Genomic DNA, 115343 nt, shown 5'->3' on the forward strand with positions numbered 1-115343 from the left:
ACAGAAGTTATGCGACTGTTAAATTAGATTTAACTGTTCATGAATAAAATAAAAAATAAATAGCTCAGGATTATTAAAAATATTTTCTTTGAGTTTTGTGAAACTGGAAATATTAATTTAATTTTATATAAAATTTGATTATTGCTCTTGGCTTAATATATTTAAGTTTAGTTTAACTCTATTAAACAAATCATTTTAATTTAAAAAATTCAATTAATTTATCCTAATAAATGAATTTTAAAAAACAATATTATATTTTTAATTTAGACTAATGTTGAATTTTTATACCACTATAAAATATGTGAATATTGCATAAATTACTTTAGTGAATGACTTCTGGTTAAACTGAATTTACAGATTATAAAACCGAAGAGCGCTAGTTAAAGTGCAATGAAACAATCGATTCACAGGGGGGGTAATGTCAGCTAAAGCAGTAAATGTGAATGATATTATTGATCACGCAAAATTTAAGCCATTTCATTTTAATGTTGTCGCTTGGTGCTTACTGATCATTCTATTTGATGGTTATGATTTGGCGATTAATGGCGTAGTTTTACCATTATTGATGGATGAATGGGGCTTAAGCGCTGTACAAGCAGGGATGTTGGCAAGTACTGCATTGGCAGGGATGATGTTTGGTGCGATGACCTTTGGCTCGTTGGCTGATAAAATTGGTCGTAAAAAAGTCATCATGATTTGTATTGTGCTGTTTAGCGGTTTAACTTTTGCAGGCGGTTTTGCTTCAAACCCGACTGAATTTGCGATTTTACGTTTTCTTGCAGGTTTAGGGATTGGTGGGGTGATGCCAAACCTAGTTGCGCTTACATCTGAATATGCACCAAAAACCATGCGTAGCACACTGGTGACCACGATGTTCAGTGGTTATGCTGTGGGTGGTGTTATGGCGGCATTATTAGGCGCTGCCTTTACGCCGACTTTTGGCTGGCAGATTATGTTCTTCATTGCAGGGATCCCTTTATTTTTATTACCTGTAATTTGGAAATTCTTACCTGAATCTTTAATGTTTATTGTCAAAGAAAATAAGCAAGAACAGGCACGTCCGATTGTTGTACGTTTGGCGCCTGAATTAAGCATTACTCCAGAGACCACCTTTGCTTTACATCAGACCAATGAACCTGAAGCGGCGAATGTGGTGAGTTTGTTTAAACGTGGTCGTGCCATGAATACTTTGCTGTTCTGGCTGGCTTTCTTTACCTGCTTACTCACCATGTATGCTTTAAGCAGTTGGTTGCCAAAGCTGATGATGGCGGCAGGTTATTCCATGAATAACAGCTTAATGTTCATGATGACCATGAATGTCGGCGCTGTGGTTGGTATTATTGGCGGTGGTGTGCTGGCAGATCGTTTCCATCTAAAACCAGTCTTAATGTGTTTAGGCATTATGGGGGCGATTGTGATGAGCTTGATGGGCTTCCAATCGAATCAGTTCTTGCTTTATATCTTAGTCTTTATGGCGGGTGCAGCATCAATTGGTTCGCAAATGCTGTTGTATAGCTATGTGGCGCAATATTATCCGTTAGCTGTCCGTTCTACTGGAATTGGTTGGTCATCTGCGATTGGTCGTATGGGGGCAATTGTTGGTCCTATTCTCATTGGTGCATTGCTTGGTATGAATTTGCCTGCACATTTCAACTTTATTGCGGTGGGCTTACCCGTACTCATTACTGCAATTGCTGTCGCGTTAATTATGGATGAAAGTGACCTCGAAAAGATCAAAAACAATGCTTCTGTTACGGCTAAAGCTTAAGTTGTTCTCAATCTAATTGAGTCAAAGCAAGAATCCAAATACCCAAATCAATCGATTTGGGTATTTTTTTGGCAAATTTGCGAATGAAAGTTATGCAGAATATGATTGTTATTGCTGAAAATATGATCTAATTTAAAATCAACGAAGAATAACAATATGTATACCTATCTAGAAAAAGAATAGGAGGATTTACACTTGGAAATTCAATCCGCTGAATCTGCTTTTCGTGCCGTTTGGGTTGCTCCTTCGATTATTTTAAGTTTGGGCATCACACGGCTTTGTTCAGATATGATTTTATGGGTGCGATCCTACCGTCACTTTTCTTTAGACTGGATTCCGCTTACATGGTCAGCCTGTATTTTTATTTGGCAAATTCAATATCTCTGGGCAATTATTGAACTACCAAGTTTGATCCGAACATGGACCTTACCTGAGTTTTTGGCATTGCTTTTATTGTCCTTAACCATTTTTTTTGCGAGTGCACTGGTTGTGCCTCAGCAGGAAAAGGATATTCAAGGGATTCATGAAGAGCGCACCATTTGGCGAGGGCGTGGTGCCTTAATTGCCGTGTCAACTTGGGGGCTGGTTGCGGTATTAGTCGATGTTTGGATGTTTAAAGAACCATTATTCGCGTTGGGCACAATTTTAATGTTTGGCGTGGGTGTGATGCCGTTACTGTTTTTGCTGACGAAGAACCGCTGGAAACGTGGTGTAATTACTTTAGTAAATTTTGTACTGACGCTTTGTGCTGCTTGGATTCAATCACCGAAATCTTATTAAAAATCTAGTGAGCTTATATTTGTAAGGTCGAGGAACTTTGTCTCATTCAAAGTGCTACTTTTCAACTTTAAATATTAGACTTTTCAAATCTAGCCTAAATTGCAGATTTGCTCTGGCGAAGTCCTAGCAATGGCATTAGTACTTTGCTTGAAGTGTAAACAAAAATATCAAAAAGCACCGCAGAAGAGAGTCGCGCATCATGCTCGCGAATAAAAGGGGAAAATATAGCACGCTTTGCTTGAAAAGCTAGAGACGGTCTACTCTTGATGCTTGCCTACAAGCGTTCTATATTGAGTGAAAATTAAACAAATAAAGGTGGTGTCAGTATCCAGTAACTTTTCCTCTCGTACTTTTTTAATTAGCACACGAACTTTGATTTTCATTCAATTTCAGGAGATTTTATCTATTCAAAATTAAAGCGACACGCAACTCAGGCGTGGAAAGGAGATAAAGAGGATACCCTCATGGGAACAACCTTAACCCTCAATTCACGATTGCTTTCCATCATCGGACAGCGTATTCCAGCAATCTATGATGTCGTCATCCCAAAAAATTGTCCTCCTGCTCATCCATGGAAAATTAATCGATATTATTCAACAAAGGCAAACCATCAATCACTTTCAGGACAAGCATTAGGCATCGTTAAGGTGGCAGAATTTATACGACTAACATCAGTTGATTCAATGAAAGAGACCAAAAGGATGAGATTTGAACCAAAGCCATCAATTGCTCAATAAAGGAGATCAAGTCTTAAAGAAAATATACTGAATTATCCATATCTGGATTTAAAGAGAAACAGGAAAAAATTAATTCACGTAGAGTTAACAGTTTTGCAAACGAGTACCAGAACAAGATAAGAAACGCTGTTGGACAGGGTTTCTTATCTTCAAAATAATCAAAAGAATTATATTTAGCGGGTTGTAGCATATTTCAGCAGTTTGTGCAGCATCGCTTGCAAGCCACGTACTTCAAATTCATTCGCCTCAAAAATTTCATCTTTATTGCGTTTAAAAATATCACGAATTTCAAGCACGGCATTTGGATCAATCATGCCCAAGCTTGAGGTCACTTGGCGGATTTGGCTGATGGAGCGAGAACCATTGGTTGCACCATAGCCGATAAAAGCCGCGGGTTTGTCTTGCCATTCTTTGCCCACATAATCCAAGGCATTTTTCAATGCGGGACTATAGCCATGATTGTATTCAGGGCTAATAAAAATAAAACCCTCAGCTAAGGCAATTTTATCAGCCCATTGCTGTTGTTTTGGCTGATCATAAATGCCTGTTGCAGGCGGATGTGATCCCGCAAAGAGCGATAAATCCCATTGTTTGAGATCGACTAACTCAATTTTCAGGTCATTCAATTCAAGGCTGGGAATACACGCATTGACCCAGTTCGCGACTTTAATGGCGGTTCGACCTTCACGAACACTGCCCACAATAATGTAAATCAGCATGATCTTTCCGATATTTTATTCTTGTTGTTAAATTAACCAGCGCGTGCAGGTTTTCCCAGTGTAACTTTGTGAATAATACGGAAAAATTGCTCGATCTATATCTTGAACAATATAAAAACGTGAATAATTAAGTAATTGCATACCTTTATGGCATATCTATATATGCAATCGGTTTTGGACAATAAAGCAGCTTTGCCGCATTGTGGTGGTCTAATTTGGGACGACTTCACAGGTTGGAGGTGAAGCATGAGTACACAGAACTTAAATATCAACACGGTGGTTGATGAAGCCAAATTTACACCCTTTCACTGGAGTGTTTTGATTTGGTGCTTGCTGATTATTATTTTTGATGGCTACGATTTGGTGATTTATGGCGTTGCCTTACCCTTGCTGATGCAGGAGTGGGGGCTCAGTGCCGTACAGGCAGGTTTACTTGCCAGTACGGCATTATTTGGGATGATGTTTGGTGCCATGAGTTTTGGTACTTTGTCCGATAAATTGGGGCGGAAGAAAACCATTATGATCTGTGTGGCGATCTTCAGTGGTTTTACCTTTTTAGGTGCTTTTGCTTCATCGCCTGTCGAGTTTGGCATTTTGAGATTTCTGGCGGGATTGGGCATTGGTGGAGTGATGCCGAACGTGGTTGCCTTGATGACCGAGTATGCCCCGAAACGCATTCGCAGTACTTTGGTGGCGGTGATGTTTAGTGGCTATGCCATTGGTGGTATGACTTCGGCTTTACTGGGGGCATGGCTAGTCGCAGATTATGGCTGGAAAATCATGTTCATTCTTGCGGGTATTCCGTTTGTCGCTTTGCCGATTTTGTGGAAATTCTTACCTGAATCTTTAATGTTCTTAACCAAAAAAGGTGACACTGCACAAGTGGCGAAGATTGTTCAGAAAATTAGCCCTGAACAAAACATCAATGCGGCAACACAGTTTGTGCTGAATGATGTGATTGCAGGGGATGAAGCGCCCTTACGTGCCTTGTTCCAGCAAGGGCGTACCTTCAGTACCCTGATGTTTTGGGTGGCTTTCTTCATGTGCCTGTTGATGGTGTATGCACTGGGCAGCTGGTTACCAAAACTGATGATTCAGGCAGGCTATTCATTGGGTGCCAGCATGTTATTCCTGTTCGCCTTGAACATTGGGGGCATGGTCGGTGCGATTGGTGGCGGAGCTTTGGCAGACCGTTTCCATCTTAAACCTGTACTCAGCATCATGTTTACTGTGGGTGCTTTAGCCTTGATTTTACTCGGCTTTAAAAGTCCACAGGCAATCCTGTATAGCCTGATTGCGATTGCAGGTGCAGCCACCATTGGTTCACAAATTCTACTCTACACCTTTGTTGCACAATTTTATCCTGCTGCCGTGCGTTCAACGGGCATGGGTTGGGCATCAGGGATTGGACGGATTGGTGCGATTGTGGGTCCAATCTTGACAGGTGCATTGCTGACCTTACAGTTGCCGCATCAAATGAATTTTCTGGTGATTGCGATTCCAGGTGCGATTGCAGCATTGGCAGTATTTATGGTGAATTTAAAAGCATCCGTCGATGGCGCTGCTCAAGAACAGGCGCCATTACAGACATCTAAACGTTCAGCGGTAAGTTAAGCCCTCTGTTCTGAAATTATGAATTCAATGACCACCTGCTTGATGCTACGGCAATCGAAAAGGTGGTTTTTCTATGTGAGCAAGTTTATGAGTTAGGTCAGTATGTTAAAGATGCAGGGTTTTGATTTTAGAATAAACATTAATTTTTAGATGCTTGTTTTTGTATATATTTTAATCAAGCAAGATGAATTAAATTCATGGTAAAATGATCGGCTTTCATCTTTGATCTATTTTTTGGATCTTCCATCTGCCAGCCGAGAATTGCTAGCCATGTCTACTGCTTATACCATGCAGACTGCGCCAAAAGCGTTGTTTGATTACGACAAATATTGGGCGTCATGTTTTGAACCCGCACCATTTTTGCCGATGTCACGCGAGGAAATGGATCAACTCGGTTGGGATAGTTGCGACTTTATTTTGGTGTGTGGTGATGCTTATATCGACCATCCATCATTCTGTTCAGGCATTATTGGTCGTACTTTAGAAGCGCAAGGTTTCCGTGTCGGCATTATTGCACAACCCGATTGGACCAATGCAGAAGCATTCCGTGTTTTGGGCAAACCGAACATCGCTTGGGGCGTGACCGCAGGCAATATGGACTCGATGATTAACCGTTACACGGCTGATCGTAAAATTCGTTCTGATGATGCCTATTCGCCCGACAATGTTCCGAACAAGCGTCCAGACCGCGCCGCAACAGTGTATTGCCAACGTGTACGTGAAGCTTTCCCAGATGTGCCTGTATTATTGGGCGGGATTGAAGGTTCCTTACGTCGTATTGCGCATTATGACTACTGGTCGGATAAAGTTCGTCGTTCGATTTTGATGGATTCGAAAGCGGATTTATTGATGTATGGCAATGGTGAACGCTCGATTATTGAGGTGATGCACCGTTTAGCCAAAGGTGAAAAAATCCACGAAATTACTGATGTTCGTGGTACTGCATTTATTATTAATAAACACAATCGTGCTTCTAAAGCACAGTTTGTGGAAATCGCCTCGAATGATGTCGATACTGTGGGTCGTGTAGACCCGATCATCAATCCATATGTAATGACAGATGATATTGATGGTTGTGAAGTTGAAAAAGACAAAGGTAATTCATTAGCGCAATATCAAGATTTTCAAAAAGAAATTGTTGCCAATCCAATTGTACGCGAAGGCGATCAACTGGATGACGATACGCAAATCGTTCAGCTCAGAGCTGCGCCATCGAAAGCGATTAAGCATAAACTTCCACCACGTGAGTTAGCGGTGATTCGTCTGCCATCTTTTGAACAAGTTGCAGATGATCAGGTGCTTTATGCCCATGCCAACCGTATTTTGCATTTGGAAACCAATCCCGGTAATGCCCGTGCTTTGGTTCAGCGTCATGGGGAACGTGATGTTTGGATCAATCCACCGCCAATTCCGTTAACCACGGAAGAAATGGACTATGTGTTTGATTTACCTTATGCACGTTTACCGCATCCCGCTTATGGCAGTGCGCGTTTCCCTGCATTTGATATGATCAAATTCTCAGTCAACATTATGCGTGGCTGTTTTGGTGGTTGTACTTTCTGTTCCATTACCGAACACGAAGGGCGAATTATTCAGAACCGTTCTGAAGAATCAATTCTGCGTGAAATTGAAAAGATTCGTGATACTGCGCCACAATTTACCGGCATTATTTCGGACTTGGGTGGTCCAACCGCCAACATGTACCGTTTGCACTGTAAAGATCCTGAAATTGAAAAGAACTGTCGTAAGCCTTCCTGTGTTTATCCGGGCGTATGTCAGAACTTGCATACTGATCATGCGCCTTTGGTGCAGTTGTACCGTAAAGCACGTGAAATTAAAGGTGTAAAGAAGATTCTGATTGGTTCAGGTCTGCGTTACGACTTGGCTGTATTGAATCCAGAATACGTGAAAGAGCTGGTGCAGCATCACGTCGGTGGTTATCTCAAAATTGCCCCTGAGCATACCGAAAAAGGTCCATTGTCCAAGATGATGAAACCAGGGATCGGGACCTATGACCGTTTCAAACAAATGTTTGATCGTTTCAGTAAAGAAGCGGGTAAAGAACAGTATTTGATTCCTTACTTTATCGCAGCGCATCCGGGTACCACCGATTACGACATGATGAACCTTGCGGTGTGGTTGAAGAAGAATGGTTTCCGTGCCGATCAGGTTCAGACCTTCTATCCATCTCCAATGGCAACGGCAACCACTATGTACCATACGGGTAAAAACCCATTGGCGAAAGTGGCACGCTATACCGAAGAAGTCGATATTGTGAAAGGTGAAAAACGTCGTCGTTTACATAAAGCCTTCTTGCGTTACCATGATCCAAACAACTGGCCTTTACTCCGTGAGGCTTTGAAGGATATGGGGCGTGCGGATCTTATTGGTAATTCGAAGCAGCATTTGATTCCGACCTACCAGCCACAAGGCACGGAAGGGGAATATAAATCTGCACGTAAGAAGAATTCGACTGTTGCAGGTGATTCGCAAAAACGTACCGCGGGTACGCGTAACTCGAATAGCCAAGGTCAAAATAACCGTCCGAAAAAGGGACAGGTCTTGACCCAACATACGGGTTTACCGCCACGCGAAACAGGTGAGAAACGTCCATTTAATACCAATGCGGCGAAGAAAAGAAAAAATCCGAAAGCGCGAGCTTAATAGAATGGAAAAAGACGCTTCGGCGTCTTTTTTTATGCTTCTATTCGTCGGAATTGTTTGACACCAGACCTAAGATGAATTGCATCTTGCTTCAAGATTAGGCTAAAGTGATTTTATTCAGTTTGCGTGTGTAAAAAACATACGGATTCGTTGACTCGCGTCAAGTCACGTGTGGTCAGTTTTTATAATAATTTTCGTCAAGATGAATGTAGTTTTTTTAACTTGAACGCTTGAATAAAAATAGAGGCGCTATAATCGATTTTCGGCAAAAAAAATCGGGATAAAGCCGCAGGATTATAAGAATAGATTTAAGGAATAAATTTATGAGTATGTATTTGTTGATTGGACTCCTATTAATTTTTAGTTTGATGGTGTTTAAAAGTTTTAATAGCCAATCAAAACAACAAGATAGCGTGCTAAAACGTCGTGCTGTATTCAATTTGAATGAACAGCTGGCTTTTACCCGCTTAAAAGAAACCTTGCCGACGCATACCATATTGGCGCATGTTTCCTATGATGCCTTGATGACGACCAAATATAGTCGTACCCGCAATAAGTATCGTAATTTATTGGCTGATTTTGTGGTGATGGATGCATCACATCAAATTGTGGCGATTATTGGCTTAGATGATCCGAACGTACTCAAACGCTTTCAGCAAGCCCATTATAAGGATGCGTTGCTCTCGATGGCAGGCTATCGTGTGATTCGTTATGATGAAGTGCCGAGTTATCAGCAAATTCGTCGCGACTTTTTCGGTGAGTTGCGTAAGGAATGGCAGGAACCTGATGCCCAAGAATTGGATACATCATTGAAAAAATATAATTTTTATCACAACCACGAAAAGCGCAAACTGAAAGTATGGGGATAAGATCAGCTTGAACGATGGTTCAAGCTGAGGGTAAGCAGATTATTCTGGGCGAACCGCTACGACGGTCATTTCAACCAACACTTCTGGTTTATACATCTTCGCTTCGACACAGGTACGTGGTAAAGCTTGCATATCTGCACACCATGCATCCCAAACTTCATTCATGCCTGCATAATCATTTTCAATATCTTTTAAAAAAATCATGACGGATAGAATATGGCGTTTGTCTGTGCCAGCATCGGCAAGGAAACGATCAATAATGTCTAAAGTTTGTTGGGTTTGTCCTTTAATATCGAGACTGGTGTCTGCAGCCAATTGTCCTGCAAGATGAACCAAGTTACCTGAAATGGCAATTTCAGAAAAACGCTTTTCGACATGTAAACGTTGAACCGTCATGTGATTTCCATGATGTTAAGAGAACACTCAGTTTACGTGATCCGCGATGAACTGCAAATGCTGTTTTGTAGATAGCATACAGTCTAAGACAGAAGCATTGAGCGCGATGCATGTCTGAGAAAAAGTCTTAAGTATTTGAATGGGAACAGAAAGAAGAAATGAGCTGGTCTTGTAGTTTTATGATAAGAAGACAATTGATTGAAACCATGCGACTTGTTCAGAATTGCCCTGTAATACTCGGATTGGATCGTCGCGTTCATCACAGGACAACATGCTAAAAGTAAAGGTGATTTTTAGCATTTCAGCGTTTACATGGATAATGTCTCGCGTGAACTAGGGTAACCTAAAAATAAAAAAAGTGTAGGGCTAATTGTTGTATTTTTATTCTTTTGTCTAAAAAAGAAACAAAATATCGTCATGCCTACCACAGGCTGAGTTGTGGTTGCTCATCGTCAGTACTTAATTGATAGACCCCCACACCAATCAGTCGGAATTGATAGGTATCTGGAATATGCATTTCATTGAGCAGTAATTCCAGCACTTGGGTAAGTTCCGCAAGGCTACGGAGCGGATTTTTAAAACTTTTACTATGTTGCAGCACTTGAAAGTTCTTTAATTTCAGTTTGACCGTGACACCGCGTGCCCGCAGTTGCTTCCGATTTAAACTCTCCCAGACTTGCACTGTTAACTTGGACCAGTAAGGCTGACATTGCTGCAAGGTAAAATCATCATCAAAGGTGGTTTCTTTGGAAATTTGTTGACGCTCACGTTCCACCTGTACAGGGCGATCATCAATGCCTTGCGCATACAAAAACAGTTGGTGCCCATATTTACCGAAGTGATGAATCAGGGTGCTTTCTTCGATTTTTTGTAAATCACCTAGTGTTTCCAGTTGAAGCTGTTTTAATTTTTCTTGAGTGACTTTGCCAACCCCCGGAATTTTCTTCAGCGGCAAATGCTGAATAAAGCTTTGTACTTGGCTGGGTTTAATGACACACAGCCCATCAGGTTTATTCCAGTCTGAGGCAACTTTTGCCAGAAATTTATTTGGTGCCACACCTGCGGAGGCGGTCAGTCCTGTGGTTTGAACAATCTCGGCACGAATACGCTGTGCAACTTCGGTCGCGCTGGGTAAAGCAAACAAATTTTCCGTGACATCCAGATAGGCTTCATCTAAAGACAGTGGTTCAATCAGTGGGGTATAGCGCTGAAAAATTTGATGAATTTGTTCGGAGACTTCACGATATTTATTAAAATTGGGCTCAATCACCACCACCTGCGGGCACAGCTTTTTGGCCTGACTCATGGACATGGCGGAGCGAAGACCAAACTGACGGGCAGGATAAGAGGCGGCTGCAATTACTGCACGTGGATGATGCGAGGAAATTACCACAGGCAGATGCTTGAGTTCGGGGCGATCACGCAATTCGACCGATGCAAAAAAAGCATCCATATCAATATGTATGATTTTTCTCATAACACTCAAATTAATCTCCCTGAATTGGAGAGTATGGCATGCTCAGGCAGTGCTGTGTAGACACACATTTCTATTGCGCGACAACCTCTGACGGTTCTGTTTTAAGGTGAGGTTGGTGTCAGAGGCTGAATGCCGTTTTTTTGCAAAAAGATGCTCCAGTCATAGACCGAGCCATGAAACACATTCATATCGACAGGTTTTGTGATCCCTTGAATTGTGCCTTGATTGGTATGTTGCCAAAAGGTCCATTTTGGATTGCCTTTCAGCTCAGGTTGTCCTTGATATTCACGTACCCAAAGCGGGGTTTGTTTAAATTCGCCTGCCAGCACAATGTTGTAAAACGTTTTGGAAATATAGAATATCGGTTGTTTTCCATAGTGCTGTTGCAACTGGTCATGCATGACCTGAATCTCGGATAACAGCTGCTCTTTGGTATAGGTATTAATACAGTGGCTGTCATATTCCAGATCGATCACAGGCGGGAGGGCATCAGGTTTATTGGGTACGGTTTCAATAAAATTCTGTGCCTGAATTTGACCATCGCGGCAGAGACGATAAAAATGATATGCCCCAACCAGAAAACCTTGTTCACGGGCTTGCAGCCAATTGTCCTGAAACTTTCGATCTTTAAAATCGCCACCTTCTGTGGCTTTTAGATAGATAAACTGGAATTTTTTACGGGGAATCTGCTTCCAGTTAATTTCGCCTTGATGATGTGAGACATCGAAACCCTGCACAGGAAATTCCTGCGCAGAAGCAGGATTCTGATGAAAAATAGAGAGATAAAGGACCACGGCAAGTGCAAATGTACCCAACCCAATGCAGGAAGCCAGCAAAGACTTGGATTTTTTTGTGCGCGTTGCTTTACTCATGTGTTATTTCATCTAATGTCGTGCCGCTATGATAACGCGATCACAAAACCGACTCCACGTGCATTTTGCAAAAGTCTTAGAGGGTACTGTTTTTCGGAATCTGCCAGAACACTGCCGCTGTAATGATATTAATCGCACCCAAATAAATCAGGGTCAGATGAAACGCTGTCGTGACCTGTTCTACACCATAATGTGCGGTAAACAGATTGACCAGTGTTCCTGCCAGTGCTACGCCAATACTCATAGACAGCATCATGATCATGGACAGGAAACTGTTACCACTGCTGGCATTTTGCTGAGACAAATCTTTCAAGGTAAAGGTGTTCATGGCGACAAACTGAGTCGAATTAAGAATGCCGAAAATAAAGAAATGCAGTGTGCGCAGCCATAAAGGTGTATCGGCGGTGGTTAAGGCAAAACTGGCAATACAACTGCCAACCAGCAAGGTATTGATGATCAGGACACGACGATAGCCCAGTTTCTGAATGACAGGGCGAACTAGAGGTTTAGATGCCAAGGAACCCAGTACCGCAGGAATCATCAATAAACCTGTGACAAAAGGTTCAAAATGAAATGCAACCTGTAACATTAACGGCAGGAGAAAAGGTAAGGCATTGCCGCCGAGTCGTGCAAAGAAGTTACCGAGAATGCCAATAGCATAGATTTTATTTTGAAATAGGCGACTGCGAAATAGTGCATTTTCATGGGTGTGGGCATGGTAGGCATAGATGGCGGTACTGAGTAATCCCAGTCCGACCAAAGCCAGTCCTTGCCAATGACCATGCTTGGGGCTGGCAAAACTTTCGATGCCCAAGGACAGTCCGACCATTGCCACCACGAGCCAGAGGAAACCACTCAAGTCAAAAGTTTTGACACTCGGTTCTGTCGCATTGGGGAGTGCTTTTAAGGTGACTAAAATTCCCAAAATCCCCATGGGTAGATTAATCAGAAAAATCCAGTGCCATGTCGCGACTTCGACCAACCAGCCGCCCAGCGTGGGTCCAATTAAAGGACCAATCAAACCCGCCAAGCTCATTAAGCTCATGGCAGACAGGAATTGATCGCGTGGAATCAATTTCAGCATGGCCAGACGACCAACAGGCAAGAGCAAGGCTCCACCAATGCCCTGAATAATCCGGAAAAATAATAGTTGATTCAGACTTTGTGAAAGCCCACAGCCGAGTGAGGCGAGGGTAAAAATTACAATCGCAGCAAAGTAGGTATTCCGAACGCCAAAACGATCTGCCAGCCAACCACTAAGCGGGATACATGCCGCCACAGCCAAGACATAAGCCACCACCACACTGTGCATATTCAAAGGGTCTTCCTGTAAATGTGCTGCCATGGCAGGGATCGCCGTATTGACAATGGTGGTATCCAGCGCTTGCATAAAAAAGCCGATTGAAACCAGTAACACCAAGAGTCGGTATTCAGGTTGTAAGGCTCGATGCGGCGTGGTTTGGCTCATAGACAGGAAGTGTGAATAATCAATGAAATGGAGAAGCTCATCATAGCAAAACTGCGGTCTGAATAGGTCAAAAAAATGCCATCAAATTACTGTTGTAAAATAGAAACAGGTGCTTTTCTGATGACCACATAGAAATCAATCAGAGTGAAATGAATTAATAGAAAGTATCTTAATTTATTGAAATTTAATGATAAATAAATAATACATCTTAGCTCTTATCATACTGGTCACGACAGTGTCATGAAAATGAAATAAAAATGTCATAATTTATGAGCCTTCCCCATAAGGGGTCCTTTTGACTGACAAAGGTTTAGGTTTTATGACAATCGAGATTTTGATGATTGTAGGCTTCTGTTTAGCAGCTTACTCAATTGTCGGAAATGATGTGCCACAAACTTTGGGGACCTTTATCTCCTCCAATGCACACCGCCCTTGGTGGGTTCTTTGGCTATATACCAGCAGTATTCTGATTGTTGTCTTACTTTATGGTTGGTATGCCTCAGGAATTGGTGATGCATCTTATGGACGTTTGGAAACCATTCCTTTCCCAGAAACAGGCATTACTTGGCTGTATATTGTTCCACCGATTTTATTAATTATATTGACCAAATATGGGATTCCAGTCAGTACCACCTTTTTAGTGCTTACCATCTTCTCACCAAGTAGCTTAAGCTCCATGCTGACCAAATCCATGATGGGCTATGCAGTTGCCTTTGTGGTGGCAATCTTGGTGTACCGCTATGTGATGAAAGGGATTACGATTTACCTAAGTAAAACCCGTCACAAAGAACCTTCCCATATTTGGGTCGGTTTACAGTGGGTCTCGACTGCCTTCTTATGGAGTCAGTGGCTGATTCAAGATTTGGCCAATATTTTTGTCTATGTCCCGCGTCAAGTGCCGTTTGAATTCCTGATTTTTGGCATTCTGGTGTTTGTGGTGTTGCTTGGCTGGATTTTCTACCGCCGTGGTGGTGCCATTCAAAACATTATTGATACCAAAACGGGCGTTGCGGATATTCGCTCAGCCACCATCATCGACTTTATGTATGCATTGATTTTGTTGGTGTTCAAAGAGTGGAGCAACATTCCAATGAGTACCACTTGGGTCTTCCTTGGTTTGCTGGCAGGTCGTGAGTTCGCCATGTCAATGCATTTGGCAGAAGTGAATAAATACCGTACTTCGCGCAATGTGAGTAAGGATGCCATGAAGCTGATGTTCGGCTTAGCCGTCAGTGTCTTGTTGGCAACAGGCTTGCCTTGGTTGTATCAACAGATTTCAGGTTAATTTGACCTGAAACATAAAAAAGCGAGTCATTCAGGCTCGCTTTTTTATGTTTAAAAGAAAAGTTAAATCACAAAGCGTTCTGGTGCTTGTAGATTTTTTAGCGCAATTAGAATTTGATCGGCATGGTTACAGACAATCAGTTTGGCACGATGCTGAGCAGGTAAAAAGCCTTCTTGTACCGCATGATCCAGTTGTGCAATCAGGGCATCATAAAAGCCATTCACGTTATACAGCATCATGGGTTTTTGGTGTTGATTGAGCTGGCCCCATGTCGCCACCTCTAAAATTTCTTCAAAAGTCCCTAAGCCGCCTGGTAGGGCAACAAAAGCACTGGCACGCTCTGCCATCATGGCCTTACGTTCATGCATGGTTTTGACGATGTGTAATTCGGTCAGTTGATGGTGGGCAATTTCATAGTCCAGCATAAATTCGGGAATTACCCCTACAGCTTGACCACCATGTGCAATCACGCTGTCTGCGACTTGCCCCATTAAGCCAATACTGGCACCACCATAGACCAGACCGAAACCTTGTTCTGCAATTGCGGTTGCCAGCGCAATGGCTTTTTCTTGATAAATTGGACGATTTCCAGAACGTGAACCACAGTAGAGCGCAATGAGGGGTTGAGTTGTTTTAATGGTTACTTTTTCATGTACAGTCATTTTTAATACGCTATTCATCATTCTCTGTTTAACCTTATCACTTTCTTGTTGGCTGCTCTAGCTTATGCAAGAAATATGACAAGGCGATGTTGCTTGTAGTGCGTTGGGTCGCTTTAATGTGGTGACTCAGTGAAGCAGACCCATCAGGCACTGAAAAAAAGATGAATTTAGCGTTGATCTTGCCTATACTGAGATTCTGTTTTACAACAAATGAATCATCATGAGTCGTGGTTGTTGTCACTTAGGACGAACACACATTTTTGCCATAATAAAAGAGAAGATGATGCAGAGCCCATCTGCGCTTAAACCTCAGCTTATTTATCCTGAAGACATCTTGAAGGAGAACATTCAATGATTTTTGAGTGGATGTCTGATCCTTCTGCATGGGTGGGGTTGGCCACTTTGGTCGTGCTTGAAATTGTATTGGGGATTGATAACCTCGTTTTTATTGCAATTTTGGCAGAAAAACTCCCTCCTGAACAACGCAATACCGCACGTATTCTCGGTCTGCTGTTGGCACTCGGCATGCGTTTGATCTTATTGGCATCAATTGCATGGGTAGTGACCCTGACCAGTCCGTTATTCCATATTCTTGAACATCCATTCTCTGGTCGCGACTTAATCTTGTTGCTGGGCGGGGTATTTTTACTGTTTAAAGGCACCATGGAATTGCGTGAACGGATTGAAGGCAAACCTGCACTGAAAGAAGAAAATCCTGTGCATGCCACCTTCTGGATGGTGATTGTTCAGATTGTCATTTTAGATGCCGTGTTCTCTTTAGACAGCGTGATCACTGCAGTCGGCATGGTGAAGCATCTCTCCGTGATGATGATTGCGGTTATTATTGCCGTTGGAATTATGTTGTGGGCTTCCAAACCGCTCATGGATTTCGTCAATAAACATCCGACCGTGGTAATTCTGTGTCTGTGTTTCTTGATGATGATCGGTTTCTCTTTGGTGGTGGAAGGCTTTGGCTACCATATTCCGAAGGGTTACTTATATGCTGCGATTGGTTTCTCGGTCTTGATCGAATTCCTGAACCAAACCGTGAAGAAAAATCAGGAAAAAATGGTCACCACCACCGATTTACGCTACCGCACAGCCTCCGCTGTATTACGTATGTTGGGTGGTAAATCCAGTGATGCGCCTGAACAAAACGAAGATGTATTGGCGACGCGTGCCTTTGCCGATGAAGTCTTTAATCAGGAAAACGGGGTCTATCACAGTGTCATGGTGCAGGGCGTTTTAGGATTGGCAGAGCGTCCGGTCAAATCGGTGATGACACCGCGTCCTGAATTGGAATGGTTGGATTTAGACGAAGACGAAGCTTCAATTAAAGAACAGCTGTTGAGCATGACTCATTCACGCTTGATTGTGGCGCATGGTGAGCTAGACAATATTGCAGGGGTGGTACTCACGCATAAAGTCATGAATGAATACATCGAAACAGGCGTGCTGAATTTCGAGAAACATTTACGTGACCCTGTGATTGTGCATGAAAATGCACAGGTGCTGATGGTGATGGAACAGTTACGTCAGGCGCCGTTACAGTTGGCGATTGTGCTGAATGAATATGGTTCGATTGAAGGTATTGCCACACCAATTGATGTACTCGAAGCCATCGCAGGCGAATTCCCAGATGAAGATGAACTGGAAACTGCGGCGGAAAGTCTGGAAGATGGAACGCTCATGTTGGAAGGTTCGACTGATATTCGTCATGTGTCTTTATTATTGGGTAAAGACTTGGTGGATGAGTCGGAACAGTACTCGACTTTATCGGGCTATCTCCTGTTCCATTTAGGGCGCTTACCAGAAAATGGCTCCAGTATCGAAGCCGATGGCTTTATTTTTGAAGTGGTGACCATGGATGGACATAAAATTGAGAAAGTCCATGTCATTCCGCAACATGACGCTGGACAAGGCGACTAATTCTGAGCAGTGTCTCACGCGAACTTCAGTTAAACTAGCCCGATCATGCGGGCTATTTTATTGGGAAAATATATGTCAGAAGAACAATGCCCTTGTGGTTTAGGCATTTATGCTGAATGTTGCCAGCCTTTGCACTTAGGACAACGGGTGGCTGCAACTGCGGAACAGTTAATGCGTTCGCGCTATAGTGCTTTTGCCAAACATCAGATTGATTATATTGTGCAGACCACGGCACTGGGACAGCAGCCAGCCTTGGATGTTCCAGCGATTCGAGCGTGGAGTGAATCCAACCAATGGCTTGGACTCGAAGTGGTGCAGGCACAGGAAAAGCTGGACAAAACCCATGCACAGGTAGAATTCAAAGCCCGCTATCATGATGGTCAGCAGGCGCACACCCATCATGAGGTTTCACATTTTGTGAAGCATGCCCAGCACTGGTATTTTCTCGATCCGACCACGGATCAAGTGCTGACCATGAAACAACCCTGCGTTTGTGGTTCGGGGAAAAAATTTAAGCAATGTTGCGCACAATTTTTATAACGTTCAGTTCAGATATGGCTTAGAATAGCCCGCATCTTAACCCTTCAATGGAAGCGCAGGGCGATGTTACTGACCATAATTTATATTATTGCGATTACGGCTGAGGCCATGACTGGGGCACTGTCTGCGGGTCGACGTAGTATGGATTGGTTTGGGGTGATTCTGATTGCCTGTGTGACGGCTTTGGGTGGTGGCTCGGTGCGTGATGTATTGCTGGGACATTATCCTTTGACTTGGGTCAAGCATCCTGAATATTTGGTCTTGACCTGTTGTGCTGCCTTATTCACTATTCTGATTGCCAAATGGATGCGCCATTTACACAATATCTTCTTGGTGCTGGATGCCTTGGGCTTAATTGGTTTTACCATTATTGGCTGTCAAATTGCCTTGTCGATGGGACATGGATTCGTGGTTTCTGCGGTGGCAGGGATTATGACTGGGGTTTCGGGCGGTATCCTGCGCGATATTTTGTGTAACGATGTACCTCTAGTGTTCCGCCGTGAGCTCTATGCTAGTATTTCTTTTGTCGCGGTGATTTGTTATTGGGTCTGTCAGGAAATTGGACTGTCCTTAGAATTAACTGTGATTTCAACCCTAATTTTTGGGTTCACTTTACGTCTGATTGCGATTTATTTCGGTCTGGAAATGCCGAAGTTTATCTATAAAGATGATGATGCGGATTCGGCCTCTTCAACCGATTCGCACTGAACGATTTAATCTATATAAAGTAATAAAACTGACCAGCCCAAACCTGTTTTGGGCTTTTTGCTGTGTATAAAACGAAATTTCATTCCCCATACTTACGCAGAATTTATTAAAATAAGCGGATCTGCTATTTTTCTTTTCAATCTGAACAGCATGCCACCGTGCTGTCATGATTTCACTTCTTGACCAGAGTCATCACTATGGATTTAGTTTCACGTGTACAACGTTTACCTGTTGGAAAGTTCCACTATACCTTGCTGTGGGTGATTGGCTTGGGCTGGATGTTTGATGCCATGGATACAGGGCTAATTTCCTTTATTCTGACCAAGATGGCAACCGAGTGGAATATGAGCCCTGCCGAAAAAGGCTGGGTGGTGTCGATTGGTTTTGTCGGCATGGCGATTGGTGCGGTCTGTTCTGGGGCTTTGGCAGACCGTTGGGGACGCCGTAATGTCTTTGCGGCAACTTTGGTGACTTATAGTATAGCGACTGCTTTATGTGCTTTCGCTCCAAATCTGACCTGGTTATTGGTGTTTCGTTTTATTGTCGGCTTAGGGTTGGGTGGACAGTTACCGGTTGCAGTGACTTTGGTCAGTGAATATATCCCTGCACAGGTGCGCGGACGTTTTATCGTCTTACTGGAAAGTTTCTGGGGCTTGGGCTGGTTGGTTGCTGCATTGGTCTCTTATTTTGTGATTCCAAGCTATGGCTGGCATGTGGCCTTCTTGATTGGTGGTTTGCCAGCGTTGTACGTGTTTATGATTTTAAAGAAAGTGCCGGAATCGGTACCGTATTTAATTAATCGTGGGCGGATTGAAGAAGCACATGCCTTAGTACAAAAACTGGAGCGTGAATGCGGCGTGGAAGTGATTCAGCAAATAGAAGTGCAACCCGTTGCTGCCAAGCAAACTGTGTCCTTTTCACAACTGTGGTCGAATCCTTTTGCGAAACGCACTTTAATGTTGTGGCTGATCTGGTTTGGGATTGTTTATTCTTATTACGGCATCTTTACGTGGTTACCAAGCCTGTTGGTGAAACAGGGCTATAGCATTGTGCAGTCCTTTGAATATGTACTGGTGATGATTTTGGCACAACTACCTGGTTATATCGCGGCTGCATGGCTGGTGGAAAAACTCGGGCGTAAATTGACCTTGGCAGGTTTTATCGGCTTCTGCGCCTTGTCGGCTTATTTCTTTGGTCAGGCAAATACCGTTACTCTGATTATGTTCTGGGGCTGCTTAATGTCGTTCTTTAATTTGGGTGCATGGGGCGTACTGTATACCTATACGCCAGAACAGTACCCAACCAATATTCGTGCTTTTGGTTCAGGTTGGGCATCGGCGATTGGGCGTATGGGCGGGATTGTCGCACCATTGATTGTCACCCAGATGATGGTGCAGCAAAACGGATTTAATCATGTGTTTATGATGTTCACTGCGGTATTGCTAGCGGTGGCATTGGTGATTTTGGTTTTGGGTGAAGAAACCAAAGGCAAAACCTTAGAGTCAATTGGGATGTAAAATGTTCAAGTTGTCATGGTGATGTTCCATCACCATTCGGCTTTTTCAGCACATACAGATACGCGAGGAAAATGGATTCTTTAGAAAATAAAAATTATAAGTTGATCATTTATTTAAAAGTGGATAATTTTACGACATCAGCACCTCGTTAAGACACAAATTGTCGTGGTAGTGAAGGGCACACCCTTGTGCAGTCACAGTCTGAGACTTAGCATAAGAACTTAGATAAAAAAATGATTTGATTAGGATGAAAGGTTGTTATGACAAACCTTGCGCATCACGCAACTGAAAACCGCTCCGTCGCAGAATTTACTGAACGTGCTTACCTCAACTATGCCATGTACGTGATTATGGACCGTGCTTTGCCTCACATCAGTGATGGTTTAAAGCCAGTACAACGCCGTATTGTGTATGCCATGAGTGAGCTTGGACTAAAACCAAGTGGTAAACCGAAAAAATCTGCACGTACCGTGGGTGATGTATTGGGTAAATACCATCCGCATGGCGATTCAGCCTGTTATGAAGCCATGGTGTTGATGGCGCAACCTTTCAGTTATCGCTATCCATTTATTGAAGGTCAGGGCAACTGGGGTTCACCCGATGATCCGAAATCTTTTGCTGCCATGCGTTATACCGAAGCCAAACTGTCGCAGTACAGTGAAGTGTTATTGGCAGAGTTGGGACAAGGTACTTGTGATTGGCAAGACAACTTTGATGGCTCGCTCAAAGAACCTGTGAATTTACCTGCACGGGTACCGAATATTTTATTGAATGGTACGACAGGCATTGCCGTGGGGATGGCGACCGACATTCCACCACATAATTTGCGTGAAGTCATTAAAGGTACGATTGCCTTAATTCGTAATCCAAATTTAACGGATGAAAAAGTCGCAGAATATATTCCGGCGCCTGATTTACCGACCAAAGCCGAGATTATTACCCCACCTGATGAATTGCTGAAAATTCAAACTACAGGTCGTGGTAGTTACCGTATGCGTGCGGTGTATACGATAGAAAAAAATGAAATCGTGATTACCGACTTGCCGTACCAAGTCTCGGGTTCCAAAGTCATCACGCAAATTGCCGATCAAATGCAGGCGAAAAAACTGCCCTTGGTCAGTGATGTACGCGATGAATCGGATCATCAAAATCCGACCCGTCTGGTGGTGGTGTTACGCTCGAACCGTATTGATGCAGAAGCGGTGATGAGTCATTTATTTGCCACCACGGACCTAGAGTCCAGCTATCGTGTCAACATGAATATGATTGGGGCAGATGGTCGTCCGCAAGTGAAATCAATTCGTCGCATTTTGCTGGAATGGATTGAAATCCGCAAAGACACCGTGACTCGTCGTCTGCAATATCATCTCAATAAAATTGAAAAGCGCCTGCACATTTTGGCAGGCTTGCTGATTGCGTATCTGGATATTGATACCGTGATTCGCATCATCCGTGAAGAAGAGCATCTGAAAGCGGAATTGATGTCGCATTTTGGCATTGATGAGATTCAAGCCGAAGCCATTTTGGAATTGAAATTACGCCATTTGGCGAAATTGGAAGAAATGGAAATTCGTCGTGAACAGGAGGAATTGGAAGCCAAGGCAGCCATTATTCGTGAACAGTTGGCGAATCCAGAATCTTTAAAAGCATTGATTATCAATGAACTGAAAGACGATGCGAAACGTTTTGGCGATGATCGCCGTTCACCGATCGTACAGCGCGCTGAAGCCACGGCGATTAGTGAACAAGATTTAATGCCTGCCGACCCTGTGACTGTTGTCCTTTCGGAAGCGGGCTGGATTCGAAGTGCCAAAGGGCATGATGTGGATGCAGAGAACCTGAATTTCCGTGCGGGCGATCAATATCTCAGTCATGCACAAGGCAAGTCCAATCAAAAAGTCTATATCTTAGACCAAACTGGGCGTAGTTACGCACTGCCCATCAATAGCTTGCCATCGGCACGTGGTCTAGGTGAACCATTAAGTTCTAAGCTTGCACCTGTCAGTGGCGTCGGTTTCCTGCAAGTGCTGATTGAAGAAGATGAATCCGAGATTTTGGCGATGAGCAGTAAAGGCTACGGCTTTAAAACCCAAGCTAAACAACTCGATACCAGTGCCAAGGCAGGTAAAGCTTTCCTAACGATTCCAGAGGATGCGAAACCGTTACCATTATACCCTTTACAGCAAGCCACCCATTTGGCACTGTTAAGTTCGGCAGGGCGTTTACTGATTATCGATTTGTCAGAATTGCCAATCCTGAATAAAGGTAAAGGTAATAAATTGATACAACTCGAAGACAAAGATCAGATTATTGCTATGACAACTCTGAATTTAGATGAAATAATTCAAGTGGTTGCGGGACAACAACAATTGAAATTAAAAGGTGACGATTTACAAAAATATATGGGTAAACGTGCGACAAAAGGGCAACTGCTACCACGTGGATATCAAAAAGCAAATAGACTGTTGGTTCAGAGATAAAACTAGCATGTGGTTGTTGAAATAAGTTATATATGTGGCTGTGTTCGTGAAAATGGATACGGGAATGTGCATTAACAAGCTAAATAAACACGCACAAACCCGAAAAAAAAGCTGCATATTTTAAGGACTATAGATTGGAGAGATTGGGATTATGGAAAAGATTTGGTTCGCTGAATACCGCAAGACAGGCATTCCTGAAACTGTAGAATTGCCACCAGAGAACACCTCTTTGGTTGATGTATTTGAGCGTAATTTCCAAAAATTTGGTTCACGTGATGCCTTTATCTTTATGGATAAAGCACTTTCTTTTAGTGAACTCGATGAAGCTAGCCGCAAGTTTGCTGCTTATTTGCAAAGTTTAGGCTTAGCCAAGGGATCGCGTGTTGCGGTCATGATGCCAAACGTTCTCCAATATCCAGTGGTTGCTCTTGGTGTATTGCGTGCAGGTCTGGTGCTGGTGAATGTCAACCCACTTTATACGGCACGTGAACTTGAACATCAATTGAATGATTCTGGTTCTGAAGTTTTAGTCATTATTGAAAACTTCGCCTCGGTTTATCAAAGCATTATTGGTAAAACGCCAGTCAAGCATGTGGTTGTGGCTTCTGTGGGCGACATGCTCGGCACCCTAAAAGGCACTTTAGTGAACTTTGTCTTGCGTTCAGTACGTAAACAAATTCCAGCATGGAATATTCCAGGTCATATCCGTTTCAATGCGGCCATGTCTAAAGTTAGCCCAAGCAATTACAAACGTCCTAATCTAACCTTAAGCGATACTGCTGTACTTCAATACACAGGTGGTACTACAGGTGTATCTAAAGGTGCAGAGTTAACCCATCGTAACCTTGTGGCGAACTTATTGCAGTGTGATGGCATTTTCCAAAGTAAATTTGGGGTGCAAGATGGTTCGAGTACAGATCGTATTTTCTGTGCTTTACCGCTGTATCATATTTTTGCATTCATGGTGTGTGCCATGTACGGCATGTACAAAGGTCAAGCCAACGTCTTGATTCCAAACCCGCGTGATTTACCTGCGGTGATGAAAGAATTACGCAAATATCAACCAACCTTCTTCCCAGCCGTTAATACACTGTTTAATGCGCTTGTGAACAATGAAGAGTTTAAACAGCTCGATCACAGCAAGTTAAAAATGGCGATGGGCGGTGGTATGGCCGTTCTGCCGTCTACAGCTGAAGCATGGAAACGTGTTACAGGTACCAACATCATTGAAGGTTACGGTTTATCTGAAACTTCACCTGTAGCAACAGCAAACCCACCAGCGTCTGATGAGTTTAGCGGTACTATTGGTATTCCATTACCACTTACTGAAATTGCGATTTTAGATGATGATGGCAATGAAGTTGCTTTGGGTGAACAGGGTGAAATCTGTATCCGTGGTCCTCAGGTGATGAAAGGTTACTGGAATCGCCCAGACGAAACAGACAAAGTGATGGTAAATGGTTTCTTCCGTACCGGTGATATCGGTGTGATGGATGAGCGTGGCTACACCAAAATTGTAGACCGTAAGAAAGACATGATTTTGGTGTCTGGCTTTAACGTTTATCCTTCTGAAATTGAAGAAGTCATTGCGAAGCATCCAAAAGTATTGGAAGTTGCAGCGATTGGCGTACCTGATGAAAAATCAGGTGAAGTACCGAAGTTATTCGTCGTGAAAAAAGATGCTTCTTTAACGACTGAAGAAGTCCTTGAATTCGCGAAAGAAAACTTAACGGGATATAAACGCCCACGTTATGTCGAGTTTATGGAAGAATTGCCAAAATCAAATGTCGGTAAGATTTTACGTAAAGATTTACGTAAGAGTGCCTAAGCACTACATTAAAAAAAGCGCCTTTGGGCGCTTTTTTTTATTGGATTACATTATTTTTTCTTCATCAGCCAGCGATCGAAATAAGGGCGTCCAACCCCTGCAATCCCGATAAAAATGAAGATGGTGCCGAACTGACGGCTAAAGCCAGAACGATTAAAAGTACCATAGCTCAAGAAATTATCCGCCAAGCAGTAAATCAGGGTAATCAGTACCCAATGCCAGAGGGGAAGGCGACGAATCCCGACTGCCCAAAAAGCTAGCCAAAGCAGAATAAAAGTACAGACCGTCGACCAGATGTTCATGTTGGCACAAATGACCGTCAGTAAGAAAGCGATAATAGGGAACACGATGGCGAGTACACGATCCATCTGCCGTTGATGTTGATGCTGTTTCTCCAGCTCATCAAACAGTTTGTGCTGATCTGTATTGAATGACATAACGATTCCCGAAAGGCTTGGTTATAAAAACACATATTTAACAAAAAATATTCTAGAATTGCCATGCTATGATAAGCCTTATTGATCCCTCACGAGAATAAAATTGATGCAGAGTATTAGCGGCATTGTCTATCTCATTTTAATTGCATGCTTATTACCCTACGTTTTTACCGTTATTGCTAAAATGGCAGGTGGCTTTCAGGGACGAGATAATCAACATCCACGTGATTTTTTAGCGCAAACTACAGGTTTAGCTGCACGTGCCAATGCAGCGCAAAAGAATAGCTTTGAAGGGCTGCCGCTATTTATTGCCGCGATTTTGATGGCAGAATATATGGTCGTATCGCAATCCATCATTATGACCTTCGGTATTGCCTATTTGGTCCTCCGCGTGATTTATGGCGTGTGTTACTTGGCGAATTGGGCGACTTTACGTTCAATCGTCTGGTTATTGTCTTTATTGTGTCCAATTTTTCTGTTGATTTTGGTGATCAAACTCAGCTAATGAACGCACATATTCCCTATTTTTACGGGGCAGATGTATAATCGCTCCGTGATTAAACCGAATACGATTATTTGGCTTTCAATATAAATTAATTCATTCAAGAGTGATGCTATGAGCTACAGCAATATCCCTGCGGGTAAAGATGCGCCAAATGACATTTATGTCATCATTGAAATTCCTGCAAACGCAGCGCCAATCAAATACGAAATTGATAAAGATTCGGATGCGTTATTTGTAGACCGCTTCATGGGTACAGCAATGTTCTACCCAGCGAACTATGGCTATGTACCAAATACGTTGTCTGAAGATGGTGACCCACTTGACGTATTGGTTGTGACTCCACACCCAGTTGAGCCAGGTTCAGTGATTCGTTGCCGCCCAGTAGGCAAATTGAACATGGAAGATGATGGCGGTATTGATGCGAAACTGATTGCTGTTCCACATGAAAAATTAACACCAATCTATAAAGACGTTCAGGAATATACGGATCTTCCTCCTTTGTTAATTCAACAAGTTGAGCACTTCTTTAAGCACTACAAAGACTTAGAACCAGGTAAGTGGGTTAAGTTGACAGGTTGGGAAGGTGCTGACGTAGCGAAAGCTGAAGTCCTTAAAGCTATCGAAGCTGCAAAATAATCCTTTCAAGGATTGAGGTTGAACTTTATTTTGTAAAGTTCAACCCATAAAAAAAAACCTGCACAATGTGCAGGTTTTTTTTAGATCTCTGAAAAAGTCTTCAAATTAGAAGAATTTTACAGGGATATCTAACCAAATACGCCATTCGTTGGTATCACCAATATAGATATCATTTTGATATGAATCACTAGCGCGATAGTAAGAGTGACGTAAACGTAAGCTTGCATCTTTAGCAAAACCAGATTGGACGGTATATTTCACTTGGTTAAAGAATTCACGTTCTTGAGCGCTGTCAGTTACGTCTTTAACTTTGATATCCCAACCATAAACAAATGCAGTTGTCCATGTTAAACCAGGAAGATTCATACCTGCAAAGTTGTAAGTGTATTGAAGTTGCGCTGATTTTTCATCGTTACCGATGAAGTCAGAAAGGTAAGAGTTTGGTAGGTAAATACTTTGACCACCATCAGCATTATAACCGTAGTCATAACCAGTATTGCCACTGTTTTGCTGGTAAGCCAACATTACGTTGTGGTTGCCAGTGTTGTATGTGCCTGAAACTGCGAAAATATCATTTTTACGATCAGAAAGATCATCAGTTGTATGTGAGTAAGTAGTTGCTTCTTCATCATATTCAGTGTGATAACCACTAAAATCAAATGTTAAGGTGCTGTTGTTCGCAAGAGGGTGTGCGTAGTTGGCATTAACATAATGACGCTCAAGAGCATTTTTGCTGTCTAAGCCATAGTAAGATGCGTTGATTTGATCATTAAACTTATATTTAGCACCCCAAACGATGGCACGATCTAATTCATTACCATCAGTATTGATTTGGTCTGAGTATTGGTCTTTGGTAAATTTACCAGCAGTTAATTCTAAACCGTTAATTTCACGGCTAGTCGCTAAAACACCTTCAAAGTATTCAGGCACTAAACGTGCTGTGTTACTTGCAAGTACAGGTAGATCAAGTACTTGAGTACCGTAGCGGACTTCAGTGTTAGAAATACGCGCTTTTACGATACCGCCACCACGACCCCAGTGGTCATAAGCAGAACCATCGTTATACTTAGGAATCATTTGGTTGCCAGCATTTTTGTTTTCACCAATTTTGAATGAGCCATCACCAATAACGCCCACACCAAAACCAACGATACCTTGGGTATAACCTGATTCGATTTTAACCATAGCTGTTTGAGCAACAGAGCTCGTATCTGCTACGCCATTTTTCTTGTCGCGAGTAAGGTAACCAGTGCGGAACAATACTGATCCTTCAGCATCTTCTACAAATCCTTTTGCTTCACTTTGTTCGCTTGCATAAGCGGTAGTAATAAGGGCAGCCTGAATTAATACTGCTAATGTAAGTTTTTGCGCATTTGGCATAAGAAACAACCTCAAAAAAAGATAGATTCAGAATTTCGTTTTTTGGCATAACTCGAAATTTTCATAAATTGTATAATTAATCTATAAAAAAGATAGATTTTTATTAATTTTATTTCATTCTTGTTACACGCTACTTGACGAAATTGCATTCTTGTTGTTGGAAAAGTAATAACCATATTTTATACATAAGCTATTCATTCATAATAAAATTATATTTTACTGAATGGAAAATATAGCCCTGTTTTGTTTTAAATCAAGATGAAAAAAATGCCAATTCTTTTGTTTATTTTTTCTTCATTATCGGCTTGATTGTTTGTTTTTTAATCTGCTTTGGGCTTGTTTTTATTATTAAACCCTATTTCTAATTGAAAATGAGAAATGTTTCATTTTGGTTCATTCAAAATATTCCTTTTGAAAGGTGCTGGCCACGTAAAGTGGAGTTGTGATTTTGTTCATGGACAGAGTGGGGAATGAACTGTTGTGGTGCGCATATTTTGTACAGAAAAGGCTGTCGAGTATATTTGTTGATCTAAAATGAAGCATTTTAAAGAAAAACTATGCTGTATTTATCAATCTTCCTAAAAAAGCAGCCATTTTTATCATTAGACTAATTTTGCTCTCTCAATCTTATCGGTATTCGTACTGCATTTATCCTCAGTATTATTGGAACACGATCATGTCTATTTAACTCCTAAAATCATGCACCATAGTGAGCGTGAATGGCTTTAAAAGTCAGGAATGCTTGGAGAGATTCAATGAGTGAATATAAAAAAATTGAGATTCTCCGACCTCATTTTCACTGAAATCGATGCAGCACCCATGTAGATTTTGAAGATGGAAATACTTTATTAACCAATTGTTATTTATATAAAAATATTGGAAATTACAGGTGTTCTTCACTATAGCTCCCATTTAACTGCTTTAGTTTAGGATGATTGATTTGTATCAGGATTTAACTGATAAAGCTCAATCTTATGCTTGGATAAAGAATTGCTTAGATTTAATTTTTGGTCGATTTTATCGTTTTTATAAAGAAAAAGTGAGGGGTGTTAATTGTTTTTTCTAAAGTTGGCATAACGTTTGCTAATACATCAAGGAGTTTATTAATTACAGCAAAAACGTCGTAATTCGATGTGGGGGAACCTTAGAATGAAATTTACATTAAAAGTATTATCTATGGCGGTTGTTGCAGCGGCTTCAACATTTACCTTTGCGGATGAAGTAGCATCACCATTTGGTTTATCTTTTAGCGGTAATGCTGCGGTGACCACTGACTATCGTTTCCGTGGTTTGACTCAAACTCAAAGCGACCCAGCGGTGCAAGCCGGTTTCACCCTTACACATGATTCAGGTGTATATGCTGGTCTTTGGGGTTCAAATGTGAATTTTGGTTCAGGAACACCAAGTTTAGAATTAGATCCATATTTAGGTTATGCAACAACATTGGACAGTTTTTCGAGCAAACCGTTATTAGATGTGGGTGTGGTGTACTACAACTATCCAAGTGCAACAGATCTTAGCTGGGTAGAGTTTTATGGCAAATTAACTTTCGCGAGTGTTTTGGCTGAAGGTGATAGCATCTTGACCAATGTGAACTATACCAATGACTATGCTGGCTCTGATACCGATAGCTGGAATGTGAATGCGGGTTATTCAATTCCATTCGGTTCAACTGGTTTTGGCGGTGTTGCAAGCGTAGGTTATACCGTGGTGGATGATGAAGAGAAATATAACTTCGGTGGCGATGACAACTATGTTGATTGGAAAGTGGGTGTGAACTACGCGTTTAAATCAATTTCAGGTGCAACAGCTGAATTAGCGGCTGTTGGCACCAATATTGATACCGATACGTTTGATGATGCTACTGCACGTGGTGTAGAAACAGGCGCTGTATTCACCTTAACCAAAACATTCTAAATAAAAGTATGTTAAAAAAACCTCTAGCCTTAAAAGCTAGAGGTTTTTGTATTTTGAATCGTTAAACCAAAGACCTTAAAGGTTTTGTTGTCTATAAGATAAAGCTTCACTTAAATGCGTCGTTTGAATTTCTGTCACATTAGCCAAATCGGCAATGGTTCTTGCTACTCTTAAGACTCGATGATAAGCACGGGCCGATAAATTCAGACGTTGCTGCGCAAGTTCTAGCATTTGTTTGCTTTGAGTATTTAAATAGGCATATTGTTCAAGCTGCTGTGGACTCAACGCATGATTGAGGCAATTTTGCCGTTGAATCTGTTGCTCATAAGCTTGAATGACTCGTTCACGTACTTGTTCAGAACGCTCTGCAGCACTTTGTGCTTGTAATTCTTGCACCGTCAGTGGTGGAACATCGATATGTAAATCGATGCGATCCAGTAATGGTCCTGAAATTCGGTTTTGGTAGCGTTTAATCGACTCCGCTGAACATTGGCAGCGTTGATCCTGATTAAAAGCATAACCACATGGACAAGGATTCATGGCTGCAATCAGCTGAAAGTTTGCAGGATAGGTAATTTGGCGAGATGCCCGTGAAATGACGATTTCTTTGGACTCCAGGGGTTGCCTTAATACTTCTAAAACTTTGCGGTCAAATTCGGGTAATTCATCTAAAAACAGCACCCCTAAATGCGCCAAGGTAATTTCTCCAGGTTTGGGCTGTGAACCGCCGCCCACCAGTGCAATCGCGGAAGCCGTATGATGCGGTGCACGGAAGGGACGTTGCCCAAATTGATGCTGAGTATTGGCAACCGAATAAATGCTGGCGACTTCTAAATTCTCTTGCGTATCCAAAGGCGGCAGAATACTGGGCAAACGAGACGCTAATAAGGTTTTTCCTGTACCTGGTGGGCCTCGAAAAAGTAAGGAATGTCCTCCTGCCGCAGCAATTTCCAATCCACGTCTTGGACGAAGTTGTCCTTTGACATCGGCCAAATCAAATTTATAAGCTTGTAAATATGAGTCAGCCTGAACATGTACAGGTGACAAAGGCTGGTTTTGACTTAAATGTTCACAGACTTCTTTGAGATGTTTTGCAGCATACACCTCAAAATGGGGCAGTTGTGCTGCCTCAAATGCATTCTGTTCGGGCAAAATGAGTTTGTGTTGCGCTTGCTGACAGGCAATGGCAATACTCAAGGTGCCTGTGGTCGGACGTAATTGTCCGTCTAAAGCCAATTCTCCAATAAATTCAAGCTGATCGACCGAATGTTCTGGCAATTGTCCAGAAGCAATTAAAATGCCCAAGGCAATCGGTAAATCTAGGCGTGAACCATCTTTGGGCAAATCTGCGGGTGCAAGATTTATCGTCAGCCGCTTACTGGGGAACTGAAAACCACTATTAATAATGGCAGATCTGACCCGATCTTTACTTTCCCGAACAGCAGCTTCAGCTAGCCCAACGATAGTAAGTGACGGTAATCCTTGACTTAAATGGACTTCAACCTCAATGAGCGGGGCGTGCAGACCCAATAGCCCTCGCGTATTAATTTTAGCAAAAGACATCTTGTTGTTCCGTTTTGGTGCGTTATTTTTGGTCGTTTTTTGTCTTTTTTTGCACTAAAGGTGTGCTTATTTTTTGTTCTGTAACTTTTGCTCAAGTGCTTCGACGTGATTCAGTAATTCATTCAATCGTAGATTGGCATTGGCTAGCGCAGTTTTTTGGCGTTCAATTTCATCACGAGAAACCAAATCCATTTTACTCACGGCCTCATTTAGCAAGGCTCTTAAGTTATGTTCCAAATCGCTTTTGGGTTGTTCTACTTGTTCTAGAATGGCTTGTAATAAAGTTTCAATCATTGAGTTATCCATCTGATGGAGACGTGCGCGTGCAGTGTATCACTGCTTCAAGCGAGACTATAGTGCTTTCTCGAACATCCTCGCCCCGATCAGACCAAAATTGGCGACTTTCGGCTAAAAATCTCGAATATTAAAGACCTAAGCTTCGATTAAAAGACAAAAATAAGGTATAAATAGAGGCGTGTATCAGGTTTTTTATTTCCCTCAACCTTAAAAATCTTGGCACGAAAATTGAACATAAAACCTTACTGGTGAGAAAAGCCGAAGGAAAAACAAACATGAAGCTAGTAACTGCAATTGTAAAACCCTTTAAATTGGATGATGTGCGTGAAGCATTGTCAGAAATTGGTGTTCAAGGGATCACTGTAACTGAAGTCAAAGGTTTTGGTCGTCAAAAAGGTCATACTGAGCTGTATCGTGGTGCTGAGTATGTCGTTGATTTTCTACCAAAAGTTAAAATTGAAATCGCAATCAGCGACGAAATGGTTGACGCAGTGATTGAATCTGTCACTCGTGTTGCTAGCACTGGAAAAATTGGTGACGGAAAAATCTTTGTGACTAACTTAGAGCAAGTTATCCGTATTCGTACAGGTGAAACAGGGCCAGATGCTGTTTAATTTGGCATAAAGTTTGCAGAGTATCGAATAACTCGCAAAATTAGGTTGGGGGACACGAATGAAAAAAATGCTACTTGCGCTGAGTCTATCAGGCGCACTCTTAGGAGGTTCTGTTGCTTGGGCTGAAGAAGTAACAGCATCTGCTCCATCAGAAGAAATGACAACAACAGTTGAAACTACTGCAGCGGCATTACCCGATGCACAGGCAGTAGCAACACCAGCTCCAGCTGAGGAAGCTGTAGCGCCTGCCGCTGAGCCAACCCTTGATACAGGTGATACGGCTTGGATTTTAGTTTCTACCGCGTTGGTCTTACTTATGACCATTCCAGGCTTAGCACTTTTCTACGGTGGTATGGTTCGTAAGAAAAACGTGTTAAGTACCATGGCACATAGCTTTGTTGCGGCAGCAGTAGTCAGCCTTGCATGGGTGATTGTTGGTTATACGCTTGCTTTTACCGAAGGAAATGCCTTTATTGGCGGTTTTGATAAAGTCATGCTGTCTGGCATTACTACAACGGCTTTAACAGGCACTATTCCTGAAATTCTATTCGTCATTTTCCAAATGACCTTTGCCATTATCACGGTAGCCATTATTAGTGGCTCTATCGCAGAACGTATGAAGTTTGGTGCTTTTGTGGCTTTCATCGCCATTTGGGTTGTGGTCGTCTATGCACCAATTACTCACTGGGTATGGGGTGGCGGTTGGTTATTCAATGATGGCGCACTCGATTTCGCAGGCGGTACAGTGGTCCATATCAACTCAGGTGTTGCAGGTCTTGTAGCTGCCTATATGCTGGGTAAACGTATGGGGCTGGGTCGTGAATCAATGGCACCGCATAACCTGACTTTAACTGTGCTCGGTGCAAGCCTTGTATGGGTAGGCTGGTTTGGTTTTAACGGTGGTTCAGCACTGGGTGCAAATGGCTCTGCAGGTTATGCACTTGTGACTACACAAGTGGCTGCAGCGGCAGCAGCAGTGGCGTGGTTAATTACTGAAAAAGTGGTACGTGGTAAAGCATCTGTACTTGGTGGCGCATCTGGTGCTGTTGCAGGTCTGGTGGTGATTACGCCTGCGGCTGGTTTTGTAACCGTCGGTGGTGCTTTGGCGATGGGTCTGATTGGTGGCGTAGTCTGCTTCTGGGGGATTACGGGTCTGAAACGTGCCCTTAAAGCAGATGATTCTTTAGACGCTTTTGGTCTACACGGTGTTGGTGGTATTGTCGGTGCGATTTTAACTGCATTCTTCGCAAGTGAATTCATCATGGGTGATAAAGTACCTGCGAACATGGTGAGCCAATTGTGGGTTCAAGTTGAAGGTGTACTTGCCACTGTCGCTTACTCAGCAGTGTTAACGTTCGTAATCTTAAAAGTGATTGATGTGGTGATTGGTATTCGTGTTGAAGCTGATGATGAACGCATGGGTCTCGACTTGAGTCAACATGGCGAACGTATTGAATAATTTGATAACGATATAATCAATATATTGTGTAAAACAGCCCGAAAGGGCTGTTTTTTTTCCATATCTAGCGTAATGCTCTACAAAAACCATAATTTTTGCTACACTCAGAATTCAAAATTGTTTTGTTTAATTCAACCGCCATGCATTGTCCTTTTTGCAACGCCGCAGACAGTAAAGTCATCGACTCGCGCTTAGCCGCGGAAGGCTGCCAAATCAGACGTCGCCGTGAATGTATCAGTTGCGGGGAACGCTTTACGACATTTGAAAGTTTTGAAGTGGTCATGCCACGCGTGATTAAATCAGACGGTAAAAATGAACCTTTTGATGAAGCCAAGTTGCGTCGTTCATTGATGCACGCTTTACAAAAGCGTCCTGTTACCCAAGAACAAATCGAAGCCGTACTCAGTGATATCCAGTTGCATATCCGTCGTTTAGGTGAACGTGATGTGAAATCGCGCACCATCGGAGAAATTGTGATGCAGGCTTTATTTGCACTGGATCACGTGGCTTATGTGCGTTTTGCTTCGGTCTATCAGGACTTTCAGGATGTAGAAGCCTTTCGTCGTCAAATTGAACAAATGCAACAACGTGAACATGAGTGAGTTTACCCATGTCTGAGTTAAGCCAAGACCAAATCTGGATGCAACGTGCCATTCATCTCGCACAACAAGGTCAGTATTCGACACGACCAAATCCGAATGTGGGCTGCGTGATTGTCAAAGATGGCAAAGTGGTTGGAGAGGGGTTTCACCCACGTGCAGGACAACCCCATGCTGAAGTTTTTGCCATTCGCCAAGCGGGTGCGTTGACCCAAGGGGCAACGGCTTATGTAACTTTGGAACCTTGTGCGCATTATGGGCGGACACCACCGTGTGCCAAAGGTCTGGTCGAAGCTGGTATTTCGCAAGTCATGGTGGCGTGTTCCGATCCGAATCCACTGGTGGCAGGTAAAGGCATTCAGATTCTTCAGGAAGCTGGGATTCAGGTCAGTACGGGTGTCTGTGAAGCAGAAGCTGCTGTATTAAACCGTGGTTTTCTCAAAGCCATGGCCACAGGCTTGCCTTATGTACGCTTAAAAGTTGCCTCTAGCCTAGATGGTCGAACAGCCATGGCATCGGGGGAGTCGAAATGGATTACGGGACCTGAAGCACGACAGGATGTGCAGCACTGGCGTGCCATTTCAGGCGCGGTGATTACGGGAATTGAAACCGTGCTGGCGGATGATTGTCTACTGAATGTGCGTCAATTGCCTGATGTAGACGATATCAGTACGGTGGTGCAACCCAAACGGGTGGTTCTGGATCGTCAAGGTCGCTTACCTTTAGATGCGCAAATTTTACAACAGCCCGATACCGTGATGGTGATGGGACCTTTTCGTGCCGAATTGGCACAACTGGGTGTGATCCAGTTAGAAATTCAGTCTTTGCATAGTTTGCTACGCACGCTGAAAGATTTTCAAATTTACGATGTGTTGGTAGAAGCCGGTGCAACCTTATCGAGTGCATTTTTGCAACAGGGTTTGGTGGATGAGCTGATCAGTTATGTCGCACCGACCTTATTGGGTCAATCCGCACGCGCGATGTTTAATGCAGAGTTTGAGCATTTGGCAGAGCAACTTCGCTTTAAGCTCATCGAGGTTTCCCAAGTGGGAAATGATGTGCGCTTAAGACTAACTCCCCTTCAAGAGTCTATATGAATCAAGAGTCTACGGTTTATCATAAACGACGTCACGCGGCACGGACCACAGACGAATACTTATTTCATCAATTGGTTCCTTATTTAGGAAACAAGCGTCGTTTATTGCATCTGATTTTAGAGGCACTTGAACAAACAGGCACCTTGAATGCCAAAGGTCGTGCACCAATTTTTGCCGACTTTTTTGCGGGCAGCGGTGTGGTATCCCGTCTCGCCCGTCAAAATGGCTATCGTGTGATTGCCAATGACTGGGAACCTTATAGCCATGCCTTGAACCATGCCATTTTGGCATGTGTCGATGCACCCGCATTTAAAGAGTTGGGTGGCTATCAAAAGGCGATTGATTATTTAAACCGTTTGCCTGAAGTGAAAGGCTGGGTCACACATAACCTGTGCCCGCGCAATGACGAAATTTATGATCCTGCCCGCGACCGACTGTTTTTTAAACGTCGTAATGGTATGCGGATTGATGCTATTCGTCAGCAAATTGCCACTTGGCAGGCACAAGGTGCAATTGATGATGTGGAAATGAGTGCCTTGTTGGCACCGCTACTTTATTCGGCGAGTTTCGTGAGTAATACCAGTGGTGTTTTTAAGAGCTTCCATCATGGTTGGGGAGGTAAAACCCAAACTGCGTTGGAACGGATCGAATCTTTGCTGTGGCTAACACCAAGCCGTTTCTGTGAAGTCGGAGCTAATAAGCAAAAGACTCCGATGGCTGAAATGTGGTGTGTCGATGCGCAGCATCTGGCAAATCAGATGAGTGGCTTTGAAGTCGATGTGGCTTATCTGGATCCACCGTATAATCAGCACGCCTATAGCAGTAATTATCATGTGTTGAATGCATTGACGCTGTGGGATCAGGTGGATTTACCAAGCCCTGACACCAAAGGCTTTAAGAGTGGGATTGACCGTGCATGGCGTAAAGAACGTCCGAGTCCGTACAATTCTTCCAAGTACGCCAAAGAAGCCTATGAGAAATTGCTGTCGACCATTAATGCACGTTATATTCTGACCAGCTATTCGACCGATGGTAATATTGAAGCGGCCGATTTGCTCAAAGCCAATCTTGAGCGTGGACGCGTGACACTATTAACCCAAGATGTGCCACGTTATCGCGTCAGCAAACAACGTCAGTCTGAGCGCGCACGCGTGTTGGAGTTTATTGTGATTACCGATACCCATGCCAAATCGGGTCCACCACTGCGTCAGTTATTGGGTCAACTCTATCATTTTGCAGAGTTGGGCGGGGTAGATACCTCAGGCGTGAGTACCCAATTGGCATTGTGGTAAGTCCAAATTCAGGAAAGAGAAAGATTATGTTTACAGGAATTATAGAAAGCCTTGGTCGCGTCGAAAGCTTACAAAGCGTGGGCGGTGATGTACGTTTACGTATTCAAACTGATTTGGACATGTCGGATGTACACTTAGGTGACTCGATTGCTACCAATGGGATTTGCCTCACCGTGATTGAATGGGGCGATAACTGGTATGCAGCCGATGTTTCACGTGAGAGTCTGAACCGAAGTACCTTAGGGCATTGGAAAGTCGGGCAACCCGTAAATGTCGAAAAAGCCATGCTGCCGACCACACGTTTTGGTGGACATATTGTCAGTGGGCATGTCGATGCTGTGGGCGAAATTACTTTAGTCCGTGAAGATGCTCGTTCTCTTTATTTTGAAGTGACTGCGCCAGCAGAAATTGCCAAATATTTGGCAGAGAAAGGCTCGGTAACAGTCGATGGCATCAGTCTGACCATTAACCATTTACGTGGCAATATTTTGAGTCTGAATTTGATTCCTCATACCGCTGAGAGAACCAATATTGGAACGTGGAAAGTGGGTTCTAAAGTGAATTTGGAAGTCGATGTGTTGGCACGTTATATCGAACGTTTACTCTTGGGTGACAAAGCGGCAGAGACTCAAGCACAGTCAAAAATCAGCATGGATTTCTTGGCTGAAAACGGCTTTTTGAAATAAAAACTACATATTTGCTCTGAAAACAGCCTAGAATACTAGGCTGTTTTCGTTTCTACTTGAGTGAAATAAAGCACGTGATACCTAAATTGAATATCGTAGATTTATGTAATGCTTGATTTTTTTCTAAATCTTGAACAAATGTTGCCGATACTGCTGGCGCAGTATGGGACATGGATTTATGCCATCTTGTTTCTGATTATTTTTGCAGAAACTGGCTTTGTCTTTATGTTTTTTCTGCCCGGCGATAGTTTGTTGATTGCCGTAGGCGCATTGTGTTCCTCTTCAGCCATCATACAGCTGCATAGTATGGGAATGGTGCTGATTGTTGCCGCGATTTTGGGTTATGCGGTGAATTATTACACGGGCAAGAAACTGGGCTTTAAGTATTTACATCGCCATTCACGTTGGATGAAGCCTGAATATTTGAGTAAAACCAACCATTACTTTGTCAAACATGGTGGCAAGACCATTATGTTGGCGCGTTTTATTCCCTTTGTACGTTCCTTTGCGCCCTTTGCCGCAGGTGCAGGGCATATGAAATTTTCCAGTTTTATGTGGTACAACACCATTGGCAGTTTGATCTGGATTGGCGTCTTGCTCAGTATTGGCTATGGGGCGGGCAATATCTTTTTTGCGACACTGGAATTGGTGGAGTGATCTGCTGACAGATCACTCGATAACTTCAGCGGGGATGATTGAAGTTTAGTGTTTGATAATGGTTACAGCTGGTTCATCATGCCACGTGAGGCTTTCACTTTCAGGGGAGAGGCTGAAATGTCCTTTTTCCGATTCGCGGGTTAAAAATACTGAAAGCGATTGAAAATCAGTTCGACTAATCAGTAATTTTTGCGCAGATACAATCCATTTTTCGCCTGAATCGAGTGCAGCAATGCGGTGAGAAACGTGGTTCAGTAGGTCCATTTTTTCTTCCTGATTTATTGATAAGTCAATTTTTGGCGCGGTCACTTTAAACCGTTTGTTTTAAAGTGATGACCATCTTGTGACATTTATATGTCAGTTTCATGACAATGTTAAAATCAGAAAGAAAAAATTAAATGATTGGTTTTACATCAGAAAAATTAGAATTTTGTAATATGTATTCAATTTCTTCTTGTGCTGCAGCACGTAGCTTGTGTCGGAATTGATTGACCGCTTGTTCAATTTGGGCTTCCGCTTCAAGTTCAAGACGTAGACGTACGCTTTCCAGTTCAGAGTGAATGTGTTGGTCAAAATGTCCGAGACCCGGTGCAAAATCTAGGGTTTGGCTACTATCATTTTGATGATAACGCTCGGCATAGTCGAGGGTTTCTTGTTCAATCTGCTGGCGTAAATGAGCTAAGGTTTGGGTTTGCTCGGCAAATTGACGACCTTCATCTTCCCATAGATGTTGCGCATATAACGCTGTTGCTGCGCGTTTTTCTGCCAGAGATTTTTCTAGTGCCAGTTGGCGACGAATCCGAGCTTCTTCAATCAAGCGTGCCTTTAAGTCAGCATAAGCCTGTTCAATAATCTGCTGCGCTTGATCTTGTGCTTTTTGATCTGCTGCCAACCACAGTTGCGTCTGAGTATTTGGCTGCAATAAATCACAGATATGATTCAGGTCATCCATAAATGTCTGACGCACAGCTTCGGGCGCATCTAACCAGCGCTGTTTAAAATCTGGACCGACATTTAATGCCACCATATATCTCCCTGAGGTTGAACAATTACAGCTTGAAAGTTTGAGGTTCAATGCCTAAGCGTCGATATTGTTTAAATTTTTCACGACCGAGCTGTTTGGCAGAATCATTATTCTCAATAATTTCTATAATTTGGCTAAATTCATGAAATTGATCAAGTGCCTGATTGTTAAAATTAAAGACAATCCAATCATTTTCTTTGGGCAAGTGCGCAGAGATACAGACGCGTGCCTGTTCTTGATCAATGCCATGTCCGATAAAGCTGGTGTCGTCAAAACTCCATAAGCGTTCATCCAGTTGTTGCTGTAAAGCAGGATCGGGGCAATACAGCCAAATCCGTTTCGGTTGACGCAGAATTTTACGACACAAACGGCAAGTGCTTTCGACTTGCCGTTCTGGACTTTTTTCAAACAGATAAAAGCTAACTTTAGCCATTCGTGTTAACGCGGTTGGCTAAGAATTGCATTAACAATGGGACTGGACGACCAGTTGCACCTTTACTGCTACCCGATAACCATGCTGTGCCGGCAATATCTAAATGCGCCCAGCGGTATTCACGGGTAAAGCGCTGTAGGAAGCATGCAGCGGTCACTGAACCTGCTTTTGGACCACCAATGTTGGCGATATCGGCAAAAGGAGAATCCAACTGTTCTTGATAATCATCAATCACGGGCATGCGCCATACACGGTCAAAAGCGGTTTGACCTGCGGTATTAAGTTCTGCTGCCAGTTCATCATCAGGGGTAAACATGCCTGTGAGTACTGAACCTAATGCCACGACACACGCACCTGTTAAAGTTGCAATATCAATCACGAGTTCTGGGTTAAAGCGTTTGATATAGGTCAAAGTATCGCACAGTACCAAACGACCTTCAGCATCGGTATTTAAGATTTCAACGGTTTGACCACTCATACTTGTGACAATATCACCTGGGCGAGTTGCATGACCTGAAGGCATATTTTCTGCGGCAGCAATGGCACCCACCACATGAATTGGAAATTTTGCTTCACAGAGGGCACGTAGTGTTCCAAGTACAGAGGCTGCACCACACATGTCGAATTTCATTTCGTCCATGCCCAGACCCGGTTTCAATGAAATACCACCTGTATCAAAGGTCACGCCTTTGCCGACCAACACAATCGGTGCTTGTTCAGGCTGACCTTTATATTCAAGGGTAATAATACGACCTGGGCGATCTGAACCACGGCTGACAGCAAGGAAGGCAAACATGCCCAGATCCGCCATTTCCTGTTCATTGATGATGGTAACTTTGAGTTGTTCAGGGTACTGCTGTGCCAATGCCAAGGCTTGCTCGGCAAGATATTCTGGGAAGCAGATATTGCCAGGGCGGTTGCCTAAGTCACGTGCATAATTCTGACCCGATTGAATCGCTTGAATCAGACTTAGCTGTTGGTTACTTAACGGACTTTGTTCCGCAATCAGTCCAATTTCGCTGAGTAAAAACTCATTTTTCTTCGATTTGAATTCATCGTAGCCATAAGCTGCTTGGGTCAGGCTCAAGGCAAAGACATAGTGTAAAGCTTCAGGCAAGGCATTCAGATCAACTTGAATCTGCTGATATTTTTTTTGTGAAGATTTGATAATGGTTTGTGCAATTTTTGCTAACTTTGCTGGCTGCAACTCTTCAGCTTTATCTAGTCCAATTAAGACAGCATGAGCATAGCCGGGAATCTTTGCCAACAAAGGCAATGTCTCATTTAAGCCTGCTTTAAATTGAGTTGCTTGAGCAATCTGTTCTAAGTCATTGATTTGATATGTGGCTGCAATCTGAGCAAGTTGAGCATTGGTGGCTAAAATGAATAAAGCCTGATCGGTAGCGGGAGTGGGTAGAGCGGTATTCAAGCTGAGTTTCATAGGGGGTCTTCACGCCTTTGAGAGTATTAAGTCATTCAACCATTGAAACATTTTTATGGATAGAGTTTCAATGCAGAAGCAGGGGAATAGGTTTTATATTTTTAACATTCGGGTAAACTATCGATAGTTTTTACTCTTTTTAAAATTGGAAGAATCAATTTGATTATTCGGCGTTATTTAGTCAAGCAAGTGGTCTCTACCTCATTGGTTGTAATTGCCTTATTGACCTTAATCATGATGGGTGGCCGATTAATCAAATACTTCGGCGTGGCTGCTCAAGGTCGTTTAGATGCCAGCATTTTATTTAGCATCATTGGCTATCGCTTGCCTGAGTTCTTAACCCTGATTCTGCCTTTAGGTTTCTTCATTGGCCTGATGCTGGTCTTTGGTCGTTTATATGTCGATCATGAGATGGCCGTCATGAATGGTAGTGGGGTGAGCCGTCATCAGTTGGCGCGCTTGCTTATCCCTATGACCTTGGTGTTTATGCTGGTTCAAGCTGGTTTAATGCTGTGGATGTCCCCGTGGGGGCTACGTCAGTTTGAACAGCTCACTACCAGCCAAGCGGTACGTACTGGCTTCGATCTAGTTCGTCCCAAAGAGTTTATCTCTTCGGGTCCCTATACCATTTATGCGGGGGATTTATCTGAAGATCGCCGTAATCTGAAAGATATTTTCTTCTACCAGCGTGCGGAAAAAGAAGGCAAGCCAGATGTGATGATTTTGGCGAAGGAAGCCACACGGGTGGAAGTCGCGAATGACAGCGCCAATGTGGTGGATTTGGTGCAAGGGCGTCGTTATGAAATCTATCCAGGCAAGCCTAAATACACCCAAGCCGAATTCCAAAGTTATCGTTTACGTTTAGAAAGTGATAAAGAAGCCAAATTTGAAAGTGCGGAAGTTGAAGCGCTCCCGACTGGAAAACTCTGGCAAAACCGCAATGATCCTGTCGTTGCCAGCGAATTGGGTTGGCGAATGTTTGTGCCTTTGGTGATGATTGTGGCATTAGGTTTGGCAGTTGCATTATCTGAAGTCAGTCCGCGTCAGGGACGTTATTTAAAACTGTTCCCTGCCTTATTGATTTTTGCCAGCTTGATTGTGGCAATGATGGCGATTAAAACCCGCGTGAGCAAACAGGAAATTGGGGTTTGGGCTTATCCATTGGTGCTCTTTGTCTATGCCATTGCCGCTGCGCTTTTCTCGCGTAAGCAAAAATTAGCCCCAAAAATTAAGAAACAGATTCAGCGAGTGAGGTCTTAAAAATGTTTGCACGTCGTATTGTCGCGAAACATGTCACTAAGACCACGGCTTATGCCATGTTGGGCGCCACCGCTGTCTTGTCGGTGTTACAGATTTTATTTACGTACTTGGGTGAACTGAGTGACCTGAGCGAGACCTATACCGCTTGGCAGGCGCTGATTTATGTGTTGTGGGGTGCGCCACGTTACCTGTATGAGATTTTACCGATTGCTGCGTTGATTGGTGCGGTACTGGGTTTAGGGACCATGGCATCCAACAGTGAACTGATTGTGATGCGCTCGATCGGGATTAGTCTCTGGCGTATTGTGGGTTGGGTGATCCGTTCTGCCTTGATTTTGGTGGTGCTGTCTTTTGTGCTGAGTGAGTGGGTGATTCCCTATACCAATGAACAAGCCAAGAGTGTGAAAAGCCAACGTAGCGTGGCAGCTCTGGGCGAAGTCAAAGGCTATTGGACACGTGAAGGGCAGCGCTTTATCTATATTGATTATGCCAATTCACAAGGTCAACTGCGTGATATTCAGATGGTCGACTTTAATCAAGATTATCATTTAAAAAGTGTTCTGAACGCAGAGCAAGGACAGTTTGTACAAGATGGGCAGTGGAACTTAAAAGATACTGAGCAAGTTGAAATTCAAGATGCCGGCAATGCCATTCAACAGCGTGCTGCACAGCAGCCTTTGTCGTTGGCACTGCAACCGAAATATGTGCATATGGTCACGATTGATCCTGAGGACTTATCACCAAGCCAATTGGTCAGTTTCATGCGCTATATGCATGAATATAGCCAAGTCCCAAAAACCTATCAGTTGGCTTTCTGGCAAAAAGTGGGTTCACCGTTTGCCCTGATTGCGCTGGTTTTGATTGCCTGTTCCTTCATTTTTGGACCACTTCGTCAGCAATCCATGGGTTTTCGTTTAGTGATTGCCTTATTTATCGGACTCAGTTTCTTCTATTTACAGGACTTTCTGGGTTACGCCAGTTTGGTTTATTCCCCATCGCCAGCTTGGTTCGTCTTTGTGCCAATTGGCTTAATGTTTATTGTGGGTGGTTATTTATTGCGCCGAGCACGCTAATAAATGTGCAGATTGAATAAAACAATCTACACAAGCGGGTTTAACCATGTTGCGCACATGGAGTCTTGAGCGAAAATTCGGTAAGATAGTGCGACCAATTTATAGACAAAGAGTGTAAATCATGACGGATGCAACTGCTGGCAAAGTTCCGCACGTATTGGTAATTATGGATGGTATTGGACACCGTGAAGCGGTTGAAGACAATGCCTTCCTTGCTGCACAACGACCAAACTTGACGGCTATGCAACAAAAGCATCCGCATGGATTGATTTCTGGTTCTGGCGAAGATGTTGGCTTGCCAGATGGTCAAATGGGCAACTCTGAAGTGGGTCATATGAATTTGGGTGCAGGTCGTGTGCTCTATCAAGACTTTACCCGCATTACCAAAGACATTCGTACAGGTGCATTTTTCCAACATCAAGTTTTGATTGATGCGGTTGAAAAAGCCAAAGCTGCACAAGGTGCCGTACATATTATGGGGCTATTGTCAGAAGGCGGTGTGCACTCGCATGAAGACCATATTGTGGCCATGGCAGAATTGGCCTTGAAACGTGGCGCGAAAGTGTATTTACATGCCTTCTTGGATGGACGTGATACTCCACCAAAAAGCGCGCAACCTTCTTTAGAAAAATTAGAAGCCTTATTTGCGCAATATCCAAATCAGGGTCGTATTGCCACGATGATTGGTCGTTATTTCGCAATGGACCGTGACAATCGTTGGGATCGCGTAGAACAAGCGTATCGTCTTTTGACCGAAGGTGAAGCTGTTCGTACAGCAGCAACTGCGGTTGAAGGCTTGGAAATGGCTTATGCAGCAGATGAATCTGATGAGTTTGTGAAAGCGACCCGTATTGGTGAGCTGGCAAAAGTTGAAGACGGTGACAGTATTGTCTTCATGAATTTCCGTGCCGATCGTGCACGTGAAATTACTAAAGCCTTTGTTGAACAAGACTTCGCTGGCTTTGAACGTAAAGTCGTGCCAAACCTGTCGATGTTTGTGATGCTCACCCGTTATCAAGCAACCATTGATGCGCCTGTGGCGTATATGCCTGAAGCGTTACATAATTCGTTGGGTGAATACTTATCCAACTTGGGGAAAACCCAGTTGCGTATTGCAGAAACTGAAAAATATGCACACGTGACCTTCTTCTTCAGTGGTGGGCGTGAAGATGAATATCCAGGCGAAAAACGGATTCTGATTCCATCTCCAAATGTTGCGACCTATGATTTAAAACCAGAAATGAGCGCTTATGAAGTGACCGATGAACTGGTTGCCGCGATCAATTCGGGTGAATATGACTTGTTGGTAGTGAACTATGCCAATGGCGATATGGTTGGACATACAGGAGTCTTCCAAGCCGCAGTCAAAGCGGTAGAAGCGGTGGATACCTGTTTAGGTCAAGTGTATGACGCCGTGATGGCGAAAAAAGGGCATATGCTGATTACTGCCGATCATGGTAATGTGGAACAAATGCAGGATTATCATAGTGGTCAGGTGCATACTCAGCATACCACTGAATTGGTACCATTTATTTATGTCGGTCCAACCCAAGCAACGATTGCGGAAGGTGGCGTATTGGCTGACGTAGCCCCAACACTATTAAACCTGATGCACTTACCGATTCCAGCAGAAATGCAAGGTCGTAACTTAATTACCCTACAAGCCTAAGCTGGCTGATTACAGGTGAATCAATGACACAACACTTGAAATTTGTTATTCCCTTAACAGCGTTATTCATGTGTTGTGCTCATGCCACTGGAGCAGTCAATGAAATTGATACTGCTCCAGATTTTGATGAAGTCGAGCAAAGCTATCCTGAAGTTCCCGTGGAATCGATTCAGCAGTTTGTGCAGATTTATGGCATTGTCAAAGACAACTATGTCGATAATAAAAATGATGAACAACTCTTCCAACAAGCCATTCAAGGTTTGGTCAGTGGACTAGACCGTTATTCACGTTATTTATCTCCCGAAGATTATAAACAACTGGTGCAATATACCGATGGTGATTTGGCTTCGGTGGATTTTAATTTAAGTTATGACAATCAGCGCCAGTGGACTATTCAGGGTTTAAAACCCGAAGCAGATGCCTATAAACAAGGCTTACGCAATGGGTCTTCTGTTTTTAAAATTGATGACCAAGAATTACGAAAACTCAATCGAGAGCAGGTCAATGCCTTGTTGTATGGGGCGATAGGCTCGACACTGAGTGTACAACTGGGGCAAACCAGCAAACCGCTCAGTTTGGTTCGTACCAAGAAGATTGAAACCGATATCGAGTCGCAATTGTTGCACAATCAGGTGCTGGTCCTGAAAGTTCGTGTCTTCCAGCAGGACACAGCGAATGAAATCAAGCGTTTAATCGAAGAAAATAGTTCACCGCGCCTCAAGGCGGTGCTGATTGATTTACGTAACAATCCGGGAGGATTGCTTTCGGCTGCGGTTGAAACGGCCGACCTGTTTTTAAATCAGGGTATTATTGTCACCACCAAAAGTCGTTCGGAAGGCAATCAGCAATTTCAGGCTTTACCCAGCTCCGAATTTCAGAATCTTAAAGTGGGGGTGTTGATCAATGGTCGTTCAGCCTCTGCTGCGGAAGTATTCACCGCTGCAATGAAAGAACACCGTCGTGCTTGGGTGATTGGCGAAAAAAGTTATGGCAAAGGGGTGGTGCAGAAACTGTTCCCTTTATCCAATGGTGCAGCCTTGCAAATGACGGTGTCGCATTATTACACCCCGACAGGCAAGATGATTGAAGGGATTGGCATTCAACCTGATCAGCAATATCCCTTGCAACATGACATGAAAGAAGAAACTTATCTGGAGCATGTTGCAGAGATGATTGCCAATCGCCGTTAATTATTCATCAGTATCCAGTCCAAATTTCTTCAGACGATAACGTAAAGAGCGGAAAGACATCCCCAGTTTTTTCGCCGCCAAGGTGCGATTCCAATGGGTGATGTTGAGTGCATTCAACAGAATCTCTTTCTCGATATTCTCTAAATACAGTTCCAGGCCTTCATCCGGTAATTTCTTCGAGCTTAAAGTAAGTTCAGAGGAAGTGGTTAACAGTTGATCGACCGAAGAAGGGGATTGCATCTGTACGCTGCGGCGAAGCGGTGCGCTTTGTAAATGCTGCACATCAATATAATCTTCATCACTTAAGGTGATGGCACGTTCAATGATGTTGCGCAGTTCACGCACATTGCCGGGATAATATTGCGCTAGTAAAAACTCTTTCGCACGTGGCGTTAGGGCTTTGGCTGGAATTTCCCATTCACGACTGACTTTTTGAATAAAATGCTGTGCCAGAATCAAGATATCCTGACCACGTTCTCGTAACGGTGGTAGGACCAAGTCCATGACATGAATACGGAAGAACAGGTCTTGTCGGAATTTACCCTGCTGTACCAGACTTTCTAAGTCTTGATGGCTGGCACTGATCACGCGGAAATCCACATCAATTTCTGTTTCAGAACCAATCGGGCGAATGGCTTTTTCCTGCACTGCGCGTAACAGTTTGACTTGCATATTCAGCGGAAGTTCTGCAATTTCATCCAGAAATAAACTGCCACCGTGGGCGGATTGAATCAGGCCTTGTTTGTCTTGTGTGGCACCGGTAAAGCTGCCTTTTTTGTGCCCGAATAATTCACTTTCGAGTAAATCCGCAGGAATGGCACCACAGTTGATGGCAATAAAAGGCCCTTCATTGCGATTGCTTAAGCGATGTACCAGATTGGCCACCACTTCTTTGCCTGTACCTGACTCACCAGTTATAAACACAGGTGCTTGCGAGCGCGCGATTTTCTTTAAGGTCACACGTAGCTGCTGAATCGGTAAGGACTGCCCAATCAGCATGCGTTGTTCCAACGCATCTTCATTGAGGGTTTGCTGTGATATTGGTTTATTTAGGGCTTTTTGGAGCAGCTGTTCCAGATGGGTTTGTTTGATGGGTTTGCTGACAAAGTCAAAAGCACCGGCTTTAAGCGCAGCAATCGCAATATCCATATTGCCGTAGGCGGTCAGCACAGCAACAGGAAGTAGAGGATACTGTTTCGAAATTTCTTCAACCAGTTCTAGTCCATTGCCGTCCGGCAAGTTGAGATCGGTGAAACATACATCATATTGATGTTCCGACAACATTTTGCGTGCTTGTGACAAACGATAGGCCACATGCGTTTCAATCCCCATACGACTCAGCATCATTTGCATGAGCGTACATAAATCTTCTTCGTCATCTACAAATAAAACGAGTGGTTGTTGCGCCACCTTATCACCCCAGTAAAAATTGAAATCATTAAGTCAGCTGTCGGCATTCAATCCGAAAGCATGCTCCCTGTTGTTGTTCTACATAGCTTAAAAGTGCCTGATTGGCCTCACAGAAGCTATGCGATAAATATAATCCTAAACCAGTTCCGGAAATTTCTGTACTAAAGAACGGTTGAAATAGGCGAGCTTGGTCATGAATGGCCACGCCTTCCCCAAAATCACGCACATCAATGTGAATATTGTTGTCCTGCGCATAGCCGTGCAGCTCTATTGTACTGTGTTCAGGTGCATTATGTCGGATCGCATTGCGAATTAAATTAATTAAGACTTGTCGAAACTGTGCTTCATCGAAGCTCAAGCTCAGCTTTGGCGCAATATGACAGACTATTTTATTTTTGAGATCTGGTAAATCTTCTTGAATAAATAACGGGATGAACCGATCCAGTTGAATATCAATCGGTTGGGTACCTTTATTTCGTACCATGCTTAAGGTGTCTTGTACAATTTTATCAATCCGCTGCGTTTGTTTGTTAATCATCTGGCTGAGCGTGTGTTGTTGTTCTGCGGTGCTGTTGGACAGTAATTCGTTGGCTTGTACAATCGCGGCTAAAGGATTGCGGATTTCATGGGCAATACTGGCAGAGAGTTGCCCCAGTGCAGCCAGTTTGAGTTGTTGTACCTGTTGATTGATTTTTTGCCCATCTTGAATCACCAGCAGCGTAAGAATCTGCTGCGGGACAATCAGTTTTTGCACTTCAATATGTAGATGATAGTGGCTGAGCTGGGATTCAAATTGGAATTTTTCCCCATTTTGGACTTGGTCAAAATTGAGTAACTCAAATAAATCGGGCTGGAGCTTATACAGGGGATACTTATCAAAGGCATAGAATGGAGAAATGCCTAATAGCGCGCAGGCCGCGGGGTTGCTTAACACGATATGGCAATTTTCATCCAGCACCAAATAACCCGTTTCAATTTGCTCCAGAATATAACGGTTAATGTTTTGAAGCCGTTTTAGTTCTTGCGATTGTGAGAAATTGACATGATCCAATAATTGAAAACGCCGAACTGCAATTTGCCCGCAAATATAAAAAACGATAAACAACACCGCCAAAATGACGCTATTGCTGAGATTCTGGAGAGAATGCAGGGTCAGAAAGCTGATAACAAACTGTTGATAAATGACAGCAATGATTGCAATCAGCGTGATGGCTAAAGCTTTTTGTTTACTCAGAAGCAATGAAGCTGCAAAAATGGTTGTTAAAAATAAGACGCTGATACTTAAACTTGGACCATTGGTGGCAAAGGTCAGTAAGCTTAAAGCGATGACATCGACAATGAAAATAAAAGCAAATTGCTGTGGAATATGCTGTTTAAAATGTTTGAGATTAAAGAACTGGACACAGTTAATGAAAAAATAACCCAACAGTCCATAGAAATACAGTTGGGGGTATTCATAATTGTTGGCCAGCTCATCTTGGGTCAAAATAAAAATTAAGACCAGGCAGCTGGTAATCAGTAAGCGGTAAGCGGCATACCAGATCCCAAAAAAGTATTGATTTAATTCGAAATATTGGGAATGTTGCATGCTGCAAACCGATGATGAGATTTAAATAATGGTAATTAAGGTTTGATGAGACCGTAACGAATCGCTAAATGCGTGAGTTTGACATCGCTATCGATATTGAGTTTTTCAAAGATGCGGTAACGATAGGTGTTGACCGTTTTTACGCTGACAAAGAGCTTGTCGGCAATTTCCTGTGCGCTGATACAGTTCACCACCATCATTGCCACTTGCATTTCACGTTCTGAAAGAGAGTCAAATGGCGATTGCTGCGTATCGGATAAATAAGAGCTGGCGAGCTGTTCAGCAATGTCTGCACTGAAGTATTTGCCGCCTTGCATCACTTTGTTGATGGCACGTACCATCTCACTGACTGGTGCACCTTTGGTGATATAGCCTTTGGCACCTGCTTTAAGGAGTAAAGACGGATAAGGTTCTTCTGCTAAACCGCTCACCGCCAAAACCTTGGTTTCGGGTGCAGTTTGTAATAACCGGCGTGTAGTCTCTACGCCGCCAATGCCAGGCATATTCACATCGAGTAATACAACATTGGGATGATGTTGGCGAACCAGATTGATGGCTTCTTCACCAGATTCCGCCTGACCAATCACCTGAACATCAGCATGGTCTTCTAGCATTCGACAAATACCAGTACGGACTAATTCATGGTCATCCACCACTAAAACTGTAATCACCGATTTCTCCCTCTGGCTAAAAAATTACATAATTTTTGTTACATAAAGCAAAATAAGCTTGCAATGAAACGACAAAATTAGCAATCCTATTCTTATTCCGAAATTAAAAGTTTTGCACAATAGCGTGAATCAAAAATTCCCGTTACTGTGTAAATGTAAGGCATATTTGAGGTAATACGCAAATGTATCTTACCTCCCTGAGTTGAGTAAACGATTGTGAAAAATTCTAAGAAGTCATTCATGCATGTGTTGAGTATGTCTATTCTGCTCAGCCTGAGTTCAACAAGTTTTGCTGAACTCGTCATTAATCCTTCCTCGGGGAGTACAGGTCAGGCTTCAATGAGCTGGTCTTCAGAGGAAGCAAGTCAATTATTAAATAGTGATGTTTCTGCGCTCGGCGAGGAAATATCTCCGCAGGGTTCAACCAAAGTGACCACCACGGTTCGCAGTTCAAATGGGGTACCGACCTATTCTGCACCGAAAACGGTTCACATTATTGATACCTCTGCAGGCTATAGCAGCCAACCGTCTGTGAGTGCTCGTGCCGCGCTGGTCATGGATGCTCAAACAGGTGAGGTGCTCTATAGCAAAAACACCAATACCGCTTTACCCATTGCTTCGATTACCAAATTAATGACAGCGGTTGTGATTGCTGATGCACGTTTAGACATGTCTGAAGAAATTACATTACAGTCGATTGATTTTGCAGGAGCGGGCGGCAAAAACTCGAGTTCGACCTTACGTTCAGGCGATACCATGAACCGTGCCGAAGCGTTACTTTTTGCTTTAATGAAATCAGAAAATCCAGCAGCAGCAGCGTTAGCGCGAACGTATCCAGGAGGACGTAGTGCTTTCATTGCTGCAATGAATGCCAAAGCGCGTGCATTGGGCATGAATTCAACCCATTATGTTGAGTCTACGGGTCTTGATCCACACAATGTCGCTTCGGCACGTGATTTGGGGATTTTGGTGAGTACAGCGTCGCAATACGGTTTAATTCGTCAGTTCTCAACCACGGCAAGTTATGATTTTAACTTGGGGTATCGCGTCTTAAAATCAAACAATACCAATGCTTTAGTTCGTAACGGTGGCTGGAATATCAACCTGTCCAAAACAGGTTATATCAATGAGGCAGGGCGTTGTGTCGTGATGCATACAACCTTGAATTCTCGTCCAGCAGTCGTGGTCATTTTAGGCGCGAGTACATCTCAAAGTCGAACTGAAGATGCGACCCGTTTGATGACATGGGCAAGCCAACTGCCTAAACGTATCTAAAATCGTCATTCTTCATCGATTCACTCCAATCACAAAAGTTGAGTCGTAAAAAAGCCCTGTCATCACAGGGCTTTTTCTTTCCATCAATCTTTGTAATGACTTACATGTTTGAAAGAATAGAGTCTTTTACTTGAGTCATCGTTGCATCAATAGACAACATCACAGCATCAGCACATTGCTTGATGGCTGTATCTGGATCTTTTAGACCATTACCAGTCACGGTACATACAATCACAGAACCTTCAGCAATTTTACCTGCTTTAATGTCACGGATTGCACCGCCAATTGAAGCCGCAGAAGCTGGTTCTACAAACACACCTTCATACATAGAAAGCAAACGTTGTGCTTCCAGGATTTCAGCATCTTGCAGTTCATCGAACCAACCTTGAGAGTCACGTACCACTGCTTTGGCATGGTTCCAGCTTTGTGGGTTGCCAATACGAATTGCAGTTGCAACGGTTTCAGGATGTTCTACTGGTGCACCACGTAAGAATGGCGCAGCACCCGCAGCTTGATAACCGACCATAGTAGGTAAGCCTTCAGGTTTAGGACCCGTGAATTGATCTGTTGCAGCATCATAAGTCACGTATTCAAACTGATCAGCAGGTTGGTTTGCTACCGCTTCGGTATAACCCATCCAGTGTGCCGTGATATTGCCTGCGTTACCTACAGGTAAACAGTGATAATCTGGCGCACGACCTAAAGCTTCTACGATTTCGTAAGCAATGGTTTTTTGACCTTGTAAACGGTAAGGGTTGATTGAGTTTACGATCGTTACAGGCGCTTGGTCGGCAACTTCTTTCACGAGGCGCATACCATCGTCAAAGTTTCCGCGAATTTGCATGGTGATCGCACCGTACATCATCGCTTGCGCCATTTTACCCATGGCAATTTTGCCTTCAGGAATGAGTACAAATGCTTTGATGCCAGCACGTGCGGCATAGGCTGCTGCAGCGGCAGACGTGTTACCTGTAGAGGCACAGATAATTGCTTTTGAACCCTCTTCAACCGCTTTGGTCACAGCCATGGTCATGCCGCGGTCTTTGAATGAACCAGTCGGGTTCAAGCCTTCGTACTTCACATAAATTTCAACATCTTTACCAATAATACGTGGAATGTTCTCCAGCTTAATCAGCGGGGTATTCCCTTCGCCTAAAGAGATTCCACGAGTAGTAGCAGACACTGGTAAACGGTCACGATAACGGTCAACTAAACCAGTATAACGATTGGCATTCGACATGATGATGTTCCAATTATGGGTAGAGCTTGGTAAGGGGGGAATTGCCCCCTCGACCCGATTAATTATCAAGCGATTCTAAACGAATTCGCACAATTTCGCCATGAATGACGGGTAAGGCTTGAATTTGAGCAAGTGCCTCATCCATTTTCGATTCTTTGACTGGATCAGTCAAAATTACGATTGGAATTAGGTCTTTTAAGCGTGATTGCTGCATGATGGCATCAATACTGATCCCAGCGCGGCTTAAAATGGTGGTGACATCTGCCAATACACCAGTTTGATCTTCGGCATTAATACGGATGTAGTACCCCGTGGTCATTTCTTCACGTGGCAGAATTGGTAAATCCGCTAGAGCTTCAAACGCCAATTGAGGAATAGTCCCTGCGCCATCTTCGGTGTAAGAAATATCACGCACGATATCCACCACATCGGCAACCACCGCAGACGCTGTTGGACCCGCACCTGCACCTGCGCCGTAATACAGCGTTGGACCTACGGCATTGGCTTGCACCAATACGGCATTTTTCACACCGTTGACATTGGCAATCAGTTCTTCAGCTGGAATCAGGGTTGGGTGAACGCGAAGTTCAATGCCTTTTTCAGCACGACGGGCAATCCCCAAGTGCTTGATGCGGAAACCGAGTTCTTCAGCATATTTCACATCTTGAGCAGTCACTTTACTGATGCCTTCGGTATAGACCTTGTCAAACTGTAAAGGAATACCAAAAGCACATGAGGCTAAAATCGTCAGTTTGTGCGCAGCATCAATGCCTTCAACGTCAAAGGTTGGATCTGCTTCGGCATAGCCCAATTCTTGTGCTTCTTGCAGAACATCTTCAAAGGCACGACCTTTGTCACGCATTTCAGTCAGAATAAAGTTGCCTGTACCGTTAATAATACCCGCCAACCAGTCAATTTTGTTGGCAGCCAGACCTTCACGGATCACTTTAATAATTGGAATACCGCCTGCAACCGCAGCTTCATAGGCAATTTGTACGGCATTGTCTTCTGCCGCTTTGAATAATTCATTACCATGTTCAGCCAGTAATGCTTTGTTGGCAGTGACTACTTGTTTGCCATGTTTGATGGCTTCCATGATGACTTCGTAAGCAGGGTGAATACCCCCCATGACTTCGACCACAACATCTACATCGGGTTGACGTACGATGTCCATCAGGTCAGCACTTTGTTTTACAGATGCTGGAAGATCAAGGTCTGGACGCGGACGACGAGTACCCACGTGGGTAATTTCAATTCCTCGACCGGTGCGACGTTTGATCTCAGCAGCGTTTTCTTTTAGTAGTTTAAGGGCACCACCACCCACAGTACCAAGACCGAGGATTGCCAGACGAACTGGTTTCACGTCACACTCCATTTATTTCTTCAATTTTACGCGAGTCTAGATCATAGCTAAAAAAACGCTCAGACTCTAGGGTGGAGAGAAGATAATCTCCACCTATAACTAATAGTAAAATAACAAATAAAAATTAGTTATTTAAGCGCTTGTCTAATTCTTCAGGGCTGAGGTATCCACCTAAATAAACCCCTTCGGTGTTATAGATTGCTGGTGTGCCATTTACCCCCATATTCAGACCCAATTGATACTGCTCACGAACTGGGTTCTTGCAGGTTGCTGGCGGTAATTGGGCACCTGCAATCGCTTGGTCAAATGCTGCACGACGATCTGCACTACACCAGACGCTTTCCATGGCAGGCATGAATTGTTCACCACGTGGCCATGCAATGTAACGGACTTCAATACCTTTGGCAGTAATTTCAGGAATATGCTCATGCAGTTTGTGGCAATACGGACAGCTGGCATCGGTAAACACATAAATCACATGCTTGGTTTTGCCTTGGGCTGGATAGACCAAGAGGTCTTCGGTTTTTAAGCTGGCTAAATGTTTCTTATTGGCAGCCGCTTGCAGATTTTCACTGACATTATGTAGCTGTTTGTCACCTAGACGAATCACATCACCTTGAATCAGGAACTTACCATCACTGGTGGCATAAACCGAGCTCATGCCTTCCAGATTAATCCAATATAGATTAGGGACTTCAGTTGCTTTGACATCCACAATCTTGGCATTAATACCCGCAGTTTTAAAATGTTGTTCCAGCGTTTTGATTAAACGTTGTTGTGCATTGCGCTCGGAAAGGTTAGAAGCTTCGCCAGTTGCAGGGGCGCTTGCCGTTAAGGTGTTTTGCTTTTTGTCATCATTATTTGAATTGGAACATGCCGTGAGGGCGAAACTGCCTGCCAAGGTACATGCAATCAATAATTTTGTGCGGGTAAATGACATATAAAACCCTTTCTTTTAGGTATAAAAACAGGAGGCTAGCATAGCAAAAAAAAATGTAGCGCGTTGTATTTCTTGGTGGGCACTGTGTGAAGCCTATCTAGCCTTTAAGCACGAGGATGAAACTCGGCATGCAACTGCTGCATACGCACTTGTGCCACATGGGTATAAATTTGCGTGGTGGATAAATCGCTATGTCCGAGTAACACTTGCACCACGCGTAAATCGGCACCGTGATTGAGTAAATGCGTGGCAAAAGCATGCCGTAGGGTATGTGGGGAAAGTTCGGCTTGAATGCCTGCTTGTAGGGCATAACGTTTAATCGCATACCAGAAGTTTTGCCGACTCATGATCCCGCCTTGCTGGGTTAGAAACACATAGTCGGTTGCCGATTTATACAGACTCGGTCGGGCTTGAGCCAAATAACTTTCAATCCATTGGCAAGCGACTTGTCCCAAGGGAACCAAACGCTCTTTATTGCCTTTGCCGACAATCCGTAAGTAGCCTTGTTTGAGGTTAATCAGTTCTAAGCGCAAATTTAACAATTCTGATACACGTAAACCACAGGCATACAAGACTTCAAACATGGCGCGATCACGTAAGCCCAAAGCGGTATTGGTGTCTGGTGCAAGAATCAATGCTTCAACATCTTGTTCTGAAAGGTCTTTGGGTAAGGCACGTCCAATTTTCGGGGTACGATGACTGGCCACAGGGTTGTCACTGCGTAGCTTTTGTTCTCTTAAAAATTTAAAAAATGAACGCAGAGCGGACAGGCTACGCGCGATAGAGCGCGGGCTTTTGCCTTGTTGGGTCAGGCTTAGTAAGACATCGGCAATGTCTTCACTTTGCCAGTCAATCAAGGCTTTTGAATGGGATTCGCTGCATTGGATCAGGTCGGATAAATAGGCATTGCGGGTGTGTGGACTGACGGTCTGGGCAATTAAATAATCACGGAAACCCTGAAGAAAGCTGAGTTTTTCTGGAATTTGGACAGGTGTAGGTATTCTAGGTTTTTTATTTAACATCTTCGCTTCAGATTCAGGAAACCGATTTAGAACGAGCATCTTAACTAATTTTACAACATTTTTCTGGATTGACCTTGTGGTATAAAGTGAATGCGAATTGGAATCAAACCTTATTTGGTAATTATTCTCATTTGCTTGTATACTACAGAAAATATTATAGGGTTTAGTGCGGTGCTTTTATCTGATTTGAAAGTCAAGCAAACAGCCATCATCCGTAACGTCAAACGTCAGGTGGATGGTGATGCGGCTCAGACCGACCTTGTGGCCAGCCGTTTGGAGACTTTGGGTTTTGTCCCTGGGACTTCGGTTCAGGTGGTGACTAAAGGTATTTTTGGTGGCGATCCGATTTTAATTCAGGTCGGATTTACCCGTTTCGCACTCAGAAAAATTGAAGCAGCCAAAATTGAAGTTGATATGGAAGGAGCACCTGCATGAGTGATGCGTTGCGTATTGCCCTTGTCGGGAATCCTAACTGCGGTAAAACCTCTTTATTTAACCATTTAACGGGAACCCGTCAGAAAGTGGCCAACTATGCTGGGGTCACGGTTGAACGTAAAATGGGGCAATTCTCTTTGCCTTCAGGCAAGCCTGTCCGTGTTTTGGACTTGCCAGGTACCTATAGTCTGGATGCGACCAGTCCTGATGAAGCCATCACCCGTGATGTGGTGCAAGGCAAAATTGCCGAAGAAGGTCATCAGGATGCATTTTTATGTGTGGTAGATGCCACTAACTTGAAACTGCATTTAGGTTTGGTACTGGAAATGATCGAATTGGGACGTCCAATTCTATTGGTACTGAACATGATGGATGAAGCACGCCGTCGTGGCATGCAGATCAATACCCAAAAATTGTCTGAGCGCTTGGGTATTCCCGTGGCAGAAACAGTTGCAGTGCGTAATGCAGGCATTGAAAACTTGTTAAATGCCTTGGATCAGGCGAAATATGCCGTACCGCACACTGAACTCAGTGGTTTAAAAGGTTCGCATCATCAGAAAATCGCTACGATTTTGCATGATGTGGTGCAATATGCCGATCAAGAAGATAAGCGTTCAGATTTTTTAGACCGTATTTTCCTGCACCCTGTATTCGGCTTGGTCACCCTTGCGGTGATGATGTTCGTGATTTTCCAAGCAGTATTCGCTTGGGCAGCGCCTTTTATGGATGGTATTGAAAGTCTGTTTGGCTGGTTGGGTGAGGTGGTGGGTGCCAATATTGCCCATCCGCTGCTGAATAGCTTGGTAGTCGATGGCATTATTGCGGGTGCGGGTGGTGTCGTGGTGTTCTTGCCACAGATTATTATCCTATTCTTCTTTATTTTGGTGTTGGAAGAGTCGGGTTACTTACCACGTGCAGCGTTCTTGCTCGATAAACTGATGTTTAAAGCAGGCTTGAGTGGTCGTGCTTTTATTCCTTTGCTGTCCAGTTTTGCCTGTGCCGTACCCGGGATTATGGCAACCCGCAGTATCAGTGACCCGCGTGATCGTTTAACCACGATTTTTGTGGCGCCACTGATGACTTGTTCGGCACGTCTGCCGGTATATGCTTTGTTGATTGCCGCTTTTATCCCTGCGCAAACCGTATGGGGAATTTTCAATCTACAAGGTCTGGTGCTGTTCGCGTTGTATATGGCAGGCATAGTCAGTGCTTTAGCAGTCTCATTTGTCTTGAAATTTTTCCAGAAAGATAAGTCGCAACATGCCTTGTTGATGGAGTTACCGAGCTACCGTTTCCCTGATTTAAAAAGCGTGTGGATTGGTTTGTTGGACCGTACCAAAATCTTTATGAAGCGCGTCGGTGGGATTATCTTTGCCTTATCCGTGTTGCTCTGGTTCCTGTGTACGTTCCCGCAACCGCCAGTGGGCGCCACCATGCCTGAAATCGACTATTCCTTCGCGGGGATGTTGGGGCATGTGATGCAGCCAATCTTTGCTCCACTTGGCTTTAACTGGCAGATTTGTATTGCCTTGATTCCTGCCATGGCGGCACGTGAAGTGGTGGTAGCCGCGTTAGGCACCGTGTATGCCTTATCTGCGGTAGATGATGATGCCATGTCGCAAGGTTTGGCCGCACTGATCAGCGGAAATAGTGATCTGGGCTGGTCATTGGCTACAGGCTTGTCATTACTAGTCTGGTTTATTTATGCACCGCACTGTTTAGCAACGTTGGCAACGGTACGTCGTGAAACAGGTTCATGGAAAACCGTGAGCTTTATGACTGCGTACTTATTTGGCTTGGCGTATTTGATGTCATTCCTGACCTATCAAATTGCCTCGCACTATTTCGGTTAATCTGAGAGGAGACTCTGAACATGGTTGAAATTCTGATTGTTGCAGTCTTGGTGCTGTGGAGCACAGTGGTGGTGTTTAAGAAAGTATTTCCGAAAACCGCCAATAAAACCTTTGGAGTGCTCGCAGAACAGACGCAAAAGCAGGGCTGGAATACTGTTTCGAAATGGCTTAAACCTGCGCCTGTCGCAGGCTGTGGTGGCGGTTGTGGCTGTAGCCAAGACGATGCCCCTAATGCCAATAAGAATGCTGAAATTCAAGCCGTGAAGTGGAAATAAGCAATTTCCCCCATATCACAAAAAAGCCGTCAAATTTGACGGCTTTTTTACGCGCTGACACAAAAAAACAGAGAGAAAGTCAAAACAGAAAAAGCATTCAAAACAGCAAAGTGCTAACATTTTGTCAGTTTTACCAATCAACCAAAACATGGGGCAAAAATGTTAATACAACGTGGTGGATTAAAAGTCGTTGCAGGACTGGGAATTTCAGGTGTTGCAGCAGTAAATTTCTTACATGAAAATGGCTACCGCGTTGCAGTAACAGATTCACGAGCGACTCCTCCAGGACATGATCAGATTCCTGCCGAGGTACAAACCAGTTTTGGTCAATTGGATCAAGAATTGTTACTACAAGCCGAAGAAATTATTGTCAGCCCAGGTTTGGATCTCCAACTTCCTGAACTTCAAGCGGCTGTTGCACAGCAAATTCCCGTGGTCAGTGAAATTCAAATTTTACGCCGTGCCACGGACAAGCCGATTGTCGCGATTACGGGTTCGAATGCGAAAAGTACCGTGACGACCTTATTTGGTTTAATGGCGCAAGAGGTAGGCAAAAAAGTGGCTGTCGGTGGTAATTTGGGACGTCCAGCACTGGATTTAACCAAAGATGATCCAGAGCTGTATATTCTAGAATTATCCAGTTTCCAGTTGGAAACCACGTCGAACTTGAATGCAGCGGTTGCGGTGGTGCTGAATATGAGTGAAGACCATTTAGACCGTCATGGCGATATGTGGGGCTATCATCAAGCCAAGCACCGCATTTTCCAAGGCGTGAAAAAAGTAGTGTATAACCGTGATGATTCTTTAACTCGTCCATTGGTACCCGATGTTACGCCATTACAAAGCTTTGGTCTGAATGCACCTGACTTGAATCAATACGGCATTCTTAAAGATGATGATGGCACCATCTGGTTGGCACGTGGTCGTGAGCGTTTATTGAAAAGCTCGGACATGTATATTCAAGGGACACATAATGTCGCGAATGCCTTGGCATGTTTGGCTTTGGGTGAGGCGATTGGCTTACCACTGGAGTCGATGCTAAATACCTTGAAGCATTTTAAAGGCTTGGAACATCGCTGTGAATTTGTCAAAGAAGTGAATCAGGTTCGTTATTATAATGATTCTAAAGGCACCAACATTGGCGCGACTTTGGCGGCGATTGATGGTTTGGGGGCAGCGATTGAAGCTCAGCACGGCAAAGTGACGATTATCTTGGGTGGACAAGGCAAGGGGCAGGATTTTACTGCACTAAAAGATTCATTGGCGAAATACAGCAAACTGGCTGTATTGATTGGTGAAGATGCCAAACAGATTGAACAGGCGATTGCAGGAACCACCACCATCTTGCATGCTGCGACGCTGAAAGAAGCGGTCGCATTGTGCCAAGCCCATACACAGCCGCATGATGTGGTGTTATTGTCTCCAGCCTGTGCAAGTTTTGATATGTTTAAAAGTTATGGTGATCGTGGTCATCAGTTTGTCGATTGTGTGAATGCTCTAACTTAAAAGAATGATAAGGAGAGAGTTGTATGGCGGGTTTAGCTCAGACAACGATCAATAAAGTTCAGCAAGTCTATGACCGTGTCAGTCCAAGAATTCCAGCGGAATTTACCGCTCGTAATGTGCTGATTTTCTGTGTGATTGCCTTACTGTGTTTAGGTTCCATCATGGTGGCCTCGGCCTCTATGCCGTATGCTGATCGGATGATGGAGAATCCTTTCCATTATGTGGTCCGTCATGCTATTTCCATTGTGGTGGCTGCTGTCGCAGCTTTTTTGGCATATCGGGTTTCACTGAATGTATGGTTCAATAATACTTTTCCTCTGTGGCTCATCACCATTACATTGCTTGCTGCGGTGTTGGTGATCGGGACGGAAGTAAACGGTTCAACCCGTTGGATTCGTATTGCAGGCTTTACCTTGCAAGCCACCGAGGTTGCCAAGGTGATGATGGCGATCTTTACTGCAGACTATGTGGTGCGGCGTGCCGCAGAAGTACGAAATAACGTCAAAGGTCTGGTACGTTTAGCTGCCATCATGATCCTTACGGTGGGCCTGATCATTGCTGAGCCTGACTTGGGGGCGACGGTGGTGATTGTATTGATGATGCTGGGTGTGTTCTTTTTGGCGGGTGCACCCGTGATTCAATTTGGTATCGCGCTTGGTGCGATTCTGATTGCCTTCTTCTTCCTGATTGTATTTGAACCCTATCGTTTTGAACGTTTGATGTCCTTCTCTAATCCATGGAATGATCCATTGGGCGCAGGTTATCAGCTTTCCAATGCTTTGATGGCGTTTGGTCGTGGTGAATGGGTCGGGGTCGGTTTGGGTCACAGTATCCAGAAGATGTCGTATTTGCCTGAAGCACATACCGACTTTATGTTGGCGGTATTGGGGGAGGAATTTGGCTTTCTTGGGATTACCGTGGTGTTGCTGCTGTCATTTGGTATGCTGGTGTGCTGTATCAAGATTGGTCATCGTGCGCTCCGCAATCAGTATTTGCGTGCGGGCTATTTGGCTTATGGCATCAGTATCATTTTCTTGCTGCAAATTCTGGTCAATGCAGGCATGAATATGGGCATGTTACCGACCAAAGGTCTGACCTTGCCGTTTATTAGTTATGGTGGTTCTTCGTTAATTATGTGCGCGGTGATGATCAGTTTAATTCTGAAAATCGATGCCACTACACAAGACATCAATCCGAGTAAGGAAGAATCAAGCTTCTAATAACGTTGGATTGTTAAGTGTCAGATTGCAAACAATGCTTCATTTAAAAAAACTCCAGTCCAAAGTGACTGGAGTTTTTTTATTGGAACTTAGAGGTAATGTCCTTCTAATTCGATACTATGTGGAATCAGCTCAGTATTCCACTGTGCCACGGCTTGTTGCAGCATTACTTCAGGTCGGTCGAGATCCACTTCGGGCTGATGCAAAGCCTGTAATGCTTGTTGTAATAATGCTGGTGCTTGTGCTGGGTCTAGGGCCTGTGCGAGGTTCTGTTTTGACAGTTTTTGTCCCTGATCATTCATGGCGAGTGGTAAATGCATGTAATTCAGGCGAGGGTAGCCTAAAAGCTGCGCCAACCAAATTTGACGTTCGGTATTATCCAGCAGGTCTGCACCGCGCACCACATGGGTAATGCCTTGTAAATAATCATCCACCACAACGGCGAGTTGATAATTGATAATGCCGTCACGACGTTTCAGGACAAAGTCACCTAAATCCGCTTTTAAATTGGAACAATGTTGACCTTGTAGACGGTCTTGAAAGCAAATGCGTTGGTCTTCAACCTTGATGCGAATGGCTTGATGTTCAAAGTCCAGACCTAAATCACGACAAGTTCCTGCATAGATATGATTGGAACCCAGCATTTTACGGGTGCAGGCGCAGGCATAGACGTGATGGGCTGCTCTTAACTGTTCAAGCACAGCTTCATACAGCGCCAAGCGATCTTTCTGAAAGATGATTTCGGCATCAGGATAAAGCTGAAAGGCGTCTAAGCATTGTAAAATATGCTGTTCACTACCCGGATAGATGCGTGGAATATCGGTGTCTTCGACCCGAACCAACCACTGTCCTTGTTGTGCCTTGGCATCACAATAGCTGGCTACTGCGGTGAGCAAGGAGCCAAAATGCAAAGGGCCGGTTGGCGATGGCGCAAACCGACCCACATAAGCCATCCTGTTGTCCCCCTCCTTGGTGAAAGTAGGGGTTAGGGGAGGATTATTGAATAACATGCTTAACCGTTATTTTGCTTCTCTTTGATTTCAGCCAAAGTTTTGCAATCAATACACAAAGTCGCTGTTGGGCGTGCTTCTAAACGGCGTAAACCAATCTCGATACCACAAGTTTCACAGAAACCGTAGTCATCATTTTTGATGGCTTCAATCGATTGTTCAATTTTACGAATCAATTTACGTTCACGGTCACGTGTTCTTAATTCAATTGCAAATTCTTCTTCTTGCGTTGCACGGTCATTTACGTCAGGCAATGCAGTATTTTCGTCTTGCATGGTGTTGAGGGTACGATCCACTTCAGACATGAGCTCAGCTTTCCATGCCAATAAAATCTGACGGAAATGCTCAAGCTGCCCTTCAGACATGTATTCTTCATTCTTTTTTGGCTGATAAGGTTCAATACCAAATAAGCTCGCAGTAGAACCACCTTCTGTTGCCTTCGGCTTCACTTTACGTACGCGCTTAGTAGATTTGTCATCTACAACATCTTCATCCAAGACTTGGGTTTGGTTGTCATTCGCCATATAGGGCATTCCTCATCATATACGTACATCTATACGCAAAAAATATGGTGATATGCAAGTGTTTTTATCTACCGCCCATGCGGAGATTGTTCCACAGGGGTCGTCATCATATAGACTTTTTTCAGTTCTGGATAGTCTTTGATGTTTCGATTTAAGCTATCACCTTTTATTTAGCAGCCATAACATAATGGAAATAAAATGAAATGAAAAGTTAGTAGCCTGTAATTTCAATATTTATTTTTTTCTGTATGGGCTGGGTGCGATGAACTTGAGTGCTGAACTCACCATTGGCTTTTAAATGTACGACACGATAACCTGGCGCTTCGTCATCGAGCGCAAAGTCATCACTGTGAGGTTTAAATTGTACGCAGGTTGATGGGGTGGACAGAAAATGAATGCCATGCCATTGATTTTCCGAAGTTTGATGCACATGCCCGCAAAGCACCAGTTTCACATTACTGTGCTTGTCCAAGACATCGGTCAGATGTTCCGTGTTTTTCAGAATATGTTGATCAATCCAGCGTGACTGCATTTCAAAAGGATGATGATGGCAGGCAATCAAGATGTGTTGCTCGGCATGCTGATTCAGAATCAGATCCAATTGCTGTAATTGTTCGGTTCCAATCCAGCCATCAATCTTTCCTTTGACGGCACTGTTTAACAGCACTAAGCACCAATTTCCCATGGAAATGGCATGAACTTTGTTTTGCTGGTCATGAAATGGAAAGAATTCCTCACTATCATGGTTGCCAGGCACCTGATAATGCGCAAAGCCTGTGCCTTGCATAAAGCTCAGGTAGCGCTGATAAGTCTCAGGCGCAGGCACCTGTGCCAAATCACCCGTATGAATCAAAGCATGCGCATGCGGATATTCATGTTGAATTTGTGCCATCACGCGATGAAAACTTTGTTCAGGATTCATATGCACAAATTCTAAATCGTCCTGATTCATTAAATGTGTATCTGAAATCTGTATGATGGTCCAGCCTTGTGGCTGGTCATGTGATTGTTTCAAAGTCATGTCCTTCCCCTTAGACATTCCTTATTGTATTAATATGTTGTTCTAACCATTGCAATGCCATGATGACAGGCGCATTTCTGAGCCGACCATTGGTCAACAGGCTGCGAATGTCTGCATAATCTAAAATATGCAGTTGGATATTTTCACCTTCGTTCGCAACGCCAAAAACTCCACCCTGTTCTGGTAATGTTGCTTCTGCACTATATAAATGAAATAGTTCAGCACAAGCACCCGCAGAAGGGTAAAAGCTAAACAGATGTTGCAAGGCTTGCAATTCACACCCTGATTCTTCTAGGCTTTCACGGCGAATACAGCTTTCAGGTGATTCATCACCATCGAGTACACCTGCAATCACTTCCAGTTGCCAAGGTGAATCTGGATCATCCATTGCGCCAATACGAAATTGCTCAATTAAAGCGAATTTTTGTTGTTGATCATTATAAATTAAAACCCCTGCCGCTTCAGGACGTTGAATCAATTCCCGATGAATGACAGAGGTATAGTCGCTTTGCTGAAATAAACGATGCCGAAGGCTGACTTTTTCAACCTGAATAAAGCCGCGAAATAAATATTCTCGAGAAAGAATGTCTACTTCGTCGCTGTTATACGTGGCTCGTTTAATAATATTCATAAAGCTCGGTCAGGATGAAAATGACTATTTCATCCTAACGGAGTTTTTTCTGAACACAAATCTTTTTTTTAGCCAATTACACCTTGTGGTACAATTTTTGACCATGTTCATGGTAGGCGTTTTTCATCGCTTCTAGACCTGATTCTACTTCTGAATCTATTGCTTCTGAAGCAGACGCATTTTTTTGATTTTGCGCATAATCTCGCACATTCTGAGTGATTTTCATTGAGCAGAATTTCGGGCCGCACATCGAACAGAAGTGTGCAGATTTATGTGCTTCTTTTGGCATGGTTTCATCATGCATGCTACGCGCTGTGTCTGGGTCTAAGGCCAAGTTAAACTGATCTTCCCAACGGAATTCAAAACGGGCTTTAGACAGGGCATTGTCACGGGCTTGCGCACCAGGATGTCCTTTCGCCAAATCTGCTGCATGTGCGGCAATCTTGTAGGTGATAATGCCATCTTTCACATCTTTTTTATTTGGTAAGCCCAAATGCTCTTTTGGAGTGACGTAGCACAGCATTGCCGTACCGTACCAGCCAATCATGGCTGCACCAATGGCCGAGGTAATATGATCATAACCCGGTGCAATGTCGGTGGTGAGTGGGCCAAGCGTGTAGAAAGGTGCTTCTTTGCAGACTTCCAATTGCAGATCCATGTTTTCTTTAATCATGTGCATTGGTACATGACCTGGACCTTCAATCATTACCTGTACATCATGTTCCCATGCACGATGGGTCAGTTCACCCAGCGTTTTTAATTCGCTAAATTGTGCTTCATCATTGGCATCTTGCACACAGCCTGGACGTAATCCATCGCCTAAGCTGAAAGACACATCATAGGCTTTCATGATTTCGCAGATTTCATCGAAATGGGTATATAAGAAGTTTTCTTGATGATGCGCCAAGCACCACTGCGCCATGATGGAACCACCACGAGACACAATACCAGTTAAACGGTTGGCGGTCATTGGGACGTAACGTAATAACACCCCAGCATGAATAGTGAAGTAGTCCACGCCTTGTTCGGCTTGTTCAATCAAGGTGTCTTTAAAGATTTCCCACGTCAGGTCTTCAGCCACGCCATCGACTTTTTCAAGCGCTTGATAGATTGGTACAGTACCAATTGGAACAGGGGAATTACGGATAATCCATTCGCGGGTTTCATGGATGTTTTTACCTGTCGATAAATCCATGATGGTGTCTGCACCCCAACGGGTTGCCCATGTCATTTTCGCGACTTCTTCATCAATGCTAGAACCCAGTGCTGAGTTACCAATATTGGCATTGATTTTCACCAAGAAATTACGCCCAATAATCATGGGTTCAATTTCAGGATGGTTAATGTTGGCAGGAATAATGGCACGGCCTGCCGCAATTTCCTGACGGACAAATTCAGGGGTGATTTCGCGTAAGTTTTGTGCCCCAAAATTTTGCCCTGCATGCTGACGCATGTCGACGCCTTCACGTTGGCGCTGGTTTTCACGAATCGCAATATATTCCATTTCAGGGGTAATAATACCTTGCTTGGCATAATGCATTTGCGTGACATTTTTACCCGCTTTGGCGCGACGTGGGTTCTGAATATGCGCAAAACGAATTTCAGCCGTGCGAATGTCTTTTAGACGTTCTTGTCCGAATTTCGAGGTTAGCCCCGTTAAGACTTCAGTATCTTCACGTTCTTCAATCCATGTTTGACGAACCCAAGGTAAACCTTTATTTAAATCAATCGAAACATTCGGGTCCGTATAAACACCAGACGTGTCATAGACGCGTAAAGGCAGGTTTTGTTCACCACCTAAACCTGTTGGGGTATCGGTCAGGCTAATTTCACGGAAGGGTACACGAATATCTGGGCGTGAACCTTCAATATAGACTTTGCTTGAAGCAGGTAAAATTCGAGTTAAATCTTTTGCATCTTGCTCATGTTGAGCTGAAACTTCAGCAGGGGAAAGATTCGTTAATTGGTTCATAGCATGATCCTTATGAATGACATCAACGAATCAAGCACGACCAAAACTTGGCAAGTCTTCTGGTTAAAATGCGAGTGGTAAATTCACCAGATAGACGGAGGGCGGCAGTTTTAGTGAGCGCTTGATTCCTACGCAGGTGTTAACCTGATCAGGTTCAACGGTACTTGTGCTCATGTTTAGAACTGCACAATCTCAGCGAGGCATTACTCGCGCTCCGTCAAGCTAGGGCAAATGTTAGCATGCAATCTGGGAAATGCACATGCATATTTGATGACATTTATTGCGGGTCAAAATATGGGGATTGTGCTGCAAACAATAAAAAACAATTTGATTTAAGCGGCGGGAGCGAGGCAAATCGCATCGCGGAAACAGTCGCGAGGTGAGCGCGTATTCAGTTCAGGTAGACCCAAAAATTGATCCAGTTGTTTTAAGGTGATTAAGTTGTTTTGACCTGACTGTTTTTGTTGCGGGGTCAGTTTTACTGGAATTTGTGTTTGGCGCTGTTGCTCAGATAAATCCAGAAATTGCAGAAAGCGCTGGGCTTGCCATGCCAAATGCGACTGCTTTAATTTCGCCAGTTTTTCAATTTCAAACAGGCTGCTACTCCGAATCGCACTTTGATCGCTATAGCTTTCAGACACAGGTGAATTATTCATGCCCTTAAACAGGAAATGGGTATACATCTGCAGTAAATATTCTGCATCACGTCGATAGCTGCTTTGCGGATATTGCTGTAAATAATTTTCCCAGAACAATGCTCGTGCCACAATTTCTTGTGGGTCAATGGTCAAGGCACCATCCAGAAACGGGGCTTGCATGTTTTGTTGTGCCAGCTCAGTGATAAAGGCTTTTTCTGCTTCAGGCATGTAGGGTGCAAAGACAATCGCGAGATATTGTGGGCTGCGGCGGTAAGCGAGCATTCCTTCACCTTGGTCGATCAGTTCTATATAGGCCTGCCCCTGATGTTTAATCAGATATTGGTCACGTAAAGAGAATTGTTCGAAGTGGCTTTGTTGAATGGTTGGATGCTGCGCCATATCAAAAGCATATTGCTCGAAAGCCAATTGCTGCTGCGGTGTGCGCTCGACCTCTAGGAAATTGTCGTACATCGTGGTCGACAATTTTAATAGCTGTTTCTGTTCATTTAATTTTAAAAGGGGGAGGCAGACTTTTAAATCTTGATTAATTTCTTCAAGGGCAAACGTAGTGCGCTGATTGTTGATCTCAGACATATTCTTTTTCAGGTTTTTACACATTAGAGTCAAATCAACAACTGCTTCTTGTTTCTGTTGTTTGGGCGGTTGTTCTTGAGTCACTGGAGACTCAGGTTGCTGGCAACCAAAGAGCAAGATGCCGCACAACAAGGCAAAGCAGGGTTTTATTGAAAGCATAAACTTGAATTTCACAACCGTTGGAACGTAGACCTAGAAGAAGCGGAGAGAGAAAACATTATTTTAAGCCTAAAAAATGCGTTGGGTTTGTACTATTGTGAGGGAGTTTGGTTACCAAAAGATGGGTTTGAAGTGCAGAAAAGCGTGGAAAAATTCGTGCAAAAGCGGGTTAATCACGTTAATTTATCAGCGTTTGCGTGGGTTCTTACAGAGAACATGCCATGAGTGACGCTTTACATCAGGGATAAGAATGAAAAAACATTGGCTGCTGGGTTTGTCTTTATGCGGGTTCGGGTTTGAGGCACATGCCTTGGACTTGGTACAGGCGTATGCTAGAGCGCAGCAGACTGATCCCAATTGGCAGGCGAACAAATTACAGTACGAAGCAGATCAACTGAATCTGGGGATTGCCAAAGGCAATTTATTACCAACCATCACCGTTTCAGGCAGCAGTACCCGTAAAGCACAGCAGAATTCAGATGCTGCGCAAGCGAGTTTGTCCATTCCATCTTCCACGACCACACATCAAATTGCAGTGACGGCACGCCAACCCTTGTTTCGCTGGGATGCGTGGCAAGGCTACAAGCAGGTGGAAACTTCGGTCAATTTGAGTGAAGTAACCTTAAAGCTACAGCAACAGCAGCATATTTTAACGGTAGCAGAAAGTTATTTTGATGTGTTACGACAGCAAAGTCTGACCCAAGCCTATCTACAAGAAGAACAGGCTTTGTTACAGCAATTGAATATGATGAATGCCAAGTTACGTGAAGGACTGGTGGCGAAAAGTGATGTCAGTGAAGCGCAGGCACAGTATCAGAATGCCCGTGCAAACCGAATCTCGACCCAAGTGCAATTGCTGTTGGCACAAGAGCAGTTACAACAACTGATTGGACCTTATCGGGAAAATTTGGCGGTGATACGGGAAGATTTTGTTTATCAAAAACCCAATCCAGCGCAACTGACGGCATGGGAAAATTTGGCACGGACCCATAATCTGGAAATACAACAAGCGCGTTTACAACAGCGTTATGCAGAAGATCAGAAGCGGGTGGAAAAAGCTGCACTCTATCCGCAACTCGAAGCGGTGGGCACTTATGGTTATACCCAGCAGCAACCTTCCAGCGTGCTTTCTAGCGATGGACAATTTGACCAGATTGGGATTGAAATGAGCTGGAATGCCTTTACTGGAGGTAGCACCCAGCGTTCCATTCAAAAAGCAGCAGTCAATGTGCGTAAGACCGAAGCACAATTAGAGGCGGCGATTCGTAAGACCCAAACGGAGGTCAAAAAAGCCTATTATCAGATTGAAACCGACCAAGCCAAACTTGAAGCACGTCAAGCAGCTATGCAGTCCTCACAAGTGGTTTCGGACGCTTCACAGGCGCAATATCAGGAAGGTCTAAAAACTATGGTGGATGTGTTACTGGCGCAGCGCAATGCATTTTCGACCAAGCAAGACTATGTAAATGCCAAATATGACTATATTTTGAATGTATTACGTTTAAAAGCTGCGGTGGGTCAATTGAATGAGCAAGAGCTGGAAAAAATGAATGTCTGGCTGGTCGAAAAATAATTGGAATAAAGTTGGGTGATAGTGCGCTTGTCATCAAATGTTCATAATAGATATGCTTTAATATTGAGCGAAAGCGTTTGTCTTTAACCGCTGTTGTGGAGTGTGCATTTTGAGTCCAAGTAACCCTGTTTTAAACCATCATATTTCTTCGCAATTTAACGAAGATTTGCAGGCGGTCAATACCAAATTTATGACCATGGGTGGGTTAGTTGAGCAGCAAGTGGCGAATTCAATCCATGCACTGTTAGATACCGATGCCAATCTGGCGATTGATGTGCAGTATCAAGACAATACGGTGAATCGCTATGAACGTGAAATTGATGAAGCGCTAACTCTAATTCTTGCGCGCCGTCATCCTGCTGCAATTGACTTACGTATGGTGATTGCCATGAGTAAGGCCAATACCGACTTGGAACGTATTGGGGATGAAGCCGCGAAAATTGCCCGCATCGCGCAAACCCTGTGTGAAGAGGGTGGTTCACCACGCGGTTATATGGAAACCCGTCATATTGGCAACCAAGTACGTGTCATGATTCATGATGCTTTGGATGCCTTTGCGCGTTTAGACGTGGATCAAGCCTTACGTGTCATGTTGGCAGATGCCGATATTGACCGTGAATACCAGTCTGCAACCCGTACTTTAATGACCTATATGATTGAAGATCCACGCCATATTTCGCGTGTGATCAATGTGATGTGGGTATTGCGTTCACTGGAACGTATTGGCGATCATGCACGTAATATTTCCGAGCAAGTCATCTATATGGTAAAAGGCTTGGATGTACGCCATACCAGCGTAGCGGAAATTGAAGAAAAAGTTCAAGAACGTTAAGTTACGTTGCTTCCAGTCGCAATTACCGACTGAACGTCTAAAAATTGAAGAGACTCATACATGCAAGGTATGGGTCTTTTTATTTGTCTAAGATTGAGCTGGAGCAGAAAATAGATTCAAGCGCAGCAAGTTAAAAAAAATCCCAGACTTTGGGGGAAATCTGGGAAGAAAATGAATAGGGGGATATTCTTCTAGTATTCAGAGATGTCTCCATCTCCTTAATTGTCATTATAGTGAGATGCTACGCATGACTCATGTAGGATATTGTGTGCAAATGTAGCCTTATTTAAGGATATGTAGCTTTTTATATCTTATCCCTTGAAATCATGATCATCATCCCAAAGCTTGATGCAAGTGCCTTTTCGGTCAAGAAAATCAAGTTGCGATCAATAAAAAAGACCAGCACAGATGCTGGTCTTTTTAAGATGAAGCGCGCTAAAGCTTAAGCTTCAGGTTTCCAGCCTTCGGCAGTTTCAATGCTGCTGTCATTGCTGAAGAATTTCTCGCGTTGTTCTTCCAGAAACTTCTTGGCTTCTGGTTCAAACACGTTTAAACGCTTCTCGTTAATCAGCGTGGTTTGGTGTTTTAACCATTCTTGCCATGCCTGTTTAGAGATATTGTTAAACAGCTCTTCACCTTTGGCACCAGGGAATGGCGCAAAGTCCAAACCTTCCATCTCTTTTTGATATTTACGGCAAAATACTTGACGAGTCATTGCAAGACCTCTTAAGCGTAAAGCTTTTCTAAACGAAGGTGAGCACGTGCAATCGCCGCTTCGACTTGTGCAGGTGCAGTACCACCAATGTGATTACGTGCATTGACAGATGCTTCAAGCGTTAAGGCTTTTTCAAACACGTCTGCTTGAATCAAATCAGAGAATTGCTGAAGTTGCTCAAGGGTTAACTCAGATAAATCTTTCGCTTCTTGTACGCCTAATGCCACGGCTTTACCCACAATTTCATGTGCATCACGGAAAGCAACGCCGTTTTTCACCAAATAATCTGCCAAGTCAGTTGCAGTTGAGAAGCCACGTAGAGCCGCTTCACGCATAATCTCAATGTTTGGCACTAAGGCAGGAATCATGTCTGCAAATGCCATGAGTGAACCACGTACAGTATCAATTGCATCAAATAATGGTTCTTTGTCTTCTTGGTTGTCTTTGTTGTAAGCCAATGGCTGACCTTTCATGAGAGTCAACAAGCTCATCAAGTCACCGTAAACACGACCTGTTTTACCACGCACCAATTCAGGAACATCTGGGTTTTTCTTCTGTGGCATGATTGACGAGCCTGTGCAGAAACGGTCAGGAATATTCACGAATTTAAATTGAGCAGATGTCCATAGAATCAATTCTTCAGACATGCGCGATAAGTGCATCATAATCAGGGATGCTGCAGCATTAAACTCAATCCCGAAGTCACGATCAGATACGGCATCCAACGAGTTTTCAGATACGGCTTCAAAACCAAGTAATTCAGCGGTATAAGCACGGTCGATTGGGTAAGTAGTCCCTGCAAGTGCAGCCGAACCTAAAGGCATGCGATTAACACGTTTGCGGCAGTCAATTAAACGCTCAGAATCACGCACCAACATTTCAAACCATGCCAGCAGGTGGTGACCAAAAGTCACAGGCTGTGCAGTTTGTAGGTGAGTGAAACCCGGCATAATGGTGTCCGTGTTTTTTGCCGCTAAAGACAAAATCCCTTTTTGCAATTTTGCCAATAATTCTAAAATGGCATCAATTTCATCACGCACATAAAGACGGATATCGGTGGCCACTTGGTCGTTACGGCTACGACCAGTATGTAATTTTTTACCTGTGATGCCAATACGTTGAGTCAAGCGCGACTCAATATTCATATGCACATCTTCTAAATCAATACGCCATTCAAAATTACCCGCTTCAATTTCAGCTTGAATGGTACTTAAGCCCTGAATAATGTCATCACGTTCAGATTCGGTTAGTACGCCAACTTTTGCTAACATGGTTGCGTGGGCGATTGAGCCTGCAATATCTTGTTTATAAAAGCGTTGGTCAAATTGAACAGATGCGGTAAATTCTGCAACAAAAGCGTCAGTCGCTTCAGTAAAACGACCGCCCCACATGCCAGAAGTCTGGGCTTGTGACGGATTAGAGGAATTAGAAGATGTGGTCATGTCGGCTCAGTAAAATAAAAAATCGGCAAATCAAACAGAGTATAGCAAATTCAAAAGCAGTTGCCGAAGCCCAAGTATCGCATTCTTTCAGACAAAATCGATCTGAGCCTGCTTATTCTTATTTTTTTAGCACGGCAGGGCGTTGGCAAAATTTAGCCGAGCTGTGTGTGGCAGGGAATCTGTTGGCTATTTTATTGGCCTTGGCAGAAGCGCATTCATGGCAAGCCCTAAGTGCAACACGCGTGTTGTTGTTTATGCTGTATATCAACTGGGTGCTGTTGTCTTTTACCGCCATTATTGAGCGTTTACAACCTCGCTTGCAGCAATGGGGGGTCACCGCTTTGCTGGTGTTCGGTTTTGTGTTGCTGCAAGGGATTATTTTCAGCACCACTTTCATTTTGAATATATTTTTATTTTTTGGGCAGAATTTTACCTTTAGGGGTTTAAGCTTGGGAACGGCATTGCAGGGTGTGGTGCTGCATTTAAGTTATGGCGGCTTATTGGGGGCTTTTTGTTTTCGCTATTTATATATTCGCGAGCAATGGACACGGCAGCAGCATAGCGAGTTAAATGCCCGCATTCAGGCCATGCAGGCAAGAATACATCCACATTTTCTTTTTAATAGTTTAAATAGTGCCATCAGTTTAATTGCGGTTGATCCCGATAAGGCCGAACAGATGCTTTTGGATTTATCGCGATTATTTCGTGCCAGCTTTCAAGAATTAAAATTGGTCAAGCTGCAAGATGAAATTGAACTGTGCCAACGTTATTTAGCCATTGAGCAAATTCGCCTAGGCAAGCGTTTAAATTTGGAGTGGAAGTTGCTGCATCCAGAATTATTTTCACAGGTGCAAATTCCGCTGCTGACTTTACAACCTTTACTAGAAAATAGTATTTTTCATGGAGTTGAGCAAAATTTATCAATCAGTACAGTCAGTGTATTGGTCGAAATTACACACAATCAAGTCAATATCGTCATTACAAACCCGTACATACAGGATAAAATAAATTTACGACAAGGACACGGTATTGCCATTGATAATGTAAAACAACGCCTGATGGCATATTATGGGCGTGCGGTCATCTTTCGAACCTTTGCAGGGGATGGGATGTATACCACTGTGGTGCAATATCCGTATAAGTAAAACAGTGGCGGTTAACTTATAAAAATAAACCATGTTAACTGAACGAAGGAGTAAGAATGGACATCCTAATTTGTGATGATGAGCCTCTTGCAGTAGAGCGTTTATCCAGATTGGTCACACAAATGGGGCATCAAGTCATTGCAACTGCCGCTTATGGTCAGGAAGCAATTGAGATGGTGCAATTTTATCAACCCGATGTGGTGTTGTTAGATATACAAATGCCAGAAATGGATGGTTTGACCTGTGCGCAATACTTGCGTCAGTTGGAGCCTTCACCCGCCATTGTGTTTTGTACAGCGTATGATCAGCATGCTTTGGATGCATTTAAATCCCATGCCGAGGGCTACTTACTCAAACCGATTATGCAACAGGAATTGCAGCAGGTTTTGGATCAACTGACTAAACTCACGCAAGCGCAAGTGAGTCACTTAGAACAAAAAGAAGATATGGATAATCTAGAACAACGCCATCAAATCGCGGCGAAAACTTATCGTGGCGTGGAATTGGTACCCGTCGAAAATATTTATTATTTTTTAGCCGATCAAAAATATGTCACGGTTCGCCATAAAAATGGCAGCGTACTGATTGATGAAACCTTAAAAGATTTGGAACAGGAGTTTGGTCAGCAATTTATCCGTATTCATCGTAATGCCCTAGTTTCGGTGCATTATCTGGAAGGTTTGGAGCTGATTAATTCTGGTCAATATCAAGTGCGCTGTCGTGAACTGGACGAGCGTTTGTCGGTCAGTCGACGCCATTTACCCTATTTACGTGAACGAATTCAGAAACTTTGAACATGAATCTACGATTTCGTGCATGGAATTGGTAATTCTGCTTGCATTTTAAAGTTTGCAAGTTAAGTTTAGAATAACTGACTTCATTCAATGTATCTAAAAATTTATGAAAACTTTGAAGATTGCAACACGCCAAAGCCCACTCGCTTTATGGCAGGCAGAATTTATTCGTTCTAGCTTAGAGGCACGTTATGCCGATTTAAAAGTAGAACTGGTAACGTTTGTGACTCAAGGCGATAAAATTTTAGATACCCCGCTGGCCAAAATCGGTGGTAAAGGCTTGTTTGTTAAAGAGCTTGAAGCTGCGCTGTTGGATGGTCGTGCTGATTTGGCGGTACATTCCATGAAAGATGTACCGATGGCCTTGCCTGAAGGTTTAAGTCTGGCGGTGATTTGCGAGCGTGAAGATCCTTTTGATGCTTTTGTTTCAAACAGCTATGTGCATTTTGATGACCTGCCACAGGGTGCCAAAGTCGGAACCTCGAGCTTGCGCCGTAAATGCCAGATTTTAAAACAACGCCCAGACCTTGATATCATTGATTTACGTGGCAACGTCGGGACGCGCCTGTCTAAGCTGGATGCGGGTTTGTATGATGCCATTATTTTGGCGAGTGCAGGATTAAAACGTCTCGGTTTAGTAGAGCGTATTCGCCATACTTTGCCTGCCAGTGTGAGTCTTCCTGCGGTCGGACAGGGTGCACTCGGCTTAGAGTGTCGTGCAAACGACCAACAGGTGCTTGATCTGATTCAGCCGTTATTACATGCAGAAACTTCAGCCTGTGTTCGCGCCGAACGTGCATTCAATGCTTATTTGGAAGGTGGATGTCAGGTGCCGATTGCAGGTTATGCAACCTTAAATGACGAGAAAATTCATATTGAAGGGCGTGTCGGAAGTGTTGATGGAGCGAGTCTACTGGTTGCTGAGTTAAGTGGATCTGTGGCTGATGCGGAACAATTGGGTGAAACTTTGGCAAAACGCTTGCTCGATTTAGGTGCTGGAGAGCTGTTACGAGCTTTGCATTAAGTCATGTTATTTATTAATACTCGCCCGCAGGCGCGTGCGCAGGAATTGAGCTTGGCTTTGGCACAAGCAGATATGCAAGTTCTAGATGTTCCATTATTGGAATTAGAAGCATGTGCTTGGTCTACAGATTTGCAGGGCTTGTATCAGCAGTTGCCCAAGGCAAGTTGTGTCGTGGTGGTGAGTCCTTCGGCAGTAGAATTTGGGATGGCAGGCTTGCAGCGCAGTGGTTTGACGTTGCAGGATCTGCAAACTTTACAATGGATTGCGGTTGGTGAAAAAACCGCACAAGCATTGGCCGAGTATGGAATCCAGAGTCATGTGCCTGAAGTTGAAACCTCAGAGGGGATGTTGCAAATTCCACTCCTGCAGCATTTGTCTTCATCGGCTTGTATCGCTTTTTGGCGGGGGCAAGGCGGACGCCAATTTATGATGGAGACCCTGCAACAACAGGGCGTGTCGATTTTAAATTTTATTTTGTATCAGCGTCGTTGCCCGACGCAAACGATGCAAAATTTTGGGCAAGTTGTCGCACAATTGCAACAGCATCAGTCTTATAGTGTGCTGATCAGCAGTGAAGCTAGTTGGTTGAACTGGCTGGCTTTGATGCAATCCCATCAGCGCCTTTTTGCACATGGGCACTTTATGGTGCTCGGTGAGCGGTTATTTCAACTGCTGCTTAAAGCCCAAAAGCAGCAGCATTTAGAATTCCATCTTCATTTATTATCCGATTTAAGTACTGAAACAATATTGCAGTGCCTGCGGGCGATGCCGAGAAATGCATGAAAAAGTTTTTAATTATTGTGATTTTGGTCTGTGTGGCATGGATTGCCAAATTAAGTTATGACCTTTTTCAATTGAATCAAACCCAGATGGTCATGCAGAACACATTACAGCAATTAGAAAGTAATAGCGCCAGTCTGAATGATCAACTCGTGGCTTTGCAACGTCAGAATCCTAAGCAGTCTGAACCAGCAGCGACCACTGCCTCAGCACCTGCCGCTGCGAGTGAACCAGCGGCAAACACCATGCTGCAGATTGATCCGATGGTCTTGATTCGTCAACAATTAGACTTGGTGGATTTTGCCTTACAGCAACAGCAATATCATTATGCTTTAGAAAAGTTGGCTCAGCTGAATCTGAAACTGGAACAGTATGCTTTAGCACCAGCCCTCAAACAAAGTTTGCATCAGGCGATTGCAAAAGACCAGAAGCTGATCCAGCAGACGGTACAAGCGCGGATAGAACAACAGCAACAAATCCAACAATTATCACAACAACTTGATTTGGCATTAACCCAAGAAATCAAACAAGGGCAAATGCGTCCAGCGAGTGCGGAGAATAGCTCATTCTGGCAACGCTGGTTTGTATTGCAACCTGCCACTCAGCCTGCAACTCAATTGATGCAACGGGCGATTATTTTGAAGGAAGTACAGTTGCGTTTATTGGTTGCACGTGAGGCATTAACGCAAGGGCAGTATTTAGAATATCAAAAAGATTTAAACGAGATTATCCAGATTTTAGCCAGCTTGCCTGATGCACAGGCGCAGAAATTTCGTAAGCAAGTCGAGAAGATCAAAGGATTCAGTATTATTCCAATGCCAGTCCTGAATACGCGCGCTTTGCTAGGATCTTAATATGAAACAGATTCTTTTGGCTTATGCATTTATCTGTCTGATCCTGATCGCATTACTCAGTGTTTTGAGTTATGGCTATGGCGCAGGTTATGTCTACGTCTATTGGCGTGAATGGCAATTCCAGAGCAATGTCTGGTTTGTGTTTATCGTATTGGCTGTGCTGGGTTTTATCTTTCAGTTGGTTTGGTTGTTGCTTAAACGTTATTTTACTCGTGAGCAAAGAAAGCAAACAGTCATTTATGACTTCAAAACCTTGCATCCTTATGAACAATTGGCGGTGATTTGGCTCTTGGATGCAGGGCGGGAGCAACAGCAGTTTATTCAGAATGCATTTACCCAGTCGGGATTGTTGCGTGGTGTGATTGATTCACGCCTGTATTTGATGCAGCAACAATATCCTGAAGCCTTGTCGGTACTGAGTCAGAGTCATGCCATGGCATTTGAGTTGGCAGAAATTCAGCGGATTCAGGTTTTTCTTGCACAGCAGGATGCAGAACAGGCACTGACACACCTTGAGTTTTTAACCCAGCATGAACTCTCTCCATGGTTGAAAGATGTAGAAACGGCCTATGAGCAACGTTTAACTGAGTTATGGGGAGCCTTCGCGGTTCAGTTTCCGTGGCAATATTTACGCTCCATGCAATATGGTCATCTGGATGAAGCAACCAAGCAAGCTTGGTTAGAACAACTGTTACAACAGTTTGATCGTGCCAGTCTTGAAAATTTGCAAGATTTGCAGCAGCGCTATTTAGATTTATCCAGCGAAATTGAAACTCGGAGTTATTCAATTAAAACCTTATGGTTGAAATTATTGTCGCGCTTACCCGATTTAAGTCAGCAACATGAAGATTTGGCCCTGCATTTGCTTGATCAGCAATTTAATGCAGAAGTGTTTTATTTGTGGTTCCAGCAGCAGTTGTTGAAACAAGTGCCGAATTATAGTGATGTGGAGCAGCATATTCAGGACTGGGAATTGAAGTATCCGTCTTTGCCTGTTTTAACCTTTGCAAAATGGCATGTCTATGATGCGACTGGTCGGTTCAATAAAGCAGATGAATTATTAACTTTATATCCTGATAATGTGCTGATGAATTATTTGCGGATTAAATCGACGTTGAAAAATCGTGAAGATTTGATTCAACAGTTAAATTTTATCTTTGAAAATAATGCAAATTTTGTAAAAATTAAGATTTAAGGGAATATATGTCTTTATTCAGTGAATATCCAATCGTGCATGAGCAAAATGTCGCATGGGGGGATATGGATGCTTTTGGTCACGTAAATAATGTGATGTATTATCGCTATATTGAAAGTGCACGAATTAATTATTTTGATGCATTAAATATATTTGGACAAAAAGTATTAACTGTCGTTGCATCAAATCAGTGCAAATATTTACGTCCCGTATTTTATCCTGATCAATTGAAAATTGCAGTTCGAGTGGATGAGTTACGTAATAGTGCAATGCGCATGACTTATCAATTATTCAGCACTGCACAAAATGCACTCGTGGCAACGGCAGAAGCAGTGATCGTGTGTGTCGATCAAGAAAATATGCAAAAGGCGGCAATCCCAGAAGATATTCGTGAAAAAATTCTCAAAATGGAACATGCGGTCGGACATTTAATTTAATTCTGATGCGCTATTAAATAGTGAATCTAGATTATTTTATTTAAACTGTTTGTATATTGTTGTGAATTTAAATATAAGTGTTGAATATTGGATTTAATAAAAATATGATAATCCAGTGTTATAAATTAAATCGTATTTAATGGAGTTAATATGATGCCAGACATTAGTAATTTATCTGTAGAAGAGTTAAAGCGTTTACAAGTAGAAGCGGAAGCCTTAATCGTTTCTAAAAAAGATCAAGCAATTGAAGATGCTTATACTCAGATTATGGATGTTGCTGATAAAGTAGGTTTGAGTATTGAACAAATCTTAGAGTTTGGCGCAACTAAACGTAAGAAAAGTACTCGTAAATCTGTAGAACCACGTTATCGCAATAAATCAGATGCTTCAGAAACTTGGACTGGTCGTGGTAAACAACCGCGCTGGTTAGTGGCTGAATTGGAAAAAGGTGCAAAACTTGAAGATTTCCTTATCTAATCTTCATAAGATTGTCATCCAATCTGATTAAATTATTCAAACCAAGCAAAACTGCTTGGTTTTTTTATATTGATCAATTGGCGGTGAAAAAAAAGTGTGCATAATGGGTGGCAAAGATAAAATATATATTTTAGGAAGAAAAATAGTGATGTTGGTTGTGGTGGGATGACAAAAAAAAATAAGCACCTTGGATGGTGGATTTTTGCCTTAAGTACATTTTTATTTTTCGTCGTGCTGCAAATTCCTGCAGCTTGGCTCGTTTCAAAATTTTATAAAAATAACCAGGTGCTACAAAATGTCAGTGGCAATATTTGGCAGGGGCAGGCGGATTGGCATCAAGGTGCATTAAAAGGCTCATTGAATTGGAAAGTGCGTCCCCTAGATCTATTGTTACTCCGATTAGGTGCTCAAGTTGAGATTCATAGTGGGCGCACCCAGTTGCAAGGGATAGTCGGTTATGGTTTGGGGCAGCGTTGGACGGTTAAAGAGCTTTCTGGCGAAATAACCCCTGAAACATTAAAGCGAGTTGCAGATTGGCAATGGCCGAGTAATCCAATTCAATTGCAAGATATTCAGTTTAAATATCAAAAAGAGCAGGGCTTTCAAAAGGTTGAAGGTGCAACACAATGGGTCGGTGGAGAACTCACTTACACGTTTGCGCAACGCCAAGAACAAATGGATATCCCAAGTTTAAAAGGAAGCTTGAGTGATCGTGATCAAGTCCTGAATATTGATGTGCGTGATCAACGTGACCAAAAAATGATAAATCTGCTGTTGGATAAGAATCTGATGCTGGATGTGCAGATTACCCAGCGTATGCTCATGAATGTGCCTTCTTATCAGGGTAAAGCAGGTCTGGATACATATGTGGTGAGTTCACGTCAACCGCTACTGAAAGGTGGTATGTGATGAGCGTGTTACAAGACAAACTACAGAAACTCAATATCGGGCAGCTGGATCGTTTTGCACCGTGGTTATTGGCGTTATTGTTGACTTATCTAAGCTGGAAATTGGCCAGTATTTTTTGGTTGTGGGTGGCTCCGCCAATGCCTATGCAGCTAGAGCGTGTACAGTTAGGTTCACAGCAGCCGCAAGTTCCCAATATTAGCGCATTTGCTTTGTTTCAGGAGTCCAATACTGCCAGCATGAGTAATCTCAGTAATTTGAGTTTGCAAGGCGTGGTGGTGTCCTATCCGAATCAATACTCTTCTGCCGTGATTAAAGTCAATCAAGTGGCTGATCGATATCGTGTCGGTGAAACTTTGGCAGGTACAGCCTTTCAGTTGGCCGAAGTGTATTGGGATCATGTTGTGTTGCGGGATGCTGCAGGGCAAACCCGAGAAGTGGCATTTAACCGTATTGCGAATGGTTTAGATCAGCCGATCGTTCCTCCAGTAGGGACAACCTCTTTGCCTACAGCGACAGCACCAACGACGACGCAGCATGCTCTGGGGCAGGCGGTGCAACAAATGCAGCAAAACCGTGACCAGTTCTTGGCGGATATGGGGGTAGGGGCGGCAACAGGTGAAGGCTATGAGGTGACCAGTAAAACCCCAGCGGCATTAAGGAATACTTTGGGATTGCAGCCTGGGGACCGGATTTTGTCTTTAAATGGACAGAATGTGGGACAGGGACAGAATGATGCACAATTACTTGAACAAGCCAAACAAGCAGGGCAAGTCAAACTTGAAATAAAACGTGGTGATCAGGTGATGACCATACAACAAAATTTTTAAATGATGAGAAATCGACCCTAGGGTTAGGAAACACAGAAGTATATGGCTTTATTTCATAATAATCGTCCAGTTTGGGCTTTGCTCGCAAGTGCACCTTTAATTGTTGCTGTAAGTAGCAGTACCTATGCGCAAACATGGAAAATTAACCTACGTGATGCAGATTTAACGGCATTTATTAATGAAGTAGCCGATATTACGGGTAAAAACTTTGCTGTGGATCCGCGTGTGCGTGGCAATGTGACGGTCATTTCTAATAAGCCACTGAACAAAAATGAAGTGTATGACCTGTTCCTTGGGGTATTAAATGTTAATGGCGTGGTCGCGATTCCCTCAGGCAATACTGTCAAAATTGTGCCAGATAGTAATGTAAAAAGCTCGGGCATTCCCTACGATGCAAGAAAGCGCGCTACGGGGGATCAAATTGTCACCCGTGTGATCTGGCTGGAAAATACCAATGCCAATGACTTAATTCCTGCACTACGCCCATTGATGCCGCAGTTCGCAAACTTGTCGGCTGTGCCGGGGGCGAATGCACTGATCGTTTCTGATCGTGCCAGCAATATTTATCAACTGGAAACCATCATCCGTAACTTGGATGGGACTGACCAGCACGATATTGAAGCCATTACCTTGCAATCCAGCCAAGCTGAAGAAATGATTGGCTTATTGGATTCCATGACAGCAACGGGTGCAGCCAAAGACCTGAAAGGTGCTCGCGTGCGTGTGATTGCGGATAACCGGACCAACCGCATTTTGATTAAAGGTGATACCGCAACTCGTAAGCGCTTACGTCAACTGATTGAAATGCTGGATGTGCCTGCTGCGGACCGCTTGGGTGGGTTGAAGGTTTTTCGTCTGAAATATGCCAGTGCCAAAAATTTGGCGGAAATATTGCAAGGTCTTGTGACTGGGCAGGCAGTTTCAGGGTTTGACGGCAAAGGCAATAGCACTTCTAATTCGAACAGCAGCATGTTGGGAAATAGTAATAACAGCACCAACTCTAGCAGCTCATCCTCTTCAAGTATTTCGACGCCTTCCATTAACTTGGGTGGTGGTTCTTCGAGTAGCAATCAAAATAACATTACCAGTTTTAATGCCAACGGCATCAGTATCATTGCGGACAGTTCGCAAAATGCTCTGGTGGTCAAAGCCGATCCACAATTGATGCGAGAAATCGAATCAGCGATTCAGCAACTGGATATCCGTCGTCAACAAGTCCTGATTGAAGCAGCAATTATTGAAGTTGAAGGCACTGATGCTGATCAGCTTGGTGTGCAATGGGCTTTAGGGGATATTAGTAGCGGCGTGGGCTTAATCAGCTTTGATAATGTGGGTTCAAGTTTGGCGAGTCTGGCAGCAGGTTATTTAACTGGTGGTGCTTCTGGTTTGGGGCAGGCATTGACGGGTGCTGGTAGTTCATTGGTGCTGGGTGACTATAAAGAAGGCAGTGATGGCTCACGTCAGCTTTATGGTGCACTGATTCAGGCGCTCAAGGAAAATACCAAGTCCAATCTGCTTTCAACACCTTCGATTGTGACCATGGATAACGAAGAAGCTTATATTGTGGTGGGTGAGAACGTCCCGTTTGTGACAGGATCAGTGAGTACCAGTAATGGCACAGTCAACCCCTATACTACCATTGAGCGTAAAGATGTCGGTGTCACGCTGAAAGTGATTCCGCACATTGGCGAAAATGGCACGGTTCGCTTGGAAGTTGAGCAGGAAGTTTCTGGGGTGAAAAGCAGCAAAGGTCAAGCTTCAGATCTGGTGACAAGTAAAAGAGCGATTAAAACTGCAATTTTGGCGGAACATGGACAAACCGTGGTTTTGGGTGGTCTAATTTCAGATAATTCGGTTTATAGTCGTCAATCTGTGCCAGGATTTGGGGCAATTCCCGGTGTTGGGCGCTTATTTAGATCGGATTCGAAATCCAATCAGAAGCGCAATTTATTGGTGTTTATCCATCCAACAATTGTTGGTAGCGGTGAAGATGTACGTCGCTTATCTCAGCAACGCTATAGCCAGTTGTATAGCTTGCAGTTGGCGTTGGATAAAGATGGTAGTTTTGCCAAGTTGCCTGAGCAGGTAGATGACGCTTATATGCAGCGTTTGCCTGTGAAATCTGGCGCACCACGGACCAGTCCTTATCAGGCAGTGCCTTCTGCTGCACAGCCATCTAATGCTGTGGCCGTAACAACTCCTGTTGCGATTGAACCTGCGATCAGTAGTACGCCTGTGCCGAAATCCGAAGTGGAAAAAACCAAAAATACCGTGACCACCATCAGTGTTCGTCCAGCGTCTTAATGGCGAGTGGGCAAAATTGAAATGTACTGCTTGCATGGTATGATGATGCAAAATCAATAAAGAGATAATGTAATGACTTGGAAGATACAGGCAATTACGGGCGAATACGCGGGGCAGGAAATCAGCATCGACCGTGATATGTTGGTTGGGCGTCATCAAGAAGCAGATGTTTTGTTGCAGTCGGCAGAAGTGTCGCGTAAACATGCCGCGTTGTTGTTAAAAGAGCAAGCGTTATGGGTGCAAGATTTAAACTCATCTAATGGCACTTTTGTGAATGACTTAAGAATTGAAACTGAAAGTCCATTACAAGAGGGCGACATTGTTCAGTTCGCCAGCTTTAAATTTTCCGTGTTAGCGCCTGCGCAATCGGCAGATGCTGCAGAGGCTGAAACCGTAGTAGAGCAGCCTGCAGAAGCTGTTGCACCATCTGAAACGACTGCAGAAAAAACCGCAGCAGAACAGATGAATGATCAAGGAATGCCTAGCTTGACTGAGCGTGATGGCAATGTGCAGTTAAGTCGAGATGGTATGCCACAGCATGTCTCTGTGCCAAAACCTGCGCCAATTCCAGAAGGTGTGGATGTGTCTAAAGCCACGCCAAATCCTGAGCCAATTCCCGTTGAACAACCTGTTTCTCGTGTTGAAGAAGAGCGTGTACAACAGAAAAATGCGTCGTTGGGTTTAATCACCATTATTGTTTTGGTGATTTTAGCCATCTTGGCGTGGGTGATGTTTAAATAATCTGGGAAATCCCTACAATAAAGGCATGCTCTGGCATGCCTTTTTTATTACTGAAGAATTTGGGTCGCTTATGAATATTGCACAATTAGATCGCCGTGAATTAATGCTGTTTGATTTGGATGGAACCTTGGTCGATTCAGCGACCGACTTATATCGTGCAATGAATATGAGCCTGAATGTACTTCAGCTGCCACTGGTCACCGAGCAGCAAGTCCGTGTTTGGGTAGGAAAGGGGACTTCAATTTTCTGTCACAGCACCTTGGAATATCTCACAGGCGAGGTCGATCCTGCACAGCATAAGCAATTGCTCGATACCTTTTTGCAAATTTACAATGCAGAGCCTTGTGTTGAAACACGTCCATTTCATGGCATTCTGGAGTTTCTGGAATGGGGTTTACAACAGAATAAAACCATGATTTGTGTGACCAATAAGCCTGAATTGCCTGCACGCATGATTGTTGAGGCATTAGGCATGTCGAAATACTTTGTCGATGTCATCGGTGGTGATCGTTTTGAAGAGCGTAAGCCGCATCCACGTCAGTTGCTGCATTGTGTAGAGGAATATCAGGTTGAAAAATCTCAAACGCTGATGTTTGGTGATTCAAGCAATGATGTTGAAGCGGCGCGACGTGCGGGTATTGATTGTATTGTCGTAAGCTATGGTTATAATCATGGAGAAGATATACAGGATTGCCAACCACAACTTGTGGTGGATGATTTAAGAGAATTAATCACAGCATAATTTGTAGATAAGGAATAATGACACATGAGTCGTTGTAAAGCTTTTCGATGGCGTCGCTCAGTCTGATGTAACGAAAAATTGAATTGACCCTAATCGAAAATTTAAAGAGAACCTCATGACGACTCAAGTGCAATACGAACAATTAAAAACACAAGGCTACAACCTGATTCCCGTTTACCGTCAACGTTTGGCGGATACCGAAACCCCCTTATCTGTTTTTGCCCGTCTAAAGGGTCATCAGCAAGCCTACTTATTCGAGTCGGTTGAGGGTGGTGAAAACTGGGCGCGCTATTCGATTATTGGTTTGGGTGAATCGACCGTGTTTTCCTGTAATGCGGGACAACTCACCATTCAGCATGTCAATGGTTCACATGAAAAGCAAGCCTGTGCTGACCCATTCCAATACATTCGTGATTTTTTATCGCAATTTAAAGTGCCAACCCAAGTAGATTTACCTGCTTTGCCAAACTTTACGGGCGGTTTAGTGGGGTATTTTGGCTATGATGCGGTGCGTTATATTGAACCACGCCTCAATAATGTACCTGAGGCTGATCCAGTAGGCTTGCCAGATATATGGATGATGCTGTCTAAAACTGTAATCGTGTTTGATAATTTAAAAGACACCCTGTTTTTGATTGTGCATGCTGATGTGAATGATCCAGAAGCTTACTTTAAAGCGCAAACACAGCTCGATATATTAGAAAGGTTGCTAGCAACCCCTGTGAGTTTGCAAGCGAAGAAACATACCGCACCGCATTTTGAATCATTGACAGGCAAAGACAAGTTTCTGGAGTCAATTGAAACGGTCAAAGAGTATATTCGTGCAGGGGATGTGATGCAGGTGGTGCCTGGACATCGTATGGTTTCGGATTTTGATGGTGAGGCTTTGCAGGTCTATCGTGCTTTACGCCACTTGAATCCATCACCCTATTTGTTCTTGGTACAAGGGCGGACGTTAGAAGATCAGAAGCCGTTTCATATCGTCGGTTCATCTCCAGAAATTCTATCGCGTTTAGAAAACGGAATTGCTACAGTCCGCCCTTTGGCGGGCACACGTCCACGTGGCAAAACCAAAGAAGAAGATTTGGCGTTGGAAAAAGATTTGCTTTCCGATGAAAAAGAAATTGCAGAGCACTTAATGTTGATTGATTTAGGGCGTAATGATGTTGGTCGCGTTTCTAAAATTGGTAAAGTACAAGTGACTGATCAAATGGTGATCGAACGTTATTCGCATGTGATGCATATTGTCTCCAATGTACAAGGTGAAGTGCGTGATGATGTAGATGCATTGGATGTTTTTAAAGCAACTTTCCCTGCAGGCACACTTTCTGGTGCGCCAAAAATTCGTGCCATGGAAATTATTGACGAAGTTGAACCAGTAAAACGTGGAATTTTTGGTGGTGCTGTTGGTTATTTAGGCTGGCATGGTGAAATGGACATGTCGATTGCGATTCGTACCTGTGTCATTCGTGAAAATAAGGTCTATGTTCAGGCTGGAGCAGGGCTGGTTGCGGACTCAAATCCTGAATCTGAGTGGAATGAAACCCAAATAAAAGCTCGCGCAGTGATCAAAGCGGTTGAATTATCATCAAATGGATTGATTTTATGAGTTTTTCGCAATTTTTTTGAAAAAAACACTTGCAAGGATTCTAAGTTTTGCTAAACTGCACACCGTTCCGATACGAAACGTACGAAACACTAAGAAGAGCCGGCATAGCTCAGTTGGTAGAGCAACTGACTTGTAATCAGTAGGTCCACAGTTCGAATCCGTGTGCCGGCACCATCTTAAAGGTGTGTAGTTGTGAAGTAAAGAACGACACTGAAATAAGTGTGATATGGTGAGATTCCCGAGCGGTCAAAGGGGGCGGACTGTAACTCCGCTACGAAAGTTTCGAAGGTTCGAATCCTTCTCTCACCACCATTAACTTCGATTGAAGTGGTACATTACCAACATTAAGCGGGAGTAGCTCAGTTGGTAGAGCGGTAGCCTTCCAAGCTACATGTCGCGAGTTCGACCCTCGTCTCCCGCTCCATCGAAGATGATTGCTCTTATAGCTCAGTGGTAGAGCACTCCCTTGGTAAGGGAGAGGTCTCGAGTTCAAATCTCGATAAGAGCTCCAGATACAGTTTAGTAGATATTCTACAAAGATTTTAAAAAGCAGGCTTATTAGTCTGCTTTTCAAGTATTGGGTGTCTGCTTTTTTAGGCGATATGTCGATGCTGAGCTTTTCTCAGAAGTGTGTTCGACGTAAACGAGGAATATAAACATGGCTAAGGCTAAGTTTGAACGTAATAAGCCACACGTAAACGTGGGCACAATCGGTCACGTTGACCATGGTAAAACTACTTTAACTGCTGCGATTGCAACGATCTGTGCAAAAACTTACGGCGGTGAAGCGAAAGATTACTCACAAATCGACTCTGCTCCTGAAGAAAAAGCACGTGGTATTACAATTAATACTTCACACGTAGAATACGATTCTCCAACTCGTCACTACGCTCACGTAGACTGCCCGGGCCACGCCGATTATGTTAAAAACATGATTACTGGTGCTGCTCAGATGGACGGCGCGATCCTTGTATGTGCTGCGACTGATGGTCCAATGCCACAAACTCGTGAACACATCCTTCTTTCACGTCAGGTTGGTGTACCTTACATCATCGTATTCTTAAACAAATGCGACCTTGTTGACGACGAAGAATTACTTGAATTAGTAGAAATGGAAGTTCGTGAACTTCTTTCTACTTATGACTTCCCAGGCGATGACACTCCAGTTATCCGTGGTTCTGCTCTTGCTGCGCTTAATGGCGACGCTGGTCAGTATGGTGAGTCTTCAGTTCTTGCTCTTGTTGAAGCGCTTGACTCTTACATTCCAGAACCAGAACGTGCTATCGACAAAGCATTCTTAATGCCAATCGAAGACGTATTCTCTATCTCTGGCCGTGGTACAGTAGTAACTGGTCGTGTAGAAGCTGGTATCGTGAAAGTAGGCGAATCTGTAGAAATCGTTGGTATCCGTGATACTCAAACAACTACAGTTACTGGCGTTGAAATGTTCCGTAAGCTTCTTGACGAAGGCCGTGCGGGCGAGAACTGTGGTGTTCTTCTTCGTGGTACTAAGCGTGAAGACGTACAACGTGGCCAAGTACTTGCTAAACCAGGTACAATCAAGCCGCACACTAAATTCGACGCAGAAGTATACGTACTTTCTAAAGAAGAAGGTGGTCGTCATACTCCATTCCTTAACGGTTACCGTCCACAATTCTATTTCCGTACAACTGACGTAACTGGCGCAATCCAATTACAAGAAGGCGTGGAAATGGTAATGCCTGGTGACAACGTTGAAATGTCAGTAGAATTAATCCATCCAATCGCAATGGACCCAGGTCTACGTTTTGCGATCCGTGAAGGTGGTCGTACAGTAGGTGCTGGTGTTGTTGCGAAAGTAACTGCATAATAAGTATATATGTTTTAAGTCGAGAATTTCGATTCTCGACTTACTCTGCAGGCTAGTAGTTCAATTGGTAGAGCGTCGGTCTCCAAAACCGAATGTTGGGGGTTCGAGTCCCTCCTAGCCTGCCACTTTTTTCGTAAAAGAGCTTGATGCTGGCTAAACTAGTCATATAATAAATCGCGAATTCTACGACGAGTAAAAAAATGTCGAATGATAAATCGCGTGACGCATTAAGCGACGCGCCTATCCCTCAAAGAAATAATTCTGCTGAAGTTGTCAGTTCTGGCTCACCATTAGATGTTGTGCTATGGATTATTGCATTGATTTTAATCATTGGTGCAACCATGGTAAATCAGCACTTGCCAGCATACTGGGCACCAGCAAATGATATTTGGGTGCGTGTTGGTGTAATTTTGTCTTGTATCGTTGTGGCTTTAGGTTTATTATACGCCACCCATCAAGGCAAAGGCTTTGTTCGTTTGCTAAAAGATGCGCGTATTGAATTGCGTCGTGTCACATGGCCAACCAAGCAAGAGACCGTGACCACCTCATGGCAGGTTCTTGCGGTAGTCGTTGTAGCATCTATTTTATTGTGGTGTTTTGACTATATTTTGGGCTGGTTAATGAAGTTTATTATCGGGTAAGAGAGCTATGAAACGTTGGTACATTATTCATGCCTATTCAGGTTATGAAAAACAGGTGATGCGTTCACTTAATGATCGAATCCAGCGTAGCGCTGTAGCCGATAGCTTTGGTGAAGTCCTCGTTCCTACTGAAGAAGTGGTAGAAATGAAGGATGGTAAGAAACGTAAGTCTGAGCGTAAATTCTTTCCTGGCTATGTGTTAGTTGAAATGGAAATGAATGATGAAACTTGGCACATTGTAAAAGAGTGTCCTAAAGTTTTAGGTTTCATCGGTGGTACAGCAGAAAAACCTGCACCGATTACGCAAAGAGAAGCAGACGCGATTCTTGCTCGTGTACGCAATACTGGTGAAGCACCTCGTCCGAAGACGATGTTTGAACCAGGTGAAGAATTACTCGTAATTGACGGTCCATTCACCGACTTTAAAGGCGTGGTGGAAGAAGTTCTATACGATAAGTCACGTTTAACGTTGACGATTAATGTGTTTAATCGACCAACGCAAGTTGAATTGGAATTTCGCCAAGTCGAAAAAACAATTTAATCTGAATTGGTTTAAAACGCCCGATTTCTTGAATCGGGCATTGTTGTTGTAGTGGATACCACTGCAAGAAAATATTGGGGAGCTGTAAAAGGCGTTCGTACCCAGAGGTAATTGAAATGGCTAAGAAGATTGACGGCTATATCAAGCTGCAAGTTCCAGCTGGTAAAGCAAATCCATCTCCACCGATTGGTCCTGCACTAGGTCAACGTGGTGTTAACATCATGGCATTCTGTAAAGAATTCAATGCTGCTACACAAAAAGTTGAACCAGGTCTTCCAATTCCTGTAGTGATCACTGTGTACAACGATAAGTCGTTCACATTCATCATGAAAACTCCACCTGCATCTATTCTTCTTAAGAAAGCTGCTGGTATCCAAAAGGGTTCATCTGTACCTAACAAAACCAAAGTTGGTAAGTTGACTCGTGCTCAGTTAGAAGAAATCGCGACTACTAAAGAACCAGATTTAACTGGTGCTGATTTAGACGCACGTGTTCGTACCATCGCTGGTTCTGCACGTTCTATGGGCTTGGAAGTGGAGCTATAAGACATGGCAAAGTTAACTAAACGTCAAAAAGCCATTGCTGCTGCTATTGAAGCAAACAAAGTTTACACTTTGGAAGAAGCAGTACAAGTTCTTTCTAGCTTACCAGCTGCTAAATTCAAAGAATCTTTGGATGTTGCGGTAAACCTAGGTGTTGACCCTCGTAAATCTGACCAAGTTGTTCGTGGCGCGACTACACTTCCTGCAGGTACTGGTAAAACTGTACGTGTTGCTGTGTTTGCTCAAGGCGCTGCTGCTGAAGCTGCTAAAGCTGAAGGCGCGGACATCGTTGGTTTTGATGATCTTGCTGAAAGCATTCAACAAGGTAACCTTGACTTCGACGTAGTCATTGCTGCTCCAGATGCAATGCGCGTTGTAGGTAAGTTGGGTACGATTCTTGGTCCACGTGGCTTAATGCCAAACCCGAAAGTGGGTACTGTAACTCCTGACGTTGCTGGTGCAGTTAAAAATGCAAAAGCTGGTCAAGCGCGTTACCGTGTAGACAAAGCGGGTATTATCCACGCTGCGATCGGTCAAGTAGGTTTCACTGCTGAAGCTGTTCGCCAAAACGTTGAAACTTTAGTTGCTGACTTGAAAAAATTAAAGCCAGCGACTTCTAAAGGTGTATACATCAAAAAGATCACTTTGAGCTCAACTATGGGTCCTGGTCTTGTTGTTGATGTAAACAACGTTTCTAACTAAGTTTGACTTAGTCCGGAATTTTAAAGCCCTGAGTAAAAATCAAAGTGCTGCTTTGATTTTTACGCAAGAAACGCGCTGTCGTATTTTGCGAACTTAGGCAAACTTTGAATTGATAAATATATATTTATCAGCGTCAAAGACCTCGGGCGAGAGGGGTTTTACGCCTCTCTCTTAATAACCCAGCCTGAGTAGACGCGGTGGTGTGATTTATTCCTCCTCCGCGTGTAAGTCTGAAAGGACTTACGAATTGGGGTGTACCTTCACGGGTACATAAATCACCGTTAGGAGGTTTTACAATGGCTCTTCTTATCGAAGACAAAAAACAGATTGTTGCTGAAGTTAGCGATGTAGCTGCTAAGGCATTTTCTGTTGTTGTGGCTAACTATCAAGGTTCAAGCGTAGAGCAATTAACACAACTTCGTGTTGAAGCTCGTAAGTTGGGTGTTACTACACGTATCGTGCGTAATACTTTAGCTAAACGCGCTCTTCAAGATACTCAATTCAATATCTTGAACGATGATCTTGTTGGCCCAACCATTCTCGGTTTCTCAACTTCTGAAGACGACATGGGTGCAGCTGCTCGCTTGTTCGAAGAATTTGCAAAATCTAACAAAGCATTTGAACTTAAAGCTGCTGCCTTTGATGGCAAAGTTTATCAAGGTGCTGAAGTTAGCGTTATCGCAAATCTTCCGAACCAAGAAAAAGCGCTTACTATGCTTGCGTCTGTTCTTCAAGCTCCTATTTCGAAATTGGGTCGCCTTATTACAGCGCTCAAAGAGAAAAACGAGTCAGAAGCGGCTTAATCCTACTTTCACACCATTCAATATCCATTTGGAGTTATTCTCATGGCTTTAACTAACGAAGAAATCTTAAACGCAGTTGCTGAAAAAACAGTTCTTGAACTTGTTGAACTTATCTCTGCTTTCGAAGAAAAATTTAACGTATCTGCTGCTGCTGTAGCTGTTGCTGCTGCTCCTGGCGCTGCTGCTGCTGCTGAAGAACAAACTGAATTCAACGTAGAGTTGACTTCTTTCGGTGCTAACAAAGTTGCTGTAATTAAAGCAGTTCGTGAAGCTACTGGCCTTGGTCTTAAAGAAGCTAAAGATATGGTTGAAGGCGCTCCTGCAGTTCTTAAAGAAGGCGTGTCTAAAGAAGAAGGCGAAGAGCTTAAGAAGAAACTTGAAGAAGCTGGTGCTACAGTTACTCTTAAGTAATCTTAAGGGGAGTCGATTTTTTATAATCGGCTCCACAAAATGGCTGATGGCTCTTGGGTCATCAGCCTTTTTGCGTTACAATAATCGGCTCGACTGTAATTTGATTGACGTAAAAATCATCAAATTTAAACAATAAACACAAACTTTAAACGCTTACCAATATTTTTCCATTTAAAAAATATTGTTAAGCGTTTTAATACCACTAAAAATTGCAGCATTTGTAAACAGTGGTGGCCATATCGGCCTGCGTAATTCCTTCTAAACCCGTTCTGCAGGCGGGTTTAGTTTACTTTCCGAGGACTCCAGATGGCATACTCATATACCGAAAAGAAACGGATCCGTAAGAATTTTGGTAAATTGCCTAGTGTTATGGATGCTCCGTACTTGCTCGCGATTCAAGTCGACTCGTACAGAACGTTCTTGCAAGATGGCAAATCACCAAAAAGCCGCGAAGATATCGGTCTCCAAGCCGCATTTCGTTCAGTTTTTCCTATAGAAAGTTATTCTGGCAATGCTGCTCTAGAATTTGTTGAGTATAGTCTTGGTAAGCCAGAGTTTGATGTACGCGAATGTATTCTTCGTGGCTCAACTTATGCGGCACCAATGCGCGTAAAAATTCGTTTGATCATTAAAGATCGTGAAACGAAATCAATCAAAGACGTGCGTGAGCAAGAAGTGTACATGGGTGAAATGCCACTCATGACGGATAACGGTACTTTCGTTATTAATGGTACTGAGCGTGTAATCGTATCTCAGTTACACCGTTCACCAGGCGTGTTCTTTGACCATGACAAGGGTAAAACCCACTCTAGCGGTAAAGTGCTTTATTCAGCACGTATTATTCCTTACCGTGGTTCATGGTTAGACTTTGAATTTGATGCGAAAGACTTAGTCTATGTACGTATTGACCGTCGTCGTAAATTATTGGCGACTGTGGTGCTTCGTGCATTAGATTACAGCAACGAACAAATTCTAGACTTGTTCTACGAGAAAGTACCTGTCTATTTAGACATGGGTAGCTACCAAATTGACCTTGTACCAGAACGTCTACGTGGCGAAATGGCGCAATTCGACATTGCTGATAATGACGGCAAAGTGATTGTTGAGCAAGGTAAACGTATCAATGCGCGTCATGTACGTCAAATGGAAGCTGCTGGCTTAACCAAGCTTTCTGTTCCAGATGAATACTTGTACGAGCGTATCACGGCTGAAGACATTACTTTACGTGATGGTGAAGTGATTGCTGCTAACACCTTGTTGAGCCATGAAATCATGGTGAAATTGGCTGAAGGCGGTGTGAAACAGTTCAATATTCTGTTCACTAACGACATCGACCGCGGTTCATTCATCGCAGATACATTACGTGCCGATACGACGACAGGTCGTGAAGAAGCACTTGTAGAAATCTACAAGGTAATGCGTCCAGGTGAGCCACCAACCAAAGAAGCGGCTGAAAACTTATTCAACAACTTATTCTTCTCCTCTGAGCGTTATGACTTATCGCCAGTGGGTCGTATGAAGTTTAACCGTCGTCTTGGTCGTCCATATGAAGTGGGTACTGACCAGAAGTCACGTGAAGTTGAAGGTATTCTTTCAAACGGTGATATCACTGATGTATTAAAAACATTGGTTGAAATCCGTAACGGTAAAGGCGAAGTGGACGATATCGACCACTTGGGTAACCGTCGTGTACGTTCTGTTGGTGAAATGACTGAAAACCAATTCCGTGTTGGTTTAGTTCGTGTTGAACGTGCTGTGAAAGAGCGTTTAAGCCAAGCAGAAACAGACAACTTGTCTCCGCAAGATTTAATCAACGCGAAACCAGTTGCTGCTGCAATCAAAGAATTCTTTGGTTCAAGCCAATTGTCTCAGTTCATGGATCAAAACAACCCATTGTCTGAGATTACGCACAAACGTCGTGTATCTGCGCTTGGTCCTGGTGGTTTGACACGTGAGCGTGCGGGCTTTGAGGTACGTGACGTACATCAAACTCACTACGGTCGTGTATGTCCAATTGAAACGCCTGAAGGTCCAAACATTGGTTTGATCAACTCGCTTTCTGTTTATGCAAAATGTAATAACTTCGGTTTCTTGGAAACTCCATACCGTAAAGTTGTTGATGGTCGCGTAACAGACGAAGTTGAATACTTATCTGCGATTGAAGAAGTAGGTACTGTTATTGCACAGGCCGACTCTGCAGTTGATGCGGATAACCATTTGACTGAAGAATTCGTATCTGTACGTCACCAAGGCGATTTCGTACGTATGCCTCCTGAAAAAGTGACGCATATGGACGTATCTGCTCAGCAGGTTGTATCTGTTGCAGCATCATTGATTCCGTTCCTTGAACACGATGACGCGAACCGTGCATTAATGGGTTCGAACATGCAACGTCAGGCTGTTCCGACATTATTGGCGGACAAGCCACTTGTTGGTACAGGTATGGAAGCAAACGTAGCACGTGACTCGGGTGTGTGTGTCATCGCAAACCGTGGTGGTGCAATTGAATACGTTGATGCTTCTCGTATCGTGATTCGTGTAAACGAAGAAGAAATGGTTGCGGGTGAAGCAGGTGTAGATATCTATAACCTGATTAAATATACACGTTCTAACCAAAATACATGTATCAACCAAAACGTTGTAGTGCGCATGGGCGACAAAGTTGCTCGCGGTGACGTCTTGGCTGATGGTCCATCAACTGATGGCGGTGAACTTGCGCTGGGTCAAAACATGCGCGTCGCGTTCATGACGTGGAATGGTTATAACTACGAAGACTCGATCTTATTATCTGAGCGTGTACTTCAAGAAGACCGTTTAACCTCGATTCACATCCAAGAATTGTCATGTGTTGCACGTGATACTAAATTGGGTGCAGAAGAAATTACCGCTGATATCCCGAACGTGGGTGAAGCTGCACTTTCTAAACTCGATGAGTCAGGTATCGTTTATATCGGTGCTGAAGTTGCTGCGGGTGACATCCTTGTTGGTAAAGTAACGCCTAAAGGTGAAACGCAATTAACTCCTGAAGAAAAACTGCTTCGCGCAATCTTCGGTGAAAAAGCAGCGGACGTAAAAGACTCTTCTTTACGTGTTCCATCGGGCACGAAAGGGACAGTCATCGACGTTCAAGTCTTCACACGTGATGGCTTAGAGAAAGATGAACGTGCGCTTGCAATTGAGAAAGCTCAATTAGATGCATACCGTAAAGACTTGAAAGAAGAATACAAAATCTTCGAAGAAGCGGCACGTGAACGTATTGTTCGCTTGTTGACTGGCCAAGAATCGAATGGCGGTGGCGGTACCAAGCGTGGCGACAAACTTTCTGAAGATATGTTGTCTGGCTTAGAGTTGGTTGACTTACTTGAAATCCAGCCAAGCGATGAAGCAATTGCTGAACGTTTGACGCAAATTCAAGTGTTCTTGAAAGAGAAGAGCTTCGAAATTGACGAGAAGTTTGCTGAGAAAAAACGCAAACTTTCTACAGGTGACGAACTTACAACTGGCGTATTGAAAGTTGTGAAGGTTTACCTTGCAGTTAAACGTCGTATCCAGCCTGGTGATAAGATGGCGGGTCGTCACGGTAACAAGGGTGTTGTATCCAACATCTTGCCTGTTGAAGACATGCCACATGATGCCAATGGTGTACCAGTTGATATCGTATTGAACCCGTTGGGCGTACCGTCACGTATGAACGTGGGTCAGATTCTTGAAACTCACTTGGGTATGGCAGCGAAAGGTTTGGGTGAGCAAATTGATAAGATGCTCAAACAACAACGTGAAATTGCTGAATTACGTATCTTCCTTGACAAGATCTACAACAAAGTTGGCGGTCAGCAAGAAGATCTAGACAGCTTAACTGACGATGAAATCTTGGTATTGGCGGGTAACTTACGCGCTGGTGTACCTTTAGCAACACCTGTATTTGATGGTGCTGAAGAAGAGCAAATCAAAGAGTTACTTGAGTTGGCTGAAATTCCACGTTCGGGTCAAACGGTATTGTTTGATGGACGTACAGGTGAGCGTTTCGACCGTCCTGTAACTGTTGGTTATATGTACATGCTGAAGTTGAACCACTTGGTTGACGACAAGATGCATGCGCGTTCAACTGGTTCTTACTCATTAGTAACGCAACAGCCATTGGGTGGTAAAGCTCAGTTCGGTGGTCAGCGTTTCGGTGAGATGGAGGTCTGGGCACTTGAAGCTTATGGCGCAGCTTATACACTTCAAGAAATGCTTACAGTGAAGTCGGATGATGTTGAAGGTCGTACCCGTATCTATAAGAACATTGTAGATGGTAACCACTACATGGACCCAGGTATGCCTGAATCGTTCAACGTATTGACCAAAGAGATCCGTTCTTTAGGTATCAACATTGAACTGAAAAATGGTGACTAATTCTCTCCATTAAATCTCTCACTCTCTTTGAGAAAAAGGGGAGTGGGAGATTAATCAGTTAAGAAACAATATTTGTGACCCAGTTGTGAAGTGAAAATCTCCACAACACACGGAGAAAAAAATTGAAAGACTTGCTCGATATCATGCGCAAAAAGACGGACTCAGACGGTCATGCTCCAGTTGAGTTTGATCGCATCCGTATTGGTCTTGCGTCACCAGAAATGATTAAGTCATGGTCTCACGGTGAAGTGAAAAAGCCTGAGACAATTAACTATCGTACGTTCAAGCCAGAACGTGATGGTTTATTCTGTGCCAAAATCTTTGGTCCAGTAAAAGATTACGAATGCTTGTGTGGTAAATACAAGCGTATGAAATACAAAGGCGTCATTTGTGAAAAATGTGGCGTTGAAGTAACAACTGCGAAAGTTCGTCGTGAGCGTATGGGTCACATCGAATTGGCTTCTCCAGTTGCACACATCTGGTTCTTGAAATCATTACCAAGCCGTATCGGTTTGTTACTGGATATGACACTACGTGATATCGAACGCGTATTGTATTTCGAATCTTATGTTGTTACTGACCCAGGTATGACTCCATTTGAGAAATACCAACTTCTTAACGATGAAGAATACTTCAATGCGTTAGAAGAACACGGTGATGAATTCACTGCGAAAATGGGTGCGGAAGCAGTTCAAGACTTGTTAAAAGACATCGATCTTGAAGCTGAAATTTCTCGTCTTCGTGAAGAAATTCCACAAACAACTTCTGAAACGAAGTTGAAAAAAGCGTCTAAACGCTTGAAATTGATGGAAGCATTCAAAGAGTCGAACAACAAGCCAGAATGGATGGTGATGAACGTACTTCCAGTACTTCCACCAGATCTTCGTCCGTTGGTTCCTCTTGAAGGTGGTCGTTTCGCGACTTCTGACTTGAACGATCTTTACCGTCGTGTGATCAACCGTAACAACCGTTTGAAGCGTCTTCTAGACCTTGCTGCACCAGACATCATCGTACGTAACGAAAAACGTATGTTACAAGAGTCTGTTGATGCGTTGCTTGATAACGGTCGTCGTGGTCGTGCAATTACGGGTTCGAACAAACGTCCATTGAAATCTTTGGCAGACATGATCAAAGGTAAGCAAGGTCGTTTCCGTCAAAACTTACTTGGTAAGCGTGTTGACTACTCGGGTCGTTCGGTAATTACTGTAGGTCCTAACTTACGTTTACACCAATGTGGTCTTCCGAAGAAAATGGCACTTGAATTATTCAAGCCGTTTATTTTCGCGAAATTACAAGCATCTGGTCAGGCAACAACCATTAAAGCTGCGAAGAAAATGGTTGAGCGTGAGACTCCAGAAGTTTGGGACGTTCTTGCATCTGTGATTCGTCAACATCCAGTGATGTTGAACCGTGCGCCAACACTTCACCGTTTGGGTCTTCAAGCATTTGAACCGATCCTGATTGAAGGTAAAGCAATCCGTTTACACCCGCTCGTCTGTGCTGCGTTTAACGCCGACTTCGACGGTGACCAAATGGCGGTACACGTACCATTAACACTTGAAGCTCAATTAGAAGCTCGTGCGTTAATGATGTCGACCAACAATATCTTGTCACCTGCAAACGGTGAGCCAATCATCGTTCCTTCTCAGGACGTGGTCTTGGGCTTGTATTACATCACACGTGATGCAATCAATGCCAAAGGTGAAGGCATGGTGTTTGCGGATACGCATGAAGTAAACCGCGCATTGGCAACAGGTCAGGTTGCGTTACACGCTCGCGTTAAAGCACGTGTACACCAAACTGTGATTGATGAAAATGGTAACCGTGAACAGCAAACTATCGTTGTAGATACTACACCGGGTCGTTGCTTACTTTGGGAAGTTGTTCCTGAAGGTATGGATTTCCAACAAATTAACGTTGAGATGACCAAGAAAAACATCTCGAAGTTAATCAACTCTTGCTACCGTAAATTGGGCTTGAAAGATACTGTTATCTTTGCTGACCAATTGATGTACCTTGGTTTCCGTCAAGCGACACGTTCAGGCGTATCGGTTGGTATGGAAGACATGGTTATTCCACCAGCGAAATATTCAATTATTGAAAAAGCTGAAACTGAAGTTCGTGAAATTGAACAACAGTTTGAACAAGGCTTCGTAACTGCGGGTGAGCGTTACAACAAAGTTGTCGATATTTGGGCACGTACCAACGACCAAGTTGCGAAAGCGATGATGGACAACTTGTCTTATACCACTGTGAAAAACAAACAGGGTGAAGATGAGAAGCAAAAATCATTCAACAGTATCTACATGATGTCTGACTCGGGTGCCCGTGGTAGTGCGGCGCAGATTCGTCAGCTTGCAGGTATGCGTGGTTTGATGGCAAAACCGGATGGCTCGATCATTGAAACGCCAATTAAGGCGAACTTCCGTGAAGGCTTGACGGTACTTCAGTACTTTATTTCAACGCACGGTGCACGTAAAGGTTTGGCCGATACTGCATTGAAAACAGCGAACTCTGGTTACTTAACACGTCGTCTTGTAGACGTGGCACAAGACTTGGTAATTACTGAGCCTGACTGTGGCACTTTAGGTGGCCTAGTGATGACTCCGTTCATTCAGGGCGGTGACGTGATCGAGAACTTAGGTACTCGAGTATTGGGTCGTGTAGTTGCAGAAGACGTGAAGAAAGCGGGTTCTGACGAAGTTATTCTTCCACGTAACACTTTAATTGATGAAAAACTTGCAAACTTCCTTGAAGAAGCGGGTGTCGATGAAGTTAAAGTGCGTTCAGTTGTAAACTGTGAATCTACATTTGGCGTGTGTGCGAAATGTTATGGCCGTGACCTTGCACGTGGTCACTTGGTAAATCCAGGTGAATCTGTGGGTGTAATGGCTGCGCAATCGATTGGTGAGCCTGGTACACAGTTAACGATGCGTACCTTCCACGTGGGTGGTGCTGCGAGCCGAACTTCTGCTGCGAACAGTGTACAAGTACGTAACAAAGGTACCGTACGATTCCATAACGTGAAAACGGTACAGCATGCCAAAGGTCACTTGGTGTCTGTTTCACGTTCAGGTGAAATCGGTATTGCAGATGACTTAGGTCGTGAGCGTGAGCGTTATAAACTGCCATACGGTGCGTCAATCTTGTTGAAAGATGGTGAAGCTGTTGAAGCGGGCGGTATCGTAGCGACTTGGGATCCGCATACACATCCACTTGTTACAGAAGTTGCAGGTAAAATCCGTTTCAGCCAAATCGCTGATGGTGTTACAGCAACCTCTAAGACGGATGATGCAACAGGTATGACGACTGTTGAAATCTTGCCTGTAACAGCACGTCCTGCTTCTGGTAAAGATTTACGTCCTGCGGTGGTATTGGATACTGCTGATGGCGGCGAACAGTTCTACTTCTTGCCACAAAACACTATTCTTTCTGTCCGTGATGGCGAAACAATTGGTGTGGGTGACGTTATTGGTCGTGTACCACAAGAATCTTCACGTACTCGTGATATTACCGGTGGTCTTCCACGCGTTGCGGACTTGTTCGAAGCACGTAAGCCGAAAGAGCATGCAATCTTGGCAGAAGTGTCAGGTATCGTGAGCTTCGGTAAAGAGACCAAAGGTAAGAACCGTCTGGTAATTACACCTGATGATGGTTCTGAAATTTACGAAGAATTGATTCCAAAATGGCGTCAAATCAACGTGTTTGAAGGTGAACATGTGAACCGTGGTGAAACCATTTCTGATGGCCCACAAAACCCACATGATATTTTACGCTTGAAAGGTGAAGTTGCATTAACCAACTACATCGTGAACGAAGTTCAAGACGTTTACCGTCTCCAAGGTGTAAAAATCAACGACAAACACATTGAAGTGATTGTGCGTCAGATGTTACGTAAAGTAGACATCACGGATGGTGGTGATACCAGCTTCATCAAAGGCGAACAAGTGGATTACATCCGCGTTGTAGGTGAAAACCAAGCCGTACTTGCTCAGAACAAGTTCCCAGCGAAGTTTGAACGTCAATTGATGGGTATTACCAAAGCATCGCTTTCTACTGACTCGTTCATCTCTGCTGCATCGTTCCAGGAAACCACACGTGTGTTAACTGAAGCGGCTGTAACAGGTAAAGAAGATGATTTACGTGGCTTGAAAGAGAACGTGGTTGTAGGTCGCTTGATTCCTGCAGGTACAGGTTTGGCTTACCACTTAGAACGTCGTCGTCAAGAAGCAGAGGCTGCAGAGCTTGAGCTTCACAATGACTTCTCTGATGTAGACCAAGCGCTTAGCCAAGCATTTAATGATGAGTTTAATGGTCTTTAAATAGTCCTTAAACGCTGATGAAAAGCCACCTTCGGGTGGCTTTTTTACATTCTGAAGCAGAACGACTAAAAAAAATCACAAAATAATACGCATAAAGTTCTATGCTTAAACGTAAATCTATAATTAATCATAAGGTATTAACAATATGAAATTTAATAATAAATTGATTTTAAGTGTGTTTGGAATGATGGCGGCAGGTTCAGTATTCGCTGCACCAATGCCCAATACCATCGTGATCGAAGATAAAGCAGTTGTGCCTATTGTGAAAACTCAAGTCATTCGTAGTATGTCAGGCAAAGAACCAGTCAGAACCGTGAACGCGACCATTTTTGAAGTGACCAATAAAGGTAAAGATGTGGTGGCACGTGATGTGGTAATTGTGGATGACAAAGCTGAATTTTCAGATGAAAAAATGAAGGTACCCATGGTACAAAAAGGCAGTGTAATTGTACCGACTTCAAAAATTGAAGTGGATTCCAAAGTAATGCGAGATGGTGAAGTGGTGGCTGAAGGGAAACAGGTCGATGCTTCAGGTGTTCAGTTTAAAAAAGGGGAAGAACCTGTCCATAAAAATCTGAAAATTGATCAGGTCAAAAATCCCGAACACAGCAAAAGTGCCACCCATGCCGTGATTCAGAGTGATGGTAAGACCACCAAAGATGTGATGGTGATCAAAGATGAGTAGGGATTAGAGCTATAGCATGCTTAGTTTTTACAAAATCCTCATAATTTTATGGGGATTTTTTGATAAAGCTCCATCTTCACTCCTTAATGCTCCTGTAGGGTGTGTACTAAGACAATGGGGAATGGAGATACGCTCATGAAAAAATTAATGAATTTAGCCTTGATTGCTACGGTTTCTGCATTTGCATTCACTGGGTGTAGCAATATGTCTGCATCGGAGCAGCGTGTGGGTGCAGCAGCCTTGGGTGGCGCTTTAGGTGGTGGTGTCGGTAGTAATATCGGTGGCAGTGCCGGTGCTGCGCTTGGTGCAGGTGCAGGTGCGGCTGTAGGAAGCAAATCGCAAAATGGTTCAACCAAAAATGCAACCTATAGTGGTGTAGGTGCAGGCGTGGGTGCCATTATTGGTAAATCAGTGTTTGGTGGTAGCACGGGCGCCGCAATTGGTGGTGCAATTGGTGCAGGTGCTGGCGCAGCACTGGAAAACAATAACCGCTAAGCACGGCTGATATGATTTAAAAAAGGCACTGAATACAGTGCCTTTTTTCATTTTGGATCTGACTTTGATTTTTTGCGGCGAATGTAGACTGTTTTTTCCACTTCAGCAATTCTGACACCAGCTTCATCATAAATATTGAGCTGGTAGATACGATTCACAGGAGCATAGTCTTCAGCCAGTGTTTTGATCTGTTGAAGTTCAGCGGCATCAATACGGATATCGGCGTATACGGTTCCACGTCCTGGCGCTAAGAACTGAATCTTGGCTGCTTTGTCCCAGACGATGTATTTTGAGCCAAGGTGATGCATCAGCAACAACATGTAGAATGGGTCAATCATTGAATAGAGGCTTCCCCCGAAATGCACACCGACAATATTCTGGTTCTTGCTTGTCAGTGGCATTTTGACCCGAATATGGTAGTTCGGAAAATCAATCTTTTCGACCTGAATCCCTGCGCCACGGTAAGGGGCATAGCGATTCAATATGAATTTGGTGATGGTGGGGAAGTTTTGTAATCTTTTGAGAATACTCATAGGACAGAATAGGTATTTTTAGCGCTTGTTCTCATCTTAACCTGACACCGAAAAAATGCAAATCAGCAGTCAGCAGCTCGTCTGATTGTAGAAAAAATACGATAAAACAAAAAAGGAAATCCATCATGCAAGTACAAACTCAATGGGTCACCACCACAGATCAGCAGCGTCTTTATGTGAAAGCATGGGGAGAGATCACGAATCCTGCCTTGGTCTTGGTTCATGGTTATCCTGATAATCAGGAAGTTTGGGAACCTGTCATTCAGTTCTTGGCACAGCAATTTTATATCATCACTTATGATGTTAGAGGGGCAGGACAGTCTTCTGTACCAAAATCCATTCACGCTTACGCTTTGTCACAACTCTCGGCAGATTTGCAGGCCGTGGCTGACAGTGTATTACCGCAACGTGATTTTCATCTGGCAGCGCATGACTGGGGTTCAATTCAGTCATGGGAGTCGGTGACGGATCAGCAGTTTGGTCAACGGATTTTATCCTACAGCACCATTTCTGGACCGTGTTTAGACCATGCAGCGTATTGGATGCGGGAACAATTTCAGCAACAGCCGCAACAGTTTTTCAAACAGTTGGGCAAATCATGGTACATCATGGCATTTCATCTCCCTTTTCTGGCACCGACCTTTTGGCGCTTTTTTAAACCGCAACATTGGGGGCGGATGCTACAACAGTTGGAACAAGTGCAAGACCTGCCTTTAAATACCCATATTGCCAAAGATGGTCAGCATGGTGTGGGACTCTATAGGGCAAACTTTCTGCCTCGACTGACTCAGCCACGACAACGTTTTGCGCAATGTGCAGTCCAAGCCATTGTGTTAAAGAAGGATAATTTTGTCAGTCCTGCATTGATTGATGAAATGCCAAAATGGAGTCCAGACTTTCATCGGGTTGATTTGGAGGCCAATCACTGGGCGATTTTGAGTCAGCCTGAGCAAGTGGCATTTCATATTCAGAATTTTATCGAACGTAATCAACTCGCGAATTAAATCTGTATTAAGTTTGCCAACCCTGTTCCCAGAGCGGTATGAGAAAGAGAAGTAATTTTCAGTTTTAACTCTGTTAGAATGCTTCTTTTTTTCTCATACTTGTTTGTTATGTTCGCGATTATTGCTGCTATTACAGTCATGTTCGGACTGTCTTTAGCTCGTGTTCCTGTTGTATTTGCATTGATTACTGGTGCAGTGACAGGAGGTTTGCTGGCAGGTCTAGGCTTGCAAGGGACGCTGGAAGCGTTTAACAATGGGCTTGGTGGCGGGGCAAAAATTGCTTTAGCCTATGGCATATTGGGCGCATTTGCTTTGGCTTTGGCACGTTCGGGTTTACCCGATTTATTGGCTTATAAACTCATTAAAACGGTGAAAAATGAAGCGGATCACAAAGCACAAACCAAAGTGAAATATGTGATCTTTTTTACCGTGGCATTGGCAGCAGTATTTTCTCAGAACTTGATTCCTGTGCATATCGCGTTTATTCCTGTGTTGATTCCACCGCTATTAAGTGTATTTAACCACTTAAAATTAGACCGTCGTGCAGTTGCTTGTTTACTGACATTTGGTCTGGTGGCCACCTATATGTGCTTACCTGTCGGTTTTGGTGCCATTTTCTTAAATGACATTTTGGCGCATAACATCAATACTTTTGGTAAGCCTTATGGTTTTTCCATCAGCAATGAGCAAATTCCGCATGCGATGATTATTCCGGTATCAGGTATGTTCTTGGGTTTATTAACGGCTGTATTTATTAGCTACCGTAAACCGCGTGTCTATGAAGATTTAGAAGTCGGAAATACCATTCACCGTATTTCATCCGATGTAAATCAAAGCCATGATGGCAAGCCGCAAATCGCACAATTTACCTTGTGGATGGCTGCATTTGCGGTGATCGCGACATTGGCTGTGCAACTGTATTCAGATTCCATGATTCTTGCAGGTCTGGTTGGCGTTGCCATTTTAAGTTGTGCAGGCATTTTCAAGTGGAAAGAAGCCGACGATGTGATTATTAGCGGTATGCGCATGATGGCCTTAATTGGCTTTATTATGATTGCTGCACAGGGTTTTGCAGCGGTGATAGAAGCGACTAATCAGGTTCCTGCTTTGGTGGAAGCTTCGGTAGAGTGGATTGGTAACAGCAAGGCACTGGCGGCTTTCCTCATGCTGATGATTGGTTTACTCATTACCTTAGGGATTGGCTCTTCATTTTCGACTGTGCCAATTTTAGCGATTATTTATGTGCCGTTATGTTTGCAGTTCGGTTTTAGTCCAGCCGCGACCATTGCCATTATCGGTACAGCCGCGGCACTGGGTGATGCTGGTTCACCAGCTTCAGACTCAACCTTAGGTCCAACTTCAGGTTTAAATATGGATGGTCAACACGATCACATGCGGGATAGTGTAGTGCCAACCTTCTTGCATTTTAATCTGCCGTTGTTGGTATTTGGCTGGATTGCAGCAATGGTACTTTAATTTAATTCTGAGTATTTTAATCTATTTTATTTTGATAAATTAATAGATATATTTGGAATATGTTAATAATAAAAACTTGAGTGGTATGCTCTGAATATAATAATAAATATCTGATTAATATGGTTGGTTTTAAATACCAACCATATTGGTCAGATTAAAATAAATAATATTATTAATCAGTGGCTTGAAAATAAATTGTATTTATATTATTTAATAAGTGTTGCATATTAATAACAGTCTTGTTTAATATTAATTAAGCGTTAAATTTTTTATTATAGAGGTTGGTTTAATATGTTAAAACAAGTTGCTCTTATTGCTTTAATGGGGATTTCTGCATCTGCAATGGCAGGTGGCTGGCAGGCAAAAGTAGGGGCATCGTTACTTTCTCCAACTGGAGATACAACTTTAGCACCAGGTGCAGTGGTTGAAGCAGATCACGAATTTGGTTTTACGCCTTCTATTGAATATTTCTTTGGTAACTCTCCTATTTCTGCTGAATTGTTATTAGCGACCCCATTTAATCATGACGTACTGTTAAATGGCGATAAAGTGGCTAAGGTAAAACATTTACCACCAACAATTACGGCTAAATATAACTTTAAAAATTCAACCCGTTTCACTCCATATATTGGTGTTGGTGGTACCGCATTTATTGCATGGGATGAAGATGGTTTAGCGAAAGATGTTAAAGAAGACTTTGGTTTTGCAGGTCAGGTTGGTTTTAATTATCAACCCGCTGATGCGAAAAACTGGGGTGTATATTTAGATGTTCGATATGCAGATTTAAGTCCAGAAGTCACTTTAATTGATGGCACTAAATTTGATTTAAATATCGATCCAGTGGTTTATACCATCGGTTATAGCTATAAATTCTAAGTAATAAAAACAAGAATAATAATAACACCGCTAAAACCTCATCATTTGATGGGGTTTTTTTCTATTGTTCATTTGCTATTTTAGCTGCAACAATCCTTCACTGTGCAGACGCAAAAGATTACATTTTATCTTACTGATTTTGTTTAAATTAGATAAAAAATAGAGTGTTTAGACATGCGAATTTTAAAAATAACGTTATTTACACTGACTTCATTCATTGCAATGGGAAGTTCTGCTGCCAGTTTTGATTGTGCACGTGCGGAAACCCTCACCGAACATAAAATCTGTAACCAACTCAGCTTGAATGATGCGGATGTTAAAATGGCGGCCACCTATAACATTTTAAAACGATTAGTCCCGATGGGTACACGTTCGGTGATTCAAGATGAACAAGTCAAATGGCTGCGCTTACGTGACCAATGTCGAGATAATTCACGTTGTTTGACAGATGTTTATGCCATGCGTCAACAGCGGCTGGATCTTTATTTGCAGCAGATTTATCAACGCGGACCGTATTAAAAAAGCATGATTGCTGAAAAAAAAGATCAATTGCTATTGAAAAATCACTGCGTCACTCCAATTCATAAAGCATCTGATAAAAACACTGTGTGAATGAATTCGAGGAAGGTTGTATGAGCGAGCACAATACACAAAAACATAGCTTTCAGGCTGAAGTGGCACAATTACTCCATTTGGTGACCCATTCACTGTATTCAAACCCAGAAATCTTTTTGCGTGAGTTAATTTCGAATGCTTCGGATGCCTGCGATAAGCTGCGCTTTGAAGGCATTAACCATCCTGAATTTTATGAAAATGACCCAAATTTACATGTGCGTGTCATTTTGGATAAAGAACAAAAAACGCTGACCATTTCGGATAACGGCATTGGTCTGACGGAGCAAGAAGCGATTGATAACCTTGGTACTATTGCCAAGTCGGGCACCAAAGACTTTATGTCGAAGCTCACAGGTGATCAAAAAGCCGATGCACAATTGATTGGTCAGTTTGGTGTAGGGTTCTATTCGGGCTTTATTGTCGCGGATAAGATCACCGTTGAATCACGTCATGCAGGTGCGCCTGAGCAAGAGGCGGTGCGCTGGATCAGTGGCGGTACTGGTGATTTTGAAGTCGAGCAAATTAACAAGGCAACGCGTGGTACAGACATTATTCTGCACTTACGTGAAGATGCCTTGGACTATTTAGAAAGCTATAAAGTTAAGCAAATTATCAATAAATATTCCGACCATATCAGCTTGCCAATTGAAATGCAGAAAGAGGTTTGGCAGGAAGAAGAAGTTGCCGAAGGTGAAACACCGAAAGGCGGTCAGATGGTCAAAACCGATGAGTGGGAAGCGATTAACTCGGCGAGTGCCTTATGGACCCGCAGTAAAAATGAAGTCACTGAAGAGCAGTATATCGAATTCTATAAAAACTTAAGCCATGATTTTGATGCACCATTGGCATGGGCACATAACCGTGTTGAAGGCAGTACCGAATATACGCAACTATTGTATATTCCAAGTAAAGCACCGCATGACATTTTCACGCGTGAAGCCAAAGCAGGCATCAAGCTGTATGTGAAGCGTGTGTTTATTATGGATGATGCGGATAATTTAATTCCGAACTATCTGCGCTTTGTACAAGGTGTGGTGGATAGTGCAGACTTACCGCTGAATGTCAGCCGTGAATTGTTGCAAGAGAGCCGTGATGTCAAAACCATCCGCGAAGGCAACGCCCGCCGTATCTTGACGGTATTGGATGGTTTGGCAAAGTCGGAAGATGTACAAGATCAAGAGAAATTCAAAACCTTCTATACTGAATTTGGTTCAGTGTTGAAAGAAGGTTTGGGTGAAGACTTTGGTAACCGTGAGCGCATCTTAAAGTTATTGCGTTTTGCGACTTCAACCAATGATGAGATCAGTACTTCTTTGGCAGACTACAAAGCGCGCATGAAAGAAGGGCAAAAAGCCATTTACTATGTGACTGCGGAGAGCCTGAATGCAGCGAAGAACTCACCACAATTAGAGCTGTTCAAGAAGAAAGGCATTGAAGTCTTGTTAATGGCTGACCGTGTGGATGAATGGGCAATGAATTTTGTTCAGGACTTCGATGGTACACCAATGCAAAATGTGTCTAAAGGTGCGGTCGATTTAGGCGACTTGCAAGATGCGGAAGAGAAGAAAGCACTCGAAGCAGCCGCAGAGCAATTTAAACCTGTGGTAGATAAATTATCTGATGCCTTAAAAGCCAAAACCAAAGAAGTTCGTGTAACCACGCGTTTGGTGGACTCACCAGCCTGCTTGGTGACCAGTGAAGGTGAGCTTTCTCCACAGTTGATTCGTATGCTGAAACAAGCAGGTCAGGCTGTTCCTGAAAGCAAACCAATTCTGGAAATTAACCCTGAGCATCCATTGGTGAAAAAGCTGGATGGCAGCACTCATTTTGAAGATCTTGCCAATGTGATCTTTGATCAGGCGGTGATTGCAGAGGGTGGTTTACCTGAAAATCCTGCTGAGTATCTGAAGCGCATTAATCAGTTGTTGCTGAAATAAGCTAAGCTTTAATATAAAAAAGGCAACTTAATCTAGGTTGCCTTTTTTATTGAGCGCTGATGTGGATAAAAGCGAACTTATCCACAACGCTGTTTCCACAAGAGGGTTTAAAACAATGCTTCTAAACGGAGCATGGTACTGAAATAGTGATCTCGGTCAGCGCGATCATCATTGTAATAATTGAGATCGGTTTGGACATAGAACCATTCACGCCACAATGGTTGACGCCAAGAGACAAACGGTCCCCAACTATTCAGACGTAAATCTGAATTATCGAGATACCCGCCTGTATAGAGCCCGTAGTTAAAGGTATTGCCTTGAAAGAATTGATGTTGGCGGAAAGCGTAGTTGTCCCAAACTAAATCATCTTTTTGTACATCGGCATAGGTTAAGCTGAATTGGTCACTTAAAAAGGCTGCATCGGGACGGGCATGGGTCAATTCCAAGTTGGTTCGTAAATAATTTTCACTGTCGATACCATAACGGTAAATCTGTTCAGCATGAAAGAAAAAGTCATTTTCAAGGGTCCAATCTTTTTTGGCTTTTAAGCGTAGATAGATGTCATCGCCCGAACGCAGACCGATATCAAAGTCAGTTTCAAAAGGTAAGCGTCTGGAAATGTCTGACCAGCGTAAGGCGAAGGAACTGTTGGCATCACGGTTTTGCCGACGGTCATAGGCTTTGTCATTATCTGGACTTGGCGGATTTTCATTGGTAATGGCAACACTATTTGACAGTTCATTATCCAAAGAGTCATCCCCGAAAACCAGACTGAGTCTCTTTTCTAGATTGGGTAAACGGATCTTGCCGCGAATACGCGGTTTAACGTCGTATTCATCGTATTTATTCCAGCGGTTATCAATCAATACCCTTAAGGTGGCAGAGGCGGGGTCATCGCTATTTCGATCCCCAAACCAGCCATCGATGTCCTGCGAAGTGTCATCCGCCCAATTGCGAATTTGCTTTTGTTTACGGTCAATCCAAGTCTGGTTTTCCGTCACCACAGTCGATGGGACGATTTGTTCATCGGATTGTTCAGGCAGCACGGTTGGTGTTGAATCAATCCAGCGTGGAATGGTATAGAACAAGCTGCCCTCCTGATCGGGGGCTTGCTCGATGGTGTAGGGAGCCGAAGTTGGGGCAGTTTCTTGTATATCGGTCGTATTGGCCCAGCTTGAGGTCTGCCCCATCCCCAAGGCAACCATCAACACAAGTGGCTGGGTAAAAGTTATTCTCATTGTAGGCATTCTCATAATCTTTTATTCTAAATTTACCTCACAAGTTTGGTGAATTTTAGGGATGAAAATCAAGCTTTTGCTACAAAATAAAATAAATTAACTGCCGATGTGCGTTTGAATCGCGGCATGCAATTTTGACGCCGAAATGGGTTGTGGGAGCGTCTGAATAATGCTTTGAATCAATTGCCACGAAATGCCTTGATTGCGATCCAGAAGAATAAATGGATAGGCAATTTCTTCATGCGATAACTGCAGTCGTGCATGACCATGAATGATTCGAATTTTCTGCCGCTCTTTCAGGAGAATTAAAGGCGTTTCATAATTTGCTGGCGCTTCATCAAAGGCAATAAATCGCTGCTTTTGCACGCATTTTGCAGGAATAAACGGATGATAAGTCTCGGTGTTCCAGACCAATTGTGCATGCTCATGATATAACTCGAACAGCTGTTCAGCCATCTTGCATTGCTTCAGTTTCTGTTCATTCGGCAGTAATTTTAAGGCTGAAATTTCATAAGCATAATGCTGACTGACAATGTTACCTAAGCGAATGGCCTGTAGCTGATCTTCAGCACCTAAAATGGCAAGATATTTAACAAAACGGCCTTGAGCATTGATTTGTTCAGCCAAATAGACGGGTTGATTAACATACTGTTCTAATTCGGAGACTGAAATAATCAGTTCCAATAGCGGCATTAACTCAGGCACATTTTCCACGGTTAAACTGCACAGTTTATGTTCTTGTGCCTGTGCAAACTGTAATGCGGCTAAGCGGCATTTCCATTGTCCAAGTTCAATCACTTGGGGAAGCAGATGATCTGAAGCAGTTGATGGGGTCGCTGCCTTGAAATGAGCCGTCATCGTCATGTTTGCGGGAGTAGTCAAGACCGTTCTTTGTTCGTCATCTTTCGGTGTAAGACTGAGATCAAGCATTGAAATGCTAGTCGAATTAGATTCAGGTTTTATTTCTGTACGTGTAGCGAGTGAAGTATTTTGCTGTAGTGTCAGTGGCTCAACATAAAAGGTATTATCCTGATGTAAGTTTGCCATATTTGACATTACCTGTTTGCTGTCATCTGCAGTGGTCTGAGTAGCAGGCATCGAAAATCTTTTCTGGGATTTGAACCCTTTGCTCGGTTCAAAAATTGCTTGATTTAGTTCTACATCAGTTTTAAGTCCATGATACATTTCCTGTTGTTCTAACATCCAAGCATAATTTTGTTCGAGTCCATCCCAGTCACTCATGAGTGCTGTACGGTTTGGGGCAGGAATATACCAAATTTGGAAGCCTAAATTGGCGCGATGCAGAATTGCCCAGCCCATTTCTGGGTGTTGCTCAAGCGCTTGTTCTAAAGCAGTATCTTGCTTAAAGACTCCCCGAAAAGTTTGCACATATAATGAATGTTTAGCAAATTCTTGAGCTGCAAGTTCTGGTTGCATATGAGATTTAAAATTCAGAATTTGCTTTTTAAAAATAGGCTCATCACAACGGACAAAAATTTCCTTGAGACGACATTTAGACTTTGCTATTTCATAAAATGATAAAGAGCGCTGGTCTAAACCATGAATAAGGTTTTGTAATTCCTTGGCTAAATGGGCTTTTTCTAAAACATTCATAGGCGGTCTTTAAAGATGCTGTTGTGCCTGTTCCAAATAACTCGCCAAAACAATATTGGCGGCTATTTCTAATAATTTGTATTCCGTAGAGGTATGTTGCGGATAACGTTCTGCCATCGCAATCAATTCATCTAAATTGATCGTTTGTGGTGCAACTTTTCCTTGAATGAGTGCTTGAATATCTTGCATGTGCATGAAATTTAACTCTTGATTCAATGACCTAGATATTCTGATTATATGGATTTATATGAAAAAAACATGAAATTTTTTGTCATATTTGACGCATTTTTATTTGAATATGACATTTATTTAAAATTTTAGCTGAAAAATATTCGTAACAATTCATTTTGACACCGTGAAGCCGAACTAAACATTTTCAAGATGAACGCTAGCGTGTGTCGTTGAACAACTTGAGTCCTTGTAAAGCTAGAATAAAAAAATAGCCCCAAAGGGGCTATTTTGTTGAGCATATCAAACGCTAAGTTTTATGCCGCGTCTTTTGCAGGAGCAGAAGTATCTTGCGCCGTATGTTCAGATGGCGTTGCTGTTGAAGTTTGGGCTTTGCTCTCTGGTTGCACAGGGAAGTTGGGTACGAATACCACTTGAGCAGAAACTTGAGCTGAGATTGCAAATGCGGCAATAGCCAAAATAGATTTCATGATAGACATAAAAATCACCTTGAGGAGAGATTATCCAAAATGGATAGGGAGAAATAATAACCAAGGTATGCTATCAAAAAACAAACAATTTTGGCGGGTTAAAAGATGACTGATCAGTTAATTTATTGTTATAAATCAATATTATAGAGTTTTTGCTCTAAGATTGCCTTGGGGGCTAAGGCAATCTAGCGAATGAAAAAAATGTTGAAAAATAAATAGTTTAACGGGTTCGGGTTTGATGTTTTTGATACATTTTACTGCTGATAATACCGAGTACAGCACCTGAAAAAGGGCTGAGTTTGGGCACAAAACGTCCTGCAATGGCTCCCATAATTGCACCCGTTAAGGCGGGTGAAATTTTGGATTTTCGGGATTTGCTTTGTGATCGTGCACGGCTTAAATCGGGTGGGGTTTCGGATACAGCTAGTTGTTCTGGATTCTGTTGCATATTCATATCAACCTCATGTCAAAGCGCGGTAACAAGAATGAGGTTTTAGCCTAGCCGAGAGGAATGTAAGCCGTGTTGGCTTCCTGTGTCATCCGCATAGGGCTTCTGCAATAGAAGCGTGATGTTATTTGTGCGAAATGTATGTTCGGTAGGGATTAGGTTGCCACCTTGGTTGAAATCAGGCTTGCAGAGTAACAGGCGAAAAAAATCTCCTGCATTGCAGGAGATTTTGATGATCCAGCATTTAGAGATGGAGGCTTATTGGTTTGATTCAGAGCTCGAGTCGCATTGACCGTCAACATCACATTGACCTGCATCAGCTGCCTGTGCAGTTTCAACCGCTTTGTCGAGGACTTGTAGGAACACTTCACGTGGCTGTGCACCCGCCAAAGCAATGCGTTGATCAAACACAAAGAATGGTACGCCTGTTACCTTGAGTTGATCACGCGCAACTTCCTGATCGAACTTCACGAAATCGGCGTATTCATCTGAGTTGAGGACATCTTCAACTTCCACAGGGTTGAGTCCGATACGTGCAGCCACATCTTCTACAGTTTCACGTTCACCAATTGGCAGACCTTGAGTCATATAGCTGTAGAAGAAGGCTTCTTTGGCATCTGAGCCTAAGCCTTTGCTTTGTGCCAAATGGATAATACGGTGGGCATTGAAGGTATTGCCTGAATTGGCATTTTCCCAGTTAAATTCAATGCCTTCTTCTTTCGCCATAGCCGCGATATTGCGTTGCATTTCTTCCACTTCTGCCAGTGTGCGACCATATTTCTGCGCCAGACGTTCTGAATTGGAAATTTCTTGGCGTGCAGGGGCTTCTGGATCGAGTTCAAAACTGTGCCAATGCACTTCAAGTTCTACACCCGCCTGTTCAGCTGCTGCTTCTAAACGTTTTTTACCGATATAGCAAAAAGGGCAGACTACATCAGACCAGATATCAACGCGCATGGAATTTCTCAAAAAGTAAAAATAGCAATGCTAAAAATTATGGGGGTGAATTGCAGAATTTAAAGCAGCAAGCATGAAAAAGTCAGCGGAATGCGGGGTAATGGGCTGATGGATAACAGGTTCATCTTGACCGTTTATCTGACAAGCATGCTGCATAAAGCTTGAAAAATATACAATAAAGGAGACGTCATCATTTCAAATGACCGAACTCTTCATTGCTTTGTTGGGATGCTGTTATGGCGATTGTGAAGTTTCTTCCTGTGCTAACTCTAATGTTGTGCTGTAGTGCCCAACTGGCATCTGCCAATGGTGAAATTGTGCCCTTACCGACCTTTAAAAGCATGGCGGAGTCCGAACTTCGCGCCGAAGCGGGCGTGATTCCTTATCAGCAGGATGAAAATATTCGTAAAGCTTTACAGCATCGGATTATTCAGTTGCAGGGAGATACGCAGGCCTTTGTGGTGGATCCGACCGTCACGCAAAATTTGGAGGTTTTAGCACCCGCTCCTGAGCCTGCACTGGATACGCTGCCACCTCTGCTACGTGAGCATGTGTTGAATATTGCTTCGGGTTTGCAGTCCTCCGATCCAACCGAAGGCCTGTACATTATGTTGCAGCCTTTTGGCATTGATCGGGGTGCATCCAATGTACAACTGATTCGTGAACAGATTTCGATAGGGCAAATAGATTTTAACCCTCAACCGGTTTTGCCGCAGAACATGAGTTTGCCTCAAGCCCCGCCTTTTAAATAGTGTGCAGACCGTGCTTGCTACAGATTTTTCACCTACGCAACGGTGTGTGCGATAGCGTTAACATGTTGCAATATTCAGCAACAGGCAATCTTTGCTATGATGGAAAAAAGGGGAGTCGGAGCGAATCATGCCACGTATCTTTCTGATTTTAGGTTTAGCCACTGCTGCCGTGTTTGGTGGGTTATTTTATCAATATCATGTGCAACAACAAGAAAGCGCACAATTGGAGCAATATCAAAAGGTTTTATATGAAAAAACCGACCTGATTTATGCGCAAGCCAAAGACTGGAACACACCCATTGAAGTAGATGTCAGCGACCCGCGTTTACACGGGGATTATGAGGTCATGGCAAATTTTGTCCTGAGCCAAATGATTCAAAGTGCCGAAGCACGTAATGCCTATTTGCGTGAATTAAAAGCCATTCATTGGGATGATTTTTTAAATATTCAGCGTTTAAGTAAAGATAAAAAGCAAGACTACCAAGAAACCGACTTAATGTTGCAGCAAGCACATGCCTTGGCGACGGAATATCAAGTCAAAATTGAGCAAGCCCAACAGAATGCCTTGGAACAGGCCAAACAATTACCGATACAATCGCGCTATCGTCAGCAACTGGCTGAAAATTTGCGTGAAAGCGCAAAGCAAAATGAAGCACTGGCTTTATTTGAAATTGAAAAACAGGTGCTGGAAAAAGCCGATCAGATTTTTCTGGTCTTGAAAAATAACCGCTGGGAAAATAAAAACAATACCTTCATGTTTTATGATGATAAGGCATTAAAACAATTTAATACGTTGTATCAAGAGGTTGTGAAACTGAATAGCCAGATGCAACAGATCCAGCAACAAAATCGAACAGCCCTGCAAGAAAAGCATGATTAAGGGGTGGTTTGCATTGTCATGTAACTTAAAGATAACTGCGTTAAGTTGAAGCTGTTGAACACATTCACGCATCAGATTTAAAGCAGGTACAGCAATGAAAACCATTCAGGTCTTTGATGATATTCAACAGGTGTATGCCGAGTTTTTAGAAAATAAAGCCTATCCCAAACTCGAAAGTTTAAGCAATTGGGGTAAAAACCGTTTCTTCTTTAGCCAGTATTTTCGCTTGATTGAAGACTGGCACCATACCGAACAGATTGTGATTGAGTTTAATCGTCAGTATTTCAGTCTAGATACAGGCAATGCCCCTGATTTTATGGACAAAGAGAAATACATGGCGTGGTTGATGGAAGAGCTGTTGCACTAGGCGAAAGCCTCTAGTTTTTGACTGGATGGTCTGTTTTTTGCTTGTTTGAGTTTCCCTTATGGATGAAATCAAACATTGCATGACAACGCTCACTCACTCAAGAATTTGGATTAAACAACCGCTGGCGATTTTTACAGGCAATCAACTGGATGCCCGCAATGGGCTGGTGATTCAGGATCAGAAAATTGTCGAGGTACTTGGCAAAGATCAACTGCCAAGCCTGCCGTGTGATGAGGTTTTTGATGCCAAAGATTTGGTGATTATTCCAGGCTTGATCAATAGCCATCACCACTTTTACCAAACCCTGACCCGCGCTTGGGCGCCTGTGGTCAATGTGCCTTTATTTCCTTGGCTGGTGAACTTGTATCCTGTCTGGGCAAAACTGAATCCTGAACAACTGCATTTGGCGACCCAAGTGGCGTTAGCTGAATTGTTGCTTTCGGGCTGTACCTTTGCCGCGGATCATCATTATTTATTCCCGCAGCAACTGACCGATGCCATCGATATTCAAGTACACGCGGCACAGCAATTGGGCATGCGGGTGATGCTGACGCGTGGCTCGATGAGCTTGGGTCAGGAACAGGGTGGTTTACCGCCGCAACATACCGTACAAGCCATGGACACCATTCTGCAAGACAGCGAACGTCTGGTGCAGCGCTATCATCAACGCGGTGCGGAGGCGATGGTCAATATTGCGCTGGCGCCGTGTTCACCTTTTTCGGTCACGCCTGAAATTATGCGTGAAAGTGCGCAACTTGCCGAACAGTTGGATGTACGATTACATACCCATTTGGCCGAAACCCTTGATGAAGAAGCCTTCTGTTTAGAGAAATTTGGTATGCGTACCGTGGACTATCTGGAAAGTGTCGGTTGGTTAAATGCACGCACATGGTTGGCGCACGGCATCCATTTCAATGCCGATGAAATTCAACATTTGGGTCTGGCTGGAGTCGGCATCTGCCATTGCCCACATTCGAATATGCGCTTGGCTTCGGGGATTTGCCCGACACTGGATTTAATGCAGGCCGGTGCCACAATTGGTTTGGGGGTTGATGGTTCTGCTTCAGGTGATGCCTCGAACTTAATTCTAGAAGCACGTCAAGCCATGTATTTACAGCGTTTGAAATATGGGGCAGAGCAGATTACCCCAGAACTGGTACTGAGTTGGGGAACGCAAGGCTCGGCACAATTATTGGGACGTGGTCAGGATTTGGGACAGTTGGCACCCAACTTTCAGGCAGATTTAGCGTGCTATAAGCTGGATGATTTGAAGTTTTCAGGCAGTCATGACCCGATTGCCGCCTTACTGTTA

The 115343-nt window shown here is 43.5% G+C and carries 104 protein-coding genes, 5 tRNA genes, 2 pseudogenes and 1 riboswitch (1 of these 112 running past the window's edge); of the genes and pseudogenes, 74 read left to right on the forward strand and 37 right to left on the reverse strand.

The annotated features are described in order from the left end of the window. Nucleotides 1–418: 418 nt before the first annotated feature. The 3 genes from GWK51_RS06270 (at nucleotide 419) to GWK51_RS06280 (ending at nucleotide 3285) form a co-directional block, all read left to right on the forward strand. Nucleotides 419–1768, forward strand: coding sequence for an aromatic acid/H+ symport family MFS transporter (locus GWK51_RS06270; protein ID WP_161933082.1), 1350 nt, complete (start codon nucleotides 419–421; stop codon nucleotides 1766–1768). Nucleotides 1769–1963: 195 nt separating this feature from the next. Beyond that, entirely contained in the window at nucleotides 1964–2548 is a 585-nt protein-coding gene (locus tag GWK51_RS06275) for a hypothetical protein (RefSeq protein WP_161933083.1), read from the forward strand. 464 nt (nucleotides 2549–3012) lie between these two features. Continuing rightward, entirely contained in the window at nucleotides 3013–3285 is a 273-nt protein-coding gene (locus GWK51_RS06280; protein WP_161933084.1) for a hypothetical protein, read from the forward strand. 173 nt (nucleotides 3286–3458) lie between these two features. On the opposite strand, the gene GWK51_RS06285 is transcribed toward GWK51_RS06280, so the two are convergent. Then, nucleotides 3459–4004, reverse strand: coding sequence for an NADPH-dependent FMN reductase (locus GWK51_RS06285; RefSeq protein WP_161933085.1), 546 nt, complete (start codon nucleotides 4002–4004; stop codon nucleotides 3459–3461). 246 nt (nucleotides 4005–4250) lie between these two features. Here GWK51_RS06285 and GWK51_RS06290 point away from each other — a divergent pair, with 246 nt between their 5' ends. From GWK51_RS06290 to GWK51_RS06300, 3 genes are all read left to right on the forward strand, one after another. Beyond that, nucleotides 4251–5618 carry an aromatic acid/H+ symport family MFS transporter gene (locus tag GWK51_RS06290; protein WP_161933086.1) on the forward strand — a complete coding sequence of 456 codons (1368 nt, stop codon included), beginning with the start codon at nucleotides 4251–4253 and terminating at the stop codon, nucleotides 5616–5618. Between the two features lie 270 nt (nucleotides 5619–5888). Further along, on the forward strand, nucleotides 5889–8282 hold the full coding sequence (locus GWK51_RS06295) for a YgiQ family radical SAM protein (RefSeq protein WP_161933087.1): 2394 nt from the start codon (nucleotides 5889–5891) through the stop codon (nucleotides 8280–8282). A 323-nt stretch (nucleotides 8283–8605) separates the two neighbouring features. Next, complete coding sequence (locus GWK51_RS06300) at nucleotides 8606–9151, forward strand: DUF2726 domain-containing protein (RefSeq protein ID WP_100242610.1); 546 nt, start codon at nucleotides 8606–8608, stop codon at nucleotides 9149–9151. 39 nt (nucleotides 9152–9190) lie between these two features. Here the strand turns inward: GWK51_RS06300 and GWK51_RS06305 are convergent, their stop codons facing one another. The 4 genes from GWK51_RS06305 to mdtD all read right to left on the reverse strand — a co-directional run bounded on the left by GWK51_RS06305 (nucleotide 9191) and on the right by mdtD (nucleotide 13364). Continuing rightward, a complete protein-coding gene (locus GWK51_RS06305; RefSeq protein ID WP_142769739.1) occupies nucleotides 9191–9547 on the reverse strand; it encodes a RidA family protein in 357 nt (118 codons plus the stop codon). 421 nt (nucleotides 9548–9968) lie between these two features. Then, nucleotides 9969–11024, reverse strand: a complete 1056-nt coding sequence (gene dinB, locus GWK51_RS06310; protein ID WP_161933088.1) for a DNA polymerase IV — start codon at nucleotides 11022–11024, stop codon at nucleotides 9969–9971. 101 nt (nucleotides 11025–11125) lie between these two features. Beyond that, nucleotides 11126–11896 (reverse strand): glycoside hydrolase family 25 protein, encoded by a 771-nt coding sequence (locus GWK51_RS06315; RefSeq protein ID WP_161933089.1) that lies wholly within the window; start codon nucleotides 11894–11896, stop codon nucleotides 11126–11128. A gap of 76 nt (nucleotides 11897–11972) precedes the next feature. Continuing rightward, nucleotides 11973–13364, reverse strand: a complete 1392-nt coding sequence (gene mdtD, locus GWK51_RS06320) for a multidrug transporter subunit MdtD (protein ID WP_161933090.1) — start codon at nucleotides 13362–13364, stop codon at nucleotides 11973–11975. Nucleotides 13365–13683: 319 nt separating this feature from the next. Here mdtD and GWK51_RS06325 point away from each other — a divergent pair, with 319 nt between their 5' ends. Next, nucleotides 13684–14649: a hypothetical protein gene (locus tag GWK51_RS06325; RefSeq protein ID WP_100242623.1), complete on the forward strand. Its 966-nt coding sequence runs from the start codon at nucleotides 13684–13686 to the stop codon at nucleotides 14647–14649. Nucleotides 14650–14711: 62 nt separating this feature from the next. Here GWK51_RS06325 and GWK51_RS06330 read toward each other — a convergent pair whose 3' ends face one another. Next, entirely contained in the window at nucleotides 14712–15329 is a 618-nt protein-coding gene (locus GWK51_RS06330) for an LOG family protein (protein WP_142770095.1), read from the reverse strand. Nucleotides 15330–15662: 333 nt separating this feature from the next. Here GWK51_RS06330 and GWK51_RS06335 point away from each other — a divergent pair, with 333 nt between their 5' ends. The 6 genes from GWK51_RS06335 to GWK51_RS06360 all read left to right on the forward strand — a co-directional run bounded on the left by GWK51_RS06335 (nucleotide 15663) and on the right by GWK51_RS06360 (nucleotide 24313). Further along, nucleotides 15663–17240: a TerC family protein gene (locus tag GWK51_RS06335; RefSeq protein ID WP_142769734.1), complete on the forward strand. Its 1578-nt coding sequence runs from the start codon at nucleotides 15663–15665 to the stop codon at nucleotides 17238–17240. A 72-nt stretch (nucleotides 17241–17312) separates the two neighbouring features. Next, the gene (locus GWK51_RS06340; RefSeq protein WP_161933091.1) at nucleotides 17313–17780 is read left to right on the forward strand and encodes a YchJ family protein; all 468 of its coding nucleotides are present in this window, start codon (nucleotides 17313–17315) and stop codon (nucleotides 17778–17780) included. 63 nt (nucleotides 17781–17843) lie between these two features. Next, nucleotides 17844–18488 carry a trimeric intracellular cation channel family protein gene (locus GWK51_RS06345; RefSeq protein WP_100242603.1) on the forward strand — a complete coding sequence of 215 codons (645 nt, stop codon included), beginning with the start codon at nucleotides 17844–17846 and terminating at the stop codon, nucleotides 18486–18488. Nucleotides 18489–18685: 197 nt separating this feature from the next. Beyond that, nucleotides 18686–20005, forward strand: coding sequence for a niacin transporter NiaP (gene niaP / locus GWK51_RS06350; protein ID WP_142769732.1), 1320 nt, complete (start codon nucleotides 18686–18688; stop codon nucleotides 20003–20005). A gap of 260 nt (nucleotides 20006–20265) precedes the next feature. After that, complete coding sequence (gene parC / locus GWK51_RS06355; RefSeq protein ID WP_161933092.1) at nucleotides 20266–22485, forward strand: DNA topoisomerase IV subunit A; 2220 nt, start codon at nucleotides 20266–20268, stop codon at nucleotides 22483–22485. 151 nt (nucleotides 22486–22636) lie between these two features. Further along, nucleotides 22637–24313, forward strand: coding sequence for a long-chain-fatty-acid--CoA ligase (locus tag GWK51_RS06360; protein ID WP_100242600.1), 1677 nt, complete (start codon nucleotides 22637–22639; stop codon nucleotides 24311–24313). A gap of 50 nt (nucleotides 24314–24363) precedes the next feature. On the opposite strand, the gene GWK51_RS06365 is transcribed toward GWK51_RS06360, so the two are convergent. Continuing rightward, nucleotides 24364–24750: a hypothetical protein gene (locus GWK51_RS06365; RefSeq protein ID WP_142769730.1), complete on the reverse strand. Its 387-nt coding sequence runs from the start codon at nucleotides 24748–24750 to the stop codon at nucleotides 24364–24366. Between the two features lie 106 nt (nucleotides 24751–24856). Here GWK51_RS06365 and GWK51_RS06370 point away from each other — a divergent pair, with 106 nt between their 5' ends. Further along, entirely contained in the window at nucleotides 24857–25255 is a 399-nt protein-coding gene (locus tag GWK51_RS06370; protein ID WP_100242598.1) for an MAPEG family protein, read from the forward strand. A 111-nt stretch (nucleotides 25256–25366) separates the two neighbouring features. Continuing rightward, nucleotides 25367–25891, forward strand: a complete 525-nt coding sequence (gene ppa, locus GWK51_RS06375) for an inorganic diphosphatase (RefSeq protein ID WP_100242597.1) — start codon at nucleotides 25367–25369, stop codon at nucleotides 25889–25891. 105 nt (nucleotides 25892–25996) lie between these two features. Here ppa and GWK51_RS06380 read toward each other — a convergent pair whose 3' ends face one another. After that, entirely contained in the window at nucleotides 25997–27271 is a 1275-nt protein-coding gene (locus GWK51_RS06380; protein ID WP_161933093.1) for an OprD family outer membrane porin, read from the reverse strand. A gap of 1149 nt (nucleotides 27272–28420) precedes the next feature. On the opposite strand from GWK51_RS06380, the gene GWK51_RS06385 reads away from it, so the two are divergent. Next, entirely contained in the window at nucleotides 28421–29188 is a 768-nt protein-coding gene (locus tag GWK51_RS06385; RefSeq protein ID WP_161933094.1) for a TorF family putative porin, read from the forward strand. A 75-nt stretch (nucleotides 29189–29263) separates the two neighbouring features. Here GWK51_RS06385 and GWK51_RS06390 read toward each other — a convergent pair whose 3' ends face one another. Continuing rightward, the gene (locus tag GWK51_RS06390; RefSeq protein WP_161933095.1) at nucleotides 29264–30751 is read right to left on the reverse strand and encodes a YifB family Mg chelatase-like AAA ATPase; all 1488 of its coding nucleotides are present in this window, start codon (nucleotides 30749–30751) and stop codon (nucleotides 29264–29266) included. Nucleotides 30752–30817: 66 nt separating this feature from the next. After that, a complete protein-coding gene (locus tag GWK51_RS06395; RefSeq protein ID WP_142769726.1) occupies nucleotides 30818–31045 on the reverse strand; it encodes an accessory factor UbiK family protein in 228 nt (75 codons plus the stop codon). A 278-nt stretch (nucleotides 31046–31323) separates the two neighbouring features. Between GWK51_RS06395 and glnK the strand changes: the two genes are divergently transcribed. The 7 genes from glnK (at nucleotide 31324) to GWK51_RS06430 (ending at nucleotide 37452) form a co-directional block, all read left to right on the forward strand. Further along, entirely contained in the window at nucleotides 31324–31662 is a 339-nt protein-coding gene (glnK, locus tag GWK51_RS06400; RefSeq protein ID WP_016168502.1) for a P-II family nitrogen regulator, read from the forward strand. A gap of 58 nt (nucleotides 31663–31720) precedes the next feature. After that, the gene (locus GWK51_RS06405; protein WP_161933096.1) at nucleotides 31721–33121 is read left to right on the forward strand and encodes an ammonium transporter; all 1401 of its coding nucleotides are present in this window, start codon (nucleotides 31721–31723) and stop codon (nucleotides 33119–33121) included. Between the two features lie 140 nt (nucleotides 33122–33261). Then, nucleotides 33262–33723, forward strand: a complete 462-nt coding sequence (gene nrdR, locus GWK51_RS06410) for a transcriptional regulator NrdR (RefSeq protein WP_026441105.1) — start codon at nucleotides 33262–33264, stop codon at nucleotides 33721–33723. Nucleotides 33724–33731: 8 nt separating this feature from the next. Further along, entirely contained in the window at nucleotides 33732–34817 is a 1086-nt protein-coding gene (gene ribD, locus GWK51_RS06415) for a bifunctional diaminohydroxyphosphoribosylaminopyrimidine deaminase/5-amino-6-(5-phosphoribosylamino)uracil reductase RibD (protein WP_161933097.1), read from the forward strand. Then, nucleotides 34814–36109 (forward strand): DNA adenine methylase, encoded by a 1296-nt coding sequence (locus tag GWK51_RS06420; protein ID WP_161933098.1) that lies wholly within the window; start codon nucleotides 34814–34816, stop codon nucleotides 36107–36109. The genes ribD and GWK51_RS06420 overlap by 4 nt, the downstream gene beginning before the upstream one ends. Nucleotides 36110–36135: 26 nt before the next feature. Beyond that, on the forward strand, nucleotides 36136–36795 hold the full coding sequence (locus tag GWK51_RS06425; protein WP_161933099.1) for a riboflavin synthase: 660 nt from the start codon (nucleotides 36136–36138) through the stop codon (nucleotides 36793–36795). Nucleotides 36796–36903: 108 nt separating this feature from the next. After that, a complete protein-coding gene (locus tag GWK51_RS06430) occupies nucleotides 36904–37452 on the forward strand; it encodes a VTT domain-containing protein (RefSeq protein WP_161933100.1) in 549 nt (182 codons plus the stop codon). A gap of 45 nt (nucleotides 37453–37497) precedes the next feature. Here GWK51_RS06430 and GWK51_RS06435 read toward each other — a convergent pair whose 3' ends face one another. The 4 genes from GWK51_RS06435 to GWK51_RS06450 form a co-directional block, all read right to left on the reverse strand. After that, nucleotides 37498–37716 (reverse strand): hypothetical protein, encoded by a 219-nt coding sequence (locus tag GWK51_RS06435; RefSeq protein WP_161933101.1) that lies wholly within the window; start codon nucleotides 37714–37716, stop codon nucleotides 37498–37500. A gap of 130 nt (nucleotides 37717–37846) precedes the next feature. Then, nucleotides 37847–38479, reverse strand: coding sequence for a cell division protein BlhA (gene blhA, locus GWK51_RS06440; RefSeq protein WP_216071724.1), 633 nt, complete (start codon nucleotides 38477–38479; stop codon nucleotides 37847–37849). A gap of 22 nt (nucleotides 38480–38501) precedes the next feature. Continuing rightward, nucleotides 38502–38909: a DNA polymerase III subunit chi gene (locus tag GWK51_RS06445; protein ID WP_100242586.1), complete on the reverse strand. Its 408-nt coding sequence runs from the start codon at nucleotides 38907–38909 to the stop codon at nucleotides 38502–38504. Next, a complete protein-coding gene (locus GWK51_RS06450; RefSeq protein ID WP_161933102.1) occupies nucleotides 38902–40350 on the reverse strand; it encodes a leucyl aminopeptidase in 1449 nt (482 codons plus the stop codon). The genes GWK51_RS06445 and GWK51_RS06450 overlap by 8 nt, the downstream gene beginning before the upstream one ends. Nucleotides 40351–40509: 159 nt before the next feature. Here GWK51_RS06450 and lptF point away from each other — a divergent pair, with 159 nt between their 5' ends. From lptF to GWK51_RS06470, 4 genes are all read left to right on the forward strand, one after another. Continuing rightward, nucleotides 40510–41610: an LPS export ABC transporter permease LptF gene (lptF, locus tag GWK51_RS06455; RefSeq protein WP_142769718.1), complete on the forward strand. Its 1101-nt coding sequence runs from the start codon at nucleotides 40510–40512 to the stop codon at nucleotides 41608–41610. Nucleotides 41611–41612: 2 nt separating this feature from the next. Continuing rightward, the gene (gene lptG, locus GWK51_RS06460; protein ID WP_161933103.1) at nucleotides 41613–42683 is read left to right on the forward strand and encodes an LPS export ABC transporter permease LptG; all 1071 of its coding nucleotides are present in this window, start codon (nucleotides 41613–41615) and stop codon (nucleotides 42681–42683) included. A gap of 121 nt (nucleotides 42684–42804) precedes the next feature. After that, nucleotides 42805–44352, forward strand: coding sequence for a 2,3-bisphosphoglycerate-independent phosphoglycerate mutase (gene gpmI, locus GWK51_RS06465; protein WP_161933104.1), 1548 nt, complete (start codon nucleotides 42805–42807; stop codon nucleotides 44350–44352). 23 nt (nucleotides 44353–44375) lie between these two features. Then, a complete protein-coding gene (locus GWK51_RS06470) occupies nucleotides 44376–45542 on the forward strand; it encodes a S41 family peptidase (RefSeq protein WP_161933105.1) in 1167 nt (388 codons plus the stop codon). On the opposite strand, the pseudogene GWK51_RS16815 reads toward GWK51_RS06470, so the two are convergent. From GWK51_RS16815 to gacA, 4 genes and pseudogenes are all read right to left on the reverse strand, one after another. Beyond that, nucleotides 45543–45722: pseudogene (locus GWK51_RS16815) on the reverse strand (helix-turn-helix domain-containing protein); the annotation flags it as partial. It abuts the gene before it with no gap. 68 nt (nucleotides 45723–45790) lie between these two features. Next, nucleotides 45791–46952, reverse strand: a pseudogene (locus tag GWK51_RS06475) (sigma-54-dependent transcriptional regulator); the annotation flags it as partial. 28 nt (nucleotides 46953–46980) lie between these two features. Further along, on the reverse strand, nucleotides 46981–48540 hold the full coding sequence (locus tag GWK51_RS06480) for a two-component system sensor histidine kinase NtrB (protein ID WP_161933107.1): 1560 nt from the start codon (nucleotides 48538–48540) through the stop codon (nucleotides 46981–46983). 35 nt (nucleotides 48541–48575) lie between these two features. Next, nucleotides 48576–49211: a response regulator transcription factor GacA gene (gene gacA, locus GWK51_RS06485; RefSeq protein WP_100242578.1), complete on the reverse strand. Its 636-nt coding sequence runs from the start codon at nucleotides 49209–49211 to the stop codon at nucleotides 48576–48578. A gap of 216 nt (nucleotides 49212–49427) precedes the next feature. Here gacA and pbpG point away from each other — a divergent pair, with 216 nt between their 5' ends. Next, nucleotides 49428–50486 (forward strand): D-alanyl-D-alanine endopeptidase PBP7/8, encoded by a 1059-nt coding sequence (gene pbpG, locus GWK51_RS06490; protein WP_100242577.1) that lies wholly within the window; start codon nucleotides 49428–49430, stop codon nucleotides 50484–50486. Nucleotides 50487–50586: 100 nt separating this feature from the next. Here pbpG and thrC read toward each other — a convergent pair whose 3' ends face one another. The 4 genes from thrC to xerD form a co-directional block, all read right to left on the reverse strand. Continuing rightward, on the reverse strand, nucleotides 50587–51726 hold the full coding sequence (gene thrC / locus GWK51_RS06495) for a threonine synthase (protein ID WP_100242576.1): 1140 nt from the start codon (nucleotides 51724–51726) through the stop codon (nucleotides 50587–50589). Nucleotides 51727–51784: 58 nt separating this feature from the next. Beyond that, nucleotides 51785–53089, reverse strand: a complete 1305-nt coding sequence (locus tag GWK51_RS06500; protein ID WP_142769712.1) for a homoserine dehydrogenase — start codon at nucleotides 53087–53089, stop codon at nucleotides 51785–51787. 124 nt (nucleotides 53090–53213) lie between these two features. Further along, nucleotides 53214–54029, reverse strand: coding sequence for a DsbC family protein (locus GWK51_RS06505; protein ID WP_100242575.1), 816 nt, complete (start codon nucleotides 54027–54029; stop codon nucleotides 53214–53216). A 104-nt stretch (nucleotides 54030–54133) separates the two neighbouring features. Beyond that, complete coding sequence (gene xerD / locus GWK51_RS06510) at nucleotides 54134–55051, reverse strand: site-specific tyrosine recombinase XerD (RefSeq protein ID WP_161933108.1); 918 nt, start codon at nucleotides 55049–55051, stop codon at nucleotides 54134–54136. A 171-nt stretch (nucleotides 55052–55222) separates the two neighbouring features. Between xerD and GWK51_RS06515 the strand changes: the two genes are divergently transcribed. The 5 genes from GWK51_RS06515 (at nucleotide 55223) to ftsW (ending at nucleotide 60340) form a co-directional block, all read left to right on the forward strand. After that, nucleotides 55223–55486 carry a FeoA family protein gene (locus tag GWK51_RS06515; RefSeq protein WP_100242619.1) on the forward strand — a complete coding sequence of 88 codons (264 nt, stop codon included), beginning with the start codon at nucleotides 55223–55225 and terminating at the stop codon, nucleotides 55484–55486. After that, complete coding sequence (gene feoB / locus GWK51_RS06520) at nucleotides 55483–57339, forward strand: ferrous iron transporter B (protein ID WP_100242573.1); 1857 nt, start codon at nucleotides 55483–55485, stop codon at nucleotides 57337–57339. Before GWK51_RS06515 ends, feoB begins: the two co-directional genes overlap by 4 nt. A gap of 20 nt (nucleotides 57340–57359) precedes the next feature. Further along, a complete protein-coding gene (locus GWK51_RS06525; RefSeq protein ID WP_161933109.1) occupies nucleotides 57360–57614 on the forward strand; it encodes a DUF6587 family protein in 255 nt (84 codons plus the stop codon). A gap of 159 nt (nucleotides 57615–57773) precedes the next feature. Then, a complete protein-coding gene (gene murD, locus GWK51_RS06530) occupies nucleotides 57774–59120 on the forward strand; it encodes a UDP-N-acetylmuramoyl-L-alanine--D-glutamate ligase (RefSeq protein ID WP_161933110.1) in 1347 nt (448 codons plus the stop codon). Between the two features lie 23 nt (nucleotides 59121–59143). Then, nucleotides 59144–60340 (forward strand): putative lipid II flippase FtsW, encoded by a 1197-nt coding sequence (gene ftsW / locus GWK51_RS06535; protein ID WP_100242570.1) that lies wholly within the window; start codon nucleotides 59144–59146, stop codon nucleotides 60338–60340. Between the two features lie 89 nt (nucleotides 60341–60429). On the opposite strand, the gene gluQRS is transcribed toward ftsW, so the two are convergent. The 6 genes from gluQRS to GWK51_RS06565 form a co-directional block, all read right to left on the reverse strand. Then, on the reverse strand, nucleotides 60430–61350 hold the full coding sequence (gluQRS, locus tag GWK51_RS06540) for a tRNA glutamyl-Q(34) synthetase GluQRS (protein ID WP_171519152.1): 921 nt from the start codon (nucleotides 61348–61350) through the stop codon (nucleotides 60430–60432). Between the two features lie 2 nt (nucleotides 61351–61352). Then, nucleotides 61353–61874 (reverse strand): RNA polymerase-binding protein DksA, encoded by a 522-nt coding sequence (gene dksA / locus GWK51_RS06545; RefSeq protein ID WP_100242568.1) that lies wholly within the window; start codon nucleotides 61872–61874, stop codon nucleotides 61353–61355. 211 nt (nucleotides 61875–62085) lie between these two features. Beyond that, nucleotides 62086–62895 carry a 3',5'-cyclic-AMP phosphodiesterase gene (gene cpdA / locus GWK51_RS06550; RefSeq protein WP_161933112.1) on the reverse strand — a complete coding sequence of 270 codons (810 nt, stop codon included), beginning with the start codon at nucleotides 62893–62895 and terminating at the stop codon, nucleotides 62086–62088. A 10-nt stretch (nucleotides 62896–62905) separates the two neighbouring features. Further along, complete coding sequence (locus GWK51_RS06555; RefSeq protein ID WP_161933113.1) at nucleotides 62906–63526, reverse strand: NUDIX domain-containing protein; 621 nt, start codon at nucleotides 63524–63526, stop codon at nucleotides 62906–62908. Nucleotides 63527–63602: 76 nt separating this feature from the next. Then, nucleotides 63603–65498, reverse strand: coding sequence for a phosphomethylpyrimidine synthase ThiC (thiC, locus tag GWK51_RS06560; RefSeq protein WP_100242565.1), 1896 nt, complete (start codon nucleotides 65496–65498; stop codon nucleotides 63603–63605). Between the two features lie 108 nt (nucleotides 65499–65606). After that, nucleotides 65607–65725: riboswitch (TPP riboswitch) on the reverse strand. 105 nt (nucleotides 65726–65830) lie between these two features. Next, a complete protein-coding gene (locus GWK51_RS06565; protein ID WP_216071726.1) occupies nucleotides 65831–66889 on the reverse strand; it encodes a hypothetical protein in 1059 nt (352 codons plus the stop codon). 250 nt (nucleotides 66890–67139) lie between these two features. Here GWK51_RS06565 and abuO point away from each other — a divergent pair, with 250 nt between their 5' ends. Both abuO and phoU read left to right on the forward strand, forming a co-directional pair. Beyond that, nucleotides 67140–68462, forward strand: a complete 1323-nt coding sequence (abuO, locus tag GWK51_RS06570; RefSeq protein ID WP_161933114.1) for a multidrug efflux outer membrane protein AbuO — start codon at nucleotides 67140–67142, stop codon at nucleotides 68460–68462. A gap of 109 nt (nucleotides 68463–68571) precedes the next feature. Then, the gene (gene phoU / locus GWK51_RS06575) at nucleotides 68572–69294 is read left to right on the forward strand and encodes a phosphate signaling complex protein PhoU (RefSeq protein ID WP_100242563.1); all 723 of its coding nucleotides are present in this window, start codon (nucleotides 68572–68574) and stop codon (nucleotides 69292–69294) included. A 442-nt stretch (nucleotides 69295–69736) separates the two neighbouring features. Here the strand turns inward: phoU and GWK51_RS06580 are convergent, their stop codons facing one another. Both GWK51_RS06580 and argH read right to left on the reverse strand, forming a co-directional pair. Continuing rightward, nucleotides 69737–70009: an oxidative damage protection protein gene (locus GWK51_RS06580; protein WP_100242562.1), complete on the reverse strand. Its 273-nt coding sequence runs from the start codon at nucleotides 70007–70009 to the stop codon at nucleotides 69737–69739. An 11-nt stretch (nucleotides 70010–70020) separates the two neighbouring features. Beyond that, the gene (argH, locus tag GWK51_RS06585) at nucleotides 70021–71451 is read right to left on the reverse strand and encodes an argininosuccinate lyase (RefSeq protein WP_171334103.1); all 1431 of its coding nucleotides are present in this window, start codon (nucleotides 71449–71451) and stop codon (nucleotides 70021–70023) included. Between argH and GWK51_RS06590 the strand changes: the two genes are divergently transcribed. The 30 genes from GWK51_RS06590 (at nucleotide 71442) to GWK51_RS06735 (ending at nucleotide 100675) form a co-directional block, all read left to right on the forward strand. Beyond that, a complete protein-coding gene (locus GWK51_RS06590; protein WP_161933115.1) occupies nucleotides 71442–72596 on the forward strand; it encodes a sensor histidine kinase in 1155 nt (384 codons plus the stop codon). The genes argH and GWK51_RS06590 overlap by 10 nt on opposite strands. A gap of 56 nt (nucleotides 72597–72652) precedes the next feature. Next, the gene (locus tag GWK51_RS06595; RefSeq protein ID WP_100242559.1) at nucleotides 72653–73390 is read left to right on the forward strand and encodes a LytR/AlgR family response regulator transcription factor; all 738 of its coding nucleotides are present in this window, start codon (nucleotides 72653–72655) and stop codon (nucleotides 73388–73390) included. A 106-nt stretch (nucleotides 73391–73496) separates the two neighbouring features. Beyond that, on the forward strand, nucleotides 73497–74414 hold the full coding sequence (gene hemC / locus GWK51_RS06600; protein WP_161933116.1) for a hydroxymethylbilane synthase: 918 nt from the start codon (nucleotides 73497–73499) through the stop codon (nucleotides 74412–74414). A 3-nt stretch (nucleotides 74415–74417) separates the two neighbouring features. Then, on the forward strand, nucleotides 74418–75197 hold the full coding sequence (locus GWK51_RS06605; protein ID WP_161933117.1) for a uroporphyrinogen-III synthase: 780 nt from the start codon (nucleotides 74418–74420) through the stop codon (nucleotides 75195–75197). Further along, nucleotides 75194–76048, forward strand: a complete 855-nt coding sequence (locus GWK51_RS06610; RefSeq protein ID WP_161933118.1) for a hypothetical protein — start codon at nucleotides 75194–75196, stop codon at nucleotides 76046–76048. Before GWK51_RS06605 ends, GWK51_RS06610 begins: the two co-directional genes overlap by 4 nt. A 1-nt stretch (nucleotide 76049) precedes the next feature. Continuing rightward, entirely contained in the window at nucleotides 76050–77243 is a 1194-nt protein-coding gene (locus GWK51_RS06615) for a heme biosynthesis protein HemY (protein ID WP_161933119.1), read from the forward strand. Nucleotides 77244–77251: 8 nt separating this feature from the next. Beyond that, nucleotides 77252–77680 carry an acyl-CoA thioesterase gene (locus tag GWK51_RS06620; protein ID WP_161933120.1) on the forward strand — a complete coding sequence of 143 codons (429 nt, stop codon included), beginning with the start codon at nucleotides 77252–77254 and terminating at the stop codon, nucleotides 77678–77680. A gap of 150 nt (nucleotides 77681–77830) precedes the next feature. Further along, nucleotides 77831–78157, forward strand: a complete 327-nt coding sequence (locus tag GWK51_RS06625; RefSeq protein WP_100242553.1) for an H-NS histone family protein — start codon at nucleotides 77831–77833, stop codon at nucleotides 78155–78157. Nucleotides 78158–78322: 165 nt separating this feature from the next. Continuing rightward, on the forward strand, nucleotides 78323–79066 hold the full coding sequence (gene gspN / locus GWK51_RS06630; protein ID WP_161933121.1) for a type II secretion system protein N: 744 nt from the start codon (nucleotides 78323–78325) through the stop codon (nucleotides 79064–79066). Beyond that, nucleotides 79066–79893, forward strand: a complete 828-nt coding sequence (locus GWK51_RS06635; RefSeq protein WP_161933122.1) for a type II secretion system protein N — start codon at nucleotides 79066–79068, stop codon at nucleotides 79891–79893. The genes gspN and GWK51_RS06635 overlap by 1 nt, the downstream gene beginning before the upstream one ends. 42 nt (nucleotides 79894–79935) lie before the next feature. Next, nucleotides 79936–82197, forward strand: coding sequence for a type II secretion system secretin GspD (gspD, locus tag GWK51_RS06640; protein ID WP_161933123.1), 2262 nt, complete (start codon nucleotides 79936–79938; stop codon nucleotides 82195–82197). Nucleotides 82198–82269: 72 nt separating this feature from the next. Further along, on the forward strand, nucleotides 82270–82938 hold the full coding sequence (locus GWK51_RS06645; RefSeq protein WP_161933124.1) for an FHA domain-containing protein: 669 nt from the start codon (nucleotides 82270–82272) through the stop codon (nucleotides 82936–82938). Nucleotides 82939–83008: 70 nt separating this feature from the next. Beyond that, the gene (locus GWK51_RS06650) at nucleotides 83009–83680 is read left to right on the forward strand and encodes a phosphoglycolate phosphatase (protein WP_161933125.1); all 672 of its coding nucleotides are present in this window, start codon (nucleotides 83009–83011) and stop codon (nucleotides 83678–83680) included. Nucleotides 83681–83795: 115 nt separating this feature from the next. Next, nucleotides 83796–85289, forward strand: a complete 1494-nt coding sequence (gene trpE / locus GWK51_RS06655) for an anthranilate synthase component I (protein ID WP_161933126.1) — start codon at nucleotides 83796–83798, stop codon at nucleotides 85287–85289. 98 nt (nucleotides 85290–85387) lie between these two features. Further along, nucleotides 85388–85463, forward strand: a tRNA-Thr gene (locus GWK51_RS06660). Nucleotides 85464–85517: 54 nt separating this feature from the next. Beyond that, nucleotides 85518–85601: transfer RNA gene (locus GWK51_RS06665), tRNA-Tyr, on the forward strand. Nucleotides 85602–85637: 36 nt separating this feature from the next. Next, a tRNA-Gly gene (locus GWK51_RS06670) sits at nucleotides 85638–85713 on the forward strand. A gap of 12 nt (nucleotides 85714–85725) precedes the next feature. After that, a tRNA-Thr gene (locus tag GWK51_RS06675) sits at nucleotides 85726–85800 on the forward strand. A 147-nt stretch (nucleotides 85801–85947) separates the two neighbouring features. Then, complete coding sequence (tuf, locus tag GWK51_RS06680) at nucleotides 85948–87138, forward strand: elongation factor Tu (RefSeq protein ID WP_161933127.1); 1191 nt, start codon at nucleotides 85948–85950, stop codon at nucleotides 87136–87138. A 49-nt stretch (nucleotides 87139–87187) separates the two neighbouring features. Beyond that, nucleotides 87188–87263: transfer RNA gene (locus GWK51_RS06685), tRNA-Trp, on the forward strand. Nucleotides 87264–87338: 75 nt separating this feature from the next. After that, on the forward strand, nucleotides 87339–87779 hold the full coding sequence (gene secE, locus GWK51_RS06690; protein WP_100242786.1) for a preprotein translocase subunit SecE: 441 nt from the start codon (nucleotides 87339–87341) through the stop codon (nucleotides 87777–87779). Nucleotides 87780–87786: 7 nt separating this feature from the next. Further along, nucleotides 87787–88320, forward strand: a complete 534-nt coding sequence (gene nusG, locus GWK51_RS06695) for a transcription termination/antitermination protein NusG (RefSeq protein WP_100242785.1) — start codon at nucleotides 87787–87789, stop codon at nucleotides 88318–88320. Nucleotides 88321–88436: 116 nt separating this feature from the next. Then, nucleotides 88437–88865 carry a 50S ribosomal protein L11 gene (gene rplK, locus GWK51_RS06700; RefSeq protein ID WP_001074682.1) on the forward strand — a complete coding sequence of 143 codons (429 nt, stop codon included), beginning with the start codon at nucleotides 88437–88439 and terminating at the stop codon, nucleotides 88863–88865. Nucleotides 88866–88868: 3 nt separating this feature from the next. After that, a complete protein-coding gene (gene rplA, locus GWK51_RS06705) occupies nucleotides 88869–89564 on the forward strand; it encodes a 50S ribosomal protein L1 (protein ID WP_161933128.1) in 696 nt (231 codons plus the stop codon). A 296-nt stretch (nucleotides 89565–89860) separates the two neighbouring features. Beyond that, nucleotides 89861–90367, forward strand: coding sequence for a 50S ribosomal protein L10 (rplJ, locus tag GWK51_RS06710; RefSeq protein WP_100242783.1), 507 nt, complete (start codon nucleotides 89861–89863; stop codon nucleotides 90365–90367). Between the two features lie 42 nt (nucleotides 90368–90409). Continuing rightward, nucleotides 90410–90778 (forward strand): 50S ribosomal protein L7/L12, encoded by a 369-nt coding sequence (gene rplL / locus GWK51_RS06715; protein WP_016168444.1) that lies wholly within the window; start codon nucleotides 90410–90412, stop codon nucleotides 90776–90778. Between the two features lie 306 nt (nucleotides 90779–91084). Then, entirely contained in the window at nucleotides 91085–95173 is a 4089-nt protein-coding gene (gene rpoB, locus GWK51_RS06720) for a DNA-directed RNA polymerase subunit beta (RefSeq protein ID WP_161933129.1), read from the forward strand. A 122-nt stretch (nucleotides 95174–95295) separates the two neighbouring features. Then, nucleotides 95296–99495, forward strand: a complete 4200-nt coding sequence (gene rpoC, locus GWK51_RS06725; RefSeq protein ID WP_100242781.1) for a DNA-directed RNA polymerase subunit beta' — start codon at nucleotides 95296–95298, stop codon at nucleotides 99493–99495. 145 nt (nucleotides 99496–99640) lie between these two features. After that, nucleotides 99641–100180, forward strand: coding sequence for a hypothetical protein (locus tag GWK51_RS06730; protein ID WP_161933130.1), 540 nt, complete (start codon nucleotides 99641–99643; stop codon nucleotides 100178–100180). 135 nt (nucleotides 100181–100315) lie between these two features. After that, nucleotides 100316–100675, forward strand: a complete 360-nt coding sequence (locus GWK51_RS06735) for a DNA transfer protein p32 (protein WP_142769689.1) — start codon at nucleotides 100316–100318, stop codon at nucleotides 100673–100675. 47 nt (nucleotides 100676–100722) lie between these two features. Here GWK51_RS06735 and GWK51_RS06740 read toward each other — a convergent pair whose 3' ends face one another. Continuing rightward, complete coding sequence (locus GWK51_RS06740; protein ID WP_161933131.1) at nucleotides 100723–101208, reverse strand: DUF4442 domain-containing protein; 486 nt, start codon at nucleotides 101206–101208, stop codon at nucleotides 100723–100725. Nucleotides 101209–101333: 125 nt separating this feature from the next. On the opposite strand from GWK51_RS06740, the gene GWK51_RS06745 reads away from it, so the two are divergent. From GWK51_RS06745 to htpG, 5 genes are all read left to right on the forward strand, one after another. Next, complete coding sequence (locus GWK51_RS06745; protein WP_161933132.1) at nucleotides 101334–102212, forward strand: alpha/beta fold hydrolase; 879 nt, start codon at nucleotides 101334–101336, stop codon at nucleotides 102210–102212. A 108-nt stretch (nucleotides 102213–102320) separates the two neighbouring features. Continuing rightward, nucleotides 102321–103688 carry a Na+/H+ antiporter family protein gene (locus GWK51_RS06750; RefSeq protein WP_161933133.1) on the forward strand — a complete coding sequence of 456 codons (1368 nt, stop codon included), beginning with the start codon at nucleotides 102321–102323 and terminating at the stop codon, nucleotides 103686–103688. 291 nt (nucleotides 103689–103979) lie between these two features. Beyond that, the gene (locus GWK51_RS06755) at nucleotides 103980–104564 is read left to right on the forward strand and encodes an OmpW/AlkL family protein (protein WP_161933134.1); all 585 of its coding nucleotides are present in this window, start codon (nucleotides 103980–103982) and stop codon (nucleotides 104562–104564) included. A gap of 174 nt (nucleotides 104565–104738) precedes the next feature. Continuing rightward, a complete protein-coding gene (locus tag GWK51_RS06760) occupies nucleotides 104739–105083 on the forward strand; it encodes a lysozyme inhibitor LprI family protein (protein ID WP_161933135.1) in 345 nt (114 codons plus the stop codon). Nucleotides 105084–105196: 113 nt separating this feature from the next. Next, nucleotides 105197–107116 (forward strand): molecular chaperone HtpG, encoded by a 1920-nt coding sequence (gene htpG, locus GWK51_RS06765; RefSeq protein ID WP_161933136.1) that lies wholly within the window; start codon nucleotides 105197–105199, stop codon nucleotides 107114–107116. A gap of 107 nt (nucleotides 107117–107223) precedes the next feature. On the opposite strand, the gene GWK51_RS06770 is transcribed toward htpG, so the two are convergent. From GWK51_RS06770 to GWK51_RS06795, 6 genes are all read right to left on the reverse strand, one after another. Continuing rightward, nucleotides 107224–108363: a hypothetical protein gene (locus GWK51_RS06770; protein ID WP_407925964.1), complete on the reverse strand. Its 1140-nt coding sequence runs from the start codon at nucleotides 108361–108363 to the stop codon at nucleotides 107224–107226. Nucleotides 108364–108450: 87 nt separating this feature from the next. Next, nucleotides 108451–109968 carry a hypothetical protein gene (locus GWK51_RS06775; protein ID WP_161933138.1) on the reverse strand — a complete coding sequence of 506 codons (1518 nt, stop codon included), beginning with the start codon at nucleotides 109966–109968 and terminating at the stop codon, nucleotides 108451–108453. A 9-nt stretch (nucleotides 109969–109977) separates the two neighbouring features. Further along, entirely contained in the window at nucleotides 109978–110157 is a 180-nt protein-coding gene (locus GWK51_RS06780) for a hypothetical protein (protein WP_161933333.1), read from the reverse strand. Between the two features lie 296 nt (nucleotides 110158–110453). Beyond that, a complete protein-coding gene (locus GWK51_RS06785) occupies nucleotides 110454–110636 on the reverse strand; it encodes a hypothetical protein (protein WP_142769680.1) in 183 nt (60 codons plus the stop codon). A 211-nt stretch (nucleotides 110637–110847) separates the two neighbouring features. After that, nucleotides 110848–111081, reverse strand: a complete 234-nt coding sequence (locus tag GWK51_RS06790; protein WP_161933139.1) for a hypothetical protein — start codon at nucleotides 111079–111081, stop codon at nucleotides 110848–110850. 252 nt (nucleotides 111082–111333) lie between these two features. Further along, entirely contained in the window at nucleotides 111334–112032 is a 699-nt protein-coding gene (locus GWK51_RS06795; protein ID WP_161933140.1) for a DsbA family oxidoreductase, read from the reverse strand. A gap of 236 nt (nucleotides 112033–112268) precedes the next feature. On the opposite strand from GWK51_RS06795, the gene GWK51_RS06800 reads away from it, so the two are divergent. The 4 genes from GWK51_RS06800 to GWK51_RS06815 form a co-directional block, all read left to right on the forward strand. Continuing rightward, nucleotides 112269–112784, forward strand: coding sequence for a hypothetical protein (locus tag GWK51_RS06800; protein WP_407925966.1), 516 nt, complete (start codon nucleotides 112269–112271; stop codon nucleotides 112782–112784). A 127-nt stretch (nucleotides 112785–112911) separates the two neighbouring features. Then, nucleotides 112912–113664, forward strand: a complete 753-nt coding sequence (locus tag GWK51_RS06805) for a hypothetical protein (protein ID WP_142769678.1) — start codon at nucleotides 112912–112914, stop codon at nucleotides 113662–113664. 94 nt (nucleotides 113665–113758) lie between these two features. Then, entirely contained in the window at nucleotides 113759–114031 is a 273-nt protein-coding gene (locus GWK51_RS06810; protein WP_100242766.1) for a hypothetical protein, read from the forward strand. A 58-nt stretch (nucleotides 114032–114089) separates the two neighbouring features. Next, nucleotides 114090–115343, forward strand: partial view of an 8-oxoguanine deaminase gene (locus tag GWK51_RS06815; RefSeq protein ID WP_407925967.1) — the 5' portion only. The gene runs 135 nt beyond the window's last position; the window shows 1254 of its 1389 coding nt (coding positions 1–1254); the start codon lies at nucleotides 114090–114092; its stop codon lies beyond the right edge, outside the window.

Source organism: Acinetobacter kanungonis (genome assembly GCF_009939195.1).
In the GTDB taxonomy this organism is placed as follows: Bacteria; Pseudomonadota; Gammaproteobacteria; order Pseudomonadales; family Moraxellaceae; genus Acinetobacter; species Acinetobacter kanungonis.

What these genes read in the sequence shown, in the direction of transcription:
- GWK51_RS06280 (WP_161933084.1), top strand. Translation starts at nt 3,013, where the DNA reads ATGGGAACAACCTTAACCCTCAATTCACGATTGCTTTCCATCATCGGA.
- nusG (WP_100242785.1), top strand. Translation starts at nt 87,787, where the DNA reads ATGAAACGTTGGTACATTATTCATGCCTATTCAGGTTATGAAAAACAG.
- GWK51_RS06300 (WP_100242610.1), top strand. Translation starts at nt 8,606, where the DNA reads ATGAGTATGTATTTGTTGATTGGACTCCTATTAATTTTTAGTTTGATG.
- murD (WP_161933110.1), top strand. Translation starts at nt 57,774, where the DNA reads ATGTTAATACAACGTGGTGGATTAAAAGTCGTTGCAGGACTGGGAATT.
- GWK51_RS06795 (WP_161933140.1), bottom strand. Translation starts at nt 112,032, where the DNA reads ATGCGCGTTGATATCTGGTCTGATGTAGTCTGCCCTTTTTGCTATATC.
- feoB (WP_100242573.1), top strand. Translation starts at nt 55,483, where the DNA reads ATGAGTGATGCGTTGCGTATTGCCCTTGTCGGGAATCCTAACTGCGGT.
- GWK51_RS06395 (WP_142769726.1), bottom strand. Translation starts at nt 31,045, where the DNA reads ATGATTGAAACTTTATTACAAGCCATTCTAGAACAAGTAGAACAACCC.
- GWK51_RS06445 (WP_100242586.1), bottom strand. Translation starts at nt 38,909, where the DNA reads ATGGCTAAAGTTAGCTTTTATCTGTTTGAAAAAAGTCCAGAACGGCAA.
- GWK51_RS06790 (WP_161933139.1), bottom strand. Translation starts at nt 111,081, where the DNA reads ATGAATATGCAACAGAATCCAGAACAACTAGCTGTATCCGAAACCCCA.
- GWK51_RS06525 (WP_161933109.1), top strand. Translation starts at nt 57,360, where the DNA reads ATGGTTGAAATTCTGATTGTTGCAGTCTTGGTGCTGTGGAGCACAGTG.
- GWK51_RS06505 (WP_100242575.1), bottom strand. Translation starts at nt 54,029, where the DNA reads ATGTCATTTACCCGCACAAAATTATTGATTGCATGTACCTTGGCAGGC.
- GWK51_RS06295 (WP_161933087.1), top strand. Translation starts at nt 5,889, where the DNA reads ATGTCTACTGCTTATACCATGCAGACTGCGCCAAAAGCGTTGTTTGAT.
- GWK51_RS06610 (WP_161933118.1), top strand. Translation starts at nt 75,194, where the DNA reads ATGAAAAAGTTTTTAATTATTGTGATTTTGGTCTGTGTGGCATGGATT.
- GWK51_RS06635 (WP_161933122.1), top strand. Translation starts at nt 79,066, where the DNA reads ATGAGCGTGTTACAAGACAAACTACAGAAACTCAATATCGGGCAGCTG.
- htpG (WP_161933136.1), top strand. Translation starts at nt 105,197, where the DNA reads ATGAGCGAGCACAATACACAAAAACATAGCTTTCAGGCTGAAGTGGCA.
- rplK (WP_001074682.1), top strand. Translation starts at nt 88,437, where the DNA reads ATGGCTAAGAAGATTGACGGCTATATCAAGCTGCAAGTTCCAGCTGGT.
- hemC (WP_161933116.1), top strand. Translation starts at nt 73,497, where the DNA reads ATGAAAACTTTGAAGATTGCAACACGCCAAAGCCCACTCGCTTTATGG.
- rplA (WP_161933128.1), top strand. Translation starts at nt 88,869, where the DNA reads ATGGCAAAGTTAACTAAACGTCAAAAAGCCATTGCTGCTGCTATTGAA.
- abuO (WP_161933114.1), top strand. Translation starts at nt 67,140, where the DNA reads ATGAAAAAACATTGGCTGCTGGGTTTGTCTTTATGCGGGTTCGGGTTT.
- gpmI (WP_161933104.1), top strand. Translation starts at nt 42,805, where the DNA reads ATGACGGATGCAACTGCTGGCAAAGTTCCGCACGTATTGGTAATTATG.
- GWK51_RS06450 (WP_161933102.1), bottom strand. Translation starts at nt 40,350, where the DNA reads ATGAAACTCAGCTTGAATACCGCTCTACCCACTCCCGCTACCGATCAG.
- GWK51_RS06775 (WP_161933138.1), bottom strand. Translation starts at nt 109,968, where the DNA reads ATGAATGTTTTAGAAAAAGCCCATTTAGCCAAGGAATTACAAAACCTT.
- GWK51_RS06565 (WP_216071726.1), bottom strand. Translation starts at nt 66,889, where the DNA reads ATGCTTTCAATAAAACCCTGCTTTGCCTTGTTGTGCGGCATCTTGCTC.
- GWK51_RS06325 (WP_100242623.1), top strand. Translation starts at nt 13,684, where the DNA reads ATGACAATCGAGATTTTGATGATTGTAGGCTTCTGTTTAGCAGCTTAC.
- blhA (WP_216071724.1), bottom strand. Translation starts at nt 38,479, where the DNA reads ATGGTGGCATTAAATGTCGGTCCAGATTTTAAACAGCGCTGGTTAGAT.
- nrdR (WP_026441105.1), top strand. Translation starts at nt 33,262, where the DNA reads ATGCATTGTCCTTTTTGCAACGCCGCAGACAGTAAAGTCATCGACTCG.
- GWK51_RS06755 (WP_161933134.1), top strand. Translation starts at nt 103,980, where the DNA reads ATGTTAAAACAAGTTGCTCTTATTGCTTTAATGGGGATTTCTGCATCT.
- GWK51_RS06595 (WP_100242559.1), top strand. Translation starts at nt 72,653, where the DNA reads ATGGACATCCTAATTTGTGATGATGAGCCTCTTGCAGTAGAGCGTTTA.
- GWK51_RS06750 (WP_161933133.1), top strand. Translation starts at nt 102,321, where the DNA reads ATGTTCGCGATTATTGCTGCTATTACAGTCATGTTCGGACTGTCTTTA.
- GWK51_RS06770 (WP_407925964.1), bottom strand. Translation starts at nt 108,363, where the DNA reads ATGCCTACAATGAGAATAACTTTTACCCAGCCACTTGTGTTGATGGTT.
- GWK51_RS06435 (WP_161933101.1), bottom strand. Translation starts at nt 37,716, where the DNA reads ATGGACCTACTGAACCACGTTTCTCACCGCATTGCTGCACTCGATTCA.
- gluQRS (WP_171519152.1), bottom strand. Translation starts at nt 61,350, where the DNA reads ATGTTATTCAATAATCCTCCCCTAACCCCTACTTTCACCAAGGAGGGG.
- thiC (WP_100242565.1), bottom strand. Translation starts at nt 65,498, where the DNA reads ATGAACCAATTAACGAATCTTTCCCCTGCTGAAGTTTCAGCTCAACAT.
- GWK51_RS06760 (WP_161933135.1), top strand. Translation starts at nt 104,739, where the DNA reads ATGCGAATTTTAAAAATAACGTTATTTACACTGACTTCATTCATTGCA.
- GWK51_RS06605 (WP_161933117.1), top strand. Translation starts at nt 74,418, where the DNA reads ATGTTATTTATTAATACTCGCCCGCAGGCGCGTGCGCAGGAATTGAGC.
- GWK51_RS06740 (WP_161933131.1), bottom strand. Translation starts at nt 101,208, where the DNA reads ATGAGTATTCTCAAAAGATTACAAAACTTCCCCACCATCACCAAATTC.
- GWK51_RS06290 (WP_161933086.1), top strand. Translation starts at nt 4,251, where the DNA reads ATGAGTACACAGAACTTAAATATCAACACGGTGGTTGATGAAGCCAAA.
- GWK51_RS06285 (WP_161933085.1), bottom strand. Translation starts at nt 4,004, where the DNA reads ATGCTGATTTACATTATTGTGGGCAGTGTTCGTGAAGGTCGAACCGCC.
- mdtD (WP_161933090.1), bottom strand. Translation starts at nt 13,364, where the DNA reads ATGAGCCAAACCACGCCGCATCGAGCCTTACAACCTGAATACCGACTC.
- GWK51_RS06365 (WP_142769730.1), bottom strand. Translation starts at nt 24,750, where the DNA reads ATGTCATTCAATACAGATCAGCACAAACTGTTTGATGAGCTGGAGAAA.
- tuf (WP_161933127.1), top strand. Translation starts at nt 85,948, where the DNA reads ATGGCTAAGGCTAAGTTTGAACGTAATAAGCCACACGTAAACGTGGGC.
- GWK51_RS06555 (WP_161933113.1), bottom strand. Translation starts at nt 63,526, where the DNA reads ATGAATATTATTAAACGAGCCACGTATAACAGCGACGAAGTAGACATT.
- argH (WP_171334103.1), bottom strand. Translation starts at nt 71,451, where the DNA reads ATGACCACATCTTCTAATTCCTCTAATCCGTCACAAGCCCAGACTTCT.
- GWK51_RS06785 (WP_142769680.1), bottom strand. Translation starts at nt 110,636, where the DNA reads ATGTCTATCATGAAATCTATTTTGGCTATTGCCGCATTTGCAATCTCA.
- thrC (WP_100242576.1), bottom strand. Translation starts at nt 51,726, where the DNA reads ATGTCGAATGCCAATCGTTATACTGGTTTAGTTGACCGTTATCGTGAC.
- GWK51_RS06650 (WP_161933125.1), top strand. Translation starts at nt 83,009, where the DNA reads ATGAATATTGCACAATTAGATCGCCGTGAATTAATGCTGTTTGATTTG.
- gspD (WP_161933123.1), top strand. Translation starts at nt 79,936, where the DNA reads ATGGCTTTATTTCATAATAATCGTCCAGTTTGGGCTTTGCTCGCAAGT.
- secE (WP_100242786.1), top strand. Translation starts at nt 87,339, where the DNA reads ATGTCGAATGATAAATCGCGTGACGCATTAAGCGACGCGCCTATCCCT.
- trpE (WP_161933126.1), top strand. Translation starts at nt 83,796, where the DNA reads ATGACGACTCAAGTGCAATACGAACAATTAAAAACACAAGGCTACAAC.
- cpdA (WP_161933112.1), bottom strand. Translation starts at nt 62,895, where the DNA reads ATGACTTTGAAACAATCACATGACCAGCCACAAGGCTGGACCATCATA.
- GWK51_RS06800 (WP_407925966.1), top strand. Translation starts at nt 112,269, where the DNA reads ATGGCGATTGTGAAGTTTCTTCCTGTGCTAACTCTAATGTTGTGCTGT.
- GWK51_RS06305 (WP_142769739.1), bottom strand. Translation starts at nt 9,547, where the DNA reads ATGACGGTTCAACGTTTACATGTCGAAAAGCGTTTTTCTGAAATTGCC.
- GWK51_RS06625 (WP_100242553.1), top strand. Translation starts at nt 77,831, where the DNA reads ATGATGCCAGACATTAGTAATTTATCTGTAGAAGAGTTAAAGCGTTTA.
- GWK51_RS06380 (WP_161933093.1), bottom strand. Translation starts at nt 27,271, where the DNA reads ATGCCAAATGCGCAAAAACTTACATTAGCAGTATTAATTCAGGCTGCC.
- GWK51_RS06360 (WP_100242600.1), top strand. Translation starts at nt 22,637, where the DNA reads ATGGAAAAGATTTGGTTCGCTGAATACCGCAAGACAGGCATTCCTGAA.
- GWK51_RS06385 (WP_161933094.1), top strand. Translation starts at nt 28,421, where the DNA reads ATGAAATTTACATTAAAAGTATTATCTATGGCGGTTGTTGCAGCGGCT.
- GWK51_RS06340 (WP_161933091.1), top strand. Translation starts at nt 17,313, where the DNA reads ATGTCAGAAGAACAATGCCCTTGTGGTTTAGGCATTTATGCTGAATGT.
- GWK51_RS06745 (WP_161933132.1), top strand. Translation starts at nt 101,334, where the DNA reads ATGCAAGTACAAACTCAATGGGTCACCACCACAGATCAGCAGCGTCTT.
- lptG (WP_161933103.1), top strand. Translation starts at nt 41,613, where the DNA reads ATGTTTGCACGTCGTATTGTCGCGAAACATGTCACTAAGACCACGGCT.
- GWK51_RS06805 (WP_142769678.1), top strand. Translation starts at nt 112,912, where the DNA reads ATGCCACGTATCTTTCTGATTTTAGGTTTAGCCACTGCTGCCGTGTTT.
- rplL (WP_016168444.1), top strand. Translation starts at nt 90,410, where the DNA reads ATGGCTTTAACTAACGAAGAAATCTTAAACGCAGTTGCTGAAAAAACA.
- GWK51_RS06405 (WP_161933096.1), top strand. Translation starts at nt 31,721, where the DNA reads ATGAAAAAAATGCTACTTGCGCTGAGTCTATCAGGCGCACTCTTAGGA.
- parC (WP_161933092.1), top strand. Translation starts at nt 20,266, where the DNA reads ATGACAAACCTTGCGCATCACGCAACTGAAAACCGCTCCGTCGCAGAA.
- GWK51_RS06590 (WP_161933115.1), top strand. Translation starts at nt 71,442, where the DNA reads ATGTGGTCATGTCGGCTCAGTAAAATAAAAAATCGGCAAATCAAACAG.
- GWK51_RS06370 (WP_100242598.1), top strand. Translation starts at nt 24,857, where the DNA reads ATGCAGAGTATTAGCGGCATTGTCTATCTCATTTTAATTGCATGCTTA.
- GWK51_RS06620 (WP_161933120.1), top strand. Translation starts at nt 77,252, where the DNA reads ATGTCTTTATTCAGTGAATATCCAATCGTGCATGAGCAAAATGTCGCA.
- xerD (WP_161933108.1), bottom strand. Translation starts at nt 55,051, where the DNA reads ATGTTAAATAAAAAACCTAGAATACCTACACCTGTCCAAATTCCAGAA.
- GWK51_RS06645 (WP_161933124.1), top strand. Translation starts at nt 82,270, where the DNA reads ATGACTTGGAAGATACAGGCAATTACGGGCGAATACGCGGGGCAGGAA.
- GWK51_RS06335 (WP_142769734.1), top strand. Translation starts at nt 15,663, where the DNA reads ATGATTTTTGAGTGGATGTCTGATCCTTCTGCATGGGTGGGGTTGGCC.
- GWK51_RS06270 (WP_161933082.1), top strand. Translation starts at nt 419, where the DNA reads ATGTCAGCTAAAGCAGTAAATGTGAATGATATTATTGATCACGCAAAA.
- dinB (WP_161933088.1), bottom strand. Translation starts at nt 11,024, where the DNA reads ATGAGAAAAATCATACATATTGATATGGATGCTTTTTTTGCATCGGTC.
- GWK51_RS06430 (WP_161933100.1), top strand. Translation starts at nt 36,904, where the DNA reads ATGCTTGATTTTTTTCTAAATCTTGAACAAATGTTGCCGATACTGCTG.
- ppa (WP_100242597.1), top strand. Translation starts at nt 25,367, where the DNA reads ATGAGCTACAGCAATATCCCTGCGGGTAAAGATGCGCCAAATGACATT.
- dksA (WP_100242568.1), bottom strand. Translation starts at nt 61,874, where the DNA reads ATGGCGAATGACAACCAAACCCAAGTCTTGGATGAAGATGTTGTAGAT.
- gspN (WP_161933121.1), top strand. Translation starts at nt 78,323, where the DNA reads ATGACAAAAAAAAATAAGCACCTTGGATGGTGGATTTTTGCCTTAAGT.
- glnK (WP_016168502.1), top strand. Translation starts at nt 31,324, where the DNA reads ATGAAGCTAGTAACTGCAATTGTAAAACCCTTTAAATTGGATGATGTG.
- GWK51_RS06780 (WP_161933333.1), bottom strand. Translation starts at nt 110,157, where the DNA reads ATGCAAGATATTCAAGCACTCATTCAAGGAAAAGTTGCACCACAAACG.
- GWK51_RS06580 (WP_100242562.1), bottom strand. Translation starts at nt 70,009, where the DNA reads ATGACTCGTCAAGTATTTTGCCGTAAATATCAAAAAGAGATGGAAGGT.
- ribD (WP_161933097.1), top strand. Translation starts at nt 33,732, where the DNA reads ATGTCTGAGTTAAGCCAAGACCAAATCTGGATGCAACGTGCCATTCAT.
- GWK51_RS06390 (WP_161933095.1), bottom strand. Translation starts at nt 30,751, where the DNA reads ATGTCTTTTGCTAAAATTAATACGCGAGGGCTATTGGGTCTGCACGCC.
- GWK51_RS06345 (WP_100242603.1), top strand. Translation starts at nt 17,844, where the DNA reads ATGTTACTGACCATAATTTATATTATTGCGATTACGGCTGAGGCCATG.
- GWK51_RS06315 (WP_161933089.1), bottom strand. Translation starts at nt 11,896, where the DNA reads ATGAGTAAAGCAACGCGCACAAAAAAATCCAAGTCTTTGCTGGCTTCC.
- rpoB (WP_161933129.1), top strand. Translation starts at nt 91,085, where the DNA reads ATGGCATACTCATATACCGAAAAGAAACGGATCCGTAAGAATTTTGGT.
- GWK51_RS06470 (WP_161933105.1), top strand. Translation starts at nt 44,376, where the DNA reads ATGACACAACACTTGAAATTTGTTATTCCCTTAACAGCGTTATTCATG.
- GWK51_RS06480 (WP_161933107.1), bottom strand. Translation starts at nt 48,540, where the DNA reads ATGCAACATTCCCAATATTTCGAATTAAATCAATACTTTTTTGGGATC.
- GWK51_RS06420 (WP_161933098.1), top strand. Translation starts at nt 34,814, where the DNA reads ATGAATCAAGAGTCTACGGTTTATCATAAACGACGTCACGCGGCACGG.
- GWK51_RS06330 (WP_142770095.1), bottom strand. Translation starts at nt 15,329, where the DNA reads ATGAATAGCGTATTAAAAATGACTGTACATGAAAAAGTAACCATTAAA.
- ftsW (WP_100242570.1), top strand. Translation starts at nt 59,144, where the DNA reads ATGGCGGGTTTAGCTCAGACAACGATCAATAAAGTTCAGCAAGTCTAT.
- GWK51_RS06810 (WP_100242766.1), top strand. Translation starts at nt 113,759, where the DNA reads ATGAAAACCATTCAGGTCTTTGATGATATTCAACAGGTGTATGCCGAG.
- niaP (WP_142769732.1), top strand. Translation starts at nt 18,686, where the DNA reads ATGGATTTAGTTTCACGTGTACAACGTTTACCTGTTGGAAAGTTCCAC.
- GWK51_RS06425 (WP_161933099.1), top strand. Translation starts at nt 36,136, where the DNA reads ATGTTTACAGGAATTATAGAAAGCCTTGGTCGCGTCGAAAGCTTACAA.
- GWK51_RS06730 (WP_161933130.1), top strand. Translation starts at nt 99,641, where the DNA reads ATGAAATTTAATAATAAATTGATTTTAAGTGTGTTTGGAATGATGGCG.
- rplJ (WP_100242783.1), top strand. Translation starts at nt 89,861, where the DNA reads ATGGCTCTTCTTATCGAAGACAAAAAACAGATTGTTGCTGAAGTTAGC.
- GWK51_RS06735 (WP_142769689.1), top strand. Translation starts at nt 100,316, where the DNA reads ATGAAAAAATTAATGAATTTAGCCTTGATTGCTACGGTTTCTGCATTT.
- GWK51_RS06615 (WP_161933119.1), top strand. Translation starts at nt 76,050, where the DNA reads ATGAAACAGATTCTTTTGGCTTATGCATTTATCTGTCTGATCCTGATC.